At 38.0% G+C, this 115343-nt stretch carries 105 protein-coding genes, 1 pseudogene and 1 other annotated feature (2 of these 107 cut by a window edge); of the genes and pseudogenes, 25 read left to right on the plus strand and 81 right to left on the minus strand.

All coding sequences use genetic code 11. The features are described 5' to 3' along the window. On the plus strand, nt 1–720 hold the end of the coding sequence (gene hutH / locus DL897_RS00620; protein ID WP_113657194.1) for a histidine ammonia-lyase. It extends 813 nt beyond the left edge of the window; 720 of the gene's 1533 nt are visible here — the last part of the coding sequence; its start codon lies beyond the left edge, outside the window; it ends in the stop codon at nt 718–720. Between the two features lie 97 nt (nt 721–817). Here hutH and DL897_RS00625 read toward each other — a convergent pair whose 3' ends face one another. Continuing rightward, nucleotides 818–1546, minus strand: coding sequence for a metallophosphoesterase (locus DL897_RS00625; RefSeq protein WP_168188578.1), 729 nt, complete (start codon nt 1544–1546; stop codon nt 818–820). A 242-nt stretch (nt 1547–1788) separates the two neighbouring features. Between DL897_RS00625 and dat the strand changes: the two genes are divergently transcribed. The 4 genes from dat to DL897_RS00645 all read left to right on the plus strand — a co-directional run bounded on the left by dat (nt 1789) and on the right by DL897_RS00645 (nt 5895). Next, nucleotides 1789–2637: a D-amino-acid transaminase gene (gene dat, locus DL897_RS00630; RefSeq protein ID WP_206186464.1), complete on the plus strand. Its 849-nt coding sequence runs from the start codon at nt 1789–1791 to the stop codon at nt 2635–2637. A 160-nt stretch (nt 2638–2797) separates the two neighbouring features. Next, a complete protein-coding gene (locus DL897_RS00635) occupies nt 2798–3769 on the plus strand; it encodes an ABC transporter ATP-binding protein (RefSeq protein ID WP_113657197.1) in 972 nt (323 codons plus the stop codon). Nucleotides 3770–3775: 6 nt separating this feature from the next. After that, complete coding sequence (gene opuFB / locus DL897_RS00640) at nt 3776–5290, plus strand: osmoprotectant update ABC transporter permease/substrate-binding subunit OpuFB (RefSeq protein WP_113657198.1); 1515 nt, start codon at nt 3776–3778, stop codon at nt 5288–5290. Nucleotides 5291–5517: 227 nt separating this feature from the next. Then, a complete protein-coding gene (locus tag DL897_RS00645) occupies nt 5518–5895 on the plus strand; it encodes a hypothetical protein (RefSeq protein ID WP_113657199.1) in 378 nt (125 codons plus the stop codon). Nucleotides 5896–5978: 83 nt separating this feature from the next. Here the strand turns inward: DL897_RS00645 and DL897_RS00650 are convergent, their stop codons facing one another. From DL897_RS00650 to DL897_RS00665, 4 genes are all read right to left on the minus strand, one after another. Continuing rightward, nucleotides 5979–6791, minus strand: coding sequence for a lipoate--protein ligase family protein (locus tag DL897_RS00650; protein ID WP_206186465.1), 813 nt, complete (start codon nt 6789–6791; stop codon nt 5979–5981). 98 nt (nt 6792–6889) lie between these two features. Further along, entirely contained in the window at nt 6890–7657 is a 768-nt protein-coding gene (fadH, locus tag DL897_RS00655; RefSeq protein WP_113657705.1) for a 2,4-dienoyl-CoA reductase, read from the minus strand. A gap of 189 nt (nt 7658–7846) precedes the next feature. Then, nucleotides 7847–8455: an NUDIX hydrolase gene (locus DL897_RS00660; RefSeq protein ID WP_168188579.1), complete on the minus strand. Its 609-nt coding sequence runs from the start codon at nt 8453–8455 to the stop codon at nt 7847–7849. Nucleotides 8456–8578: 123 nt separating this feature from the next. After that, nucleotides 8579–9052 carry an NUDIX hydrolase gene (locus DL897_RS00665; RefSeq protein ID WP_113657202.1) on the minus strand — a complete coding sequence of 158 codons (474 nt, stop codon included), beginning with the start codon at nt 9050–9052 and terminating at the stop codon, nt 8579–8581. Between the two features lie 332 nt (nt 9053–9384). On the opposite strand from DL897_RS00665, the gene DL897_RS00670 reads away from it, so the two are divergent. The 3 genes from DL897_RS00670 (at nt 9385) to DL897_RS00680 (ending at nt 13349) form a co-directional block, all read left to right on the plus strand. Next, on the plus strand, nt 9385–11103 hold the full coding sequence (locus DL897_RS00670; protein WP_113657203.1) for a DEAD/DEAH box helicase: 1719 nt from the start codon (nt 9385–9387) through the stop codon (nt 11101–11103). Then, nucleotides 11084–11905, plus strand: a complete 822-nt coding sequence (locus tag DL897_RS00675) for a YqhG family protein (RefSeq protein WP_113657204.1) — start codon at nt 11084–11086, stop codon at nt 11903–11905. The genes DL897_RS00670 and DL897_RS00675 overlap by 20 nt, the downstream gene beginning before the upstream one ends. Before the next feature lie 214 nt (nt 11906–12119). After that, complete coding sequence (locus DL897_RS00680; RefSeq protein ID WP_113657205.1) at nt 12120–13349, plus strand: MFS transporter; 1230 nt, start codon at nt 12120–12122, stop codon at nt 13347–13349. 63 nt (nt 13350–13412) lie between these two features. On the opposite strand, the gene DL897_RS00685 is transcribed toward DL897_RS00680, so the two are convergent. From DL897_RS00685 to DL897_RS00725, 10 genes are all read right to left on the minus strand, one after another. After that, nucleotides 13413–14156, minus strand: a complete 744-nt coding sequence (locus DL897_RS00685; RefSeq protein WP_113657206.1) for an amino acid ABC transporter ATP-binding protein — start codon at nt 14154–14156, stop codon at nt 13413–13415. A gap of 12 nt (nt 14157–14168) precedes the next feature. Then, nucleotides 14169–14858 (minus strand): amino acid ABC transporter permease, encoded by a 690-nt coding sequence (locus DL897_RS00690; RefSeq protein WP_113657207.1) that lies wholly within the window; start codon nt 14856–14858, stop codon nt 14169–14171. Between the two features lie 83 nt (nt 14859–14941). Continuing rightward, nucleotides 14942–15739, minus strand: coding sequence for a transporter substrate-binding domain-containing protein (locus tag DL897_RS00695; protein WP_113657208.1), 798 nt, complete (start codon nt 15737–15739; stop codon nt 14942–14944). Nucleotides 15740–15969: 230 nt separating this feature from the next. Then, nucleotides 15970–17289 (minus strand): anti-phage deoxyguanosine triphosphatase, encoded by a 1320-nt coding sequence (locus DL897_RS00700; protein WP_113657209.1) that lies wholly within the window; start codon nt 17287–17289, stop codon nt 15970–15972. Between the two features lie 241 nt (nt 17290–17530). Next, nucleotides 17531–19234, minus strand: a complete 1704-nt coding sequence (locus tag DL897_RS00705) for an ABC transporter ATP-binding protein (RefSeq protein WP_113657706.1) — start codon at nt 19232–19234, stop codon at nt 17531–17533. A gap of 46 nt (nt 19235–19280) precedes the next feature. Continuing rightward, on the minus strand, nt 19281–21032 hold the full coding sequence (locus DL897_RS00710; protein ID WP_113657210.1) for an ABC transporter ATP-binding protein: 1752 nt from the start codon (nt 21030–21032) through the stop codon (nt 19281–19283). A 152-nt stretch (nt 21033–21184) separates the two neighbouring features. Continuing rightward, nucleotides 21185–21313 (minus strand): hypothetical protein, encoded by a 129-nt coding sequence (locus tag DL897_RS18780; protein WP_276308535.1) that lies wholly within the window; start codon nt 21311–21313, stop codon nt 21185–21187. Between the two features lie 178 nt (nt 21314–21491). Then, on the minus strand, nt 21492–22436 hold the full coding sequence (locus tag DL897_RS00715) for a bile acid:sodium symporter family protein (protein WP_113657211.1): 945 nt from the start codon (nt 22434–22436) through the stop codon (nt 21492–21494). A gap of 239 nt (nt 22437–22675) precedes the next feature. Further along, on the minus strand, nt 22676–23233 hold the full coding sequence (locus tag DL897_RS00720; RefSeq protein ID WP_113657212.1) for a hypothetical protein: 558 nt from the start codon (nt 23231–23233) through the stop codon (nt 22676–22678). Nucleotides 23234–23397: 164 nt separating this feature from the next. Beyond that, nucleotides 23398–24327: a LysR family transcriptional regulator gene (locus tag DL897_RS00725; RefSeq protein ID WP_113657213.1), complete on the minus strand. Its 930-nt coding sequence runs from the start codon at nt 24325–24327 to the stop codon at nt 23398–23400. Nucleotides 24328–24442: 115 nt separating this feature from the next. On the opposite strand from DL897_RS00725, the gene DL897_RS00730 reads away from it, so the two are divergent. After that, nucleotides 24443–25711, plus strand: a complete 1269-nt coding sequence (locus DL897_RS00730; RefSeq protein ID WP_113657214.1) for an APC family permease — start codon at nt 24443–24445, stop codon at nt 25709–25711. Nucleotides 25712–25956: 245 nt separating this feature from the next. Further along, the gene (gene typA / locus DL897_RS00735) at nt 25957–27786 is read left to right on the plus strand and encodes a translational GTPase TypA (RefSeq protein ID WP_113657215.1); all 1830 of its coding nucleotides are present in this window, start codon (nt 25957–25959) and stop codon (nt 27784–27786) included. A gap of 40 nt (nt 27787–27826) precedes the next feature. Here the strand turns inward: typA and DL897_RS00740 are convergent, their stop codons facing one another. From DL897_RS00740 to DL897_RS00775, 9 genes and pseudogenes are all read right to left on the minus strand, one after another. Next, nucleotides 27827–29023 (minus strand): ATP-grasp domain-containing protein, encoded by a 1197-nt coding sequence (locus DL897_RS00740; RefSeq protein ID WP_113657216.1) that lies wholly within the window; start codon nt 29021–29023, stop codon nt 27827–27829. Between the two features lie 372 nt (nt 29024–29395). After that, complete coding sequence (locus DL897_RS00745; protein WP_113657217.1) at nt 29396–30031, minus strand: flavin reductase family protein; 636 nt, start codon at nt 30029–30031, stop codon at nt 29396–29398. Nucleotides 30032–30196: 165 nt separating this feature from the next. Then, nucleotides 30197–31351, minus strand: coding sequence for a homogentisate 1,2-dioxygenase (locus DL897_RS00750; protein WP_113657218.1), 1155 nt, complete (start codon nt 31349–31351; stop codon nt 30197–30199). A gap of 251 nt (nt 31352–31602) precedes the next feature. Beyond that, nucleotides 31603–33963: a right-handed parallel beta-helix repeat-containing protein gene (locus tag DL897_RS00755; RefSeq protein WP_206186466.1), complete on the minus strand. Its 2361-nt coding sequence runs from the start codon at nt 33961–33963 to the stop codon at nt 31603–31605. Nucleotides 33964–34285: 322 nt separating this feature from the next. Further along, the gene (locus tag DL897_RS18065; RefSeq protein ID WP_168188580.1) at nt 34286–34429 is read right to left on the minus strand and encodes a hypothetical protein; all 144 of its coding nucleotides are present in this window, start codon (nt 34427–34429) and stop codon (nt 34286–34288) included. A gap of 387 nt (nt 34430–34816) precedes the next feature. Beyond that, complete coding sequence (locus tag DL897_RS00760) at nt 34817–35329, minus strand: adenine phosphoribosyltransferase (RefSeq protein ID WP_113657220.1); 513 nt, start codon at nt 35327–35329, stop codon at nt 34817–34819. Continuing rightward, nucleotides 35268–37682: a single-stranded-DNA-specific exonuclease RecJ gene (recJ, locus tag DL897_RS00765; RefSeq protein WP_113657221.1), complete on the minus strand. Its 2415-nt coding sequence runs from the start codon at nt 37680–37682 to the stop codon at nt 35268–35270. The genes DL897_RS00760 and recJ overlap by 62 nt, the downstream gene beginning before the upstream one ends. A 101-nt stretch (nt 37683–37783) precedes the next feature. Further along, nucleotides 37784–39926, minus strand: a pseudogene (gene secD, locus DL897_RS18965) (protein translocase subunit SecD). A 332-nt stretch (nt 39927–40258) separates the two neighbouring features. Continuing rightward, on the minus strand, nt 40259–40552 hold the full coding sequence (locus tag DL897_RS00775; protein WP_113657222.1) for a post-transcriptional regulator: 294 nt from the start codon (nt 40550–40552) through the stop codon (nt 40259–40261). Between the two features lie 142 nt (nt 40553–40694). Between DL897_RS00775 and spoVB the strand changes: the two genes are divergently transcribed. Beyond that, entirely contained in the window at nt 40695–42272 is a 1578-nt protein-coding gene (spoVB, locus tag DL897_RS00780) for a stage V sporulation protein B (protein WP_113657223.1), read from the plus strand. Here spoVB and DL897_RS00785 read toward each other — a convergent pair. Next, complete coding sequence (locus DL897_RS00785; protein WP_240627224.1) at nt 42269–42964, minus strand: DUF421 domain-containing protein; 696 nt, start codon at nt 42962–42964, stop codon at nt 42269–42271. The two genes, spoVB and DL897_RS00785, sit on opposite strands and share 4 nt — an antisense overlap. Before the next feature lie 111 nt (nt 42965–43075). Here DL897_RS00785 and DL897_RS00790 point away from each other — a divergent pair, with 111 nt between their 5' ends. Continuing rightward, on the plus strand, nt 43076–43468 hold the full coding sequence (locus DL897_RS00790) for a TIGR04086 family membrane protein (protein WP_113657224.1): 393 nt from the start codon (nt 43076–43078) through the stop codon (nt 43466–43468). A gap of 60 nt (nt 43469–43528) precedes the next feature. Here DL897_RS00790 and DL897_RS00795 read toward each other — a convergent pair whose 3' ends face one another. From DL897_RS00795 to DL897_RS00840, 10 genes are all read right to left on the minus strand, one after another. Then, on the minus strand, nt 43529–44122 hold the full coding sequence (locus DL897_RS00795; protein WP_113657225.1) for a lysophospholipid acyltransferase family protein: 594 nt from the start codon (nt 44120–44122) through the stop codon (nt 43529–43531). A gap of 186 nt (nt 44123–44308) precedes the next feature. Then, on the minus strand, nt 44309–44635 hold the full coding sequence (gene yajC, locus DL897_RS00800) for a preprotein translocase subunit YajC (protein ID WP_338067063.1): 327 nt from the start codon (nt 44633–44635) through the stop codon (nt 44309–44311). A 127-nt stretch (nt 44636–44762) separates the two neighbouring features. Continuing rightward, a complete protein-coding gene (gene tgt, locus DL897_RS00805) occupies nt 44763–45899 on the minus strand; it encodes a tRNA guanosine(34) transglycosylase Tgt (protein WP_113657226.1) in 1137 nt (378 codons plus the stop codon). Between the two features lie 91 nt (nt 45900–45990). After that, on the minus strand, nt 45991–47025 hold the full coding sequence (gene queA / locus DL897_RS00810) for a tRNA preQ1(34) S-adenosylmethionine ribosyltransferase-isomerase QueA (protein WP_113657227.1): 1035 nt from the start codon (nt 47023–47025) through the stop codon (nt 45991–45993). Between the two features lie 80 nt (nt 47026–47105). Beyond that, nucleotides 47106–47324, minus strand: coding sequence for a DUF2905 domain-containing protein (locus DL897_RS00815; RefSeq protein ID WP_113657228.1), 219 nt, complete (start codon nt 47322–47324; stop codon nt 47106–47108). Continuing rightward, entirely contained in the window at nt 47321–48319 is a 999-nt protein-coding gene (ruvB, locus tag DL897_RS00820; RefSeq protein ID WP_113657229.1) for a Holliday junction branch migration DNA helicase RuvB, read from the minus strand. The genes DL897_RS00815 and ruvB overlap by 4 nt, the downstream gene beginning before the upstream one ends. A gap of 12 nt (nt 48320–48331) precedes the next feature. Further along, nucleotides 48332–48946, minus strand: coding sequence for a Holliday junction branch migration protein RuvA (gene ruvA, locus DL897_RS00825; protein ID WP_113657230.1), 615 nt, complete (start codon nt 48944–48946; stop codon nt 48332–48334). Beyond that, nucleotides 48943–49443, minus strand: a complete 501-nt coding sequence (ruvC, locus tag DL897_RS00830; protein ID WP_206186467.1) for a crossover junction endodeoxyribonuclease RuvC — start codon at nt 49441–49443, stop codon at nt 48943–48945. Before ruvC ends, ruvA begins: the two co-directional genes overlap by 4 nt. 133 nt (nt 49444–49576) lie before the next feature. Then, entirely contained in the window at nt 49577–50125 is a 549-nt protein-coding gene (locus DL897_RS00835) for a hypothetical protein (RefSeq protein WP_113657232.1), read from the minus strand. 436 nt (nt 50126–50561) lie between these two features. Then, the gene (locus DL897_RS00840) at nt 50562–51440 is read right to left on the minus strand and encodes a polysaccharide deacetylase family protein (protein WP_113657233.1); all 879 of its coding nucleotides are present in this window, start codon (nt 51438–51440) and stop codon (nt 50562–50564) included. A 247-nt stretch (nt 51441–51687) separates the two neighbouring features. On the opposite strand from DL897_RS00840, the gene DL897_RS00845 reads away from it, so the two are divergent. Next, on the plus strand, nt 51688–52608 hold the full coding sequence (locus tag DL897_RS00845; RefSeq protein ID WP_113657234.1) for a DMT family transporter: 921 nt from the start codon (nt 51688–51690) through the stop codon (nt 52606–52608). Nucleotides 52609–52805: 197 nt separating this feature from the next. Here the strand turns inward: DL897_RS00845 and DL897_RS00850 are convergent, their stop codons facing one another. The 6 genes from DL897_RS00850 to DL897_RS00875 form a co-directional block, all read right to left on the minus strand. Continuing rightward, nucleotides 52806–53543 carry a sporulation protein gene (locus tag DL897_RS00850; protein ID WP_113657235.1) on the minus strand — a complete coding sequence of 246 codons (738 nt, stop codon included), beginning with the start codon at nt 53541–53543 and terminating at the stop codon, nt 52806–52808. 137 nt (nt 53544–53680) lie between these two features. Then, nucleotides 53681–54433 carry a YebC/PmpR family DNA-binding transcriptional regulator gene (locus DL897_RS00855; RefSeq protein WP_113657236.1) on the minus strand — a complete coding sequence of 251 codons (753 nt, stop codon included), beginning with the start codon at nt 54431–54433 and terminating at the stop codon, nt 53681–53683. 131 nt (nt 54434–54564) lie between these two features. Further along, a complete protein-coding gene (locus tag DL897_RS00860; protein ID WP_240627225.1) occupies nt 54565–55413 on the minus strand; it encodes an NAD+ synthase in 849 nt (282 codons plus the stop codon). Nucleotides 55414–55418: 5 nt separating this feature from the next. Further along, entirely contained in the window at nt 55419–56267 is an 849-nt protein-coding gene (locus DL897_RS00865) for a nitrilase-related carbon-nitrogen hydrolase (RefSeq protein ID WP_168188581.1), read from the minus strand. A gap of 72 nt (nt 56268–56339) precedes the next feature. Next, nucleotides 56340–57287 (minus strand): phosphotransferase, encoded by a 948-nt coding sequence (locus DL897_RS00870; RefSeq protein WP_113657238.1) that lies wholly within the window; start codon nt 57285–57287, stop codon nt 56340–56342. 21 nt (nt 57288–57308) lie between these two features. Next, the gene (locus DL897_RS00875; protein WP_168188582.1) at nt 57309–58019 is read right to left on the minus strand and encodes a LysM peptidoglycan-binding domain-containing protein; all 711 of its coding nucleotides are present in this window, start codon (nt 58017–58019) and stop codon (nt 57309–57311) included. 109 nt (nt 58020–58128) lie between these two features. Between DL897_RS00875 and DL897_RS00880 the strand changes: the two genes are divergently transcribed. From DL897_RS00880 to DL897_RS00890, 3 genes are read left to right on the plus strand one after another with little or no spacing between them, the layout of a single operon-like run. Beyond that, complete coding sequence (locus DL897_RS00880; protein ID WP_113657240.1) at nt 58129–58929, plus strand: GDSL-type esterase/lipase family protein; 801 nt, start codon at nt 58129–58131, stop codon at nt 58927–58929. Nucleotides 58930–58931: 2 nt separating this feature from the next. Beyond that, nucleotides 58932–59861, plus strand: coding sequence for an ABC transporter ATP-binding protein (locus DL897_RS00885; RefSeq protein ID WP_113657241.1), 930 nt, complete (start codon nt 58932–58934; stop codon nt 59859–59861). Beyond that, entirely contained in the window at nt 59854–60837 is a 984-nt protein-coding gene (locus tag DL897_RS00890; RefSeq protein WP_113657242.1) for an ABC transporter permease, read from the plus strand. Before DL897_RS00885 ends, DL897_RS00890 begins: the two co-directional genes overlap by 8 nt. A gap of 84 nt (nt 60838–60921) precedes the next feature. On the opposite strand, the gene pheA is transcribed toward DL897_RS00890, so the two are convergent. Both pheA and DL897_RS00900 read right to left on the minus strand, forming a co-directional pair. After that, nucleotides 60922–61803 (minus strand): prephenate dehydratase, encoded by an 882-nt coding sequence (gene pheA / locus DL897_RS00895; protein WP_113657243.1) that lies wholly within the window; start codon nt 61801–61803, stop codon nt 60922–60924. A gap of 114 nt (nt 61804–61917) precedes the next feature. After that, on the minus strand, nt 61918–62367 hold the full coding sequence (locus tag DL897_RS00900; RefSeq protein ID WP_113657244.1) for an ACT domain-containing protein: 450 nt from the start codon (nt 62365–62367) through the stop codon (nt 61918–61920). Nucleotides 62368–62520: 153 nt separating this feature from the next. On the opposite strand from DL897_RS00900, the gene DL897_RS00905 reads away from it, so the two are divergent. Further along, a complete protein-coding gene (locus DL897_RS00905) occupies nt 62521–62991 on the plus strand; it encodes a low molecular weight protein-tyrosine-phosphatase (protein WP_113657245.1) in 471 nt (156 codons plus the stop codon). A gap of 50 nt (nt 62992–63041) precedes the next feature. On the opposite strand, the gene obgE is transcribed toward DL897_RS00905, so the two are convergent. Together obgE and DL897_RS00915 are read right to left on the minus strand one after the other, a co-directional pair. Beyond that, nucleotides 63042–64349 carry a GTPase ObgE gene (gene obgE / locus DL897_RS00910; RefSeq protein ID WP_113657246.1) on the minus strand — a complete coding sequence of 436 codons (1308 nt, stop codon included), beginning with the start codon at nt 64347–64349 and terminating at the stop codon, nt 63042–63044. 22 nt (nt 64350–64371) lie between these two features. Continuing rightward, entirely contained in the window at nt 64372–65103 is a 732-nt protein-coding gene (locus DL897_RS00915) for a Spo0B domain-containing protein (RefSeq protein WP_113657247.1), read from the minus strand. Between the two features lie 368 nt (nt 65104–65471). On the opposite strand from DL897_RS00915, the gene DL897_RS00920 reads away from it, so the two are divergent. Beyond that, a complete protein-coding gene (locus tag DL897_RS00920; RefSeq protein ID WP_168188583.1) occupies nt 65472–66275 on the plus strand; it encodes a GNAT family N-acetyltransferase in 804 nt (267 codons plus the stop codon). Nucleotides 66276–66348: 73 nt separating this feature from the next. Here the strand turns inward: DL897_RS00920 and rpmA are convergent, their stop codons facing one another. The 16 genes from rpmA to pepF form a co-directional block, all read right to left on the minus strand. Further along, nucleotides 66349–66657, minus strand: coding sequence for a 50S ribosomal protein L27 (gene rpmA / locus DL897_RS00925; RefSeq protein WP_113657249.1), 309 nt, complete (start codon nt 66655–66657; stop codon nt 66349–66351). Nucleotides 66658–66678: 21 nt separating this feature from the next. After that, entirely contained in the window at nt 66679–67017 is a 339-nt protein-coding gene (locus DL897_RS00930) for a ribosomal-processing cysteine protease Prp (RefSeq protein ID WP_113657250.1), read from the minus strand. Continuing rightward, entirely contained in the window at nt 67017–67328 is a 312-nt protein-coding gene (rplU, locus tag DL897_RS00935; RefSeq protein ID WP_113657251.1) for a 50S ribosomal protein L21, read from the minus strand. The genes DL897_RS00930 and rplU overlap by 1 nt, the downstream gene beginning before the upstream one ends. Before the next feature lie 248 nt (nt 67329–67576). Beyond that, nucleotides 67577–68428, minus strand: a complete 852-nt coding sequence (locus tag DL897_RS00940) for a M50 family metallopeptidase (protein ID WP_113657252.1) — start codon at nt 68426–68428, stop codon at nt 67577–67579. Next, entirely contained in the window at nt 68421–69167 is a 747-nt protein-coding gene (locus DL897_RS00945) for a peptidoglycan DD-metalloendopeptidase family protein (RefSeq protein ID WP_113657253.1), read from the minus strand. Before DL897_RS00945 ends, DL897_RS00940 begins: the two co-directional genes overlap by 8 nt. A 648-nt stretch (nt 69168–69815) precedes the next feature. After that, nucleotides 69816–70610, minus strand: a complete 795-nt coding sequence (gene minD / locus DL897_RS00950) for a septum site-determining protein MinD (protein WP_113657254.1) — start codon at nt 70608–70610, stop codon at nt 69816–69818. 26 nt (nt 70611–70636) lie between these two features. Continuing rightward, complete coding sequence (locus tag DL897_RS00955) at nt 70637–71308, minus strand: septum site-determining protein MinC (RefSeq protein ID WP_113657255.1); 672 nt, start codon at nt 71306–71308, stop codon at nt 70637–70639. Between the two features lie 195 nt (nt 71309–71503). Then, entirely contained in the window at nt 71504–72190 is a 687-nt protein-coding gene (radC, locus tag DL897_RS00960; RefSeq protein WP_240627226.1) for a RadC family protein, read from the minus strand. Between the two features lie 76 nt (nt 72191–72266). Further along, on the minus strand, nt 72267–72863 hold the full coding sequence (locus tag DL897_RS00965) for a Maf family protein (protein WP_420824096.1): 597 nt from the start codon (nt 72861–72863) through the stop codon (nt 72267–72269). A gap of 192 nt (nt 72864–73055) precedes the next feature. Then, nucleotides 73056–74108, minus strand: a complete 1053-nt coding sequence (locus DL897_RS00970) for a hypothetical protein (protein ID WP_113657257.1) — start codon at nt 74106–74108, stop codon at nt 73056–73058. A 264-nt stretch (nt 74109–74372) separates the two neighbouring features. Beyond that, nucleotides 74373–75233, minus strand: coding sequence for a hypothetical protein (locus DL897_RS00975; RefSeq protein WP_113657258.1), 861 nt, complete (start codon nt 75231–75233; stop codon nt 74373–74375). Beyond that, nucleotides 75230–75862 (minus strand): hypothetical protein, encoded by a 633-nt coding sequence (locus tag DL897_RS00980; protein WP_113657259.1) that lies wholly within the window; start codon nt 75860–75862, stop codon nt 75230–75232. The genes DL897_RS00975 and DL897_RS00980 overlap by 4 nt, the downstream gene beginning before the upstream one ends. Continuing rightward, a complete protein-coding gene (pilM, locus tag DL897_RS00985; protein ID WP_113657260.1) occupies nt 75862–76845 on the minus strand; it encodes a pilus assembly protein PilM in 984 nt (327 codons plus the stop codon). Before pilM ends, DL897_RS00980 begins: the two co-directional genes overlap by 1 nt. A 156-nt stretch (nt 76846–77001) precedes the next feature. Continuing rightward, nucleotides 77002–77739 (minus strand): prepilin peptidase, encoded by a 738-nt coding sequence (locus DL897_RS00990; RefSeq protein WP_113657261.1) that lies wholly within the window; start codon nt 77737–77739, stop codon nt 77002–77004. Continuing rightward, nucleotides 77729–78760 (minus strand): type IV pilus twitching motility protein PilT, encoded by a 1032-nt coding sequence (locus DL897_RS00995; protein WP_240627227.1) that lies wholly within the window; start codon nt 78758–78760, stop codon nt 77729–77731. Before DL897_RS00995 ends, DL897_RS00990 begins: the two co-directional genes overlap by 11 nt. A 217-nt stretch (nt 78761–78977) precedes the next feature. Then, nucleotides 78978–80795, minus strand: coding sequence for an oligoendopeptidase F (gene pepF, locus DL897_RS01000; RefSeq protein WP_113657263.1), 1818 nt, complete (start codon nt 80793–80795; stop codon nt 78978–78980). A 636-nt stretch (nt 80796–81431) separates the two neighbouring features. Between pepF and DL897_RS01005 the strand changes: the two genes are divergently transcribed. Together DL897_RS01005 and DL897_RS01010 are read left to right on the plus strand one after the other, a co-directional pair. Beyond that, the gene (locus tag DL897_RS01005; RefSeq protein WP_113657264.1) at nt 81432–82160 is read left to right on the plus strand and encodes an ABC transporter ATP-binding protein; all 729 of its coding nucleotides are present in this window, start codon (nt 81432–81434) and stop codon (nt 82158–82160) included. Between the two features lies 1 nt (nt 82161). Beyond that, nucleotides 82162–83400 carry an ABC transporter permease gene (locus tag DL897_RS01010; protein WP_113657265.1) on the plus strand — a complete coding sequence of 413 codons (1239 nt, stop codon included), beginning with the start codon at nt 82162–82164 and terminating at the stop codon, nt 83398–83400. Between the two features lie 138 nt (nt 83401–83538). Here DL897_RS01010 and DL897_RS01015 read toward each other — a convergent pair whose 3' ends face one another. The 5 genes from DL897_RS01015 to DL897_RS18070 form a co-directional block, all read right to left on the minus strand. Next, entirely contained in the window at nt 83539–84183 is a 645-nt protein-coding gene (locus DL897_RS01015) for an SCO family protein (RefSeq protein ID WP_113657266.1), read from the minus strand. A 200-nt stretch (nt 84184–84383) separates the two neighbouring features. Further along, on the minus strand, nt 84384–85766 hold the full coding sequence (gene murC / locus DL897_RS01020; RefSeq protein WP_113657267.1) for a UDP-N-acetylmuramate--L-alanine ligase: 1383 nt from the start codon (nt 85764–85766) through the stop codon (nt 84384–84386). 39 nt (nt 85767–85805) lie between these two features. Beyond that, nucleotides 85806–87134, minus strand: coding sequence for a bifunctional folylpolyglutamate synthase/dihydrofolate synthase (locus DL897_RS01025; RefSeq protein WP_113657268.1), 1329 nt, complete (start codon nt 87132–87134; stop codon nt 85806–85808). A gap of 118 nt (nt 87135–87252) precedes the next feature. Further along, nucleotides 87253–89907: a valine--tRNA ligase gene (locus DL897_RS01030; protein WP_113657269.1), complete on the minus strand. Its 2655-nt coding sequence runs from the start codon at nt 89905–89907 to the stop codon at nt 87253–87255. A gap of 40 nt (nt 89908–89947) precedes the next feature. Then, nucleotides 89948–90173 (minus strand) — a binding site (T-box leader). A 169-nt stretch (nt 90174–90342) separates the two neighbouring features. Beyond that, nucleotides 90343–90495: a hypothetical protein gene (locus tag DL897_RS18070; protein WP_168188584.1), complete on the minus strand. Its 153-nt coding sequence runs from the start codon at nt 90493–90495 to the stop codon at nt 90343–90345. 323 nt (nt 90496–90818) lie between these two features. Between DL897_RS18070 and DL897_RS18785 the strand changes: the two genes are divergently transcribed. Further along, the gene (locus DL897_RS18785) at nt 90819–90950 is read left to right on the plus strand and encodes a hypothetical protein (protein WP_276308536.1); all 132 of its coding nucleotides are present in this window, start codon (nt 90819–90821) and stop codon (nt 90948–90950) included. Nucleotides 90951–91021: 71 nt separating this feature from the next. On the opposite strand, the gene DL897_RS01035 is transcribed toward DL897_RS18785, so the two are convergent. From DL897_RS01035 to DL897_RS01065, 7 genes are all read right to left on the minus strand, one after another. Then, entirely contained in the window at nt 91022–92083 is a 1062-nt protein-coding gene (locus tag DL897_RS01035; RefSeq protein WP_113657270.1) for a phosphotransferase, read from the minus strand. A gap of 25 nt (nt 92084–92108) precedes the next feature. Further along, nucleotides 92109–93062, minus strand: coding sequence for a LysM peptidoglycan-binding domain-containing protein (locus DL897_RS01040; protein WP_113657271.1), 954 nt, complete (start codon nt 93060–93062; stop codon nt 92109–92111). 363 nt (nt 93063–93425) lie between these two features. Continuing rightward, nucleotides 93426–94715 carry a glutamate-1-semialdehyde 2,1-aminomutase gene (hemL, locus tag DL897_RS01045; protein ID WP_113657272.1) on the minus strand — a complete coding sequence of 430 codons (1290 nt, stop codon included), beginning with the start codon at nt 94713–94715 and terminating at the stop codon, nt 93426–93428. A 135-nt stretch (nt 94716–94850) separates the two neighbouring features. Beyond that, nucleotides 94851–96038, minus strand: a complete 1188-nt coding sequence (locus DL897_RS01050) for an MDR family MFS transporter (RefSeq protein WP_168188585.1) — start codon at nt 96036–96038, stop codon at nt 94851–94853. Between the two features lie 249 nt (nt 96039–96287). Beyond that, a complete protein-coding gene (locus DL897_RS01055; protein ID WP_113657274.1) occupies nt 96288–96497 on the minus strand; it encodes a helix-turn-helix transcriptional regulator in 210 nt (69 codons plus the stop codon). 185 nt (nt 96498–96682) lie between these two features. After that, nucleotides 96683–97315, minus strand: a complete 633-nt coding sequence (locus DL897_RS01060) for an ABC-2 transporter permease (protein ID WP_113657275.1) — start codon at nt 97313–97315, stop codon at nt 96683–96685. Continuing rightward, on the minus strand, nt 97303–98169 hold the full coding sequence (locus DL897_RS01065) for an ABC transporter ATP-binding protein (protein ID WP_113657276.1): 867 nt from the start codon (nt 98167–98169) through the stop codon (nt 97303–97305). Before DL897_RS01065 ends, DL897_RS01060 begins: the two co-directional genes overlap by 13 nt. A 450-nt stretch (nt 98170–98619) precedes the next feature. Here DL897_RS01065 and DL897_RS01070 point away from each other — a divergent pair, with 450 nt between their 5' ends. The 3 genes from DL897_RS01070 (at nt 98620) to DL897_RS01080 (ending at nt 104352) form a co-directional block, all read left to right on the plus strand. Further along, nucleotides 98620–98817 (plus strand): mersacidin/lichenicidin family type 2 lantibiotic, encoded by a 198-nt coding sequence (locus DL897_RS01070; RefSeq protein ID WP_113657277.1) that lies wholly within the window; start codon nt 98620–98622, stop codon nt 98815–98817. A gap of 165 nt (nt 98818–98982) precedes the next feature. After that, nucleotides 98983–102102, plus strand: coding sequence for a type 2 lanthipeptide synthetase LanM family protein (locus DL897_RS01075; protein ID WP_113657278.1), 3120 nt, complete (start codon nt 98983–98985; stop codon nt 102100–102102). A gap of 78 nt (nt 102103–102180) precedes the next feature. Next, the gene (locus tag DL897_RS01080; RefSeq protein ID WP_113657279.1) at nt 102181–104352 is read left to right on the plus strand and encodes a peptidase domain-containing ABC transporter; all 2172 of its coding nucleotides are present in this window, start codon (nt 102181–102183) and stop codon (nt 104350–104352) included. Between the two features lie 71 nt (nt 104353–104423). On the opposite strand, the gene DL897_RS01085 is transcribed toward DL897_RS01080, so the two are convergent. Both DL897_RS01085 and DL897_RS01090 read right to left on the minus strand, forming a co-directional pair. Next, the gene (locus DL897_RS01085) at nt 104424–106076 is read right to left on the minus strand and encodes a DUF4179 domain-containing protein (protein ID WP_113657280.1); all 1653 of its coding nucleotides are present in this window, start codon (nt 106074–106076) and stop codon (nt 104424–104426) included. Continuing rightward, entirely contained in the window at nt 106063–106632 is a 570-nt protein-coding gene (locus DL897_RS01090; protein WP_113657281.1) for an RNA polymerase sigma factor, read from the minus strand. Before DL897_RS01090 ends, DL897_RS01085 begins: the two co-directional genes overlap by 14 nt. 630 nt (nt 106633–107262) lie before the next feature. Between DL897_RS01090 and DL897_RS01095 the strand changes: the two genes are divergently transcribed. Continuing rightward, nucleotides 107263–108702 (plus strand): S8 family serine peptidase, encoded by a 1440-nt coding sequence (locus DL897_RS01095; protein WP_113657282.1) that lies wholly within the window; start codon nt 107263–107265, stop codon nt 108700–108702. Between the two features lie 361 nt (nt 108703–109063). Here DL897_RS01095 and hemB read toward each other — a convergent pair whose 3' ends face one another. The 6 genes in view from hemB to hemA are tightly spaced (at most 17 nt apart) and all read right to left on the minus strand, a layout consistent with a single transcriptional unit that may run on beyond the window. Continuing rightward, complete coding sequence (gene hemB, locus DL897_RS01100) at nt 109064–110044, minus strand: porphobilinogen synthase (RefSeq protein WP_113657283.1); 981 nt, start codon at nt 110042–110044, stop codon at nt 109064–109066. A gap of 16 nt (nt 110045–110060) precedes the next feature. Beyond that, the gene (gene cobA / locus DL897_RS01105; RefSeq protein ID WP_113657284.1) at nt 110061–111569 is read right to left on the minus strand and encodes a uroporphyrinogen-III C-methyltransferase; all 1509 of its coding nucleotides are present in this window, start codon (nt 111567–111569) and stop codon (nt 110061–110063) included. Beyond that, nucleotides 111566–112492: a hydroxymethylbilane synthase gene (gene hemC, locus DL897_RS01110; protein WP_113657285.1), complete on the minus strand. Its 927-nt coding sequence runs from the start codon at nt 112490–112492 to the stop codon at nt 111566–111568. Before hemC ends, cobA begins: the two co-directional genes overlap by 4 nt. Before the next feature lie 14 nt (nt 112493–112506). Beyond that, nucleotides 112507–113154 (minus strand): precorrin-2 dehydrogenase/sirohydrochlorin ferrochelatase family protein, encoded by a 648-nt coding sequence (locus tag DL897_RS01115; RefSeq protein WP_113657286.1) that lies wholly within the window; start codon nt 113152–113154, stop codon nt 112507–112509. 17 nt (nt 113155–113171) lie between these two features. Then, on the minus strand, nt 113172–113990 hold the full coding sequence (locus DL897_RS01120) for a cytochrome C assembly family protein (protein WP_168188586.1): 819 nt from the start codon (nt 113988–113990) through the stop codon (nt 113172–113174). 17 nt (nt 113991–114007) lie between these two features. Next, nucleotides 114008–115343, minus strand: the 3' portion of a protein-coding gene (gene hemA, locus DL897_RS01125; RefSeq protein ID WP_113657288.1) for a glutamyl-tRNA reductase. The gene runs 29 nt beyond the window's last position; only the last 1336 of its 1365 coding nucleotides appear in the window; the start codon falls outside the window, past its right edge; the stop codon is at nt 114008–114010.

Below are 115343 nucleotides of genomic sequence, written 5' to 3' on the forward strand. Positions count from 1 at the left end.
CAACCTGCAGAAAAACGTGTACAAGATGCTTATAGTTTACGTTGTATTCCGCAAGTTCATGGCGCTTCCAAAGATGCTTATCACTATAGCATGCACGTTGTGGAAACAGAAATGAATGCAGTCACTGATAACCCTCTGATTTTCCCTGAGATTGGACAAGTCATCTCAGGTGGCAACTTTCATGGGCAGCCGCTCGCACTTGTCGCGGATTTTCTAAAAATAGCTCTTGCTGAAATAGCTAATATCTCTGAAAGGAGAACAGAACGACTTGTAAATCCCCAATTAAGTGGACTACCTGCTTTCTTAATCCAAAATGGGGGACTTCATTCGGGATATATGATTCTACAATATGTTGCTGCTTCTTTAGTATCAGAAAACAAAGTTTTATGCCATCCAGCTTCAGTCGACTCAATTCCTTCTTCAGCCAATCAAGAAGATCATGTAAGTATGGGATCAATTGGAGCAAGGAAATGTTTGGAAGTTATTGAAAACACCAAGAAAGTACTTGCGATTGAATATCTTTGTGCAGCACAAGCATTGGAGTTTACCACCAAAAAATGTGGTCGAGGCTCTCATATTGCTTATCAACTTTTACGAGAATCTCTTCCACCATTGACTGAAGATCGCGAAGGGTATAAGGATATCGAGATTTCTACCAAGTTGCTACAACATAATACTTTAGTCAATGAAGTGACTCGTAAAGTAGACCTACAACTATAGATTGAGGTAAACTTTAAAGCTTTAATAAAAAAGGGGGTCTCTTGCAGCTATCCATACACGGTGCAAAGAGAACCCCTTTTCTCTATAAACGAAACGGTTATCTAATTTTTATAGGACAAAACTTTAATGCATCACATGCCACTAAACGCAGCTCTATTCCATCGATCTCTCCTTGAATAGCTTCATCTGCTGACTTCCCATGCATATGTCCGTAAATACACATGGTTACGTGATAGGATCGCATAATCTCCATAAACTTCGATTCAGAGGCATGTTTGGTGAGTGGAGGAAAGTGTAACATGACGATTTTAGGTAAGTCAGGATAATCTTTTTGTGCTGCTTCTAACGCTAACTGCAGCCTCCCAACCTGTCGCTCATAAATCTTTTGGTCTGTCTCGATCTGAAAGTTAGGGTCACCTGGTAACATCCAGCCTCTTGTACCTGCAACAACAACTCCTTCGACACAGGTATAGTCTGCATCAATCCATTCCATTCCTTTAGGTAAATAATTACGAATCTTTTTCTTACTATGATAGTAATACTCATGGTTTCCTGGGGAAAAAACCTTTTTTCCTGGTAGTTCTGCAATCCAACCAAAGTCGTATTGTGCTTGTTCCCATTTTAGTGCCCAACTAATATCCCCTGGAATTAAAACCGTATCATCTGTAGACACAAGTTTTAACCAATGGTCTCGAATGATGTCATAATGATTATTCCAGCCAAATTTGCTCATCGGCTTTTCAATATCATGCTGAGCATCAATATCATAAAGTCCGACAGGTTTATTAAATGATAGATGCAAATCACTGATTGCAAATATAGACAACTTTTCCACGTCCCTTTTCTAATTCCACTGCCAGTATTATATCATTTTTTGATCATTCGATCGTTCATAAGGTCATTGTTTTGATCATGATGGTTCATCATCGAGACTATTGAAGAACACCTTCTAGGAAATTTTGTAGTCGAACTGTACATAATTCATTACCATTATAATTAAGCTTGTATTTCATAATTTTTTCCTGCAAACTAAAATATATCATGAATAAAATTGGAGGAAAGGTACAAATGATTTTATATGATGATCATCTCATTGATCGTTCCGAAGTAAAAATTGATATCGAAGATCGAGCATATCAATTTGGTGACGGTGTTTATGAAGTCATTCGTGTATATCAGGCTCATCCTTTTTGTATGGACGAACATCTGGCACGATTAGAGCGTAGTGCAAGAGAAATTTATTTACAACTCCCCTATGAAATTGAAAAAATAAAGTCTTTACTTTCTCAGTTAATTGAAAAGAATAATTTGCAAGACGGAAATATTTATATTCAAATTAGTCGTGGAACAGCTCCCCGCCAACATGGCTTCCCGAAAGAATCACGCCCTTTGATCATTGCCTATGCACAACCAAATCAACGACCACTACAGGATCTAAAACAAGGGGTTCGCGCCATCACTACACAGGACATTCGTTGGTTACGTTGTGATATTAAAAGTCTAAACCTATTAGGAGCTGTTTTAGCTAAACAGGCAGCCGTAGAAAATAATGCAAAAGAAGCTATTTTAATCCGTGATGGTAAGGTGACAGAAGGTAGTTCTACGAACATCTTTTTCATAAAAAACGGTCAACTCTGGACCCATCCTGCTAATCATCTCATTTTACATGGAATTACCCGCCAAGTTACCCTCTCTTTAGCTGAAAAATTAGAAATCCCTGTTAAACAAGAAGCTATCTTGGAATCCCAAATTCCAGAAATGGATGAATGTTTCTTAACGAGTACAACAATGGAAATCTGTCCTATCGTTCAGGTTAATGATCAACCTATTGGCAATGGTCATCCAGGACCTATCACTCGTAAATTACAGTTGGAGTTTGAAAAACAAATCACTCAACTTCACACAGTGGTAAATTAAAGAAATCATCTTTATACCATACTTAATTATCTAATCTATCTCATCACCTTGCATCATCTCTTTCATAAGTTTACAATCCACGTAGGGCATATCATCAAAGAATGATATGCCCCTTTATTTTGCAAGACTTTGCTTCGATAAAAAGAAAAGGAGAAATAAAATGATTCAATTTGACGGGGTATCTAAAGTTTTTGGTGATGGAACAACAGCTGTAAACTCATTAAATTTGCATATAGAAAGTGGAGAGTTTTTTGTATTGATCGGTCCGAGCGGCTGTGGCAAAACAACAACAATGAAAATGATTAATCGTTTACTCGATGCAACGGATGGATCTATTTATATCAATAAAAAAAACATACTTGACTATGATATTCATGAATTACGTTGGAATATCGGGTATGTTCTTCAGCAAATTGCTTTATTCCCTCATATGACCATCGCTGAAAATATATCGGTTGTTCCTGAACTTAAAAAATGGAAACACGACCAAATTCAAAAACGGGTCGATGAACTACTAGATATGGTTGGACTCGATCCAGAAACCTATCGAAATCGAAAGCCGAACGAACTATCTGGTGGACAACAGCAACGAATCGGAGTCATTCGAGCATTGGCAGCAGATCCTGAAATTATCTTAATGGATGAGCCCTTTAGTGCATTAGATCCCATTAGTCGAGAGAAGCTTCAGAGTGATATTGCAAATTTACAAAAACGGATTAAGAAAACGATTGTCTTCGTTACCCATGATATGCAAGAAGCCTTAGCACTTGGTGATCGTATTTGCCTAATGAAAGATGGCGAAGTTGTACAAGTGGATACTCCACAAGCTATTATCCAAAATCCAGCCAATGATTTTGTAAAAGAATTTATAGGGAATCATGCAATCACCCAACCAGAAATGGTATTCAATAAGGATATAAAGATTGAGGATTTTTTACCTTTAATGAATCATCATGAACCTGCAATAGAGCAAAAACAACCTCTTTCGCTCCATGCTCCTATGACTGAAATTTTTACTCGTTTAGCTCAAGAGGAAGTAGTTCCCATCGAAGAGAATGGCAAAATTATCGGGACGATTAATGCACAATCGGTCGTTAAATACTTAGCTGAAAAAATGGAAGAAAGAGGTTAAATAAGAATGGAGCCATTTTGGAATGTATTACAAGAAAGACAAGATCAGCTGTTTAGAGCATTGTTTGAGCATCTACAAATATCACTAATCGCTCTTTTGATAGCAGTCATTATTGCTATTCCGCTCGGATTCTACTTAACAAGACACGAGAAAATAGCAGAAGGGATCATCGGAATCTCTGCGATTATGCAAACAATTCCTTCTCTAGCTCTTCTCGGTTTACTCATTCCTCTTGTAGGAATTGGTAAAGTACCTGCCATTATCGCACTGGTTATCTATGCCTTACTTCCCATTTTAAGAAACACTTATACGGGAGTAAAAGAAGTAGACCCATCACTAATCGAAGCTGCTCGCGCTATGGGAATGAATAGCAGAAAACGATTATTTAAAGTAGAGCTTCCTCTTGCTTTACCAGTAATCATGGCAGGAATTCGCACAGCCATGGTATTAATCGTAGGTACAACAACCTTAGCGGCATTAATTGGTGCAGGGGGCTTAGGGAAGCTAATATTACTAGGAATTGATCGAAACGATCATGCTTTAATTGTACTTGGAGCAATACCTGCAGCATTGTTAGCCATCCTATTTGACATTATATTAAGAGTGGTAGAACGCACTTCCGTACGAGGATTCAAAAAGGGGATAATCATCGTATTGGTGGTTATCTTGGTGATTGTACTTCCGTTTGTTTGGAAAGGTGGAAAAAAAGATATCATTATCGCAGGAAAGCTGGGGTCAGAGCCTGAAATCTTAATTCAAATGTATAAATTGCTAATCGAACAGGATACCGATTTAGAAGTCGAGGTAAAGCCGGGTTTTGGGAAAACCTCTTTTGTCTTTAGTGCTCTTCAATCAGGAGATATTGATATATATCCAGAATTTACGGGAACGGCTATATCGACATTTATGAAAGAAAAGGCTGTTAGTAGCCATCAAGACCAAGTATATCAACAAGCAAAAACAGGTATGCTTAAAAAGTTTAATATGGTTATGTTGAAGCCGATGAATTACAACAATACGTACGCCTTAGCTGTCCCTAACAAAATAGCTAAACAGTATGATCTAAATTCCATTTCCGATTTAAAACAGGTGGCTCAACAAATGAAAGTCGGTTTTACCTTAGAATTTACAGATCGCGAAGATGGATATCGAGGGATACAAAGATTGTATGGTATTCAATTTCCCAAGGTCAAAACAATGGAACCTAAGTTACGTTATACTGCGATTCAAACAGGGGATATCAATCTCATTGATGCATACTCCACTGATAGTGAACTAAAACAATATCACTTAAAGGTATTAGATGATGATAAGGGATTATTCCCACCTTATCAAGGAGCCCCACTATTAAAGAAAGAAACGATTGAAAAATATCCAGAACTTGAATCATCTCTAAACAAACTCGCTGGAAAAATTACAGATGATGAAATGCGTGAGATGAATTATAAAGTCAATGTAAACGGGATTTCAGCACAGGAAGTAGCTAAAGAGTATTTGCAAAAAAAGGGACTTCTTAAGTAGAAGATGGAAAACGGAAATGACCTAAAAGGACTCAAAAGTACCTTTGGGTTATTCCCGTTTTTACTATTTTTTTCAAAAAATGCTCCTACTCATCATTAAATTGAACTTCTTTGACTCATAGCTTAGAAGTTCTTTTTTATACATAATTTTTTCATATCATTTACTTATTATCCTAAAATATGTAAAATTGTGATTATACACAAGTACATAGATGGAGTGATTTTTCAATGCAAGAAATGAAGGCGATGCTAACCGCTTTACTAGAAGGTCAACAATATTTAACCGCACGTATGGACTCGATGGAACATCACTTAAATCAATTAACAGGAGAGGTAAAAGAAGTCAAAAAAGAAGTCAAAGAACTCAATATGAGAGTCTCTCATCTAGAAGATACAGTTTCTAAGATAGAAACCAGAGTCTCTCATATCGAAGACAAAGTTATCAAAATTGAAGAAAAGATGGTTACGAAAGATGAATTACACGCACTCTCACAAACTGTAACAGATGGATTTCAGCAAACAGCAGCGACCCTGGAAAGTGCATACCAATCCATAGACCTTTTGAATAACGAACAAACTATAAGAAATATCAAAGGCATCCGATAATGCCCAAGGCTGTTAGCCCATCTGGTTTTCCTTTTCCTTTTCTATCAGAAAAGGAAAAGGAAAACCAGTAACGAAAACTTTATCTATCTTCGTAGATTCCAATCCGGATGATTATATTTTTCTACAACTAGCTTTTGGGCAAGTTCTTCCTCATAAGCAGTCAGGGTTGAATCGATTAAATCTAAACCCATTCCATCGGTAAACCCCGCTCGAAATGCAGTGATTACTTCCTCTAAACCCACTTTCTCCGAACGAAGCTGATTAATAGCTACTGCTTTTTTTGTAAAAGCTTCTTTTAACCTCTCTTTTACTCTTTCAGAGGGAAAACGTAGTACAGAAAACAACAAATCAACATCCATATCTAAAAGAATAGATCCATGTTGAAGCACAATACCCTGTTTACGTACTTGCGCACTACCGGCTACCTTTTTCCCTTTAAGTACTAACTCATAATCCGATGGAGAATCAAAACAAGCCGCCGTCGATGTAGCTGGTTGGTGTTTTGGCGGAGACATCAAAGCCTCCATACCCAGGTTTTGAAACCCTTGAACTAAGCTCTGACTAATCACGCGATATGACTCTGATACAGTGGGTGGAATCAGTGGATGATCTTCGGAAACAATGACACTATAAGTAAGCTCTTGGTCATGTAAAACGGCTCTTCCACCTGTAATCCGCCGGACAAATCCCAAACCATATCGTTTTAACTCCTCAAAATCTACTTCTTTTTGGGCTTTTTGAAAGTAGCCAATCGATAAAGTAGCAGGGTTCCACCCGTAAAAGCGTACGGTTGGTGGTACCTTTCCTTCTTGATGGGCAATCATAATCGCCTCATCAATCGCCATATTCCAAGCAGGGGTGTATTTCTGATATGGTATAAATCTCCATTGTTGCAACTTCTTCCCCTCCATTCTCCTTTCCATTTTATCTCTTTCATTTTAAAAAAAACAAGAGAGACTACCTATGTAAGAACATAAACAGCCTCTCTTATTACTTATAAAAATCGCATCCCTGAAAGCCAAAAACCACCATCCATGGTTACACATTCACCATTGATATACTCCGCTTCTTCTGAAAGTAAGAAATGGGCTAAGCTAGCTATTTCTTCAGGTCGACCAAATCGTTTCAAAGGAATTTGCCCTTTCAGAAATTGTGCTGCTTTTTCATTGGCGATTAATTTCTCCGTTCCTCCTGTATCTTCTATAGCTCCGGGAGCAATTGCATTAACCCGAATTCCATACTTGCTGCCCCACTCTACAGCCAAGGTTTGAGTCATCGCCAGTACACCTGCTTTAGCTGATGCAGAGTGTACGACTCCTGCTGCTCCTGTCCAAGCATAAGTAGCTACAATATTAAGAATCGAACCTGTTTGACCATTAGCAATCCAGTCTTTTGCTACTGTTTGTGAACAATACCATGTTCCATTTAAAACAATATTCACAACAGAGTGCCAGCCATTAAAAGATAAATCTTCAGCAGGTACAACAAAATTCCCAGCTGCATTATTCACCAAAGAATCAATTTTTCCAAAAGCTTCTTTTGTTTTTTGTACCATTTGCTCTACTTGATCCACTTCACGAACATCCATCGCTACAGTTAATACTTGACCAGGAAAAGTTTCCATTTCTTTCTTTGCTGATTGTAGTCTCTCTTGATTCCGCCCGGAAATAACAACATTGGCACCCTCTTGACAAAGACGTTTTGCGATTGCTTTTCCCATACCATTGCTACCACCTGTAACAATCACTGTTTTCCCATTCAAAAACATTCACTCCCTCTAATAATATACGAAACATTCCGCATTCATTTTTATAGATAAAAAATACAGGCTATGCTTATTATCTTATATTTATGTTAATTTAACAATAATCAATTTAATATTGAATTACTATTCATTTACCTAAAATAGAAAAAAGAGGTCATGTTTTCGGTACGTTCCAAACAGTCATGATTAAACTCGTTCTTCTGTTAACCAGTTAAAAATCAATCGCATATTTTCATCAGGAGGTAACCAACATATTTTATGAAGGTCAAGTTCTTCTCTACCTATAACCTTTACTCCCCGAATTATCAACTCTTTTACAGTGATCCCCTGCTCTAACCATGATAAATAGGCTAATGGATACCAAATCAGAGCAATTACATCATCACTAGGCACTAGACTTACATCATTCGTTACATCTGCTAAGAAAACTCCATAATACATCGGATTTGATTTTGGATCACTCACACATCCTAAATAATAGGGAGCAATAGAATCGATAACTGTGCAAGGGATAATGATCCCCTGATCAATATCATGAAAATACGTCTTATTGGATGAAATCAATGTTACCTGGCTACCTGTCTCTTCATACGCTTCTCGCTTAGCACAGTGCCAAAGTGTTTCATCTGCTTTCTTTCCCCCACCAACACCACCTACTCGATAGGCAGAATGCTTTCGAGAAGAAGGCAAATGATCCTCATTGAGGGTAAGTAATAAATGATTCTTCTTTTGGATAATTACACCTGCCCAAAAATCGTTCTGATTGACTAGTCTAGCAACATGTAACTGTTTCAACTTGATCATTCTCCCTAAGATCCGCTAGTTGACAAGCGATTCTCCTTTTCAGTTTCACTTTCACCATAAAAACAAGCAAAAGGCGTTCTACTTTGAAAAGGAAAGCCATATTTTCCAACTGCTTCAATCTTCTTTTTCAATGCAGTGTTCTATTGTCATAGGTAGTTGCTTCATTCCCTCTCTTGCAAAAGCAGGGTAAAATGTATGAGGTAGTTGATCTATAGGAAACCATTCAAATACCAAATCAACCGCATCGCCTTCAATACCACAGAAACGTGGTGTATTTAATAGCTTAGACTTGCTCGTACAACGGAGTAAAAAATATAAACCGAGCTCATGAAATCGGACTCCTTTATATGTACCAAAAGTTTCTCCTATCCAAACAAGACGTTCTACGTTTACTTCTAAGCCTATTTCCTCTTTCATCTCACGAACGATCGTCTCTTGAGCTTCCTCCATCATTTCACCACGTCCACCTGGTAATGCCCAAACATTTTGATCTTTTTCGCGATGAAGCAGCACCTTTCCATCATGAATAAGAATTCCAGCAATTCGATAATTAAATTTCTGATTTCCTTCTATCAAACTTAACATCATTCCACCTCTAATCCACCTCTAATTGATACACCAAAACCTATCTTAAAACAAAATCCTTCCCTACTTCAAGCAGAGTAGAAGGATTTTAAAATGAATGAATGATATAGTTTCGCTTTCATTCACTTTCATATAAGGATGATTTAAGTGTTTTGGAGCTCCTTCGGACTTCAGTTCCATATTTGTCTAAGATTTGAAATCAGAGCTTTCCATTGTAAAAATATTTAACAATGCTTACAACTACAAATAAAAAAGTTCGCGAGCTTCGCATAGAGGCTTCTATTCTCAAACATACTAAGAAAAGCCCTATTGATACGGTAGAAAGGGGAAATGACATGCAATTCCCAATCCGTTGGGATCGTACTTGGTTCCATCCCTTTCAGGATTTACTCGAAAGCGATACTGGTTGGGCTGGCTGGGAGCACTTTCAGTTAGCCATCGAAGCGGCAGAAACACAGATTGTTCCTCAGTTTGATACATTACTTAGCCTACAGCAAATTCAAGGATTTAATCCACTTCCGCATCAGGTCGATGTTGTGCGACGCGTGATCGGAGAAATGCGGGGCCGTGCCATCCTTGCTGATGAAGTAGGGCTCGGTAAAACGATCGAGGCGGGTCTCATCTTAAAAGAATATATGATCCGTGGTCTAATCAAAAACGCATTAATTCTTGTTCCCTCTTCGCTCGTGCTTCAATGGACACGCGAACTTAATCAAAAATTCCAAATTCCTGCGATGGCTCAGAAAAAAGCATGGATGTGGGATCAGTATCCAATTATCGTTGCCTCGATGGACACGGCAAAACGAGAGCCCCACCGTGATCACATCCTAAGCAAAAACTATGACATCTTAATTGTAGATGAAGCTCATAAATTAAAAAATCGACGTACTAAAAATTGGCAGTTCATCAATGAAATCAAGAAAAAATATTGCTTACTACTCACTGCAACTCCTGTACAAAATGAACTGAATGAGCTTTATAACCTCGTCACTTTATTAAAACCTGGGCAACTAGGGCAACAATCATCATTTCAAAGTGAATATGTTGCTGGAAAAAGAAAGGCGAAAAATGAGGAACAACTACGAGAGGAAATTGGGCGTGTCCTTATACGGAATCGCCGTCGAGATCAACAGTTAAACTTGACAAAACGAATCGTACAAACCATTCCTATTGAGCTATCTCATGCAGAACGAACTTTATACGAAGCAGTTACTGACTTTGTTCGCAACCAATATAGTCAAGCAGCCGATTTAAAGAGTATGTTAGCTTTGCTCGTTTTACAAAAGGAAGTATGTAGTAGTCGCGATGCTGTTTTTCATACCTTATTTAAGTTATTTCAAAAGGGCGAGAAACATAAACATCACCTCTCACCTGAAGTTGCTCACTTAGTTGAACTTCTTCGTCAAGTCACTTATTCTTCTAAAGTTCAAAAAGCAGTTGAATTGATACAAAACATCCCGGACAAAGTGATTATATTCACGGAATATCGAGCAACTCAAGATATGTTAATCAGGGCACTGGCAGCAGCCAATATCTATGCCATTCCTTACAGAGGTGGCTTTAACCGAAATAAAAAGGATTGGATGATGGAACTATTTCAAAAAAGAGCGCAAGTCATGGTAGCGACTGAAGCAGGCGGTGAAGGCATTAACCTACAGTTCTGCCATCACATTATCAACTATGATATGCCATGGAATCCCATGCGGGTAGAACAAAGAATCGGACGTGTACACCGTTTAGGACAAAAAAATGATGTCTATATCTATAATTTTGCGACCAAAAATACCATTGAGGAGCATATTATCTGGTTATTACATGAAAAAATACAGTTATTCGAAACAGTTATAGGTGAACTTGAGGTTATTCTTGAGAACTTGGAAAAAGAAGAATCTGTAGAACAAAGGTTGATGCAAATCATATTGGAAGCCAAAGACCAAGAGCAAGTACGCGAACGATTAGGTGAATGGGGGGATAAATTTACTCAAAAGAAGAAAGAAATTGTTGAGCATAACATCGTCCAGGAGGAGATCGTATATGGATCAGCAAAAAGTTAGATCATTTACAGAGCGTTATCTACAAGCATATCAATGTCATCTGATCGAATCCGCTCCAACCCATATAAAAACACAGCTTTCAATCAAGGCTGATAAGGATCTTCTCAATCGTCCTTTCTACTGGATGTATGTTGAACGTATGAACTTACCACCACAACCAGCACAGTTTTGCTTTATTTTTGATCCTGAACATCGCCCAGCTGAGTTACGAGGTGAGTATCTTTTTTTCGGCTCACCACGATTCTCGCAAATGCTTAACTCTGCTCAAAAACATGGTCGATTCGTTCGATTGTACCAACAACCTTTATCTAAAGCAAGAAATGATTTCTCCTCTAAACCTTATACCCCTTGGTTGGGAATCAATTTTAAAGTTTCCTATATTTGCGACCAAAAAAAAGATCGCATTTGTTATTTGGGAATGAACTTACGAACAGGCAACATCGTAGAACCTTTCTATCCAAAAATTAATTCTTTCGATTGGACATCCAAATTACCACCGAAACGTCACTTAATCGAACCTCGATTTCACTTCGCAGAGTCAGTAGATGAACTTGAATACTATCTCAAAGAACAAATTGAACAAGAAGATCCTACTTGGGCTTATGAAGCGAATAAACGTCTTGAGCTTGAGCTAAAACAATTGGATCACTACTATCCTGAACTGGGAAAGCGCACAGAGGAACAAGAAAAAGAACGATCCCAGCGCCGCCGAGAGATTATTTGGCAATATCAGCCTCGTGTTGAAGTGCAAGTGATCAACGCGGGTATATTTTATATGGAAGCTGACCCATTCTTAGAATAGATCCAATAAAAAATACCCGTACTTAAATAGAATAAGATAAGACCGCCCCAATTTAACGGCGGTCTTTTGATCGTTCCATATTAATAGGCACTTCAATTTAAATATATATAAAACTCCTAATCATATGTCTTCATTTATATCATAAAATATTTATTATTCACTTAATCCATCAGTCCGATTCAACTTTACATTTAACATGTAAGGAGCGAATACGATGAGCCAAACATCCACTGTAAAAGATACCTCCTCCATCGGATATCAATCGCTATTATCCATCCCGAACTATCGTAACCTCATCTCTGCACAACTTGTATCCGATTTGGGAGATGGTGTATACGCACTAGCTTTAATTTGGGCGATGAAAGTTTTAACAGGCTCACCCATATATATGTCAATGATTTTGGCAGCAGAAGTCCTTCCTTTTCTTATCTTAGGCATATTCGCTGGAATTATTGTTGATCGAACAAACAAGAAGTATCTCATGCTTATTGCGGATTTGGGCCGTGGACTCATTGTACTCTTATTAGCGGTATTATGGTGGATGAAGCTCGCTCAACCTTGGATTTTAATCATCGCAGCCATCATTCTTTCTTCTTTTACCGCATTTTTTTCACCAGCACGTACCGTGGCAGTTCGCACTTTAGTAACTGATAACTCTATCCCCTATGCCCAAAGTTTAAGCCAATCCATGCAAACCATGATTGGTCTGATCTCACCTGCCATCGCTGGAATCCTGATAATGTTTGATATAGGGCTTGCTTTTTTACTTAATGCAATTAGCTTTTTCGTTTCGTACTTATTTATTTTATTACTTAAACACCCACAATTAACTCACTCTGATCAAGAACCTTTAAATTATTCCTATTTTTTGACCCATTTAAAAAAAGGATATCAAACGATTGTCTCTATTCCACTTATCCGAAGCTTACTTTTATATCTAATTTTGCTTAATCTTTTATTTGCCCCTATTTCTGTTTTAATACCGATCTATGCACAAAACCCTACACAACTTGCCATTATCGAAACCACTTTTATTATAGGAACACTCGTTGGATCAATCTTAGCTGCCTATTTTAATACTTATCGAAAGATCACTTTAATTGGCCTAGGGGTTTTCTTAGTCTTTAGTCCCTTTGCCATTTTGTCCCTATTCAATCATTGGATTTTAGCAGCTTGTTTACTTATGATTGTAGGGATCGGACTTTCACTAGCCAGTGTTACTCTAAACTCTTTATTTATGATCAAAATTCCTTCTGACGTATTGGGGCGAGCTACGGGTACTATTCAAACATTCACCCAATCAGCTAGACCTATTGCCCTTCTCTCTACTGGTTCGCTACTTATGTTCATGACTTTACAAAATCTTTTCCTAGTGATCTCCGTAGCAGGGCTACTTATTCTTTTACTTATCGTTATAAGCCCCACTCTTCGCCATACCAAGTAGCATTAGCAAAAAAGTCCAGTTTGTCTTTCTTCCATACTACGACTACGACAAACTGGACTTTTTTCATTTTTGGATAAATTTGGCTAAAAACTGCTTCGTCCGTTCCTCTTTCGGCCTAGAAAATAGCTGCTCTGGCACTCCTACTTCAATTATTCTTCCTTCATCCATAAATAAAACGAAGTCAGCTACTTCCCGTGCAAACGACATTTCATGTGTGACGATTAACATAGTTTGTTCTTCTTGCGCAAGCTCTTTCATGGTTTTTAATACTTCATCGACAAGTTCTGGGTCTAAAGCAGAAGTGGGCTCATCAAACAACAATACCTCTGGCTCCATCGCCAAAGCACGTGCTATAGCTACACGTTGCTGTTGACCTCCTGATAACTGACTAGGATAAGCATCTCTTTTCTCAAACAAACCCACCTTTTCAAGTAATCGCTCAGCTTTGGGCTTAAGTGTTTCTTTTCTTTCTTTTTTAACAACCAGTGGAGCTTCCATTACATTTTCCAATGCCGTTTTATGTGGAAATAGATGAAATCCTTGAAAAACCATCCCTGTTTTAAATCGTAGTTTACGTTTTGTAGACTCACTGATTTTTTGACCATTAAAATCGATCATCTCAGAACCAATTTGAATCTTGCCTCGTGTCGGTGTCTCTAACAAATTTAAACATCGTAGAAGTGTTGATTTTCCTGATCCACTCGGACCGATAATACAAACAACTTGTCCCTTACTTACCTCTAGATGAATGTCTTTTAATACTTCTAAAGAACCAAATGATTTTACTAAATGTTGTACTTGAATCAAAGAAAGCCCCCCTTACACAATATGTCGGCTAAATCGTTTTTCCAAGTAGTCCTGTAAGAAGCTCAGAACTGTACAAATAAACCAATAAATAATCGCTACTAAAATATATAAGGTCATATAATCAAATTCCCTGCCACCAATTATTTTTGCTTGATACAGCATTTCAGGAACAGTAATGACAGAAAGTAATGAGGTATCTTTGACTAAACTTAAAAAAGTATTAGCTAAGCCTGGCAAAGCTACACGTGTAGCTTGTGGGATAATAATTCTGCGCATGGCTTGCCGGTAGCTCATATTCAGTGCTGTCGCCGCTTCCCATTGCCCACTAGGAATCGATAAAATCGCTCCACGAATCGTTTCTGCTGAATATCCCCCTACATTTAAAGATAAACCGATAATGGCTGCAAAAACAGGAGTAAGATTAATTCCGATCACGGGTAGTCCAAAATACAAAATAAACAGTTGAACAAGTAAAGGCGTTCCACGAATGATAGAAATATAAACGCGAGCTGGCCAGCGTAATAATCGATACTTTGACATCCTTCCTAGTGCTGCAAGCAAACCGAGCAATAAACCAATCAACATCGTAAGAAAGCTTAGTAAAATCGTATAGCTAAATCCTTGCAACACATAAGGAAGAGATTGCCATGCTAACTTTGCATCAAATAACTTCTCCCATTGTATATATTGCCAAAAATCCACTTACACCACTTCCTTTCCTTTTATTACAAAGAAAAAGTGTCCAAAAGCGGACACTATGTAATAACCTCGTGTTTATATGGAATCTATTTCGTAATGTCAATGCCAAACCATTTGGTAGATATTTTCGTAAGCGTACCGTCTTTTTTCATATCCTCTATCGCTTGATTGATTTGTTTTACTAGTGCTGGATTATTTTTAGGAACTGGGAAAGCAATACTAGTTTGATCCACTTTCTCATCTAAAACTTTGAGTGGCAATTTTGCTGTTTTTAACATTTCAGCCACAGCTAAACGATCATTTAAGCTAAAATCCGCTCGCTTATTGGCTACATCTTTCATTCCACTCATCATATCTTCATAAGATACAATGGTAGCCCCTGCTTCTTTTGCTTTAGCTCCATAGTTACTAGTCGGTGTTTGAGCTGCTTTCTTCCCTTTCACATCAGCTAAGCTTTTGATCTCATTGTTATCTTTATGCACAACGATCTGAGCATAAGAGATGGTATATGGAGCCGAGAAGTCAAATTTCTTTTGCCGCTCTGGTTTGATGGCTACTTGGTTAGCCACCATATTAATCTTACCTGTTTCTAAGCTAGTTAACATACCATCCCAAGGAATCTCTACAAATTCCGCTTTTACACCCATTCTTTTGGCAATTTCATTCACAACTTCTACATCAAAACCTGTAAGCTGATTCGTTTTCTCATCATGATAACTAAAGGGTTTATAAGTGCCTTCCGTTCCTATGCGTATAATGCCTTTCTGTTTAACTTGTGCAAGCAGATCCCCTTTCTTCTCTTCTGAAACGGGCTTTTGCACAGAACAACCGGTTAGAAGCACCAATAAGGTAATCCCTATTAATAACCAACGTTTCCAATTCATTAAACTCACTCTTTCTATTAAAATCCTAGTTCACTTATCGGATTTAATGTCTTTAAAATCTATATTAATCTTATTTTATACATATGTCAATTCGTTGTCTTTTAAAATATGGAAAAACCGACGAATATTCCTTTATAGGATCTACCCTCTGTTTTATTTCCATTCACACTAAATTTTCCCATCAAAAACAGTTCCAAATTATAAACTATAACTCGGAACTGTTTCATTCATTAATAGTCGAAGAAACTCCGACTATGACCATATAGTCGTTCATACATACGGATCGCAAACGAATCGGTCATTCCAGCTAAATAGTCACAAATAATCCGGGCACGTTCTTCATCTCGAATCATTGGCTTTATCTTTAAACGATCTTTTTCAGGTAAAAGGCGAGTTTCATTCATAATCGCTTCAAATAGTTGTTTTAAGACAAAACTACCACGCCAGTTCACCGTTTGAACTTTATGCGAGTTAATCACATACTCGGCCACGATTTCTCGAAGCTGGGTAAGGAGTGTACGAAGCTCGGGGATCAGCACCACTTGATAGCGGCAACGAGGCGACTCAAAATCTCCTTTATTTTCTTCGACACGCAAATGATAGATAAAAGTAGAAATTAATGCAGAGATGATTTTTTTTAAGCGATACTTATCTAGATCATACTCTTTTAATTGGTCAAGTTCCTCTTTTGCTTTCATGAGCCGTGGATACTGGATATTCTTCGTAACACCACTTAATAACTCTTTTAATTGCTCAATCCGAATAAATCCTAGATTAATCGCATCTTCAACATCATGGGTACCATAGGCGATATCATCAGCCAGCTCAATAATGGAACATTCGAGTGTTTGATTGATGGTTTTGGCATGTTTACGTGGATGAAGCTCAACCGCTGTTAAGAAGTTTTTTTCTTGCTCCAAAAGTGGTTGGAGAACCCAATCAAACCCTTCAACATCACAAGTATAAATACTTGACTTTGGAGGAATCATCTCTTCTTCATACTGACGTGGATTCACAGCTTGATCCAATAAAATAGGGTATTTCATAATCGAGAGTAAGAGCCCACGGGTTAGATCAAGCCCCGATTCGTTTTCGCCTTCTAGGCGGGTTAACATTCGAAACGTTTGCGCATTCGCTTCAAATCCACCATAATGCTCCATACACTCATGAAGAGCTTGCTCTCCTCGATGTCCAAATGGTGGATGACCTAAATCATGAGCAAGGCCTGCCGCTTCGAGTAGAGACACATCTAAAGCAAAGTCCTCTTTAAATAAAGGTTGACTATCATTGAGATAAATGGCAATCCCACGAGCAATTTGAGCTACTTCCAATGAATGGGTTAAGCGTGTGCGATGAACATCTCCTACATTTTGCCCTAGAACTTGTGTTTTTGCTTGTAAACGTCGAAAAGCAGCAGAATGTATAATTCGACCATAATCTTTCTCAAAGGCATCTCGAGCATCAGGGGGAGTTAGTGAGGAAGAAAAAAATCTTCGCTGTGTATCGCTTGCCTGATATAAATAATTTGGGCTAAATCGTTGAATGATCATTCTATCATCTCCCTTTGCTCTGAGTTCAATCCAATCATCTCTATTTTTTCTATATATTACTATACTTATATCCTATTTTATCTTTTTTAGTGATGGAGTTAAAAATAGAGAATGTTAATAAACCTTCCACCTGAAAAAATTTAAGACAAAGTACTCCATCCAGTGGAGAATATTTGGATGGAGTACTTCAGTGACTATTTAAATAAAAACAAGAGCAGTAATGTTCCACAAAGTGTGATTACTATGAGGTTTGTAAGAGAGTGCCTTGTGCCTGAAGTTGATACATCTTATGGTAAAGCCCCTTTAAAGCTAATAACTCCTGATGTGTACCTCGCTCTACGATTTCACCTTGATGTAATACTAAGATCAAATCTGCATCTTGAATTGTCGAAAGTCTATGGGCAATTGCGATTGTCGTTCTCCCTTTCCTCATCTTATCTAATGCTGCTTGAATAGCTTCTTCCGTTTCAGTATCAACATGAGCTGTTGCTTCATCTAAAACTAAAACTTTTGGATCAATCGCGATCGTCCGTGCAAAGGAAAGCAATTGTCGTTGACCGGATGAAAATGTAGCTCCACGTTCTCCTACAGGTTCTTCATATCCTTGAGGTAACTTTTCTATAAAGTGATCTGCTTGCACGAATCGAGCTGCTTCCCTCACTTTTTCATCTGAGATAGATCGATTATGCAGTCGAATGTTACCTTTCACATCCCCTACAAATAAAAAGGGATCTTGCAAAACCAATCCTATATTGCTTCGAAGTTCCTCTTCACTATATGCAGAAAGGGGGACTCCATCAATCTTAATTGTTCCCCGATGAACCGGGTAAAAGCGCATAAGTAGGTTAATGATCGAACTTTTTCCACTTCCAGTATGTCCTACCAAAGCGACCGTTTGCCCCGGCTCTGCTACAAAGGAGATATTTTTAAGCACATCATTTTTACCATCATACGAAAAGCTAACCTGATCAAATTCAATACGACCTTGCTGTATCGCTGGATTTTGGCTCCCTTCTTGCTTGGGTGCATACTCGGTTTGATCCAAGAGTGTAAATACACGCTCTGCGGAAACAATCGCTTGTTGCATTTGCGAAAGTCGCATCATCATCTGATTGACTGGTTCAATGATCCGATCCAATAAATTAAGCATTCCGTATAACACACCGACTTTAATAGTGACACCGGCAATAGATTGTAAACCAAAATAGTTTAGTAAAAAGACAATCGAAATTAAAGAAATGACATAAGTAGCTGGTCGTAATAATAAACCAAATATTTTTAAGTTTTTTAAGGCAGCCTGGTAGTGTTCTTGATTCAATTGCCCAAATTCTTTTCGTAATCGTTCCTCTTGTCGTAATGCTTGAATGATATTCATCCCTTGAATGGATTCATTTAATTTTGCATTCATTTGGCTTAATTTGCTCCGTATAACATGGTACACCTTTGCACTAAGGCGACGATAGGTCTGCATTAAAATATAAAAAACAGGTAACAAAATCAAAGCATATGGCGCTAGCTTCATATCTAAAGAAAACATTGCTACAAATACTCCGATCACCAAAATGAAGTTTTGCATAAAGGAAGAAAGAACATGGATATAAAGATCTTTGATCGCTTCGGTATCATTGGTAATCCGAGATACTAGTGAGCCTGTAGGTGTTCGATCAAAAAATGATAACCCCAAATGCTGAACTTTTCCAAATACATCCATCCGTAATTGCCGAACTACCCATAGAGCAATTTTTTGAAACGAAAGAAGCTGGTAGTAGTGTAAAAGAGGTGATATCAATTGCAAAGCTAAAAAAATCCCCCCATACCACCATAAAATGGACATATCCAATTTTCTTGGTACCAAGGCGTGATCGATAAAGTGACTGACTAACACAGGAATCATCACATCGGCCCCTGTACCAATCAAAAGTGCAATAAATGCCAACCAAAACATGCCCTGATAAGGCTTTAAATATCCGATCAACCTTTTTAATATCAAATTATTTTCCTCCTTCTAAGACAAGCGACTCCAGTTGTTGCCGTTCATACATCTCCCGATACCAACCATGGTGCATCATCAGTTCTTCATGGGTTCCATGTTCAATAATCCGTCCTTGTTCAAGTACAATGATTTGATCTGCTTTTTCCACTGCACTTAAACGATGAGCAGAAATGAGGGTGGTCTTTTGGGCTCGATTTTCTCGTAATGCTTGTAAAATAGAGGTTTCCGTTTTGGCATCAACAGCGGATAATGAGTCATCCAAAATTAAGATCTCAGGATCGAGTAAGAGAGCTCGAGCGATGGAAATCCGTTGCTTTTGCCCACCTGATAATGTGACACCTTTTTCCCCTACTATGGTTTCATAACCATGTTCAAACTGCAGAATGTCTTCATGAATACAGGCTATTTTCGCCACTTTTTCAACCTCTTCAAAACTTGCATCTGGCCTACCAAAAGCGATATTTTCCGTTATCGTCCCTGAAAATAAAACATGATCTTGGGGTACATAACCAATCGCTTCACGTAATCGTGATAATGGGTATTGGGTGATCGGGCGACCTCCCATGCAAATCGCTTCAGGATGGGCTTCAAATTCTCGTAACAATAAGCGTAAAAAAGTCGTTTTTCCACTTCCCGTTTTTCCTACGATTCCTAATGTTTCCCCTCTCTTGATTTGAACAAAAATATCATGTAGTGTTGGTGCCACATCTTCTGGGAAGGAAAACGACTGGAGTTGATAGTTAATTTCTCCAGTTGGAACTTCATCACAAACTTGTTCATGATCTTGAATGTCCGGCCTAATATTCAGCAAATTTTGTATTCGATCATAAGAAGCACGCCCACGCTCAACAATGTTAAATAACCAGCCAAAAGCTAACATCGGCCAAACCAAATAACCTAAATATATGGTAAATTGTGTGAGCTCTCCAATTGTTAAATGTCCTTCAATCACTGCCTTTGAACCAAAAGCAATGGATAAAAAGAAAGAAATACCTACACATAATATAATCGTGGGATCAAATAATGCATCTACTTTAGCTACGGCAATGTTTTTTTCTACTACATTATCCAACAAGCTTTTAAATACTTTTTTTTCATTCTCTTCTTGCCCAAAAGCTTTAATTACTCGCATTCCTGAAATATTCTCCTGAACTTTATCGTTCGTATCGGAAAAAGCTTCTTGGGCAATATGAAAACGTTGATGCAACAAGCTGCCATAATAGCTTGATAAAGCTGCCATAATGGGCATTGGGATCAGTACAATCAAAGTTAACTGCCAATCGATAAATAAAGCCATGGTCAGAATCACGGCACTTCCTGTACTAATCGAATCGGCTAAAGTTAAAACTCCTTCACCAGATGTTAGGGTAATCGCTTGAATATCGTTTGTAGCATGAGCCATGAGGTCTCCTGTTCGATGCTTGTGATAAAAGGGTTGCGCCATTTTAGTAAAGTGGGCATATAATCGATTTCTTAGTAACTGTCCCAAGCGATTAGCTGCTCCAAACAATTGAATACGCCAATAAAATCCCATTCCATATTGGACTAAACCTACTCCGATACATAGAACTGACCAATACAATAAATCATCCATGGTCAATTTTTTGGTCACAATTAAATCAACCACATTCCGAATCGCATAGGGAGGAAAGAGAGACAGTACTGCCATGATTAAGAGTGTTCCAATGCCTAACAAATAGCTTTTTTTCTCCCGCTTAAAAAACCACCATAAATCTTTAAATATACTCAAAATATCCCTCCTCAAATAAAAAAAGAAACCATAGAGACAACTATGGCTTCTTTTGGATCCAAAAAGTATAACATAGCCATAGATTGCTGAAAGCAACCTTTGACTAGTGTTCCCAGAGATAGAAAATTAGCAATAGAGAAAAAATAATTTCTCTAGCTTACACTATGTAACCACTCTTCAGAAGGTTGCTCTATGTCATTTTCCAGTTGAAGTTGTCGAACGATTACACTCATGGGCATAGGGGATTGTTGGATAATATCCCATTGCATCAACATTTTCATGACATAGCACTCCCTTCTATTGATTATTTTGCATATCTAAATATTACACGACATTCACAAATTTGTAAAGAAAAAGTTTAAAATTTATTCAAATACTTAAATACTAATGATTATTTATGTGATCAAAGCTAAAACAACAAGTAAAGGTTAGGGAAACCTCTATCCCATGTTTTGCTATTCATATTCCACTATCTTTTGTCTCCTTCATTCGACTAAAGATAGTAGCGATAATTGGACCAGATATATTATGCCAAAAACTAAAGATCGCACTTGGAACAGCAGCTAAAGGGGAAAAATGAGCTGTAGCCAACGCTACACCCAGCCCTGAATTTTGCATTCCAACTTCAATGGAAATTGCTTTTTGTTTGGGGAGTTCCATACCCAATAGTTTTGCTATTAAATAACCGATTGTCAGTCCAAGTATATTATGCAAAACAACAGCGATAAAGATGAATAAACCAGTAGTTGCAAGCTTCGGTTGTGTTACCGCTACAACCCCACAGACAATCGCTATGATGGCAATGACTGAAACAAGTGGTAAAACTTTGATACATACTTCAGTTTGCTTTTTGAATAATGTACGTACAATTAGACCTAACATAATCGGTATAATAACAATTTGCAAAACAGACAGAAAAATGGAGCCATAATCTACCTTAACCCATTGACTAGCCAAAATAGAGATAAGACCAGGTGTAACAACTGGTGCTAATACAGTAGTCACTGAGGTAACTGCTACAGACAAAACAACATCACCTTTTGCTAGAAAAGTCATCACATTGGATGCAGTTCCTCCAGGACAACAGCCAACTATAATCACACCTACAGCGATTTCAGGAGGTAAGTTTAGTCCTTTCGCTAGTGCAAACGCTAAAAGAGGCATAATGATAAACTGTGCTAAAACACCAAACATTACCTCTTTGGGTCGACGAAAAACTTCCTTAAAATCTTTCATCGATAAAGTTAGTCCCATTCCAAACATCACAAATCCTAGTAGTAGAACTGTATGTTCATTTAACCATGTAAAGTGAGTGGGATAAGCATATGAAATCCCCGCAAACAACAATACCCAAATAGCAAAAGAGTTCCCTATAAAGTTACTTATCCTTTCTAAAGTTTTCATTATCTCCCTCCTCATTTTAATTTTTAAATTAAATCTTACCATATTTCATACCGTTATCAATAAAAACTTTAATTATCTAAAGATCCTGATACATCATTCCGAGTATCATGGATCAGGTCAATGATAGAATGAAAATGAAATGTTTTTTTCGAGTAAGGTAATCGAATCCAATAAAAAACACTTGGCTTACAGAGAGGAAAGTAAAAAGCCAAGTGTTGGTATAATAGCCATGAGTCATACTACTCTGTATGTAATCCTTCGAAGAAAAGTGAATCACGATCAGTTTGATCAAATAATGCTTTTCCAAGCTGAGTATTATGCTTATGGCGCATCGGTGACTTTTTCCGAGACTTAAAAATCTGGCCAATTTGGTCAATAGTTAAATCATATAAATCTAAAATCTCATTACCAATTTGCTCTAATGATGATAAAGAAAAGGATACACTAACGATTTTGGGTTCGGTTTTAAACTCATATTCAACTTTATAATCGACTTTCGTGTTCAAAGAGGCTAGCTTTTCTTTTAGAATAGGAATACGAACCACTAATTTATTTTTCCCCCCATAAAAACCTAATAATAGCCAGTTTGAAAAGTTAAAATGAATCCCTTTTTTATCTTTGCGATAGATCAAAGCAATCCGTTCGTCTGTTTCAGTAATGACACCCAATTTATCTGATAAGTCTTTCATACAATCAAAAGCCCATTCGGCTATTTCGAGCGACTGAAAAATCCCTAAAAAAGGCTCTGCTAAAACCTTTTCCTTTTCTTTAACTATTGTAAATTTTTGTTCTACCAATGGTGATGACCCCCTTCTTTCCTATCTCCATTTATATGAAAAACTAACCTAATATAGTAAAGGATAACATATTTTACTACAACATTTTGGAAAAATTGTATTTATATTTATTAAGAGTATATGACATTATTCTACCAGCTTCATCTTTTTAATCACAATTTGGATTACGCACCTAATCCACTCCTATTTTTTGTACTTTCTAATCGCCAAGAAACAGCATACTCCCTAACTAGTTTATTCCACGCTTTCAATGCTGGCGTCATCCATTTATGTTTATGATAAGCCAATTGAGTTACAACTGGTTCGATTGTATCTCCCCAGTTTAAAAGTGTTAATTTCCCCTCCATGACTTCTTTCATACAGGTGACTAAAGGAAGATAAGCAATGCCTAATCCAGCATAAACACAGTTTTTAATCGCTTCAATACTCCAAAACTCCAAATCGGAATCTACCTTGATTCCATTTTCACATAGGTACCCTTCAAAAATACTCCGATAGCTGCAACCAGACTCTGTTTGCAAAAAGGTTTCTTGGATTAAATCCTCTATTTCTACCTTGGAACGCGTCGATAGTGGATGATTAGTGGATGCAATCAATCCCATCTGTTCTGTGACTAAAGCCTCGATGTTTAAATCTCCATCCTCAACGATAGGCTCAAGCAAAAAAGCTACATCCAATTCTCCTCGACGAAGCAAATTTCGCATTTCCCAACAAACTCCTGGCTTTAAGGTAATTCGAACTTGAGGATAAAGCTGCTTGTACTTTTGAATAACTTCAGGCAATCGAAAAGAAGCAAGCGTTTCTGGAGCTCCGATGATTAGAGTGCCGCTCGGTTCATGGCCGGCTTGTACTACTTTTTTGGCTTCATCATGTGTTTGAAGAAGAGTTAGAGCATATGGTAAAAGGCGTTTCCCAGCTTCTGTAAGAGCAATTCTTTTACCTAGTCGGTCAAACAAGGGCGTTTTTAGCTCTTCTTCTAAGGCTTGAATCTGTGCAGTTACACTCGATTGTGCATAACCTAATTTCTCAGCTGCTTTGGTAAAGCCTTTTAATTCAGCTACCACTTTAAACGTATACAGTTGTCTAAGTTCCATAAGATTTCTCCTCTCATCGAAAAAAACGATGGATATAAACTTATTTATCTATTTTACTGATTTATATTCATTTTGTAAGCTATTTTTATGAAAGGTATGGAAGGAGAAATTTTTTATGAATCGATTAAAGCAAACCATTCGCCTACCTCAAGCTATCGCTCTCTATATCGGAGCTGTACTGGGATCTGGAATTTTACTTACCCCTGGTCTCGCTGCACAAATTGCGGGTCCCGCTTCTCTGATCGCTTGGGGGATCATGGCTTTACTCGTGTTACCCATGGGACTAGTGATGGGCTGGTTATCTACTGAATACCCACATGCAGGGGGTGTAGCTCATTTTGTGTCCAAAGCATTTGGCAAAAAAGCGAGTGTTCATATCGGGTGGTATTTTCTGATGTCTGTGGTAATGGGAGCTCCGATTGCCTCTTTAACTGGTGCTGGATATCTGGCCAGTGCACTCGGTCTTCATGAGTCAGCAAAAATTTTACTAGCGGTCTTCATCCTTCTGCTGGCACTGATCTTAAACTATTTGGGCATGAAATTAAGTGGACAAATCCAAATATTTATCGTGATAGGGATTATTGGTGTACTTGTTGTATCGATTACAAGCTCTCTTCCACAAATTCAACCAACCCATTTTACCCCTTGGTTGCCTCATGGCTTCAGTAGTGTGGGTCAAGCACTTTCTATCTTATTTTGGTGCTTTATTGGTTGGGAAGCCGTTTCTCACCTCTCAGAAGAGTTTGTAGATCCGAAGCGGGACATGGTTAAAGCAGTTACGATTGCTGCGGTCATTGTCGGTTTACTCTATTTTTTAACTGCCTTTGCAACGGTAGGTACGACAAGTTATATGGGAAAAGAAGCGGATACGGCTTTGATTGGGATTATGTATCGTATGTTTGGAACAACAGGAAGTTTAGTAATGGGGATTACTTCATTTTTAATTTGTACAGCTACAGTAATTACTTATGTAGGAGCTGCATCACGGCTTGCTTATGCATTAGGACGCGAAGGAGATGCTCCTAAATGGTTTACTTACCTATCCCCAAAAAAGCAAACACCACTGGGGGGACTTCTATTTTTAGCTGGCTGTATTACAGTGATTATGATCTTATATGCCTTGGGAAATATCCCCATAGCTACATTAGTCTTATTTCCTAATGCCACCTTTATTTTAACCTATTTGGCAGGTTGTGCTGCTGGAATACGTCTACTTAAACATTTTCGTTGGGGTTATCTCATGAGTTGGCTTGCGTTTATATTAACCGCCCTTGCTTTTTTATTTGCGGGACAAGGAATTTTCTATCCGCTTCTCATTTCCATTATCATTTGGATGATTCAATTAAATCAAGCGAAAAATAAAAAGTGGAATAGGACGGTATAAGCATCCATATTGCGTGAATAATATTTAGAGCCATTCTATTCATTATAGGAACGATTTCTTCTCTACAGGAAAAACTATCTATGACTCTCATAACAATCGTAGGAAGTTTTATACAATAACCTATTTGTAACTATCTAGCAAAAGCTATGTTTTATGTGGTACGATTGCGGATGTGAAGATTTTATCGATGCTTCGCAATCCGCTTGAGAAAAGGAGGGAGAGGGCGAAAGAGCCCTGTCCGATTTATGCTAAAACCAGAAAACATTCGCAATATCGCTATTATTGCTCACGTCGATCATGGAAAAACAACACTTGTCGATGCAATGCTCAAACAAAGCCGTATTTTTCGCGATAACCAACAGGTGCATACACGTGTACTTGATTCCAATGACTTAGAACGCGAACGAGGCATTACGATCCTATCGAAAAATACAGCTATCCATTATAAAGGTGTTAAGATCAATATTGTAGATACCCCCGGTCACGCAGACTTTGGTGGAGAAGTTGAGCGGGTTATGAATATGGTTGATGGTGTCCTTCTCTTAGTTGATGCAGTTGAAGGTCCCATGCCACAAACCAAATTTGTATTACGACAAGCGATTGAAAGAGGGCACAAAGTCATTGTAGTTGTAAATAAAATCGACCGTCCTAATGCCCAGCCCGAAGAAGTAATTAATACAACCTTTGACTTATTTGTAGACTTAGGAGCCACTGATGAACAATGTGAGTTCCCCATCATTTATGCCAGTGGATTAACTGGTTCATCTGGTTATGAACCGGATCAATTAACTCCATCCCTTGAACCACTTTTTGAGGAAATTGTCCATTCACTTCCTTCACCTGATGTTGAAGTAGATGGTCCAACACAATTACAAGCAACCTTACTCGGCTATGATGAATATAAAGGACAAATTGTCATTGGACGCTTACAACGAGGGAAAGTACGTAAAAATCAATCCTTACTATTGATTCAAGCAGATGAGACCAAACGCACTATAAAAATCGGACAAGTCTTTACACATCAAGGGTTACAGCGACAAGAGATCGAGGAAGCGACTGCTGGAGATATCATCGCCCTCACAGGCATTAGCGATGTACGGATTGGGGACACCATTACGGATCCTGAATACCCAGAAGCACTTCCACCGATTCGCATCGAAGAACCTACTTTGCGTATGACCATCGGAGTAAGTACCAGTCCTTTTGCGGGACAAGATGGAACTTATCTCACTTCGCGGAAGATACGTGAACGTCTAGAACGTGAAGCCGAGCGCGATGTTGCTCTACGTGTTGAAGATACTGATTCAGCAGACAACTTCCTTGTTTCAGGGCGTGGAGAGCTTCATCTAAGTATTCTTATTGAAAATATGCGTCGGGAAGGCTATGAATTTCAAGTTAGTAAGCCTGAAGTAATCTTTAAAGAGATCGATGGAAAAAAATGTGAGCCTGTTGAAACCGTTGAAATCGAAGTGAACGGTGATTATCAAGGAGTTGTTGTTGAACTTCTCGGTAAACGAAAAGGACAACTCCAAGATATGCAAGTCCTTGAAAATGGCATTGTTCATTTTACCTATCTCGTTCCTTCACGTAGCTTACTTGGCTTTCGACAACAATTGCTAACCCTAACTCATGGTGAAGCGATTATGAATACTTTATTTGCTGGTTATGAGCCTTATTTTGGCGACATGGAAACACATGATTATGGTTCACTCGTTGCTTGGGAATCGGGCACAGCCACCACTTATGCACTCCATGCTGCTCAGGAACGAGGACACTTGTACATCACACCAGGTACCGAAGTTTATGAGGGTATGGTGGTAGGACAACATATCCGCGAGAATGATCTGGATGTCAATGTATGTAAGAAAAAGCATTTAACAAGTATCAGACGTGCTACTGCAGAAGAAACCTTACGACTTGATTCTCCACGACAACTATCTTTAGATGATGCGATCGAGCTACTAAAAGAAGATGAGTTATTGGAAGTAACCCCTAAAACTTTCCGTTTGCGAAAAAAGTTTCTAGCCAAAAATGAACGAGCACGAATGGCTAAACATAAAAAATACCATGGATAAAAAAACAGCGGCCCGAGTAATCGGACCGCTTTTCTACGTTTTAACGGTAAACAGTCTCATTCTCAAACCATTTTGCTACTTGATCAATCCGTGCAACAACCTCCTGTTCATTTTGACCATGGACGACAAAGATAGCAATATGATCTACACTTTTTTTCGCACCTATAAAGGTCTCCCCTATTTGTGCCCGATATTCTTGTTCGATCACCCAATCATAGGGGGCAGATGTATTCATCTTGACCAATGTTCCTTTTTTAGGAGGGACTAATACAAATCCAGCAGCTTGCTTTTTCGTCAAGTTTTGAAACACGGAAGGATCTGGAAGATATCCACATAATGCACGAGCCCATAGTGCCGAAATATTTAAATCAAATGCTTGTCGGATGGACTCGTTTACTTTAACCCCTCCGGTCCGACTAGCTATCTCACAAAAATAGAGCTTATCATCAGGTGTATGGAAAATCTCTGCATGAAATGTGGTATGTTCGGGAGTTGGAAACTTGTTTAATAGCTCACGAACAGCTTGCTGTAAGCGACTGTTCATCGGATTATCTTCATCTAAGATAAAACTTCCTAAATATTTATTATCTTGATAGGCTAAACACCCATTAATATATTTGGATGGCCAGATAAAAACAATATCTCCATTTAAAACGAGCCCATCAATATGATACATTTCCCCATCAATAAAATCTTCAGCAAGTAGGGGAAAGGAAAGATTTTGATTTAACACTTCCATTAAATCATTTTCATCACTTATTTTAATGGTATTCCGTGAACCTGCGCCTGCAATTGGTTTAACAACGATAGGATATCCGACCTCATCCAAAAATTCCAATAGGTCAAACGTATGATACACTGCTTTAAATTTTGGAATAAGTACACTTGAACCCGTTGCATATTTTTTCATTATTTCCTTATTTCGGAAAACTACAGCGCTGTCATAGGTTTGACCACGAAGTCCTAGACGCTCTCTTAATTGTCCTGCTCGCAGCACATCCCATTCATTCATTGCAATAATTTGTTCATACTGATATTTTTGATGTAGTTCCAGTGCTCTTAGCTCTACGAGACCATTATATTCATAGTTTTGAAAGGCCTCTTTGTACATATAATTCATAAAATGTTCTTCATGTTGATCGGATGTTAGTAAAATCAACTCATCGGAAATATCTGAGAGCCACTCCTCATAAGGATAAGTCTTATGAGGGTAATTGTTAAGAATCAAAATTTTCATCCATGAACCCCCAGGAATCAAGTTGTCCTACAATAAAATTATATTTCAATTATTATCGAATATCAATAATTTATAAATATTCATCAATAAATTAACAATATTTTACATATAATTAAAATAATTACAATTAAATTCCCGTTACAGTTTTTACGATAAGTAAGACATTAGAACTTCTTATCCCGTTTAGACGGTGCTACCTTTCCTTCTAGTCGAAAAATCCCTCTCTATCTTACCTATTGTTAATTAATCAACACTACTGTTTTTTGTTACACTTTTCACATATGCTCTCTCATTTATCATCCTTATATGAAGAAGATGGGTTTCTCTATTTGCCTAAAAATTAGCCTAAAGAAAAACCCATTTAACTTAATCTTATCTTTTCTTTGTTTGCCAATCTTCCCATGAGCAGCGGGGGATCGAAAAAATCTCACCTAGATGACTATAAGCTGAACCCGCTAATCTCGCAACTGGAGTTAATTTTTGCGTATCGATTCTTCCTTGGGTGTACAAATCATCTTGAATATGAAACTGTACGATTTCACCTATGATTAAATCCGCATTAGGAAAATCGCTTCCACCGAGTGGGATCATTTGATTCAAAATACATTCCATTTGTACTTTGGTTTCCATGATTCGAGGTGTCTGAATAGCTGTACTGGGTAGCAATTGAAGCCCAACCATATCAACCTCACTTATTTCAGCTGGAAAGTCTGTTGCTGTATCGTTAACCAAATGTACATTTTCACGATCTACAGTATGGACGACAAATTCTTTTTGCCTGGCAATATTACGAGCTGTATCTTTCATCTGTCCATCCAGTTTCCGCATACAAGTGATACTGATCATTGGCGGTTCTGTCGATACAACCGTAAAAAAGCTAAATGGTGCTGCATTTACTTTCCCTTCTTCATTGAGTGTAGATACAAAGGCAATGGGTCTTGGCAATACACTACCGATCAATAGCTTATAATTCGCTTGTTTGGACTGCTTGTTTGGATCGATCTGCATTTGTAGACATCCCTTTCCGCTATCGTTTTCGAACGATCTCATATCACCTTGATCCGTTGATAACACCTATGAATGTTTGATATCTTCAATGGGCTTTTCTATCCACTAAGTGATTTTAGCTTCAAGAAAAACCCATTTTTAGTCACTTTAGCTATCAAGCATTCATCATGGTAACCAACTATACATATAATTTTGATCTTCCAAAGCGAGCGCCTGCTTGGTCACTTTTAAAGGACGGAATGTATCCACCATTACAGCTAGCTCTTCGGTTCGATCTTTACCTATACTCGCTTCAATTTTACCTGGATGGGGGCCATGAGGTAATCCACTTGGATGCATAGTTAATGATCCTTCCTGAACCCCTCGACGACTCATAAAGTTCCCTTTCACATAATAAAGAACCTCATCACTATTTACATTGCTATGATAATAGGGGGCAGGAATTGATTCAGGGTGATAATCATACATTCTTGGAACAAAGGAACACACAACAAAATTGGGACCTGCAAAAGTTTGATGCACTGGAGGTGGTTGATGAATCGAACCTGTAATTGGTTCGAAGTCATCGATATTAAATGCCCAAGGATATAAATAACCATCCCATCCTACGACATCCAATGGGTGGAAGTCATAAATATAGGAATGGAGCTGATTTCTTGCTTTGACACGTACTTCAAATTTACCTAATTCAGTATGTGTATTTAGTTTGGTAGGCACTCGGATGTCTCGTTCACAAAAAGGACTATGTTCCATTAATTGTCCATGTTCATTACGATATCGTTTCGGTGTGGTAATCTCACCAAAAGACTCAATGATAAAAAATCGATTCTCTTTGCTTTTCATTTCAAGTCGGTAAGTTGTTCCCACAGGGATCACCAAGTAGTCTCCAGGTCGATAGGGAAGCTCACCGAAAACGGTTTCGAGTATACCTTCCCCTTGATGAACAAAGATAATTTCATCACCATCACTATTTCGGAAAAAATAATTCATCGGTTCCACTGGTTTCGCAATCGCAAGCGCTACATCTTCATTCACCAATAGATGAAGCCTACCATCAATCGGATCTCCTTCTATTTTCGCTTCAAAAGTAATAAAGTGACGATGACGATTGGCTCCTTCTTGTTCAATAGGAGTTGCCCAGTCACGAATTTTTTTCGCTGTGCTAACCTGGGTCGGCGGATTCAAATGATATAAAATCGATTGAATGCCAGAAAATCCTTTAGTGCCCATAACTTGCTCGAGATATAAGCTTCCATCTGGCTTCCGAAATTGGATATGCCTTTTGTTTGGAATTTGACCTAGCTGATGATAAAAAGGCATACTCTCCCTCCTGTTCATTCGATTCAGAATAGAATACAATTTTATTTTACCAAAATACCTTGAATTTGTTGAATATGAATGTAAGCGATAACAAAATTTATTAGGATTCCAGTCCAACTATAAAAAATAGGGCTCCTCATCCAAAATATGAGAAACCCTGTTTTCTTTTCATTTGGCTGTTATAGTCATTGTGGTGTTTCTAAACGAAACATGACTTTCTTCGCAGTCTTAACTACTATACTCCACAGATTTTATTCATTTGTGTCTTCTTTTTTTGTTTTAGAATAGACTTTTTCTAATTCTTTAACCCAATCCTGATCACCTGGCTGAACCTCTTTCTCCGTTTTCCAAGTTAAATCTTCAGGCATGATCATGGTTAGCGCTTCTTTGGTTCGTTGTTCTTTTGGTAACTTTAAACAACGGCGACTTTGAACCATTTGTACAATCTTAAAATACTCTTTAACTCTTTCCACACAACTTTTCTCATCATCTATATTCCACAAATGATGCATTTCTTTTAGTAAAACAGACATACAAGTTTCATGTATTTGATACTCATTTTCTTTTACTACTTCTAAGAAGAGTGAGACCATATCTTCTGGAGTATATTCCTCAAAAATAAACTCATTAACAAAATGCTGTTTTAGGTCCTGAAATTTTTCTAACCATTCTTGAACTGCTTCGACAGGCCCAGCTATGATCACTGCTGTCTCAGGCACCAAATGGTTAACAATTTGATAAAGGGAAGGAAGTAGAGCATGTGCTAATTGTTCAGGAGCAAGGAGATGAATTTGGTCTAAAAACAAAACTCCCCCATATGCTTCTTCAATACGTTGCTTAATCATTTGTTCCATCACAAATGGATCTGAATTCGTCAAGTCGCTTGGAGTAATTTTCACTAAATGACTTGAATCAACAAGCTCAATCGCATGAATCATCTGGCCATATAAGTCAGCCATTTTTTCCTTTCCGGAATCTGATGGGCCTAAAAATAAAGCATGGATATGAAGTTCTTCCACTGTTTTGATCCCTAAACGCTTTCGATCTTGCAGATAGTCCAGATAATGAACGACTTCTTTCATTTTCGCTTTTACTTTCCATTGTCCAACCTGTTTTTCAACCTGTTCAAACAGCTCGCTTACCTTTGGATTTGAAAGGAGGAGTGCATCTCCCGTTGCCGAGTCACTTAGTTCATATCGTCCTTTTTCCTTATTCATTTCTTTACAGAGATAAATATCTGGGTCACTTTCACTTATATCCCAAACCTCTTTTTCAATATCCCAAAAAACACAACGTTCAAATTTTCCACGACCATGCTCGTTAACTTGAACACCTTTTAATGAATCAAACACTTGACAACTATAAATAGAGGGTTCTGCTGCTTTTGAAACATGAATTGCAGCTGCATTTGGAAACTCTGATAGTTGTGTATCTTGAACCATCCCTTTTGTTTTCTGGGAAAAATAAATCCCATGTGCATTTCCTTTATATATTTTACAGTTCAATACATCAAGCTGTGCTCCATTGGTGACTGCAACTACATGTGAATTAAAGCTATATAGTTCACAATCTCTTAGCATTCCTTTTCCATCTGAGGTAGATACAACTCCTTCTACATTACCATCATGAATTTTTGTATGAAGGACAGACGGATTCGCTCCTTCAAAAATACGAATCGCTGGCTGGTTAATAAAGCCAAATAGATTACATTTATCAAGCAGTCCACCACTATCCTCTTCAAAGATAAATCCTCCCCCCTTACAATTTCGAACGGTACAATCTTGAAAGAAAGGAGAAGATCCGTTTGAAATACGAATGGCCGGAGCATCCTTTTCAAAACTAAAGATCGAACATCCTTTAAACACACCTTTTCCTTTACGAATGACAATGGCACAATGTTTGCCATCATGGATTTTACAGCGATTAAAAGTAGGACTTGTTCCTTTAATATAGATAGCTGCCTCATGATCAAAGCCATAAATATTACACTCTTCAAACTTACCTTTTCCTTTGCTTTCAATATAAAGCCCACAGCTCTTACTATCTGCACCCACAACGGAGCACCTCTTAAAGACTGGATTTCCCTCTAAGATATGAATGACTGGACTGCTTTTTGCTGCTGAAGAAAAATGACAATGATCAAAAATGATGTTTCCTGTTCCCTTATTTAATATAGCTGAATTCTTATAACTTTTGATTTCACAATGTCGAATAATCGGTTCAGCTGTAGCACCATCGATCGTAATCCCTGGCCCCTTTCCTGCTTCGATTCGACAAGATTCAAGCAGAAGAGTACCATTTTCGATATAAACGGTATCCATTCCTCGATCCAATCCATTTTCTTTGGGTTGTTTAATCGTCATATTACGAATAACTGCATATCCATTCTTCATAGTAAGTGAACTACTCTTTATTCCTTGAATAACAATTTTCTCTTTATCTCCTACACCAATTAGCTCGATATATTTATCAATCACAATATCTTCTTTATAAATACCTGGACCGATTTCAATGGTACTCCCCACTGGAGCCGCTTCTATGGCTCTTTGAATACTCTTATTTTTAGAAAATAGTTTTCTAGAGACTTGAAAAGATGTTTTTTCACTACTCAATGCCATCACCCTATAATTCTGCTCTTTAATTCAGATAACTAAAAAGCTATTTTAAACATGTTCTTCACACGACGGATAGCCTCTGGCTTTTCATTATTGATTCTACATAAGTCAAAGCTGCAATTATTTCAACCTAAGAGTTTTGAATCGACCATAACTACTATCTTTTACTCTATATATACTTACTCTAGCATATTATATAACATACTTCTGCATTCTACTTTATTTTAAGGGTGATTACATTAGACAGCCATTCATCATTCACTAAAAAACATCTGTATAAATAAAAAAAAATCGGTAGTAGCCCACCGAATTGTGCATGTTATTTACCTTGGTATAAGTCAAAAATACAATCCCGAATCCAATCAATATCCTCCTGATAAACAGGTGATTCGCACACTTCTTGTGTCGAATTACCATCATCATAACGATAACCCTGCTCTTGTTCATTCTTTTTTAGATTCATCTGCGCTCCCCCCCAAATGCCGATACATAATACGGAAAATTCAATATTCATTTTCTATCAATAACGATTATCCCTAACTCTAAGAATTATCTAGGTCATTCATCAAACAATGCAATATGCTCTATCTATTCTTAATGTTATTGTAATACAATATGATTCATTTCGCAACTGTTATAATACAATTTTTTAACATAAATTAATTTTGTTTAATTAGAGGTTTTTACACTTATCAGCCACTCATCGCTTTCCCACTCACTCCTGCTCTAGATATGATCTGGATTTTCAATCAAATGATGCAACATGCTTTAATTAATTATTTCTTCCTCTTGAAGCAGAAAAGCATAAGAAAAAGACATCCTCAAAAAATGGATGTCTGTCTTGGTATACTTAGTATTGTACAAGTGAAAAAATATCGAGCCCTTTTAACTTATCACGTCCATTTAAATAGGTTAATTCAATGAAAAACGCAGCTCCTACTACTTCTGCACCTAGTTTCTCTACTAAGCCCAAAGTTGCACCTATGGTTCCACCTGTTGCCAATAAATCATCAGCAATTAAAACTTTTTGTCCTGGCTGAATCGCATCCTTATGAATCGCCAAAGAATCTTTTCCATATTCAAGTCCATAGCTTTCTTCAATCGTTTCTGCTGGAAGTTTGCCCGGTTTTCGTACAGGGACAAAACCGACTCCCAATTTATAAGCAAGAGGCGCTCCTACTACAAAACCACGTGCTTCAGGCCCTACAATCAGGTCAATCTCTTTTTCTTGGAGCCCTTCAACCATGGTATCAATAGCAGCTTGATAGGCCTGACCGTCTTTTAAAAGTGTTGTAATATCTTTAAAGCGTACCCCCGGCTGTGGAAAGTTTTGAATCACTCTGATTTTCTCTTTGAAATCCATTACTCGCTCCTCCAATTTGCCACCTAAATTGAACAGAGGTAAAAAGATAGTCACACAACTCACGATAAGATGAATAAACCAATTTTTTCCATACTTCTTCTTTCGCTTGTTGCCGTTGATATAGCTCTGAATTCTCCAATGGCTGTTTCGCTGGATTGGGATTCACTTTGATATATCCCTGTTCAATCTTAAGAAAATTTAATTCTTCAAACACTGAAATCATAAATGAAAGTGTTCGTTTTGACAATCCCATGACACGACTTAATGACGGTAAATGTTTGATTCGATGAATCGGAGTTTTCTGTTTACTCTTAATTAGCTTATATACTGCTGCAAATTCTTGATATGTGGGGAGCTTCACTAAGATATCATCAAAGTCCGTATCGCCATATAGAAAGTAAAGCCGTTCTACATCCGATAGCTCTGAGAACAATAGTTGAAATCGTGCTAGCGTTGGAGGTGGATCAATAAAAGCAAGATAACTTGCCCCTGCAATCCGCTCTTTCCACCCAGCTACACCTATTTCATCCCACAAAATACTAGAGCCAACATCTTGGAGTTCTTTCATTGGCTCATGACAGAAAAACCGACAATTAGTTTCTTTTAATTTGTGCAAATGATCCTTTCTTGCTCGATTGCTCCGCCAATCAAATATCTGTATGTGTGGAACAGTTATATCCCGTAACACCAACTGAGGTGAGCGCTTTCCATTCCACTCGTTAATCTTTAACTCACCCAAAACACTGATACGAGCATTCTCCGCAATTTCATCGGCTAGATCCGCAACACGAAATCCAACGACATCGAGCTTGGCCTGTTCCGAGCTAAGTTGAATTCGTAAATGATTACGATCAACTCCCATTCGCTGCATTCGTGCAATCTGCGCATCTTTGATCGCAAAATACGGAGTTGGGTTCCCCATCCCATAAGGTTCTAACACTCGTAATTGATCAATCATTGAAACTGTAATCTCTTCTATCGTTAATTCGTCAGCGATATGTGTGATCGGTATATAATCTTCCTCTGTCAACCAACTCATGGCTAATAAAGCCATTTTTTCATGGAAAAGACGGATATTTGCTACTTGAAGCCCCATCCCCGCTGCCATGGTATGCCCGCCATAATGATCAAGAACATCCCTACACTGGGTTAATGCTTGATACATATCAAATCCTGCAATGCTTCTCGCGGAGCCTTTGGCCATATTTGTTTCCTGATCAATCCCTAGAACAATTACAGGCCGGTAGTATTTCTCGACTAATCGTGAAGCAACAATTCCAATCACGCCTACATTCCAGTCTTCTTTCGCGACGACGATCATATAGCGATGACGTTCTGGTTCTGATTCGACTTGTTCAATGGCTTCGACCGTAATCGCTTCTACGAGCTGCTGGCGCTCCCGATTCATGGTATTTAGTTCTTCTGCCATCATGCAGGCTTCATCGCGATCTTCTGTCAACATAAGATCAACGGCTAATTTAGCTGAATCCAGACGACCACTTGCATTAATTCTTGGACCTAAAGAAAACCCCACATGTCCAGCTGACACGTCCCCGTCAATTCCTGATACTTCTAGTAAAGCAGCAATTCCAACATGTTTACGCTGATTCATTCGCTTTAAGCCAAAACTTGCAATAATGCGATTTTCATCCACTAAGGGAACTAAGTCTGCAATCGTACCAAGTGCCGCAATATCCAACCATTCCTCAGGTACTCTTCCCAGCATTGCCGTCGCTAATTTAAAAGCAACCCCTACTCCAGCAAGCATCGGAAAGGGATAAGCACAATTCGGTTTTTTGGGATTAATAATCGCAAACGCATCGGGCAACTTTTCGGGCGGTTCATGATGATCCGTAATAATCAAGTCGAGACCAAGATCTTTAGCATATAAAGCTTCTTCTATGGCACTAATTCCAGTATCTACTGTCACAACCAGTCCTACGCCTTGATCGGCTGCAAGCTTTAAAGCTTCTTTATTTAAGCCATAGCCTTCCCGAAAACGATTTGGAATATAGAAGTCCACATTTGCTTTTAGTGTTCGGAATAATTTCATCATCAAACTCGTACTACTAACACCATCAGCATCATAGTCTCCATATACAAGAATCTTCTCTTGTTCTTGAAGCGCTTGATGTATTCGTGATACCGCTTGCCTCATTCCATCCAGTAAAAAAGGATCATACAGATCATTTAATGATGGTGATATAAAACGACGTGCAGCATCAATCTGATCTATACCACGGTGAATTAATAAGCGGGCAGTTGTAGAACCAACTCCAAGCTCACTCTCTAGCCGAAGTACCTGAGCCTCATCCACTTCTTTGGCTTGCCAACGCATTTTAGGACGTAGCATTCCGTTCACCTCGCTTTGCGCTAATCATTATAGCATAAACTTAAGGAAGTACAGATATTTGATTCCTGGTAAAAAAGAAGCTGCATCCATTGATGCAGCTCTTATTCTGAAACAGCAGGTTCTTTTCTTGGATTTTCTCTTTCTTTTTGCATAGACTTCCATTTCCATCCAACCCATATTTGGCTCGCAATACAAATAGAAGAGTAAGCTCCTGATAGCAATCCAAATAAAAGAGCAAGTGAAAAGTTACGAATGCTTTCCCCACCAAGAATACTAAGGGCTAAAGCACCAAATATAACCGTCACCACCGTATTGATCGAACGAACCAGAGTTTGCCCTATACTTGAATTAACAACCTCTACCAGTTCATCCCAAGTCTTCGGCTTTTTCATTTCCATGTTCTCACGAATTCGATCAAAAATAACAATGGTATCATTGACCGAATAACCGACAATGGTCAAAATTGCCGCTACAAATGTCAAGTCTACTTCTAATTGGAGTAAAGAAAATACGCTAATAATAAATAGGGCATCATAAATTAAAGCGATAACTGCGGCAACAGCAAAACGGTATTCAAAGCGAAGTGCCACATAAATAATTATCCCGACTGAAGCGATGAGCATCGCATAAAAGGCACTTTGTGCAATTTCTTTTCCGATGATCGGGTCAACAGTTTGTTCTTGGACATGGGGAGTCATCCCAAAAATTTGCTTAAGTCGCTCTGTGATTTGATCCACTTGTTTTTTCTCGATTTTTTCATTGATCCGGAAGATCAAGATATTATTCGTATCCCCACCTAAACGTGCATTCGGATTATCATATCCAAGTTCATCCAGTGCTTTCGTTGCCTTTTCTAGATCAATTGTCTTTTCAAATCGGAAGTCAAGTCTTGTCCCACTCACAAAGTCGATTCCTAAATTTAATCCCTGAAATGCATAGGAGATAATTCCAACGAGAATCGTTAGTACTGAGATCAGAAAGAAAATTTTACGGCGATTAACAAAATCAATTTTATAAGTCACTGATCTCATCCTCTCTTACACAAAATAATGCTGGGCGTTTTACCATATTCGAACGAACCAACAAATGCATCAATAAACGTGATAAGCCGATCGCTGTTACAAAGCTAACGAGAATTCCTGCAATGAGCGATACAGAGAAACCTTTTACTCCTGCTGATCCAAAAATAAAGAGAACAACTGCTGCAATCACCGTGGTAATATTAGCATCAAAAATCGTTAAAAAAGATCGTTTCGATCCGGCCCGAACAGCAGCAGGAATACTTCGTCCAACACGAATCTCTTCTTTAATCCGTTCATTGGTGATAATATTCGCATCCACAGCCATACCAATTCCCAGAATAAAGGCAGCAATACCCGGAAGAGTTAGCGTAACATTCAGTACATAAAAAGTTAGTAAAACTAAATAAGAATAGGCTATCAATGTAATTACCGCAATCAGACCTGGTAGTCGATAATACCCAATCACAAAGATAAAAATAGCAAGTACCGCTAAAAGTCCTGCTTCAACACTATCTTGTAGTGATTTTTCCCCCAGGCTGGCATCGACCGCATAACTTTGCTTTTCAATCAATTTGATAGGTACTGCACCCGCATTCAGTAATTCGACAAGCTCTTGTGCCTCTTCTACAGTACGCTGACCTGTAATTTGCGCTGTTCCTCCTGTAATTTTTTCTTGAACAACTGGCGCACTTAATTGTTGGTCATCAAGGTAAATTGGAATAGGTTGACTGATATATTTACTAGTAATATCCGCAAATTTTTTGGCATCTTTTAATTTTAAACTTACCACAGGTTGATTCGCTTGGTCATATTCTAGTTTGGCTCCATCTTCAGCTAGATCTCTACCATTCATTAAAATTTTCTTACCAGTAGGATCACGGAAGGTAAGTTCCGCCTGTTTCCCCAAAAGTTCTCTTGCTTTCTTTTGATCTTTGACTCCCGCAAGTTGTACCCGAATTCGATTATTTCCTTCAATACTGATATCAGGTTCAGATACACCTAGTACGTTAATCCTTTTATTAATGGCTTTAGAAGCATCACTTAAAATAGACGCATTTACTTTTTGTCCGGGTGCTGCTTCATAAAGCACCTCAAATCCGCCTTGTAAATCCAGACCAAGCGTAATCCCTTTTAGTATAGAAGTAGATGTTGTTGCAATGATCGCAAAAATCGCGACTACAAGTACGATAAATAGAACAAATTTTGACTTGCGAGGTTTCATCCTATGTAGCGCAGGAAACCCTGATTCTGTTCAGGGAGAATTGCGCTTCGCCCCTCCTTTTTAATTAAAATACAAAAGTAACACAAGTTTCGCCTTAAAGACGAAAAATGACTCTTTGATCGATGTAGTTCTAGCGATCATACACGATCCATTCTTTATACGCCATCTATCCATTTCATAAGAGCCAACCGTATTTCCTCTTCATATAAACGATCATTCCAAGTAAAATGGCTTCAACATGCTTAATTATCCCAGTTGACAAAGTTCATGTCAATTTTCTATCAAATTCTGATACAAAAAAGCCATCAGTCATATCTGATGGCGTCTTTCATTTATTGATCCTTATAGACGCTAAGCATAAGCCAGTTCATAAAGCGGTTTGCTTTTAAAGACATAATGTCATTGACTAAACGGTTAAGACGTGGCCAACCCCGACGGTAATTTTCGGATACACAAGCCCAAATTTGTTCACCTGTCACATTTTCATAACCATACATACGAAATTCAGCCGCTTTACTATTACATAGATCTTCAATACACTGCATTAATTCCTGGTCCTGAAGCAATTCCACCTCGGGTTGTTTTTTGGGTTGACGATTTACTGATCGCAAATTTCCTTGTCTCATCGCTTGATCCCCCTCGATTCTTATTCAATTTATCTTTCAACTTTTATTACTTTTTTCCTGTAGTAAATCCATTTTTAGTCATGGGTGAGCCGGACAAGGCATACGCTGGTAACAACAGCATTTATTAAAGGAGGAATGGGAAATGAGCAAAAACGGCTTTTTGTATGGAACGCTCGTCCTAGTTGGAGCTGGATTTATCACCAAGATACTCGGTTTTATCTATCGTATTGCTCTTTCCCGGATTATCGGTGCTGAAGGTATGGGCTTATTTCAAATGGCCTTTCCCATTCTACTTTTTATGATGGTCATTACCACAGTAGGACTTCCTGTAGCTATCTCAAAGCTAGTATCAGAAGCAGTCGGAAGAAATGAAGAGCATCGCATTCGTTCTATTCTTATTGTATCAATAATAATTGTAACAATCACGAGTATCATTTTTACCAGTTTTATTCTTCTATTTGCACCGGTTGTTGCTTCGATCCTATTAACAGATGAGCGTGCGATTTATTCCTTATTATCCATTGCCCCTATTATCCCAATTATCGCAATCTCATCCATTTTTAGAGGTTATTTTCAGGGAAAACAGCATATGAACCCTTATGCTTTGTCAACGATTATCGAGCAGTTGGTTCGCATTTTTACGGTTTTATTTCTTGCCCAATATTTACTACCACTGGGAGTTGAATATGCTGCAGCTGGAGCCATGATTGGTATGGTTGTAGGGGAATTTTTTGGGATGATCTATTTAATTTATTCATTTAAAAAAGACCCCAATCGTCCGCTGATAGGGCCTGCATTTAAACGAAAAAAAATCCCGTCAACTAAACAGTTTTTTAAGATCTTAAAGGACTTACTTCGAACTGGAATTCCTGTAACTGCAAGTCGGCTTATCAGCTCTTTATCTTATGCGATTGAGCCCATTGTTGTTTCTCAAAGCTTAGCTATCGCTGGAATTGCTACCACCACAGCCACAGCACTCTATGGACAACTAGAAGGAATGGCTATTCCACTCGTCTTTTTTCCATCTTTTATCACCTATGCATTGTCTGTTTCACTTGTTCCGGCCATTAGTGAAGCTGCTGCTAAAAATAATATGTCACTCGTATCGCATCGTTTAGCGCAAGCAATTCGGCTTTCTCTCATTGTAGGTGCTCCATGTGCCATTTTTATTTATATCCTAGCGGAACCTTTAACGTTAATATTATATCATCAATCAGATGTCGCTTACTTAATGAAAATTATGGCGCCATTTGCCATCTTTTTATATTTACAAGGTCCACTTGCCTCCATATTACAAGGCTTAGATCGTGCCAGTGTAGCAATGCGTAATTCAATATGGGGTGCGGTCATTAAAACCATTTTGATTTTTATACTAGCCTCACAACCTCAGTTAGGGATAAATGGTGTTGCGATTGCAGTCAATTGCGGATTGATTATTGTTACAATTCTACATTTTATTAGTATCACACGCATGATCTCCTTTACAATCCATCTCAGAGATTTGATAAAGTTAGGCTTTGCCTTATCCATCATGGGTTTTGTACTAAGATACCTAATGCAACTCGATATCGCTTCTTTATTTATAAAACTCTTATTTGCCTTTTCAAGTAGTTTAATTATCTATTTAGTTCTTCTGCTTATACTAGCTGTCATCCGCAAAAAGGATATCATTCGTATTCCGTATATCGGGAAATGGATGGCAAGACTCATTCTTCATTAACGTTTGGATCTCTTATTGCCTTCAACATACAAGCTGCCATTCTCATCTGCACAAGCGTAAAAAACATCTTTAAACTGGTTATATCCTTTCTTTTTTAGCTCTTTCTTTAGCCAAAAACGATTAAATCCAAGCGAACTTAATTCTTTATCTTGTATTTCGCCATCAATGATCACAGGTATAGGAAGAGTAAATGGTTTAAGGTGGTGATTTAAGGTAATATCGCTTTTAGTCACAGGTTTTTTTTCTTCTTTGGGAAATACACTAAGCTTTCCGGATGTCTCCAAAATGGCAAATTCCACATCCGCGACATTAGCAATATTCTTATCTCTCAATTGCATCAATAAATCATCCATATTATACCTTACTTTACTCATCGCTTCTCTTTGCAGCTTTCCATTTTTAATAATAATGGTTGGCTCACCGTCTAGTATTCCACGTACTTTTCTGCTCTTTAACATAATAAAGGATACCAATATTTGCAATCCGACAAGGGAAGCGATTGGAATTACACTAGAAAAAACCGGAAGCTTGATGTCTTCGATAACCGTCGCAGATAAATCAGCGATCATAAAGGAAACGATTAAATCGAAGACGGATAGTTTACCAATTTCCCGTTTTCCCATGAGCCGAAGCATTAACAATAAAAAGAAATACATAAACAAGGTTCGAAAGAAAATCGCCCATGCATCCACACACTTTTCTTCCTTTCTTGTCAAATTGGTTAAGGTTATGTTTTACCATTCATCATGCTTTTATCCGAACATAACCTTTTACATACATCATCTTATAAGGTGGTTTAGTAAATGAAAGATTCGTCTCTACGTAAAGCAAAACTAGGGCTTTCCTCACCATGGATTGCCGGACAATTCGTTATCTGGATGTTGGTTTTTACCATCTCTTTGATCATGGCTCTTCTATTTACCTATAGTTCACTAGAGTCTCAATTTCTATCGCAAATCACTCTCGTAATCAATAGCATCACTCTATTCATCGGTGGTTATACTGCAGGGAAAAAGGCGCAAAAAAAAGGGTGGTATTATGGCGGGATGCAAGGGCTGATTTACTGTCTTATTTTAATACTTATCGCTTTTCTAGGATTTGATATGAGTATTCAATCCCAAGCCCTTATTTTTCTCCTAATTGCATTTTCTATTAGTGCTGTAGGTGGAATCATTGGAGTAAATCGAAGCAGATAGTGTGACAAAAATAAAGCGAGCCATTTTGACATAACATCAAAATGGCTCGCTTTAACATTTTCAATGATCCCTTGATTGATAATTTAACTGATTAAATGCTTCATTAAATTTCTTGGCAAAAGCATCTTTCTCTTCCGAATCTTTGTATTCATTAGGATCTATAGGCTTTCCGATCATAACCGTAATTTCCTTACGACGAAAAAGATCAGCTAAACGAATCGCTGGAGGACCTTGATAACTCGCTGGAACCAGTGGCACTCTTGCCTTTTCAGCTAAGAAAACGGCTCCCCGTTTGAGGGGAACTTCTCCTTGCTGACGTGTACCACTTGGAAAAATACCCACATTTTCGCCATTTTTTAATCTACGGATGGGTATTTTTAATGAACTAGGTCCTGGATTATCACGATCAACTGGAAAGCTTTTTAGTTTACTCAGAAACCAACCTATGAATCGATTTTCAAATAGTTCTTTTTTAGCCATATAGTTTACTTTATGGGGTAAAATTCCCACTGCTAATGAAAGTATATCCAACCAACCCGTATGATTACACGCAATGACAAATCCACTTGATGGCAAGTTCTCTTTCCCGACCACTTTAAATCGGTAAAATAATCTTAAAAAAGCATATACAACATATGCGCAAAAAGAATACATAAAATCACCTATTGTTCAAATAGTCTTATTGATCGAAAAAATAGTCCCTACCAAGTTACGGAGGGACTTTTTCTTTGCTTGGAGGAATATAGATATTTTCTCACTTATGGTATGAACTATAAGGTGAGAGTAATATAATTATATCCTTCCGGTTTTGATAGGAGGGAGTGTTCACAGCTAAAGTAATTACTCAGCTTTGGCTACTGTTTCTTCTTTATTCTCCTCAGTTTTTGAGGTTGAGTTTCCATCAGCATTGACCACAGAATTGATCGCACTGCGCTCAAAAACCAGACGAGTGTTATCGCTTACTTTCAAAGTGACTTTTTCATCAGTCAAATCGACGATCGATCCATGTAAACCTCCAATGGTTACAACTTTGTCACCTTTCTTTAACTGGGACAACATCATGTTACGTTGTTTTTGGCGTTTTTGTTGTGGACGAATCAAGAAAAAATAAAATACCACAATAATCAGAACGGGGAACAACAATCCTTGTAATGTCTGCATATTCATTTTCTTCGACCTCCTGGGTTTGATTTAAATTAAAGCTATTATCTTATTAGCCACTGATCGTTTTTGAACATACTCCCAAGCCTGACTCCTACGGCATTTACCCTCATGCAAACGATCTGATTGGATCTTAAAACGCTGTTTGTGGGGTAAGTGACCCATAGTATTGAAGCATAAACTCATTTTGAAAGTCTAATAAACGATCTTCTTGAATAGCACGACGTACTTGCTTCATTAACTTGAGTAGGAAGTACAAGTTATGATATGAAGTGAGTCGAATACCCAAAGTCTCATCTGCTTTGATCAAATGCCGTAGGTAAGCTCGTGTATAATTACGACAAGTATAGCAATCACAATTTGGATCTAAGGGAGTAAAGTCTCGTGCAAACTTCGCATTACGGATGACCAAACGCCCTTGACTCGTCATTGTCGTTCCATTGCGAGCAATTCGTGTTGGTAACACACAGTCAAACATATCAATACCATAAATAGCCCCTTGAATCAATGCATCTGGTGAACCTACTCCCATCAAATAACGCGGTTTATCTTTGGGAAGAAGTGGAGTTGTATATGACAAAACTTCATACATTAACTCTTTAGGTTCTCCTACACTTAAACCTCCTACAGCATAACCTGGTAAATCTAAATCTACCAGTTGTCGTGCACTTCTTTCGCGTAAATCGCGAAACATTCCTCCTTGCACAATTCCAAATAATGCTTGTTCATCAGGTCGCTGATGTGCAGCAATACACCTCTTAGCCCAACGATATGTACGCTCTGTCGATGCCTCCACATATTCGCGTTCTGCCGGATAAGGTGGACATTCGTCAAATGCCATCATGATATCTGAGCCCAATGCATTTTGAATCTCCATCGCTTTTTCCGGACCAATAAACAACTTTTCACCACTTAAATGGGAGCGAAATGAAACCCCTTCTTCAGTGATTTTCCGTAATTGACTTAAGCTAAATACTTGAAAACCACCGCTATCCGTTAAGATAGCCCGATCCCAATTCATAAACGAATGAAGCCCACCTGCTTCTTTAACGATTTCATGACCAGGTCTTAAAAAGAGATGATAAGTGTTGCTTAAAATAATTTGTGCGTCCATCTCTTTCAGCTCTTCAGGGCTCATCGTTTTTACTGTGGCTTGTGTTCCGACTGGCATGAAAATGGGGGTATCAATCGTTCCATGTGGTGTATGTATACGCCCTAAGCGGGCACCTGACTGTTTACATTCCTTGATCAACTCATAACGAATAGCCAAGACTCTTCCCCCTATTGTAATCCATTATACATAATCTTGTCGTTTTCCTGCTACCCCATTATAGTAAGTAAAGGTAACCAAGTACAAGTTTTTAAATGATTAACATACAATCTCCAAAGCTGAAAAAACGATAGCGTTGCTTAATCGCTTCATGGTATGCCTTTAAGATATGCTCTCGTGAACTAAAAGCACTTACAAGCATAAGTAATGTGGACTGTGGTAGGTGAAAATTGGTAAGTAGTCCATCTACCATTTTAAATTGGTAGCCCGGATAAATAAAAATATCAGTCCAACCATTACATGAAGCAGCTTCCCCTTTATTTAAACTAGCTACTGTTTCCAAAGTTCTGATCGAAGTCGTCCCTACAGCAATTACACGACCACCTTGCTTTTTGGCTGTATTTATGATCCGAGCCGTTTCTTGATTCATTTCATAGTACTCTGCATGCATCTGATGTTCTTCGACTTGTTCACTTGTGACAGGACGAAATGTACCTAACCCAACATGAAGCGTGATAAAAACAACGTGAACGCCTTTTTTTCTAATCTGATCTAAGATCTCTTCTGTGAAATGTAAGCCTGCGGTAGGGGCAGCAGCTGATCCAACCACTTTCGAATACACGGTTTGATACCGCTCAGGATCATCCAGCTGCTCATGAATATAAGGGGGTAATGGCATCTGTCCGAGTTTAATGAGTAATTGATCAAGATCACTTTCTTCATATAATAGTTGAAAAATACGCTCCCCTGCGACCTCAGTACTTTCCTTAGCAACTGCTTGAAGCTGTCCATCTCCAAATGAAATAACCGTTCCCTCTTTTACCCTTTTTGCTGGTTTTACCAAAGCTTCCCATCGATCATTACCGAGTGGCTTCAATAACAGCAATTCAATTTTTGCCCCTGTCTCTTCTTTAACCCCAATCAAACGTGCTGGGCGAACTCGACTATCATTTAAAACCAGTACATCTCCTGTTTGCAGTTGATCAACAATACTTGGAAAATAGGTATGATTCATATCGCCTGTTTTCCGATCCATAATCAATAGGCGGGAGCTCGAACGCTTTAGATTTGGTGTTTGTGCAATCAGTTCTTTAGGTAATTCAAAATCAAAAAGCGATACATCCATAATTTACCTCCAATTTCTCATCCATAAAAAATCATTAGGTCACTCTATGAATGGACCTAGATAAAAAGAAAAACGCCCGTTTACCGAAACAGGCGAAACAAATAGGCAATAAGTGATAAGACCAGGCTTATCAATATACAAGTGACAATCGGAAAATAAAACTTCACCTTTCCTTTTTCAATGAAAATATCTCCTGGTAGTTTCCCAAATGGAATCAATTTACCACCTACTTGCCATAAAAGCCCAACGATAATTAAAATGACTCCACCGATTATAAGTATCTTAGCAACTGGGTTCATTTTGGCCATTCGACTCCTAAGAACTGACAGCACTTCATTGTCACCATACGTCCACGCGGTGTACGCTGTAAAAAGCCAATTTGCATCAAATAAGGTTCATATACATCTTCCACAGTATGCCGCTCTTCACCAATCGATGCCGCTAATGTATCTACACCAACAGGACCACCACGAAAGTTTTCGATTATTACTTTAAGCAATCGATGATCCACATGATCTAATCCCAGTTTATCCACTTGAATCCGATCTAATGCATAACGTGCAGCCTCTCCAGTTATAATTCCGTCTCGTTCTACTTGGACAAAATCACGTACACGTTTTAATAAACGATTTGCAATCCGAGGGGTTCCACGAGCCCGTGTAGCAATTTCTAATGCTCCCTCTTCATAAATTCCCACTCCAAGCAGATCAGCTGAACGCATCACAATAAACGCTAGATCTTCAACTGAATAATACTCTAATCGACTCACTACTCCAAATCGATCACGCAAAGGGGCTGACAGGGAGCCAACACGAGTCGTTGCTCCAACCAAAGTAAAAGGAGTTAAATCAATACGTACTGATCGAGCACTAGGCCCTTTACCAATGACAATGTCTAAAGCAAAGTCCTCCATAGCGGGATAAAGAACTTCTTCTACGGAACGATTTAAACGATGAATCTCATCGATAAATAATAAATCATAAGGTTGTAAATTAGTTAAAATCGCTGCCAAATCTCCTGGACGTTCGATAGCAGGACCAGAAGTTGTACGTATATTTACCCCCAACTCATTAGCGATAATATGAGCAAGGGTTGTTTTTCCCAAACCAGGGGGACCATAAAGTAAAACATGATCAAGTGCTTCATTGCGCATTTTAGCCGCTTCGATATAAACCTTGAGATTCTCTTTTGCCTGATTTTGTCCGATATACTCACTTAAATATCGAGGGCGCAAGCTAAATTCGACCGTCTCATCCTCTGCAGCCATTTTTGCTGAGATGATCCGCCCTTCCATATGCGACCCTCCCTATCTTTTTAGCGAAATTTGTAAAGCTTGCTTAATCCATTCTTCAGTCGATCGTACTTCACTTGTCTTATTCTTAGCTGCCTCAGCAAACCGTCTTGCTTCTTCTTCCATATAGCCAAGCCCCATCAAAGCATCAATGACATCACGCAGATGAGGGATAGTTAGATCCGAATCCATCACCTGTGAATTTTGTATTAGATTTAGACGCCCTTCCCATCCCTGTTTCATTAATTTATCTTTGAGATCCAGAATGATACGAGCTGCCGTTTTTTTCCCAATCCCAGGTAAACGAGTCAGAAACTTCATATCCTCAGTCTGGATCGCTATAACGACTGAACGCAAATCTCCACTTGCGATCATAGCTAATCCAGCTTTTGGGCCAATGCCTGATACATCAAGCAACAAGCGAAAAAAATCTCTTTCATCTTTTTCTAAAAAACCATATAGCAAATGGGCATCATCTCGTATCACTTGATGGGTATAAACAAACGCTAGATTACCTTCTACTAACTTAAAAGGATTAGGCACAAATATTTGATATCCTATTCCGCCAGCCTCTATAACCACATAGTCAGACTCGATATACGCCACGTTACCTTTCACAAAGTCAATCATTTTAATACCCCTCTCCATCCTCTAGCAACTTGAGATGAGTGGGCTTCACAAATGGCAATAGCTAACGCATCTGCAACATCATCTGGTTTTGGTACTCTTGGTAAAGAGAGGATAGCCTTAACCATTTCTTGCACCTGTTTTTTTTCAGCTCGTCCATAACCAACAACAGCCATTTTCACTTGTCCTGGAGTGTATTCTGTAATCGTTGCACCTGCCTCTTCAGCTGCTAGCATGATCACACCACGGGCTTGTCCTACGATCATCGCTGTTTTCTCATTTTTATTAAAAAATAACTTTTCAATCGCTACGACTTCTGGATGATAATTCTCGAACAAAGTAGTGCAGGCATCATAGATTTGCTTTAAGCGAGTTGCCGTAGAAAGCTTAGATTCTGTGCGAATGCTTCCATAGTCTACAGGCTTAAAATTATTTCCACACTGATCTAATATGGCAAATCCAACAATTTCAATCCCTGGGTCAATCCCCATAATTCGCACAAATTTCTTCCTTTCCCAGTCGAACATCCATTCCATTTTCTCTATTATAGCATACAAAAAAACAGAGTTTGGAGATTTTTTCGTCAATCAGACTGTGTTTAAAACTCAAGTGCCACTCTAGATCTCTTTTCTATTATTTTTTCTCTTTTCCTTGCTCTTTTTCTTTACTAAATCGAAGATTCATTTGTTTAATATCTTCATCAGTAGTCGATTGTGCAAAGATTAATAGCTCTTTACTTAACTCACGTACATGTTTTAAAGACATCATCGTACCATCTTGCAGTCGAACTCCAATTCCTTTAGTCATCGGAATTAATTCAACCAAACCATAGGTTCTCTTTTCGGGTTGCTCATAGAATTTCTTATATTCTTGGACGAGCAAGTCCCTAATTGGTGTCATTTCTTTTTCGATTCTTTCTAAACGACTATATAAATGGTCCAAATCAACTTCATTTTCTTCGTTCAGATCAATTAAATGTGATTTCATCATTTCCTCTAACATAGCAATAATCTTTTCCTCTTTAAATCCTGTAATGTCTTCAATAACTTCAATATCATCATATTGGATAAATGTATTTAATAACACATACTGCTGATGATTTAATCCCAAATGACGATGATATCGTAATAATTTTTTATTTAGTCTAGCTAATAACTGTTCATTTGGAGTGCCTTTACTCATCGCTTATTTCCTCTCCTTCTTATCTACTTAACCATTTCATTCTAAACATAAAGTATGATATATGATTTGACTATTATGTGAAAACCTTAAAAAATCCTCTTCACTTATTCGGAAGAGGTAACCCCGTGATGAAGGAAAATGGCATAAAAATTTCTAGCTTCCCTTTCGTCAGACAAGACAGAATAATCTTATGCTGGCTATATTTACGATCAATAACCTATCTATAACGACTCCTATGAATCTCTTTTACGCTCCCCTCTTTTCCTGTTATTTTTAGCAACATGGAGAATTATAACATACAACCCAAGTTTTCGGTCAAAAATCTTTCTCTTCAAAATTATTTACTGCCTTCCCTGACAAAAAATAATAATAAGGCTTCTGAACTTTTTAACATAACATGATCCAAAAGAACAGAAGCCACGGGTGCAATACTTCATTATTTAAATGAATTAACATAAGATGGAATATTCAGTAGCTTATCAATTGTTATGATTTCATAGTCATTTTGGCGTAAATAGCGAATAATTTGTGGCAGAGCATCCACAGTTCCTTGTAAACTTTGCCCACCACCCGCTGAATGCAGAAGGATAATTGCTCCAGGACTAACATGTTCACGAACTTCTGTCATGATTTTACTCGCAGGTCGTTCCGTCCAGTCTTTGGTATCTACATTCCAGTTTATAATCGTATAGTGACTTTTGGCAATGTAGTTTTTTAGCTCCTCACTTACCTCCCCAAAAGGAGGACGAAATAAACTGGGTTGAACACCTGTATGATGATGTATAAATCTCTCTGTATTTTTGATCTCCCATTTTATCTGTTTCGGAGAAATTTTCCTAAAATCTGGATGATCCCAAGAATGATTGCCAATTAGATGTCCTTCCTTAGCGATTCGCTTCAATACAATTGGATATTTAATAGCATTTCTCCCCATAATAAAAAATGTTGCTGGTACTTTTTCCCTTTTTAATATATCAAGAATTTTAACTGTGTAATAATCATCAGGACCATCATCAAACGTTAAAGCCACTTTTTTAGAGTATGAAGGACCTTGACGATAAATGATCTGCTTTTTTCCTTGATCCACCTGATGGGCTTTGTCTGTAAGAGATAGCTTTTTCGACTCTTGTACGATAGGCTCATCGTCAGCTGGAGATAATTGATTTTTATGATGATCCGTATTTTTGGAGCCTGTTTCCTTCACTGTAATACGAGGATCTTGCATAGACAATGGGTTCATCGATTGATCTTTCTTAACAGTACATCCTAGAAGAATAAAGCTAATAAAAAGTAAGCCTGTTATTAAATATCGCATTTCATTCACTCCTATCTTTGCCTAGTATGTACCAAAAATACTTAAACCATGAATAAAAACGACTTGAGGCTAATCATGATTTAGTTTTGTCCTTGATCTAATCGAACTTTTTCATCGAATTATACAGCTTGTACTAAATTTAATAACAAAAAATAAGAGTATCTTCCCTGCTCTTTGGATTCGCCTTTATAATAAAAATAGAAATGATTTTACATCTTTTCTTATCTTAATGAGGGGAGAATCCGTTATGAAACAGAAGCAATTTTTTTCTATACTCATACTGATAGCAATTAGTTTTATCTGGGGATCTACCTTTGTAATTGTCCAAGACGCCATCACTACCTTGCCCCCTTTTTCCTTTAATGCCCTTCGCTTTTTAATTGCATTTATTCTTTTGTTTTTCTTTTTGTTTTTTACCAAATCATCCTTAAATTTTACACCTGAACTAAAAAAAATACATTTTCGCTCCGGCTTTTTATTAGGAGCATTTTTGTTTTTAGGCTATGTCCTTCAAACATTTAGTCTTTTATACACTACCTCTGGCAAATCCGGTTTTTTAACAGGTCTATCTGTCGCTCTAGTTCCCATACTTTCTCTATTCATTTTGAAAACAAAGCCGAAATTATCTGCTATCGTAGGGATTATATTTGCCTTAGCAGGGCTTTATTTACTTGCTTTTACAAACTTTAATCAAATCAATCAAGGTGATTTGCTTGCTTTCTTATGTGCTATCTCCTTTGGTTTGCAAATTGTCTATACGGGAAAATATACAAATCAAACATCCGTGATCCATTTGGTTACGATTCAATTAGGAACAGTCGCACTACTTAGTGGTATTTCAGCTATTTTTTTCGAACCTTGGCGAAATATTTTGAATACAAACATTATCCTTCATCCTAGTGTTATCTCAGCTTTAATTATTACAGCGATCTTTGCCACCGCACTCGCATTTTTGGGGCAAACATATATTCAAAAATATGCCTCTCCCACCCAAGTAGCATTAATCTTTGCTCTTGAGCCTGTTTTTGCTGCGCTTACGGATTATTTTTGGAACCAAAATGAAATAGGGGGGCGTGGAGCATTTGGCTGTCTCCTTATTTTATTTGGGATGATCTTGGCAGAAGTGAATCTATCTAAACTATTTAAGCCACGCAAAAAAGTAAGTTAGAAGAAAACAGCTATACAGGGCTAAGACAACCAGATTTTCATGCTCCAATGAAACCGTTTGATGGACAATAATTGATTGAAGTTATTGAAAAAAGGTTGCTTCTTTTAAAGCAACCTTTTTCGGATTGTATAATATATTTATAATCATATGTATATTTATCCTAATCAATACCATACCAAATCCACTGTTCTATCCATTTAAATTGCTTGCTCTTTATGAATTAATTGATCGAGTACCTTAATAAAAAACAAATAAAGTCTTTCTCCTTCATCTTCCAGATCACTTTGTTGCATAGAAAAACGAACCTTTTTCCCTTTTACTACTCCTCCTATTTGCCTTCCTAACTGCAAAATAAACTTCCCTTCACCTAAATGTGTAATAGTAAAATCACTTAAATAAAAATGATAGGGATAAGGAATACCAAATTTATACTCTTGATAATAAGGGAAGGTGGTTGAAAAATCGAGCCAATTGGTATTCATCCAGATTAAAGGAAAACCCATCCGGGTTAAGACTTGAAAAATTGTTTCTAGGTAAGGATGAGGTAGCACTTCAAGTACATCATTATCGCGGAAAGTACAAGCTTGATGCAGATATAATTGGGTCTTTAAATAAATAGAAAATCGATTTGAAAAACTAATTGGCATGACTTCTGGTAAAGAGATAGAAAAAGGAAACATGCGAGTTTCTTTAGGGGTAAGACAAATCTGATCAGAAACTTGGATTTTACTCCAGATGGTTTGGGTTTCTTTTGTTCCTATTCGATTTTTTACCACGAGCTCAATGTTTACTCCACGAATAATTTGCTCCATTTGACCCCCTTCTAAATTAATATATCCACGAATGGTTTCTCCTTGACGAAACTGGGTTTTTTCCAGTAAAGTATCAGCCCTTGCCATGCCCATTTGAACTGTAGCTACTAAATGATTGAACATGATGTATCACCTTCCATGAATGGTATTTTATTACTATTTTAATGTTTTTTCGGATAAATTCAACTATTTTGTAAATAAATAAAATAGTACTATGCCTAAATAAAAAAACCTCGACCATCTGGCCAAGGTTCTTTTATTTAGGCATATTTTGCTAGCTCATCTTCGTCTACATCAAAATTTGCATATACATTCTGGACATCATCATGATCTTCTAGTGCCTCGATGAGTCCTAGCATCTGTTTTACCGTTTCACCTTGAATATACATCTTATTGGAAGGAATCCATGTCACTTCTGCTGCTGTAAAGGTGAGCCCTTCCGATTCAAGTACTTTCTTCATTTCCTCAAATAGCTCTGGAGTAGTCGTAATTTCATACGCTTTTTCAGTGGCCTCAAAATCTTCTGCCCCATTTTCTAGGGAGAGTAACAACAACTCTTCTTCATCCATATTTACCTGATCACGATCTAATACGAATAAACCTTTTCGGTTGAACATCCAAGAGACACAACCCGATTCACCTAAGTTTCCGCCTCGTTTCGAAAAAATATGACGTAGATCTGCTGCGGTACGATTACGATTATTTGTTAAAGCCTCTACCATCACAGCGATTCCAGTAGGGCCATAACCTTCATAAGTAATCTCTTCATAGTTTTCTCCATCGATTGCACCAGCTGCTTTTTTGATTGCTCTTTCAATATTATCATTTGGCATATTTTGTGTTTTGGCCTTCTCAATGGCTAATCGTAGTTTTGTATTATTCGCTGGATCTTTATCACCTTGTCGAGCAGCTACATATATTTCACGTGTAAGTTTAGCGAATAATTTACCTCGAATCGCATCCTGACGTCCCTTACGATGCTGGATATTTTTCCACTTTGAATGTCCAGCCACTTCCCTCACCTCTCCTCCATATTTAGAAGCTATTTTAACGCGCCTTACTTCCTAGCTATACTTATATAAAAACATCCCTAGCCTATCAAAAGGAACTGATAAGAATTTAACCACTGGCTTAGAAATCACTTCTATACTCCCCAGTCCCGCAAGTAGCGGAAGTCAAGTCCAATCGTACGACTGCCTACTTTTAATATAACTGGAGTCACTCTTTTATACTGATTTTTCCTAATTCGCGTTAACACCTGATCGATTAGTTCTTCACGAAAGAGGGAGCATAGCTTCTCCCGTGGATATTGTTGATCTACTAAATAATATAGTAGAGAATCAACTTCTAAGTAAGTAAACCCTAGCTCCCCTTCATCTGTTTGATTTTCCCACAAATCCGCACTGGGTGGCTTTGTAATGATTTGTTCTGGAACTCCTAAATAAGCCGCCAATTGACGGACTTGCGTTTTATATAAATCACCTAGTGGATTAATCGCAGAAGCTGCATCGCCGAATTGTGTACCATAGCCAAGCAATAACTCGGTTTTATTACTCGTTCCTATGACTAATGCTTGATAATGAGCAGATAAATCATACAAAATCGACATCCGCTCTCGTGCCATTTTATTCCCTCGACGTAGGGCATCCGCTTCTGATCTAACTTCAAAATATGAATCGATCTGAGGAGTAATATCCAATGTTAGCGCCTTAACTTTGGTATCATCAATCGCTGTTTGAGCATCATCTAAACTGGCTGGACTACTTGTTTTATAAGGCATTCGAACAGCAATAACCCGATCATGACCAAACGCCCGAACTGCTAAATACAGTGAAACAGCAGAGTCAATGCCCCCAGATAGTCCGAGAATCACTCGGTTGAAGCCTACTTTTTCAACTTCTTCACGTAAAGTAGTGGTAAGTATGGTAGTAACTAACTCTTCGTCTAATCTTAAAAATGGTGCTTTTTCTAAATGTTCTTCGACCATTTTCATTTTTATCAGCCTTCCCTACACCGCTTTTTCTGGATTCTTTGTAGTTCACGTATCACTAAATCGAGATTTTCATCCCTAAGAAGAGGCATTTTAAAACGTGCACGACGAACTTGATCCATCTCCAACTGCGTAATAAATAGTTCTTCAGTAAACAAAGAAGCTGTCTTTTCGATTTCACCAAATGGATTAGCTACTGTAGATCCTCCGAAAAAGGCGACTCCATCTTCTGCCCCAACTCGATTGGCAAAAAGGGTGTACATGCCATGTTGCCCGGCATGATTTTGCATAATGGAGTACCAAGCATCTCTTGTAACTAAACCCTCAGCTTGTATACCTTTAGCAGGGGAATTCGCCATAACAATCAATATCTCTGCTCCATCTTGTGCTAAGATATAAGGAGCTGACATATGCCAGACATCTTCACAAATTAAGATACCAACCTGTCCAAAGCGAGTTGAAAAACTGCGGATGGAGCTTCCATGTCCAAAATAGCGTGCTTCATCATACATACCATATGTCGGTAAGTATATTTTACGATGAATATATCGAACCTTTTGCTCACTTGCATAAAGCGCAGAGTTAAATAAAAGGTACTCAGGACTTTGTTCTACAAATCCAAATACCACATCGATTCCATTTGCTTCAGCTATTAATGATTGAATTTCTTCGTCAGCCATCTTACGTGCGACATCGAAAGTTAAATCTAGGAGGTTATATCCCGTTAAGCTTAATTCAGGAAAAATTAACAAATCGACTCCCTCTTGTCGTGCTTGCTTAATCATCTTCTTATGTATCTCTATATTTTTATCCACCCGACCTAAAACAGACCTGACTTGCGCTATTCCTATTTTCATGTAATAGTGCCTCCTTCCAGCAAAAGCTAGCTGGTACAAATCATTTTTCATCATATCACAAGCTCTTTGGATCTACCAAGAGGAGAAGTGTTTGATAAATTCTAACCAATTTTTACGATCCAGTATAATTTTGTGGATATATGGAAGTGAATGTGTTTTTTTGTATCCTCGCTTTTGCTGAATTAAGCCAATCATTTCTCGATAAAATTCATTAGGAAATGAAAATAGTATACTTAAATATTTTTTTTCTATCGATGATAATGGTCTGGTTGCTTCATAGGTCGAAAAAATTCGTTTACCAACTTGAATCTGCCATTGATTGCTCGATAAAATACGAGTAGTGATTTGCCACAAATCTCCCAGTTGACAATCATAAGCAGCTGTATCAAAATCGATCATCCATATTTTTCCTTGCTGATCAACAAGCCAATTATGACTTGCGAGGTCTCGATGCGTTAAATATTGTCTTAGATACTCATCCCAGTTAAATCTTGCAAATGAAATACCTTCTAGTCTTTCCCAAGCTTTTAGCCCATATGAATAGAAATCTGTCCCATAAGCTCGCAAAATTTCCCCAAGCTCACCTGGTATAGAATCAGCTTGATGGAGTATACGATAAAATTGTACTAAACGATCATGCAAACGATGTATAAGAAGAAAAGCCGCCCCTTGTATTGGCGGCGTATAAAGATTACGTCCTACGTAGTGAAAATGCGCTAAAAGGCCCACACATTGATTCACTTCATCAAAATTTGTATAATTGCATGTTTTACCTTTAATGAAAGGAGTGAGCATCCATCTTTTTTGATCGGATACGATAGGAAGCATAGGATAAAAACCACGTAAGCGAAGCTCGGTATCTAGCTGTAACCACCAGCGATGTTTGGATACTGAACGTATTCTTTTCGCAATCCAGGCTTGTCGATCTGTTTTTATCAGCCAATTTCTTTGATAATAAGAAATTTCACGTACTGATTGATGAAGTAATTTTTCTATATCCTTATATCTGGGGGAATTCATCACTTTTCTACCCTTTCTAAGTTAAGCTTCACGTGAGGAGCTTTCTTTTTCAAAGGGTGTCCCACCTTCGCTGCTTGTCGCTTCATTCATCATAGGGATTGGCTCATAGGGTGGCATAGGATAAAGTGAGGACAAAGAATAAAAATAAGGATCTGGTGAATAATATGGTCCCAAAATTGGGATAGGAAACCCAGTATAATATGGCATCATATATAATTTGGGATAGGGGTAAAATGGATACTCCATTTGCATCATATTCGTTGGAGGATATCCTGTAATATATCCTTGGTCAGATGGATAATTCTTGGAATCAGTACAATCACATGATTCTACATCTTCCATATGTTTCTTGGTGCTGGACATCCACTGTGAATAATCAGGGATCGGTAATGGATGATACGAATAAAATCGGGTAAATTCAGGTACTCCTTCGTACAATTCATCATATTCAGAGTCGTTTTCATTATTAGTACTTGGTTGTTCCACCTCAGCGTTTTCGGATGTTTCATTTTTTTTAACATCTTGAGGTGTATGAGACTCCACTTCTTCCGAGCTCTCATTCTTTGGTAAAATAGGTACCTTTCCTGATGGAATACGCACTTTCGATCCTATCTCTAGCTTTTCTGTATTTGTTATTTGTGGATTAGCTTCAAGTAAACGTTCTAGTGGAATATTGTATTTTTGAACAATGAAGCTAAGTGTATCCCCAGGATGAACGATATGGATTTTCATGTATAATCCCCCTCGATGAACTTTATATTCATCATATCCTATGCGTACATGAGTAAATTTTTGCTGATTTGTCAATATAAATTTTTCATTTACAAAGAAGGGGCAAACCATGAAAAGAAAAACAACAAGAACATTCTTTCATTTGTTAGCAATTACTTCTTTTATGTTATTTTTGGTTGGCTTTATTCTCGCAGTCTGGGATTTAATGTACCCTCCAAAGACAGTCGCCTTCCAGTCCAAAAAAACAGAACAGCCTATCTCATCCGAAGAAGGGCTCTTACTTGGACTAGGAGACTCACAAACAAGAGGAATTGGTGACTCGAAAGGACTTGGCTATTTTGGAATGGTTCGTAATCAACTATCTAAAGTCACTCACGGGAAGTCCAGTGCTGTCAACTTAGCGATTAGTGGCCAAACATCTAACGATTTACTAAAACAAATGAAACAAGATAAAGTACTTTTAATGGTTCAAAAAGCAAAGTGGATTAGTATTACCATTGGTGGAAATGACTTATTTCGTGGAAGTGGTGGATTAGAAAAGATCAATTTAGAAGCTGCTGAGAAAAGTAGACAACAATACGAAAAAAACTTAAAGGAGATATTAACCCTCATTTATAAACAAAATCCAAAGGCACTCGTTTTTATATTTGGATTATATAATCCATTTGGGGATCTCGACCTAAAAGAAACATCTTCCAGCCTCGTTTCACAGTGGAACGAAACGATCCAAAAAGTTACCTCCAAATTTGACAATGCGATAATCATTCCAACCTTTGATCTGTTCCAATTAAATCCCAGCAAATATTTATATACAGATCACTTTCATCCAAATGAAATAGGTTATGAACGAATGGCTACACGTCTACTTCAAGTACTCTTAGATCAGGTAGCTGAAGGGGGAGGCAAGTAGTTATGAAACATCAAGATGACTTCGTTTTATCTGTAGAAGGACTTTCAAAGACCATTGGTAAACGTGAAATTGTTCATGACATCACTTTTCAAGTCAAAGCAGGAGAAATCTTTGGTTTTCTAGGTCCTAATGGAGCAGGTAAAACAACAACCATTCGTATGCTTGTTGGGCTTATTCGCCCAACCAAAGGAAAAATTATCATTGACGGTTATGATTTACAACAAGATTTCCTCCAAGCTATTCGTCACGTGGGATGTATCGTTGAAAATCCAGAACTTTATCCTTACTTAACCGGACGTGAAAACTTAGAACATTTCGCCCGGATGGTTAAAGGAATTTCTCAAGAACGAATTGATGAAGTTATCGAGCTTGTTGAGCTTAAAGAGCGAATTGATGATACAGTTAAAACCTATTCTCTCGGAATGCGACAACGTCTTGGCATAGCTCAAGCACTACTCGGAAAGCCCAAGCTTCTTATTTTAGACGAGCCAACTAATGGGTTAGATCCAGCAGGAATTCGAGAATTGCGCACATTTATCCGTCAATTGGCTACTCAAGAAGGAATTAGTGTTTTTATTTCTAGTCATATTTTGCATGAAGTACAGCTTTTATGCGATCGAGTTGCTATTATTCACCAAGGCAAAATTCTACAAACGAATAGCGTTACTCAACTCGTCGACCAAGAACGGAAGGTAGAATGGATCATTCACCCTGTTGAAAAGGGTGTGCAAATACTAAAACAGATTTCTTATGTTTCTCAAGTAGAAATAATCGATCAAGCTCGTATTTTAACCCACATGCCGCCCGAGAAAATCGCAGAAGTGAATCACCAGATGATTGATAAAAATATTGATGTAACTGGTATCAAACAATATAAACAAACATTAGAAGACATCTTCTTAAAAATGACGGAGGGAAATCAAGTTGGTTAGTTTGGTATACAATGAATTCTTTAAAATCATACGAAAGAAACGTATGCTGGTTGTCACACTCATTTTACTTATATTGATTCCCATCTTTACCTATGCACAATATCAAGCGGTGGATTCAGCGATGAAACAACTAGGTACCTCAGATTGGCGAGCTATTCTACAACAACAAATTATTGATCAACAGAATCGACTTTCTTCCAGTCGAATCGCACCTGAATGGAAGGAATATATTCGTCTTAATATCAAACAACAACAATACTATTTGGATCATGATATTAACCCAACTACACCCGGATCACCAACTTTTATGAGAAAGTTTATCGAGCAGGCTACCGAGCTTTTTATTCCATTGTTAGTCGTTGTATTGGCCGCTGATCTCGTCTCTTCAGAACATGCTGGGGGAACTATTAAGCTACTACTGACCCGTCCTGTTCCACGATGGAAAATCTTATTAAGTAAGTATCTCTCCTTACTACTTAGTATTTCACTCTTACTCCTAATCACAGCCATTTTAAGCTATCTAATCTCTGGAATTATCTTTGGCTATCGAGGCTGGGATATGCCTGTCCTAACAGGATTCCAGATGGAAAATGAACATTTGTTAACAGAGAACGTTCATATGGTACCCCAATGGAAATATATTTTAATGGCGTATGGACTTGCCTGGTTTTCAGCCATTGCAGTTGGAACTATCACGTTTATGGTCTCTGTTTTAGTCCGTGGCACCGCCGCAAGTATGGGCGCAATGCTTGCAGCAGTGGTCGCTGGAACCTTACTGTCTCAAGTAGCCCCCAATTGGCATGAATTAAAATATATTGCTTTTATTAACTTGAATCTTACAGACTACCTCGCAGGCAATCCGATTTTGGTCGAGGGAATGAACCTACCATTTTCATTAACCGTTTTAGCTGTTTGGTCTCTTGTTTCATTGATTATTGCTTTTGTTAGTTTTACCAGACGTGATATTTTAGCCTAGATTTAGATCATATCATCACATCAAAGAAAACAGGCACCTTTCTATCAAAAGAAAGATGCCTGTTTTTTACAAAATATAGATAAATCAACTTCCTATATGACTTGTTAGTTCATACGCAAAGCAAGGATATGATCCCAATATTCGCACCTGACAACCAAGAGCTTCGATTTCCCCGATCGCTCCTTGTAGTAGGACATGATCTTTTTGTATTTCTGCATCAACTAAAAAGTAATAGTTTCCGAGTCCGGTTTTCGTAGGACGTGATTCGATATGACATAAATTGATTTTTCGCCAAGAGAAAGCGGCAAGCACTTGATAGAGCGCTCCCGGGAAGTCTGAATCTAACATTACCTGCATACTTGTTTTCATTCTTTTGGGTGCCAAATGCAACCACTTTTTCTCTTGTTTACCCAATACAATAAAACGTGTCATATTATTAGCATGATCTTGAATATTGCTCTCTAACAGATGAAGCCCAAATATTTCTCCTGACTTCTTGGGGCCTACAGCAATCCAATACTCTTCTGGATTTTCATAAACCATTTGTGCCGCTTGAGCTGTACTGTCTGTAAAAACCCACTTACTTCCAGAAAACTCCTTGCGAAGTCGTAATTGAGACTGCGCAATCGCTTGTGGGTGTGATAAGATCTTGGTAAATTCCGAGGACGGTCGTCTGGCATGTAGTGGATGTACGAGTAAACATTGGGAAATAGGATACACGAGCTCACCAATAATAGGCACATCCACTTGATGAATTAACCAATCCAAGGTAGAGTTCACGGTTCCTTCAATGGCATTTTCAACAGGAACAACACCTTTATCGCAAATGCCCTGATCCACAGCACTAATAACATCAGGAATGGAAGAATAAGCGACTAGCTCATCATTCCCCTCATGAAATAACCATTGAGTTGCCTCATGTGTAAAGGTTCCTGCTGGCCCTAAATAGCCAATCGTTTCAATCATTTTATTAGCCCCTTATCTTGCAAGATCTTTTGTTTTAAGGAGAGATTACACCTATTCCATATAAAAACATTTCACTCCCGATATAGATGGAGAAAGGTTTTTTAACGTAACACTCTATGGAGTTTCTCCACTACTAATTACCATAGCACGATGGACTCCTCTTAGCTGTTTGAGTCCTTGTACAACTTTTTCTAATTCTTTATTTAAATGTACTGTATCAACTGACATCGAAACAGTTGCTTGACCATTGAGTGGAATTGTCTGGTGAATCGTGAGTACACTCGCCTCATTCTGAGCCAAATACCCCAATACACTTGATAATACACCTGCTCTATGTTCTAAGACCATAGACAAAGTAATTATTTTTTCTTTGACCATTTTATTAAAAGGAAATACACTATCCTTATACTTATAAAACGAACTGCGACTTAATTCAACTTGATCCACTGCCTCTTGAACAGTGACAACAGTCCCCGTTTCTAGTAACCTCTTAGCTTCCAATGTTTTTTGAATCGCCTCTGGCAACATGTTTAAACGGACTAATACAAACAGATCTTCTGACATACCAAATTGTCCTCCATATACAGTCAAATGTTTTCTTATAACGGACATTTTACAACTAGACGAATAAATGATGCAATAGTTTTTTATTTGTTTTTTACTATGTTAAGATATTCTAAGAGAGTTCTGATTACAGAAGAAGGAGAAGTAATCCATATGGTTTCCGTATTATTTGTTTGCTTAGGTAATATTTGCCGTTCTCCAATGGCTGAAGCGGTTTTTCGGTATCATGTAAGTAAAGCTGGACTTTCCGACCAGATCCAAATTGATTCAGCAGGAACTGGAGATTGGCATATTGGTGAGCCTCCTCATCAAGGTACACGATTAAAACTTCAAGAAAAAGGTATCTCCCATGAAGGCATGCGAGCTAGACAAGTCCAATTAACTGACTTCGACCAATTTGATTATATAATCGGTATGGATGATAAAAATATTGCCTCTTTAAGACAACTCCAAAAGCAAGGAAAAGCGAAAATCTATCGCTTTGTCGATTTTACACCTGATCTTGAATATGAAAAAGTACCTGATCCTTGGTACACTGGAGATTTTAATGAAACATATCGTCTTGTCGAGGCAGGAAGCCATAAGCTACTCCAGCAAATCATCGAAGAACATCATCTCAAATAAGAACAAGCCGAAGACTTACTTTGATAAAACCTTGTAAGTCTTCGGCTTTTTTACTCATAATCCACGGATTCGGTGAACTCAAATTCTAACTCACCAATTTGTACAAGATCCCCTTCTTTCGCTCCACGTTCTCTTAGAGCATCTTCCACTCCCATCTCTTTAAGCTTACGACTAAAACGCAGAACACTATCATGATAGTTAAAATTGGTCATTTGTACTAATTTTTCCACACGTTTTCCTTCAATGACAAAGATTTCATTTTCACGTCGAATCGTAAAAGCGGGTTCTTCTACTTTACTCCGATATACTTTACGCTCTTCCAGTTCTGCTTGGTCAATGACTGGTAAGCTTGCTTGTTCTTTTTCCACTTGATCCAATAAATCAGCAACCGCATAAAGCAACTCCTTCATTCCTTGATGAGTTGCCGCTGAAATCGGATAAATAGGAAGGTCTGGACCGGCTTGTTCCTTGAACATTTCCAAATAATCTTCCGCATCGGGTAGATCCATTTTATTAGCAGCAATGATTTGGGGACGATTTTCTAAATCTTGCCGATAAAGTTTGATTTCTTCATTAATCTGCTTAAAATCTTCATAGGGGTCCCGTCCTTCAGATCCGGCCATATCAATCACATGAACTAATACTTTTGTACGTTCTACATGGCGTAAAAATTGGTGTCCCAGACCGACTCCTTGATGTGCTCCTTCGATCAGTCCTGGTAAGTCAGCCATCACAAAGCTACGACCATCTTCTATTCGTACAACCCCAAGGTTAGGTACAAGGGTAGTAAAGTGATACGCTCCAATTTTAGGTCGGGCTTTGGAAACTACTGATAATAAAGTTGATTTCCCAACACTTGGGTATCCGATAAGACCTACATCTGCTAGTAGCTTTAATTCAAGTTCTATCCAGCGTTCCTCTCCTGGCTCCCCATTTTCCGCAATATGGGGGGCAGGATTTACAGGAGTCGCGAAACGCATATTCCCTCGACCCCCTCGCCCTCCTCGAGCAATAATCGCTCGCTCACCTTGCTTGGTTAAGTCAGCGATCCATTCTCCGGTTTCCACATCTTTAATCGTAGTTCCTGGTGGAACCTTAATCACTTTTGGTTCTGCATTCGCTCCATGCTGTGCTTTGGAACGCCCATTTTCTCCATTACTAGCTTTAAACTCTTTTTGATAGCGAAAATCCATCAAAGTTCGTAAGCCCTCATCAACCTCAAAAATCACATCACCTCCACGGCCTCCATCTCCTCCAGCTGGGCCACCGTAGGGAACATATTTCTCTCGGCGAAAAGCTACCATCCCGTTTCCGCCATCGCCTCCCTTAGCAAATACTTTAACTATGTCAACAAACATGCTGTGTCACCACCTATATGTACTAACTTACATATCGTAAAAACATCCCTTGATGTGCTTTTTCTGAGAATAGTTCAGCTCCATTTTTTTGAATTTGTTGTTCGAGTTCTTGCCATTCTGCTTGTGGAACATCTAGAGGGATAGTTTTACCTTCTTCATCAGCTAACGTCCACTTGATCGAAAACGTCCTTCCATCTTGAGATAGCATCACTTTTATCTTCGTCCACTCAAGATAATCCATTCCTTGTTTTTGTAGCCAATGAATAATTTGTTTCATCAGATCTAAAAGGCGCTTCGCCTCTTTATCATCTGTTATTTCAAATGAATCAGCAAGAGAAACTTCCCATTCCCATTCTTTATATTTTACACTCAATGTCAACAAAAACACAGCCAATGGAGCATAACAAATATTCGAAATAATCCGCTCCCGATTGGCATCTGTCACTAGTTTTTGTAGATAGTATCCAATTTGGTCATTCTTTTTCATCATTTGATACCCCATCAATACTTGAACGTGATTTAGCCAATCATGACGTTGTTTACTTAATAATTCTTTGGTTTTTTCAGCTTCGCTTACCTCCATGAATTGAAATAATCTCTTTTGGTAAAAGTTAATTCCTACAAAAAACGTACATATTCCTATTGCGCAAAAAAATATACTTCCGATCATTCCCCAAGGCTGAATTACCCAACACCCTAAAGTAATCATGAATGGAATAAACACATGACTGTTATTAAATAAAAATTTCTTCAATGTCTACACACCCTTCTCTCCTATCCTTTATCTCTTTGATATATTACTTTCTCGCTATCAGATCAAAAGTCATCTTTTCTTTTAAGTCCATTTTGAAATATAATAAATTTTGGACTTATATACCATATATCACTTTTACCCTATCAGCTTTAAAAAGGTGATTGATATTCTGGTGTGAACCTTACTTAGTCAATTTAAATGAACTGTACATTTAGGCGAATCACGCTTTAGAATTTGGTCAAAGTCTTGAAATCTCATTACGGGCTTTTAAGTAGATAATATGGGGGGAGAAAGCTTACTTGATCGATATACTAACACATGTATTACGCCAAGAGTTTTAAAAAACAAGTAGAATGAAAGGGATTAATATGCATATTGAATATCATCAACCTGAGTCTCTCGACGAAATACAAGATTTAAGAGGTCAATATCTTCATACTCTTGTTGCGCCAATGGATGGAATGTGGGAAAGTTCTATCATCGCTCATGCTACCTATTGGAAAATCAAATATGAAGGACATATAGCCGGATATTTTTGTATCGACTCCACAAACTGTCTGCTACAATTTTATCTTACAGAAGCATACCAATCTTTTGCGCAAGGTATTTTTCCATTTATTTTGAAGAAAGAAGGGATCAAGCGTGCTATTGTAAGCACTCTAGAGCCTTTCTATTTATCTCTATGTCTCGATTTTCATCGAAATCTCTCTATTCATAGCTATTTATTTAGAGATTCACAAATGAGAGAGTTATCATTTCCTCAACTCAAAGATACGATCTTTAAGCAAGCGAAAAAAGAAGAGTTAGAAGAAGTAGTTAGGTTTTATGAAGAAAATACAGAAGGGAATCAAGACTGGATACCACCATTTGTCGAACGTTTAATTAATCAAAGTCAATTATTTGTTTTACGTGATCATCAGAAAATCTTAGGGACTGGCGAATGTATTATCAGTCAGAAACAAAAGCCTTATGCAGATCTTGGGATGATTGTTGCCAAAAACTATCGGAAGATGGGCATCGGTACCTACATTCTTATTCAGTTAAAAAACCATTGTTATAACCTAGGCTATAAGCCCATCTGCTCTTGTACTTTTGAAAATATAGCCTCAAAGAGAGCTATCGAGAAAGCTGGTTTTATCAGTCATTACCGGATATTAAACATTACATTTTAAGCATGCTTCATTTATCTTGAAAAATAGAAAAAACCGCTAGCCTTTTACTTGCTAACGGTTTTTTCTTCATTCATTAAGCTTGAGCTGCTGCAGCTTGTACTTGTGCTACTGGGTATACAGATACACGTTTTTTGTTACGTCCAAAACGTTCGAAACGTACAACACCGTCTACTTTTGCAAAGAGAGTATCATCTCCACCACGGCCTACTCCAGCACCTGGATGAATTTTGGTTCCACGTTGACGAACGAGAATGTTACCAGCCAATACGAATTGTCCGTCCCCACGTTTCACACCCAATCGTTTGGAGATGCTGTCACGACCGTTCTTGGTAGAACCTACTCCTTTTTTCGATGCAAAATATTGTAGATTCATTTTCAACATAGAAATCACCTCTTTCTAAAGTTATTTACGCTTTTCTTTTATTTTCACAAAGTCCGGAGCTTCATCAGCCACTTGTTCAAGTGATAAAATCATCGCTTCAAGGAGCAAATGGATCTGATCAATTACTTTAGGGTCATTCACATTTGCAGGAATCTGACAATTCATCTTTCCTTCATGATCAAGATCTGAATGTACCTGTACACCCGTCAGTTTTTCAATGGCATTAACCATGCCAATTGATATACCTGAAATCGCAGCACAAACGATATCGCGCCCTGGTTCAGCATAACCAGCATGACCCTTAATTGAGACCCGTTTCACTTGTCCTTCTTGGTCTCGCTCTATTAAGATCCTAACCATTAAGCCTCGATGTTTTCAATCACAACTTGAGTGAATGGCTGACGATGTCCTTGTTTTCTTTTATAGTTTTTCTTAGGTTTATATTTAAACACGACGATTTTTTTGCCACGACCGTGTTTAACTGCTTTTGCAGTGACTTTTGCACCTTCAACATATGGCTTACCTACAACGGTTTCGCCATCTTTGTTTACAAGCAACACTTTATCAAAAGTTACCGTTTCGCCTTCTTGAACATCTAGTTTTTCAATGTATAATACACTATCTTTTTCTACACGGTATTGTTTACCGCCAGTTTCTACAACTGCGTACATGAATGAACCTCCTCTGATTAGGACTCGCCATATTAGGAAAGACATTTGTCTTTTAGCATCCTAATGATGAGCGGTTTTTCGCACAACGACAACGTTTATCTTAGCATAATCAATTCATCTCTGTCAATGATTCTTCGCTGGGAATAGATAGAAATAAAACGAACCTAAAAAATATACAGCTGCTTTTTAACTTAGTCGCTATCCGTTTATTTCAATAAGCTTTATGCATTTATACTTAACCATGTTCATCAGGGATGGAGTCGTCCATAAGGATTTTGGAAGTATTGGCTAAGTATTTCCTCTTCTGGTATGAAGCTGATCGGTCTACCTACTTCATCCACTATTTCAAGAACATGATACTTTTCTTTATACCATCGATTGATAATATGTTCAAGTGGTTCATTAACCGAAACAGTCAATCTTTTGAGTGCATAGTTTGGGTGAACACCTTGATAATATCGCTCTAATAGAAAGCGAAGGAACTGAATCTTTTTATGCTTCATTTCTTTAAAATTGGCAGTAATAAGAAATACAGAAATACATAAGAGCGGAAAATGGACAGAATGACTTAGAAAAATAGCAGACAGTAAAAGTAGCACAGACAAGATCAAACTAATTACAGTTACCCAAAACATGCATTGGCGAAAAGGGAAAAAATAGCTAAGACACGCATGCATTACACGTCCACCATCAAGAGGATAAATGGGTAGAAGATTAAATAAGGCAAGCCAAACATTTCCTTGAATAAAATATTCGGTCCAATCCTTCGTCCACAAGCCGAACTCAAAAAAGAAATAACTTACTAGAATTAACCCCAGATGATGAAATGGCCCAGCCAAAGCTACGACGATTTCCTCTTTAGCTGGTACATTTCCCCACTTATCCGTTTTGACTACTCCTCCAAAAGGTAACAGCTCAATCGAATAAATCCGCCATTCATAAGACCATGCAGCACTAACATGACCTAATTCATGAATAATCACTAATACAAATAAAGTAATGACTTCTAAAAAATATCCTGTCCATATAGAAATACCCATCATAAACCAAAATAAAGGATGGATTTTTAACTCCATCCCTTGCCACGGATATTTACTCAAATGGAATCACACCCATTGGCGAAATAAATTGATCTTCTTTTTTTAAAGCAAAGTAAACCATAGGTTGTCCCTTCTTATCTCCTACCTCACCAATCAATTGCCCACTTTTCACCCAGTCTTTTTTCTTTACTTTTACGTTTTGGACAAATCCATACCAGCTTTCATATCCTTGAGCATGTCGAATAATGACTAAATTACCTAAGTCAGGCTTTTCTCCTGCAAAAGTAACCCATCCTTCTTCAACCGCTTTGATTTGAGATTCATGAAGAGTTTGCAGTACAGTCCCTTTTCTTTTCTGATCAAATGGTAACACCACTTTTCCTTGAACAGGAGCAGTCCACTTTAGCGAAGTAGATTGTTTGGGTTTTGATTGAAAAGCGGGTAAGATACTGGGTACTCCTCCAACCATCTTATGATACCAATCTGCCATATTTTGAAATTGAAACTCCTTCGTCATCGAAATGCGAATCCACTCTTGTACCTTTATACCCCTATTTGTCTGAAATTGGTAGATGATATAAGTTCCCAATAGTAGAAATACAGAAATAAGAGTTTGGATGAAAAGCTTACTCGGTTTATTTTTTTTATTTTTCTTATCCGTCCCTACTTTCCAATCCTTTTGTCCCCATCCTTCACTTTTTAGACCAACTCCATCGTCGGCTACAGAGTACATTCCTTGTCTAATTAACTGAACTTGCTTTTGTCTTCGTTTTTTAATACTTTCTCCCCACTCACTCATATCTATCCCCTCCGTCAGACAAGCTTTCTGGGAAGATAATATGATTGAAATGGTTGAATTATGAACGAAGTGATACAAAATTATAATAAATCCCTCTATAATATTGATATAAAATCCTATTAAATACAAAAATCAAACATCAAACATCTACAACATGTTATAATTCGAGCCAAAACCTAGATCATTGCTAGACAAAGCCCTAAATCATTTTGTGTAGGATCGACTTTTTCGCCAAAACCTAAAGCGTGAGTGAGTGGGGAAGCGATGAGTGGCAAGGCAACCTCACCTAATCCAAAGTGAAAAAAGAACCAAAAAGATGGTCAGACTTGCCTGAGGTGCAAAGCATCCCTCTCTCGTCTGACACTCGCTCTCATCTCCATAGCTAAAGGGTTTTCCCACTTGTAAAGATATAAAAGCAGCGTACCTTTGATAGTGGTACGCTGCTTTTATAAATAGTCTGTCCTCTTAATTAGTCACTTATCGCTTCCCCACTCATTTCCACTAGCCTCGATTCTTTCATAGAACTTCTTTAATTCTTGAGACACTCTTGTCCTTTTCTACACAAATAGTCTTTCTCAGCTTCAACTAGAAATAGCCTTGTTTTTTATCGAATTATGGAACAAGTTCTATAAAAGAAGCCATTTTATCTTAAACAAACCCAAGCCATTTTTTCATTTTTGACATCATATTTTGTTGCTTATCAAAGACGAGCAGTGGAACCATCTCTCCTTGGATTCTTCTGGCGATATTACGATAAGCTTTTCCGGCTGGACAGCGACTATCCCAAACAATCGGTTCACCTGTGTGACCGGCTAGAATCACCTGCTCATCATCGGGTACAACTCCAAGCAAATCGATGGCTAAAACAGACACCACCTCATCTACATCCATCATTCCACCTTCTTTAGTCAACTGTGTCCGTAGACGATTGATCACTAACTTGGGTGATGGTATTCGCTCTTTCTCCAACAGTCCGATTACTCGGTCTGCATCCCGAATCGCTGCATTTTCTGGTGTAGTTACTACAATTGCTTGATCTGCTCCAGCTACCGCATTTTTAAATCCCATCTCAATACCTGCCGGACAGTCAATAAGAACATAGTCAAATTTTTCTTTTAGCTCAGCTATTAACCAACGTAACTGGAGTGATGAAATAGAAGTTTTATCTTTTGTTTGAGCAGCAGGTAATAGATAAAGATGATCACAGCGTTTATCTTTAATAAGTGCTTGTTCCATCCGGCAAGTTTTTTCCACAACATCTACTAAATCATAAATAATCCGATTCTCTAATCCCATGAGTACATCTAAATTACGAAGGCCAATATCTGTATCAACTAAACAAACTTTTTTTCCCGTAAGGGCCAGGGCAGTACCGAGATTGGCTGATGTAGTTGATTTACCCACACCACCTTTTCCCGAGGTAATAACGATACTCTCTCCCATTGCTACCCCTCCCTTCTTTCATTGAGTTAAAGTCGCTGACGTCCATTTTCTTTCCATTTCATATCTGGGCGAAGCTGACTTAACGACTGAACTTGGTCTACAGCAATTTGATTATTTATTAAATATGCAAAGCGCATACCGACCTCTGATTCATCCCATTCATCAGGTGGACGGGAGATCACGTCCGTAATTCTTATTTGTGTTGGCTTAAAAATAGAAGCTGCAATAAGTGCTGTTTCATCCCCATTACTCCCTGCATGAGCAAGACCCCTAAGTGATCCCAATACAAATATACTACCAGTTGATTGAACACAACCTCCAGGGTTAACATCTCCAAGTAACAATAAGTCGCCTTTATGTGTTAGTATCTGACCTGAACGTACAGTACCAGCTAACATTTGCACACCTGAAGTATGTAATAAATCGGAGCTTTCTTCACTTTCAAAGCCTTGAATCAACAAATTTTTCTTGGTTGCAAATAACTGACGCAGGGCTATCTCCTCTGGTTTCGTAATTTGTCTTTTTCCCAATTTTATTAAAACTTTGGTATCAGGGCCATTCCATAGCGATGAATGATTATATTCAAGTAGCTGTTTTAGCTCTTCAAGTAGTCTAGAAAAAGGGCAGGAATCATTTAAAATAAAAAGAAGGCCATCCTTTGTCCCTTTAATGGTTACCCCTGGTCTCACCTTTCCCATTCTCACGTCACCCCGCCTCAAGTAAATGATTTCGCTATATCCCTTTATTTTCCTTCTATAACTAATTTTAGAATCTATATCCATTAAGTAAAAACGTAAACTTGGGCAAATTGAGACTTAAAAAGCCTAAATTTGCCCTCCAAAGACTTTTTATATTCCTATATCCGGATTTTATTCCGATGATGCAAACATACTTTATATAGCGTCTAAAATGAGTCCTTTTTCTTTCATGCTAAAATAAGATTGGTCACCAATGATTAAATGGTCGATCAGTTCTATGCCCATTAAATGACCTGCTTCTACTAACCGCTGAGTAACTTCTAAGTCTTCACGACTTGGAGTTACATCGCCACTTGGGTGATTATGTACACAGATAATTCCTGCTGAACTATAACGAATTGCTTCACGAAATACTTCACGCGGATGAACCACTGATACATTTAAACTACCTACAAATATACATTTTTTATGAATAATCTTGTTTTTTGTATTCAAAAATAAACACAAAAAGTGTTCTTGCTCTAAATAGCGCATTTCTTCCATCACACATTGTGCAGCATCATATGGAGAGCGAATAGTCACTCTCTCTTCAGGAACAGCACGTGAAATTCTTCTCCCTAACTCTACACCTGCAAGTAACTGAACTGCTTTTGCTGGTCCAATGCCATGAATCTGAGTCAATTCCATCAAAGATGCTTTAGTCAAACCTTTTAAACCTTCTGTTTGCGATAGGACCCTTTGTGACAGCGTAAGGACAGATTCATGTGCTGTTCCTGTTCGAAGTAAAAGTGCGATAAGCTCCGCATTCGAAAGCGCTTCCGCACCAAATTTGATTAGACGTTCTCTCGGTCTTTCCTCGACTGGAACATCTTTTATCAACACGCGATTTCCCCCTCTGCATTCATTTTTCCAGAAAGTCCAATGTGATCAGCAGAGGAGTTTATACTTACTTTCTGGACTAAAAATCATGAAACATAAAATATCCTAGCTCTTCCATCATCTGATCAAGTAATGACAAAGACAAACCCACAACATTAAAATAGCAACCATCCATTTTTTCGATCAATGTAGCTCCATACCCCTGAATACCATAAGCACCTGCTTTATCAAGTGGTTCCCCTGTACGAATGTACCAATCGATCTTCTTTTGTGACAAAGGCCGCATCCAGACATCTGTTTTTCGTGCTCTAGTTATTTCTCGAACAATTTTTCCTTCTTCGACCTCCACTAAAGCAATGCCACTAAATACGTGATGGACTCTACCTTGTAACTGAGCTATCATCTGCATAGCATCTTGAACATCGGTAGGCTTTCCTAAAATCTGTTCGTCCAATACTACAACCGTATCAGCACCGATGATGAGTGCAGATGAAGCAGATATAGAAACCGCCTTTGCTTTTTTTAACGCAAGGTTTTGAACAGCGTCTTTCGGCTTTATATCTGGAGGCAGCGTTTCATCAACATGACTTGTCATCACGCGAAAAGATAAATTTAACCCTTCTAATAAAGCTCTTCTTCTTGGCGAACCAGAAGCTAAAATTAATTCTTTTGGCATTTTATCCACACCTTTCTACATTAGGTAATAAATTTATTATAACCAAGTATTTTAGTATATTTTAGGTCAAAAAAAACACCCACATGTAGAAGGTGTTAGAATCATTGAAGTTATAATTTTAGTTTAGCAAAGTTGCTTTTAATCAACAAGAAACAATTTTATATTCCTAAATTATCCGATCTATCAGTTTATTTAATTTTGTAAATATCTAGTCAATTGATCATACCCTGTAATATAATGGACTAATCCTTCTTGCATCTGCCATAACAGAGCTTGACTTGGGTTCTTCTGTAATTCCATTCCACTTTGCATCGCTTGCGATAATCCACGCATCATTTCAGAAAGAGCATCAGAAGTAGTTGAAGAAAATTCTGCTTCGATTGCCTGCATTTCGGTCACCCACTTTTTATAGTCTTTGATCCAAGTATTATGAAATATAAATGGAGTCATAGGCTTTGAGTCGGTTTTCATTTGCTGTACAGAAGCAATGCCTAGTTGCTTTATTAAACTATTTCCTCTTTCCAAGGCTTTGGGAAGTTCTACAGGCAACTTTTTCCCTTTTACCTTTTTTGCTAGCTTTTGACCACCTATTTCCCATTCTTTTAAATACATATCGACTTCTTTTTGCTTAAACATGGTGGATAATTTTAATGCATCATCATATGTCATTCCAACCCCTAAAAAAATACGATAGGGTTCTGTTGATGACAACACAGCTGAAAGCCCTTTCGTACGAAAAGCTTGGACTTTCTTTTTAGCGCCATCATGGTCTTGAAAGTTACCTGCTTGTAACATGACGACCTTTAAAGTAGGAATTACACCGAGATGGTTCAAGCTAGGATGTAAGGAGTCAAATGTAGCAGGTGACTGCTTGACTAAATGAGAATCAATCGAAGAGAGATGTGTTGGCTGTTCCGAAAAAAACAATTGCAATAAAGATCCTCCCATAATCACACCCACTAAGATAGCTCCTCCAACTGAGAGCATATGTTGTAGGAAGTTAGGAGAAACTTTTATTGATTTTTTCTTTATAAGTGGATGTTTAGAAGGTTTCCAACCGATTTTTTTTCCTTTTCCCCCCTTTTGCAAAAATTCAATCCCCTGCTGTAACCAATCTAAGATTTGAGGATCTCTTCTAGGATGATGGTTTATTTTTACTGGTGGTATTGTTTTATGGTTTTGCGCTGAAACAATGATTTTTAATCCTTTTTTTTGTGGATAAACATTCACTTTATTTTTATCCATCTTTTTATTCCGTCCCTTCTCTAACTATTACTATATCTTTATGGGGCTAGTAGAGAAGATAGAACATAAGAAGCCGCTTGCCTATAAATTCTCCATATGTGGCAACTTATCATTAGACCCCATATAAGAAGAAAATCTACTGAATGAAAGAAAAGAAAAACGCTCGTTACCTTAAGCAACAAGCGCTACATCTTTACTTCTATTCTATCCATCTTCCCCCACCTCAAGCCTAAAGCCCAGTAGCAGAGGTATTCAAATTTTTTATTAGTTTCCCGCTTTTGAGTCATTGGTAGTTTCTTGGTTAATCGTACCACTTTTTTTCTGTTGTTGTTCATTCATTTTCTTCATAAGCTCTTCTTGGGTTGGCTTAGGTTTTATCTCGATCCTAGTCGGTGATTGTGTCGGAATATTCTTTTCATTACCAACCGTGGCTGGAGATAACTTTAAGTTTGAATCCATATAAATATATAAAACCAAACGTACACGTGTGTTCCCTATTTTATTTTCATCTTGATTTAAAATTAGATTATCCCATTCGCGAATACGAATCATTCGATCCAAATCTTTTATTGATTGAAACCATATTTTCAGTTGCGTAGAATCGGCGTCTAAATAAACATCCGCATAAATCATAGATAGATGGGGTGCTAATGATTTTTGTGACTCTTTTTTATCATGATATAAATAATGCTCCAAGCTTGTTTTTAGATCCGCAACGGATTTAAGATCCGAAATCTTTATCTCGTTTTTTATTTGATCTAAATCACCTTCTTTTGCCGCAAAGCGCATATCTTTCCACTTTACTCCTGAGGCTTTTGCCTTTGCTTGGAGGGCTTCAATTACACGTGAGACATTGATTTCAGTAGGTACCTTCGCATTAAGCGCTTGCAGTTCTTCCGTAGTCGGTGGACGTAAGCCTTGATCTACTAACTTTACAGTTGATTCATGTTCTCGTACATATTTCTGTAGGTTATTTAAGTGATCTCTGGTTTTCTTTAACTCCAGATGCTGTAAATATAATAGGGGACCACATATGATCATGACGAGTAATAAGCATAATGCAAACAGTGACCATAAAAACTCTTTTGATTTCCACCACAAGGGCTGTTTCCACCACGGTGTCACGAACTTCCTCCCTTCTGCTGGGAGTTATTTTCATTTTTTGTATTATTCCCTTTTGATTCATTGGATTTTTCTATTTTTGGGGGTTGAAATTGAAAACGAAAGCGTACGACAGTCGCATTATCCGGCTTAATTTGAACCTCTTTAATAGCTGAAGCCTTACCAACGCCTTCAATCATAAACTGCTTAATCAGCTTATTCGCTTTCATCTTCGTTTCAAAAATGCTCATATTGTGCTCTGAAGCAAATACTACCATTCCTGATAGCTCGTTCCCTTTTGCTTTAAGATTAAAAGTTTTAGCTTCTGGCGTTAAAGCTTGTCCAATCGCTTGCAAAGCTAAATCCCATTCTATATTTTCCGATTGTAACTTTTCTACCGTTTCCTTGTAATTAAGTACGGATCCATGCTGTTTGCGAAATTTTTGCTCTTGTTCTACCTTTTTCTTTGTTTCTTTTTCGACAGGTTCCAATAGTTTTTTTTGCTTTTCTAGCTTTTCTATTTGCGTGGACTGCTCCCAAAATAAAAAACCAGCGGCTCCTACTAATAAAACATGAAAGAGAATAATTCCACCAACCCACCAACGAAAATACCGCTTCACAGAGGAAACTGGCTCCATCAAGTTAATCTTCATCAGGCTTTCCCTCCGTTAAGTAATGAACCGATCAAAACAGATAATGATGCTCCAAATCGCCCCGTAGGAATTTTTTGTAATTTAGGAGAAATGAAGTATTCAGGTATGGTATCGACGGAAATTTTCGCTGGAATTTGTCCGAGTAACCAATTTCGTAAAAGATAAAGATCAATTCCCTCACCTGTCAATATCCACTCATCAGGCAGCCAATGAAACTCTTGAAACCAGCTTTCCATTTCTTGATCAACTCGATTTAATAAGACTTCACCAAAAGCTACTAGTTCACTTGGTGTTGTCAAAATGGGTCGGTACCAATCAGAGTAGGAATATCCACCTTGATTACAAAAAGAAATGAGGGGAAGCGACAAATACTTCATCCCTTCCAACTGACTGTCACGAAACCAGCTGAGCTCTACACCATTTGCTGTAAAACGAAAGGTAGAAAACGCAAACGGTAAGTCCCTCCGGGTATATTGTAACCATTCAAATAAGGAAAGGGAGGAAAACTGTACAGAAGCCAGCTCCAAGCCAGCCCAAGCAAAAATATCTTCCAATGAGTCTATCAACTTTTTAGTAGTGATAAATAACATCACTTTTCGTTGATCACGCTTTTTCGAACGTAAGCTAAAGTAATCAAAAATGACTTTTTCTTTCGTTAGTTTAGGAATCACATTTTTCTCTAACCATGATCTAATTTCATTTTCTTTAATTCGAGCCGGAACAGGCTGTTTATATACGCTAATATATTGACTATCCATAACTAAACGTACCATACGTGCAGAAGTATGTTGCTCTTCTTGCAACTTCTTTAGAAGCCAAATAAATTTATCACGATCAAATATCTGCTCCGAGTGACTCGTTTCCCAAGGTATTGGATGTGAAGTGACATGTTGTACAATATGTTTTGCTCTTTTTTTATGTAGCTCTACCATCTTAAAAAAGTGATCTTGTATCTCGATACCAAGAACTCGCCTATAGAACAAGCAAATCTTCAACTCCTTTCTATAACTCTTGCATGATATATTTTATTCTATCCTTCAGAAACGAATGAGGGGATGCCCCAAATACCTACCACTTATCATTTCCCTATATATAAACGAATCGCTCTGAATTTAAGAATGACATAGAGTTTGGTCGAATTATACAACAACATTGACTACCATAGGTACTAGAGAAGTAAATATGAAGAGTGTGACCTTATTACTATAATCAAGCAAATCAAAGTAGAGTTTAAGAATCGCTTCCCCCCATAAATAAGTCAAAAATAAACCCAGTGATATATGTGGACCAAATCGAATTGCCGTTTTACTTTGAATCGAGTAACCACATATCCACCTACCAAAGACACATAAACAGGCACTTAATGTTGCACACCAAAAAGCAAGCAAAATATTGGGCCAGCCAACCACCAAAGCACCCATAATTAGAAGCTTTACATCCCCATATCCCAAGCCTTTTGTGAACCAACTTATAAGGCCACTTAACGTTCCAATAAATAAACATGCCCATAGATAAGTTCCCAAAGAAGCTCCATCAATCCATAAACGAAATAAGAGCAGGAAAACAAATCCACTATAAGTAAACCAATTTAAAATTAATCCTACCCATATATCTGTCAAAGAAGCAAGTAATAATAACCAAATAAATAGTAGAGCTAACCATAATTCCTTAGATTGGCCGAAAGATATGTAGACGAAATATGTCGCTACACTAACCATAAAAACAGACAACCATTGGAACCATAGTATATTTTTCACTTGGGTTAATCTTGGTGGATCAACTTTCCATTGCAAGAGCTTATAAGCGAGCCTCGGTAAAAAATAAGCAATACTCCCACTTAGCAAAATAAAAAATATCCCTTGCCAATCAACTCCCATATCTCATTCGCCCTTTGTCCAAATCAATATCGATGAGTCCAGCATCTATTAATTGCTGATAAGCTGTCTCTAGAGATTGCATTCCTTGTCCTTTTCCAGCTTGCATTAATGATTCGATTTGGTGTAACTGATCAGTGCGAATAAGATGACTGACAGCGGGGGTATTCAACAATACTTCAAAAGCAGCTACACGTTGATGACTTGAATTGCGAAGTGGAAGTAAGCGCTGTGAAATCACAGCTATAAGCCCAAACGCTAACTGTGATCGGATTTGAGATTGTTTCGAAGCAGGAAAAGCATCAATCATTCGATGGATCGCGGACATAGCTCTTCCCGTATGTAAAGTCGCCATAACTAACCGACCTGCTTCGGCCGCACGAATCGCAGCATGAATGGTCTCATAGTCACGTAATTCGCCGATATAAATCACATCTGGATCTTGTCGTAATGCTGTTCGTATCCCTTGTAAAAAACTTTCTGTATCTAGTCCTATCTCCCTCTGCTCAATCATTGACCGTCTAGGAGTATGTATATATTCAATCGGATCTTCTAAAGTAATGATCCGAAGCGAATCATGTTGATTAAGATGATCAAGCAAAGAGGCAAGCGTTGTTGTCTTACCACTACCCGTAGGGCCCGCAACCAGAAGTAGTCCTTGTTCTTGATGAATCAAGTTAAGTAAAATATCAGGTATCCCTATGTCCATGGGTTTTGGGATTTCTTGAGAAAATAAACGAATGGATAAGCTTGGAAGCCCTTTTTGAAAATAAATGTGTAAACGACACCGTATCCCTATAGGACTAACCAAACTAGCATCGATTTCCTTACGCTTATTAAACTTCTGAATCTCTTGAGGATGTAATGTTTGCGTGAGAAAGTCTTCGATATCCGTGAAAGTCATATGAACCGATTCAATCGGAACAAGCTGACCTTGTATCCGCATCCAAGCAGAAAAGTCAGATATATGTAGATCAGAAGCATGGCTTTGATATGCCATCTCAATCAAATCGAATATAGACAAAATGACTCCTCCAAGACTGACCTTCTTTCTAATATATCTTATCGAAACTTTAACAAGCTTTCTTTTACAATATTTTAACAATATAGAGGACACCATTAAGAATGATCACTTATTACTTTTCGTTCAAATAAAAACGTCCTTAGTAAATAACCAAGGACGCTCTCATCATTATTTAATACCCTTAGGAAGTAACTTTTAAGTATTTCCTCACCCATAACTATTCTTTTTCAAATAATAGTTTCTCCATCTCGTCTAACTTCTCTTTAAATACTTGGAAAGCAGCTCGTATGGGCTCGGAAGATGTCATATCGACACCTGCTTTTTTTAGAACATCAATTGGACCAGCAGAACTACCTGCTTTGAGGTAAGCAATATAACGATCTACTGCTGGTTTACCTTCAGATAAAATTTGCTTCGATAAAGCTGTTGCTGCACTAAATCCAGTCGCATACTGATAAACGTAGTAGTTATAATAAAAGTGAGGGATTCTAGCCCATTCCAGTCCAATCTCTTCATCCGAAATCACATGAGATCCAAAATACTTTTGATTTAGATCATAGTACAAAGTAGTAAGCTGTTCAGCAGTAAGTGCCTCTTTGCGCTGTACTTTCTGATGAATCAAGTGTTCAAACTCTGCAAATTGGGTTTGTCGAAACACAACTGCTCGAAAATCTTCTAATTGATGATTCAGTAAGTATAATCGTTTCTTTTTGTCTTGCATCGATTTATATAAGTAATCATTTAATAACTGTTCGTTACAGGTCGATGCCACTTCAGCCACAAAAATCGAATAATCACCATATGCATAGGGTTGGCTTTTTCGAGTGTAGTAGCTATGTACAGAATGCCCAAATTCATGAGCTAAAGTAAATAAGTTATCAATATTATCTTGCCAGTTCAACAAAATATATGGATTCGTCCCATATGCCCCTGATGAGTAAGCTCCACTTCGTTTCCCTTTATTCTCGTAAACATCTACCCAACGGTTATCAAGCCCTTCCTTGACGATCGAGACATACTCTTCACCCATAACGGCTAACCCTTTGAGCAAAACATCTTTCGCTTCTTCATAAGTATATTTTATTTTTACATCATCTACCAAGGATGCATAAACATCATACATGTGCAATTCATCTAAATTGAGTGCACGTTTTCGGATCTCCATATATCGATGAAGAAGAGGAAGATGTTCATGAACAGTCTCTATAAGCTGGTCATACACAATTTCGGGAATCTGATTCTCACTTAGTGCCGCATGCCTTGCTGAATGATAATTCCGAACGTGTGCTATGTAGTTATGCTTTTTCACTGTCGCACTTAGTGTACTGGCAAAGGTGTTAATATATTTACCATAAGTCTCGTACATCGCTGCAAAAGCTTCTTTACGTACACGACGATCATGACTCCGTAGAAACTGAGTATAACGACCGTGTGTGACCTCAACCTCATGCCCTTCTTCATCTTGAATCGTTGGAAATCTTAGATCTGCATTATTCAGTAAACTAAACGTAGTTTGCGAAGCATTCATGACTTCGGCCGCTCCGGCTATTAACGCTTCTTCCCTAGAAGATAGTACATGCTTCCGCTTTTGATCAATAATTTGCAGTGCATATTCATATACCTTTAGCTCTTGGTTTTCTTCTAGAAAAGATTGTAGTTTATGCTCATCAATCGCCAAAATCTCTGGTACTAGATAGGCTCTCGTACTTAATGCCTCTGTATAAAGACTAGCAATACGACTTTCTAAACCTTGATAAAATGTATTCGTTGTATCTTGATCAAACCGCATATGAGCATATGTATACAACTTTCCAATTCGCATAAATACTTCATCACACTTTTTCAAAGCTGCTAACAAGCTGGATGATGAATCCCCCAACTTTCCTTTAAACTCTTTTAGGCTTGGAATCGTTTTTCTAACGGTTTCAAACTCTTTTTCCCATTCTTCATCTGTCGCAAAAATATCTTCTAAACGCCAAGTATATTCTGTAGCTATCTCCGCACGATTGGGTAATCTTTTCACTGATTTAGACATTCTTTCGCCCCTTTTCTTTTGCTCTGCGATTAAGCCGACTCTGTCTCTTAAAACTCCTTATCCCAAACAAGCGGATAAGAGGTCTCCTAGCAAATAAAGCTCCTGTTGCTTTTGACCAATCAACAGCCCTAAATCACTTCATGGGTTTATTAAATATATACTAGCGCTAAGATGGTGGGCAGAATAGGTCTTGATAAGTTATATTTTCCCTTTCTTATAAAAACAAACTGCTTTTCCGTAACAAATGTTTCTCATTAACCTTCAATAAAAATTCATTTATAATCTAAATTATAATTTTCTTTTGTCCATCAGACTAGTATTCCGCTTTCCTCATTTGGTTATCGCTAAAAAAGCGATTTTATTATTCGCTTAATGACAAAGCTTCCCCTGTGAAGGTTGTCTTTCCTATTACATGGTATAGAATCTTCTCCCACCATTTTTCATGAATTTACCACTAATTTCACCGATAACCCTCCGTTTTAGAATAGTTGTGTATATAATAAAAGTAAGTAATAGCTAGTTGACAAACCGTTACCTTTTTCCTTTTACTAAAGCAAATAGTTGTTCAATTGGAATAAGAACTGGGTTATAAGGTAGTCATACGTATTCTAATGATAAAAGGAGCATTTCCATCTTATGTTATCGGTACAAAATCTAACAGGTGGATATTCTAGACATCAGCCCGTTATCCACCATATTTCACTTAACGTACAACCTTCTGAAATCGTCGGATTAATCGGTGTCAATGGTGCTGGAAAAAGCACTACAATCAAACATATTCTTGGTTTACTCACACCACATGAAGGAACGATTGAAGTGGATCGTACTACTCTACAAGCTGATCCTCTTCATTATCGTTCATCACTCGCTTATATACCAGAAGTTCCTCAATTTTATGAGGAGCTAACTCTTTGGGAGCATTTAGAGCTTACAGCACGAGCTTACCAACTTCCCAAAGACATTTTTAAGGAACGAGCCGAATTCTTACTACAAGCTTTTCGAATGAAAAAGGCTACACATTGGTTTCCACACACTTTTTCTAAAGGGATGCAACAGAAAATAATGATCCTATGTGCTTTCCTCATCGAGCCAAAACTACTTATCGTTGATGAACCGTTTATTGGTCTTGATCCATTAGCTATTCAAGCGCTATTGGACTTATTTTTACAACGCAAAAAAGAAGGAACAGCGATTTTGATGTCCACTCATATTTTAACTATGGCTGAAAAATATTGTGATCGTTTTGTCTTACTCCATGAAGGTCAAGTCGCTCTTTCAGGTACCCTCCCAGAAATGCGTGAACAGGCAGGACTTCCGCGGGCAACTCTTGAAGAACTTTTTATTCAGATAGCAAAGGATTCTTAAGATGAAAACAGACCAGCTTTTTATTAAACGCATGACGACTTCATGGACACAAGCGATACGAATTTTAATGATGGTTTTAAGTGGTGGGGGAACACCACTCGTTGTTGGAGTATTATTCATTCTTCTCTCTATCGCTTATTCACGTTTTTTGGTTTGGTTACCCAAAGATTTTCCTATTGCCGTTCTCGTTGCGATTATTATTTCGCTTCCACTTTCTATTGTTCGAATTCGAACATGGATACAAAAAGCTGATTTAACCTTTTTACTACCACTTGAAACGAAAATGAGGGACTATTTTAAGGTGAGCTTATATTATAACTGTGCTACATACCTAGCTCGCTTGACTTTGTTCCTATTGATCTTGTTACCACTTTATCGGTTACGATTTGGTACGATTAAAGACTTTATGGCTGTACTTATCGCCTTTTGTTTCCTTCAGGTGTGGAATATTATTGCAAGTTGGCTTGAGGATCGGCTACAACCATTTTATTCATCACGATTCATTTTTACTCTTTTTTTCATCCGCCTACTAATTACGGGTTGGCTTAGTTACATCACATTGATTTATGTTCATGCTAAGATATCTTTGGTGTTACTCTTTTTTATCCTTACAGTTTTACATACCTTCTTTCTATGGCGTATTTTTTCGAAAGCACCTCGTTTTCCGTATCCATGGATTCTATTTGCGAAACGAGAGCAAAAAATACAGGCAAAATATGTTTCTCTCGCAGGATGGTTTGTTGATTTACCGCAAGTTCGCTTTCCAGTCAAAGAACGAAAATGGATCACTTGGCTTCTTCCTAAGCTAATTCCTCAAGGAAAACCTTTTTCATATTTATATTGGCGAACATTCTTCCGACATAGCGAACTTTTTTCGATTTATTTACGTATCTTGTTGTTGGCCATCTTGATTATTGTGTTTCTACCTAATTTTTGGGTAGTATTTGGAACCATCCTTTTATGTATCTGGTTATTTGGGAGTCAACTTCCACAAATCACGAATCCACATCGCTACCCTATGTTTGTACAAATATATCCTATCGATCCAAAAGAACGGCGTACCAGCTTTCAAAAAATGTGTTGGATACTCATTAGCTTACTTTCTATCATACTTACACTTGTAGCTAGTTTCACAAACCTTTTATTATCTCAAGTCCTTGGCATAGGGATCACCGCTTTATTGATCAGCTTTTTCTTTAGCAATTTCTATTTACCAAGAAAAATAGAGAAAAGACCCTAAGGATACGATCAAATCCTTAGGGTCTTGGGGAGTATTTTCCAGAGAGCCATTTTCCGTCAGATTCCTACTGCTAACCTGCAAGAGAAGTAGAGATGTCCGCTTCAAAGCTCTCCTTCGAATCGACACCACTGGTAAAGACTATTTCTTTTGTAGTTGTTTTACATCTTGGGTAATTTGCTTCATATCTGGTTTTAAGCCATCATAAAATTTAATCACTTTACCGGTTTGATCAACTAGAAAAAACTGAGTTGGATGATTAAACAGTACGACATCAGGTGATGGGCTTTTTGCTTTATCAATACTTCCCTTAAACGTATCCATCGCCATTTTTTGAATATCTGTAAATGTATAGCCCGTTAAAAACGACCAATTCGCAAAATCGACTCCATGTTTTTCACCAAATGTCTTAAGCACTTCCGGTTTATCATATTCGGGATCTACACTAAAAGATACAAACTGTATATCAAGTCCTGCCTTCTTTAATTCTTTTTGAACATTTGCCATGTTGGCGGTCATAGGCGGACATACATTAGGGCAACGTGTAAAGACAAAATCGGTTAGCCAAATTTTCCCTTTCAAGTCTTTTAGCCCAAATGGTTTACCATTTTGATCTTTATAGTTAAAGTCATTGACTTTCCAGTTTAGATCTGCCACATTCGTATTTTGTTGATGGGTAGATGGATTATTTTGTTCAGATGCTTGGCCAGATTGATTGGTTGAGCATCCAACAATAAGACTTGCCATAAGTAAGATGATAACACATAATTGCCATGTCCTTTTCATATCAGACCCTCCTCTAATCTATTTATTAACATAGCACAATCCTCTTAAAACAAAAGGTCTGTCACAAATTTGTGATATAAAATAGCTCTTTTATACTATCTTTAATAAAAAACAGTCCATACTCGGACTGTAAATCGATGATTATGAGTTTCTCTATTCGCTATTCGTAGAGCGGCAAGAGAAACCCATTTATACGATATTTACTTTACATGCAATTTTTCTAGTTCGGATACAAGCAGGTGAGAGACACGCCAAATATCACCTGCACCCATCGTTAAAGCTAAATCACCCGGTTTTACTTGTGTAAGGAGATAATCGACAATCTCTTCTTTTAGGTCGATAAAGCGTGTATTTGGATTACTATTTTGTTTGGTTAGCTCAGCAAGCTTTTCTGCACTAACTCCAGGGATCGGTTCTTCTCCAGCTGGTGCATAGATCGTATTAATAATTACCACATCTGCTTCGGTAAATGCTTGGCTAAATTCTTGAAACAATAGATGAGTCCTTGAATATCTTTGAGGTTGGAAGATTGCTATAATTCTCCGATTTAAAGCCTTCGCTGCTTTGAGTGTCGCTTGAATTTCTGTGGGATGGTGTGCATAGTCATCTACAACTAAAATATCATCTACTTCTCCAATCACTTGAAAGCGCCGTTTTGTACTTTGAAACTGATACAAAGCTTTGGAAATATCTGCAAAAGAAACACCCACTTCTAAACAAGCGATCACAACTGCTAGTGCATTGGATACATTATGACTCCCAGGAACTTGTAAAGTGATATCACCTAAAACCTCCGTACCCTGTACCACTGTAAAAGTGGTTTCACGATCATGGAAACGAATATTTGTAGCATGATAATCTGCTGACTGATCCAGCGCATAAGTGACAATTTTACACTGGGCCTGTTTAACTAGTTCGCGAACATAAGGATCATCCACATTTAAAATAGCGATTCCCTCTGGGCGAACCTGACTTAAAAATTGTTGATAAGCTTGTTTTAAGTTATTGAAATCACCATCATAGTTTTCTAAATGGTCCGCCTCAATATTGGTAACTACGGCTATATAAGGGAAGTATTCGAGAAAAGTCCCATCACTTTCATCCGCTTCTGCCACAACCCATTCACTTTTTCCAGCTTTTGCATTTCCTTTTAAACTGACGATTTCTCCTCCAATAATATAGGTGGGATCTACCTGACAAATTTCTAAAGTTTGTGCGATCATGGAAGATGTGGTTGTTTTTCCATGTGCACCAGCCACAGCAATCCCCTTTTTATTATTAAGCAGTCGTGCTAACATCTGCGAACGATGTAGTGTTTCGATTCCCTTCTCTCTAGCTGCGACTAGCTCAATATTATCTGAAGCAATACTGGAAGAGTAAACAACGACCCCAGCACCATCAATATGGGCTTGATCGTGACCAATCGATACAACTGCACCCCGTTTTTCTAAGCCTTCAACCAGTTTATTCCTTGCTACATCTGATCCTGAAACATGATACCCTAAATCAAGTAAAACACGTGCGATGGCACTCATTCCATAGCCACCAATCCCTATAAAATGCACATGCTTTTTTTGGTTCATTAATTATCCACCAGCCTTTATTTACCTAGATGTCACAACCTATTCCTTTGTGAGTAACGACCGAACTTCCGAAACCAAGTACAAAGATCCCGTTATCAATAATAGATCATGGTCTAATGCATGCTGTTTCATAAAAGTTAAACCTTCGCTTGCCGAAGCAAACACATTCACTTCTTTTTCTGGAGCAATGGCTTTAACTTGCTCAGCTAATTCATGAGCAGACATAGATCGTGGTACATTCGCTACTTCTGTAATCACGAATTGGTCTACCAAAGGAATCAGGGGTTGCAATATTTCCTCTATTTGTTTATCACGCATCATCGCTATCATAGCAATACAACGATCATATGTATTCAACTCTTGGATAGCCTTTGCTAACGCCTTCATACCATCTGGATTATGTGCACCATCTAATAAAATAAATGGATTCTCTCCTACTTTTTCTAATCGACCAGGCCATACTACTTGACTCAGCCCTCTTTCATAATGCATCTCTTCTAACACCGTTGCATAATTTTGCCGGAGTACTTCCAAAGTCATGATAGCAGTTGCTGCATTTTGCAATTGATGTGAGCCCTTCAAAGGGATTTTTAATGAAGGCAAATTTTGGTATATATTTGTAAAGCGGAATATTTGGAAGTCTGCTGTTTGCTCTAAGAGAGTAATCGAAAAGTCTTTATTTACCTCATAAAGCCGACAATTTTTCTCTTCTGCAACTGATTTAATGACTTGGGCTGCATCTCTACAAATCGTTCCAGAAACGACTGGAACACCTGATTTGATAATTCCTGCTTTTTCTCTGGCAATATCTGTTATGGTATCTCCTAAAAACTCCCTATGGTCGAGTCCAATCTGGGTAAATACAGAAACAAGTGGGATTACGATATTCGTAGCATCCCATTTTCCACCTAACCCTGTTTCCCATACAATAAACCAAGGAGCTTCCTCATAAGCGAAATAGCACAGGGCAACAAGTGTCCAATATTCAAAAGGAGAAGGAGCTCCTGGGCCTTCATCGATCATCTCTTGAATAAAGGGGTATAAATAATTCGCCCATTTAACAAAGGAATCATCTGAAATGGGTTTTCCATCCACTTGAATTCGTTCATTCCATCTTATTACGTAGGGAGAAATAAATAATCCTGTTTTATATCCAGCTTCTCTGAGTACGGAAGAAATCATGGCAGCTGTCGAACCTTTCCCATTGGTTCCAGCAATATGAATAAACTTACATCTGCGTTCAGGATGATTTAACTTCTCTAGCATCCATTCCATTCGTTCTAAACCGGGTTGGATTTTAGCAGCACAAGTTTCATTCATCCAATGTAAAACATCTTCCGCTTGCACAAAAATAGGGCTCTGACTCATCCTACTTCGCTTCCCTTCATAAAGATCTCTGTAGTAAATACAATGATCTATACTTTGTTCATTTTGCACGTGAAGCTTAGAATTTGTCAATAACAAAAGGAGGGGGTAGGTGGTATGCCTACCCTTTTATTTCTGCTAAACGAGCTAGTACTTTTTCTCTCTTAGCTTTATACTCTTCTCCTTTTTGCCGTTCGGCTTCCACGATCTGCTGTGGTGCTTTGGCTACAAAGCCCGGATTGGCTAATTTCTTCTCAACCCTTGCTACTTCTTTATCTAGCTTTTCCAATTCACTTTGAAGCCGAGCGACCGTTTGTTCAATATCGACTAAACCAGCAAGTGGCAAGAATAGTTCTGCACCTGTTACAATAGCAGTCATCGATTTGTCGGGACGTTTTAGCTCAGGATCTAACCACAACTGACTAACTCCACAAAGTCTTTTGATCGCCGCCTCATTGTTCCGGAATGTTTGAATCACCTCAGCACTTGGGCGAATCAATAACTCAATCTGATGTTTAGGGGCAACTTCCATCTCTGCTCGGATATTTCGAACCGCACGAATCGTTTCGATCAGAATTTGCATTTCTTGCTCAGACTCAGGAGCATAGAAGGTCGAATTTTCTTCAGGCCATGCAGAAATCGTAATACTTTCACCGTCGACCGGCAGATGCTGCCAAATCTCCTCCGTAATAAATGGCATCGTAGGATGTAACAAGCGTAGTGATTGGTCTAGAACATGTACCAATACAGCTTGTGTGGTTCGTTTGGCAATCTCATTATCTCCATAGAGTGGTAATTTGGCAAACTCAATATACCAATCACAAAAATCATCCCAAATAAAATTATATAAAGCACGTCCCATTTCTCCAAATTCGTAGCGTTCCAATAACCGAGTCACATCTTTGATCGTTTCATTCAGACGATGTAAAATCCAGCGATCAGCTATAGAAAGATCACCCGTTATTTTTAGTTCCTCTTCGGATACACCTTCGATATTCATCAATACAAAACGAGACGCATTCCAAATTTTATTGGCAAAGTTACGAGCAGATTCAACTCGCTCATATCGGAAACGTTGATCATTCCCAGGGGTACATCCTGTAGAAAGCATAAAGCGCATAGCATCCGCACCATATTGGTCAATCACATCCATCGGATCCACACCATTACCGAGGGATTTGGACATCTTTCGACCTTCAGCGTCACGGACAAGCCCGGTCATCAGTACATCTTTGAATGGCTTTTGATCTACAAATTCAAGTGCTGTAAAAATCATACGTGCAACCCAGAAATAAATAATGTCATAACCTGTAACCAAAACATCCGTTGGATAATAGCGTTTAAGATCAGCTGTTTCCTCAGGCCAACCCAAAGTGGAAAAGGGCCATAGAGCCGAGCTAAACCAAGTATCTAGCACATCCTCATCTTGTCTCAGTTGTTTGCTGTGACAAGATGGACAAGCATCTGGGGCCGTTCGAGCAACGGTCAGTTCACCACAATCATCACAATACCATGCTGGAATTCGGTGTCCCCACCACAGCTGACGAGAAATACACCAGTCCCGAACATTTTCAATCCAATTTAGATAAATCTTTTCAAACCGATCAGGTACAAAACGAACGCCTTCCTTATCCTTCTGAAGTTCAATTGCCCGTTTCGCAAGCGGTTTCATCCTCACAAACCATTGTGTTGATAAGTAAGGCTCAACCACCGATCCCGAACGCTCACTATGACCAACCGAATGGACATGCTCTTCAATTTCTATTAAAATCCCAGCCGCTTGAAGATCTTTAACAATACGCTTTCGACATTCAAAACGATCCATACCTTGATATTGTCTAGCATTTTCATTCATTTTGCCGTCTTCATTCATAACGACGATCTGCTCTAACCCATGACGTTGTCCCATCTCAAAATCATTTGGGTCATGGGCTGGGGTAATTTTCACCGCTCCACTACCAAATTCAGGATCAACATATTCATCTGCAATAATCGGAATCTCTCGCTCTACAATCGGTAATATGACAGTTTTTCCGATGAGATGCTGGTATCTTTCATCCTCTGGATGAACAGCAATTGCAGTATCTCCAAGCATCGTTTCTGGGCGTGTTGTTGCAACACGTATATAACCTGACCCATCTTTTAACGGGTAATTCATATGATAAAGTGCACCTTTTACTTCTTTATGAATTACCTCAATATCTGATAAAGCAGTCCGAGTTACAGGGTCCCAGTTGATGATATACTTTCCACGGTAGATTAATCCTTTTTCATAGAGGCGAACAAAAACTTCTTTTACTGCATTGGAAAGCCCTTCATCAAGGGTAAACCGTTCTCTAGAGTAGTCAATCGAAATGCCCATTTTTCTCCATTGACGTGCAATGTTCTTGGCATAAATATCTTTCCATTCCCAAGCCTTCTCGAGAAACTTTTCTCTACCTAAATCGTGACGACTAACCCCTTCTTCCCGTAATTTTCCTTCTACTCTCGCTTGTGTCGCAATCCCTGCATGATCCATTCCTGGAAGCCATAATACATCATATCCTTGCATCCGTTTGAAACGAATCAACATATCCTGCAATGTATTATTGAGAGCATGACCAATATGAAGGTTTCCGGTAACGTTTGGTGGTGGAATCACGATAGTATATGGGACTTTATTTGGGTCTTTCCCAGCTTCAAAAAATTTCCCATTTAACCAGAAATCATACCACTTTTTTTCAGCTTCATGCGGATTATAAGCCGAGGGTAAATGACTTTTAATTTCCTGTGCCATCTGGCATCCTCCTTTATACATATAAAAAAACCTTTCATCCTCAAAGGACGAAAGGTTTGTTTTTCGCGGTACCACCTTTGTTCACTATACAAAAGCATAGTGCACCTTCATTCCATAACGGACTGATCCGGTTAGTCCTACTTTGATTGTTCAGACTAACAGCTCCAAGGCGACATTCAGCAATGCATGCCCTAAGAAACCTTTCAGCCATGGGTTTCTCTCTCTAAAGGGTGCTCTTGCTTACTCCTCCTTGTCATAGCTTAAAAATATAAACGTTTTCTATTTATATTATTCTACACTGGTTATTTTGTGAAGTCAAATTTGTGGGGCGGCACAAGTAATTGGGTACCCATTTTGTGAAAGCCGGCAATATCAATTAAATACCTATAAAAAAGCCCCTAGCTAGCTATACGTCACATTTGTAAAATTTAGAAATTAATGCACTACACCAAATATTTTCTTAATAGTCGCATACATCATCGTGGGATCTGCTAAAAATGCCAATAAAAGGACAGTACATAATAACATAATACTTAAAAATAATACAAAGAAAACTCCACGATAGACTTTCCTAATTAAGGTTTTCACCAATCGCCAATCCCCTTCCTAAATCATCCTGCTGCTTTCATTTTAACATATTCTTATTCTGCCTGTTTTGTACCTATCTGTCTAGTGAACGATTCTTTAACTTCTATCCCCCTTCCTAAAAAAGTGCTCCCACTTCAAGCTAACGAAGTGGGAGATTAACCTCTGTTAGGTCATATTTTTTAGATTCATTGATTGTTTGTCCAACTCTTGCATTCCAGTAGTGTTAACCCAAACCAAGTGACATTTCCAGTCATATAATTTGGATAAAGGAAAATTTATTTCCTTCGCGAATATTTTTCAATCATTGGATAGAAGGGATTTTTATGATCAAAGCATTTCTGTTAGCACTTAGCCTTTCTTTTTCCATTAAGGGACTTCAAATACTCGTTAGGAAAAAGCAGACCAAAAAAGTAAAAAAATCGAGTCAGTTGGATGATAAGGATGATGCAACTTAGTAAAAAGGAATGGGTGAGTCTAACTAATTAGATCAGTTTGACTCACTCATTCCCAATCTAAACACACTCCATTACTTTTTCCTTTTTCCTTTACTTTTTTCGTTTGTACGGTCTGTAGCAGATCGCTTTGTACCCAAACGGACCTTCGTAGACCATAAACTTTGCACCACTTCTTGAATGGCTTCAATATGCTGAATTTCTCCGTCTAACTTCTTTACATAATCCGCTTCAGTAGATAATTTAGGTTGTGCAATATACCTTCGAACTGTTTTGATAACTCGCTCAGGATAAGCTAGATAAATCGCTAACAATCTTTTTTCTTTTGGAAGCAGGGGATTTTCTTGTTGATATGCTTCTAAAAGCCGAACTAAATCTTGCGTTTCTCCTTTTTGTTCCACAAATCGATGTAAAAACATCGCTACATCCCGAACTGGGCTATCTACTTGTGCATGATCAAAATCAATCCAATAAAACTGATCACCACTTACGATTACATTACTCGGATGAATTCGGCGATGACAAATGGTAAATCTAGGAGCTTTTCCTGATTCAGTTTCTACAAATCGTTCTAAACCACGAATCGCAAAATCAAAATTCCGCTCAATCATATCCCGTTTTTGTTCTAATACCTTCTCAAACGGAGAACAAAACTGCCGTTCACCTTCTTTAGTCAAAAAGAAAAGTTCCTCTTTTTTTTCCTTCCACTCTTTAGGTATCTCTTTACTAATTTGTGTGGCTAACTCAGGATAAGGATCAACCATCGCTTGCGCCAAGTGATGTAATTTTCCAAGTGAGCGGATCAGTTGAATGGAGGAGAGATGTTGACTTTCGTCTACTTGTTTCCACTGAGTCGCATACCAGTTTTCATCATTCACTGATACGACAGGCTCTTCGTCTTGAGAAGAGATCCACGGAAGTAGATGGGAAAAGCCAGCCTCCTGCACTCCTTCTAACATATGATGAAGTACCATCAACTTTGCTTTTGATTGCTTTGCTTTTTTTAGTGCATAAATGGACCCATCTCGGTCTGTTATTTTCCATATTTTGCCGAATTGTTGGATTTTACTTGGAGTCCATCCATAAAGCTGAATTACTTTAGTTAAGCTGGGGTTATAATTTGACGTAAAAGACAAAGTTTAGGCCCCCTTCTTCTTTCCCTTAATTTCCACTAGGCCCTATTCTTCTCGATTGAGGGATGTATAAAATTTCCCCCTCTTCGATATAGTCCGAATTCAATTGATTGACTTCAATTAATTGATCTTTTGATACCCCAAAGCGATCTGCTAAATACTCAACAGACTCACCTTTTTGTACGATAACCATACGCATCGGCTTAAATGTTTCACCTTTACCCCGTACAAGCCAACGAATCCAATCTAGTCCTTCCTGTTCCTCCTCCAGTTCTGCTTTTTCCTGTCTGAATAACTCTTCCTTATCCTCATGCTCATGATCTTCTTCTATAGCTTCATCTTGTAATTGAATTGGACTCTTTTTTGCAACCATTTTTTCTTCTTCATCTGAGGTATCCATTTCTTTGGAAGTGGGCATGGAGAAGTCAATCTTTGTCTCTTTTGATACAATCTCTTCTTCTACTGGAGAGTAAGAGACTAACTCTTCGGCAGGCAACTCTTCTTCATTTTGATCTCCTTCTGCTAAATAAGCTACTTTTGCTGGAGAGGCTGAAAAAGCGAGTTTGTCAGCTTCAGTTGTTTCAACTTCAGGCAGTAATCCATCAATTAGTAAGATGGCTTCGATCTGAAGCTCAAAAGGAGATAAAACTGAGTAGTCAAAAGATTCCACTTCTGCTGAAACGTAATTGGGCTCTGCCCGGTTTGCTGGAAGCGTGATTTCAACGGGAATCACATAGGCAATCTCTTCACGTATTAAATTTTCGAGGTGAACTTCTTGTTCATCTTTATGAACTTCATCTCCCAGATACAAACCATTTAAGCGTAAAAATCCATGAATTCTCAGATGTTGTCCTTCGTCTTTAATTTCCACATCGGGAAGTAAGTTTAACTCCAACAAAGTACCTATTCCGGGCTGTTGTGGGTGTAATGTCACTTTTTCAGAAATATCGAAGCGGAGTTGCTGAAACTCCTTTTCTGCCAATCGAAATCCCTCCTTGATCCGATCTCTTATTCTGGGATCTTTCTTCGTTTGATGTTGAATTAGGCTCCAATTTTTCTACTGTATTGTATCTATATGCATAGAAAATAGGTATATACCGATTCGCTTGCTAGTTATGAAGAGCAAACTTAAGAAATGATTATAACTTATCCAAAATCACTCATCTTTGAGCTGTTCATCTTTTTAAACTGATTCTGTTTTTCATGACACTTCACTCTCTCATATAGATGTAATTATAGTTTATGACCATAGAGAGAGATAGAATGTTATACTATCATAGATATACAAAAACTCCAGCACAAACGCTGGAGTTCATTCAAATTTATTTTTCTATTAGACATGGATTTATTCTAAATGTTCCAATGCATAACGGTTCGCTTGAATGGTACGTTCTATATCTTCATCGGTATGAGCTAATGAAATAAACATTCCTTCAAATTGGGATGGAGGAATTAACACACCTTGCTCTAACATGAAGCGGAAATACTGTGCAAAACGTTTTTGGTCTGACTGTTTTGCTTGATCATAGCTAACCACATTTTCTCCAGTAAAGAAAAGACAAACCATCGAGCCAACTCGATTAATATGGTGAGGAATCCCTAATTGCTCTGCATTTTCTTTAATTCCTTTTTCCAATCGGCGACCTTTTCTTTCTAGTTCTTCATAAGCCTCATGGGTCATTTCTTCTAAGGTAGCAATCCCTGCAGTCATGGCAATTGGATTTCCCGATAATGTACCTGCTTGATAAACAGGTCCAGATGGAGCAATTTGTTCCATCAGCTCTTTCTTCCCACCATAAGCACCAACAGGAAGTCCCCCACCAATCACTTTCCCCATGGTTGTTAAGTCAGGAGTTACTTGGTATTTTCCCTGCGCTGAATAATAGTCGACTCTAAATCCAGTCATTACTTCATCAAAAATAAGAACCGTTCCATACTGTTCGGTGATCTCACGCAGCCCTTGCAAAAATCCAGGTTGTGGTGGGACAACCCCCATGTTCCCAGCCACAGGCTCAACAATCACAGCTGCAATATCTTCACCAAACTTTTCAAACACCAGCCGAACACTTTCTAAATCATTATATGGAACAGCTAACGTATGCCTTGCTGTTTGCTCTAAAACACCTGGGCTATCAGGTAATCCAAGGGTAGCTACACCTGAACCTGCTTTTATTAGTAAACTATCTGAATGACCATGATAGCTTCCTTCAAATTTTAAAATCTTCTGGCGTCCTGTATAAGCTCTAGCTAAACGCAATGCACTCATTGTCGCTTCTGTCCCTGAATTAACCATCCGTACCATATCCACGGATGGCATGCGTTCAACCACCATTTGTGCAAGCTGTGTCTCGAGCTTAGTGGGTGCGCCAAAACTCGTTCCTTTCGCCACTGCTTCTTGTACACTCTTTACTACTTTTGGATGAGCATGTCCAATAATCAAAGGTCCCCAAGAGCCGATAAAATCAATATATTCATTGCCATCTATATCCCATATATGAGAACCTTTTCCTTCAGCGATGAAAACAGGATTCATCTGTACCGATTTGAAGGCACGAACTGGTGAATTTACTCCACCAGGAATCCATTTGACAGCTTCCTGATAGTTCGCAATCGACCTTTCATACCCTTTATGCATCCAAATTCACTTCCAATCCCTACCAGAAATTAGTTACTTCTATTCACTCGTTATTGTAACTCAAAACCAAACAGAACTCACGGAAGAGCTAAGTATTTTTTTCAACAGATTCATTAAGAGCCTGATCATGAACTCTTATTTTGAAGACAACTCACTTGTTTTAGGTATTTGAAACTTTTGATAGACATAAAAACAAACGAGTGGGATTACCAAAAAACTACTCATAATAATTAACATGATTTGCGAATGAAACTTTTCATATAAAATCCCACCGATCAGGGGTCCAAGCATCCGTCCAAAAGTTCCTGCTGACTCTACAAAACCTTGAAATCTTCCTAACTTTCCTGCTGGAGCTAATTGGGCAGCAATAGCTGGAACACCAGTCCAAACTAAAATTTCTCCCCAAGTTAAGATCACCATTCCCAGCAGAAACCCAACATAGAACTGTACTTGGCTGATCAATAAGGTGGAACCAATAAATAACATGACTCCAAGCAAAAGCTGTGCTCTTAAAGCTACTTGCCATTTTCCAATCACCCAGGCCAAGAGAGGCTGAAAAAGCAAAATAACTAAGCCATTTATTGTCCATAAAAAACTATACTCCGAAAGTGAAAATCCTAAATTAGCCATATAAGAAGAGATATTCGTTTGCCATTGTACATAAACAATCCAACAAATCGAGAGCCCTATACATAATACGATAATGGGGATCAGTTGATCTTTACGTATCTTTTGGTAATGTTGCTCTTTTGGGCTGATTGCCTGACGGACATTAGGTACTAATAAGACGATTAGAAACAAAAAAATGACAAACACGAGAGCAATTCCTATAAATACATATGTAAAAGAAAATTGTGCCAAGAAACCACCCAAAGCAGATCCTACAGCAACACCTACATTACGAAATATATAAAGTAAATTAAATGCTTTTTGTCCACCCTCTGGCCAGATCTCTGTAGCCATAGCATGAAGCGAAGGAAAAACAATATTCACAAAAAAGCCATATAAACCCAAAATCAAAGCAAAAAAGAGCAATTCTGAGCGTAAAAGAAATGCAAGTGACATACCAGCAGCACAAATGCTACCAATTACAACTGTTTTCTTTCCGCCCATTTTGTCATGTAAAAATCCACCCAGTAAACTCCCTAATACACCCATTCCTTGGTATACGAACAAAATGCCTCCAGCTACAGCCTCTGAAGATCCTAATACTTTTACCACATAAATCGTTACTAATGGCCATAAAAAAGATAAACCGGTCAAATAAATAAAAGTACCGATTGCTAAAATCCAAACATTCCTCGGATACTCTTTTAACCTCATGCACTCTCCTGCTTTCCCCATCTTAAGTTTAAAAACACAGAAAAAAGCGACACGCAATTGTGCCGCTATTTTTAAAGAAGTTTTTAGGCCCTTCCATATATTTATAGAATACATTTTATTTCGTCATAATACTAGACCTTTGGTACTGGAAAAATGAACCAATTGTATAGTTGATTATGAAAATATAAATTATAAATAACATTAAAAAATTAAGACGTATATAAGCATAGGGTACTTTTTTAAAAAACATCAGTCTTCTTCAGCCTGTTCTAACCAAAAAACCTCTTCCAATGGTAATTGAAATACCTGAGCAATTTTCAACGCTAGCACAACTGAAGGAGAATAATCTCCTTTTTCGATAAAGCCAATCGTCTGACGGGACACACCGATCTTTGTCGCTAGCTCAGTCTGAGTTAGACGCTCCCGTACACGCAACTCTCTAATTCGGTTTTTTAACAAGCTGATTCAATCCTTTCCTTTTAATTCAATAAAGATAGTTATAGTATTCCCTTTTTCTTACTTTATTCTCCATATTAGCATATCTTTAGCATCTCATCTTAATAAAAAACACCTATCATTGATCTGAGTAGGTGTTTGGTCGAACTAATTTATGCATATTTAAATTTATTTTATATGTTATAGGTCTAAAATAATTCTTTCCGTCGATAAATAGCGTATAAAAATGCACATGAGGCCATAACAATAATAAGCGAAATAGCAAGAATCATGATTAATGATGATGGAGGTTGTTTCATTAACCATGCTCCTGGTGTTATATTTTCGTTAGTAATGTATTTAAATAGATAGGGTATAAATATAACGAACATAAACCCACAGATATATTGTGTTACTTGGACTTTAATTAAAATAGAAATAGGTAGATATATTGAAATATAAATACTCCAAATAATTGACCCAGCCAAAAAAACCTTAAGATTAAAATCTATCATCTGAAATTTAAAATCTGCAAAAAAGTAGTCAACTATTTTTGAAAGTGAAATAAGGAGAATAAATCCCAATAAAAGATACAGATAAAAAGCAATATATTTTCCAATAATTATTTTCGCACGTGAAACAGGTAAACTATTTAATATAACATCCATATTTACTTTTCGATCATTATCTAAGTTTTTAAAGCCAATTAAAAATGTAATCGCAATCACAGCACTTATAGCATCCCAAGAGGTTTTCAGTAAACCTATTGAAAATATAGTAATTAGAAATATGAAAGTTCCATTATAAATATTAATTAACTCTTTACGAATCAGAGCAAGCATCTGCGATCCTCCTCAATATGGTATAGCATGATATCTTCCAATGTGGCTCGCACAAAGGACACAGGACGATATTTTGCTTCAACCAAGGGAAATTGATTTGTAATAGCTGTATAATAATCGCCACTTTTATGTAGTCCAATCAACAAATTATCGCTAGTAGAAAATGGCGCATGATCTAACATCACTTTTTGAAAGCTACGCCCAATAACTTCAGTCCGCTCACTAAATATAAGCCGACCTTTATTAATAAAAGTAATCTCGTCAGCTATTTTCTCTAAGTCAGCCGTAATATGTGTAGAGAAGAAAATGGCTACATTATATACATTCACAATTTCCCGAATAATCTTAAGGAGCTCTTCTCGAAATACAGGATCAAGACCAGATGTTGGTTCATCCATAATAATTAGTTGCGCATGATGAGATAAGGCTATTGCTAAATATAGTTTAGTTTTCATCCCTTGGGATAAGTTTTTAATTTGGCGATTTAGGGGAAGCTCAAAGCGATTAGTATAGTAGTTAAAAAGATCATCATCCCACTCATCATAAAAAGGTGCAATCATAGCTTTACACATCTTAACACTTAACTCTTCTATAAAAAAATTTTGATCATAAACAAAACCAACTCGATTTTTAATATATTTTTGATTTTTATCATGTGGATATCCAAATAAACGGATATCTCCGCCATCCTTTCGAATCAGATTCATCATTAATCGAATCATTGTTGTTTTTCCAGCACCGTTTGGTCCAATAAACCCCATTACCTTTCCTTTCTGTAATTTAAAAGAAATATTACGTAACGCAAAATCGTCATATTTTTTATATAAGTTTTTCACCTCAATCACTGAATTCATCGAAAACTCCCCTTAACATTTAAATTTCTTATTAAACTCCACAACCTTATAATCTATACCAATTTTATATTTAGATATATAAGGTTATACTGAAAATATGTTAATATTATTTAACAATCTCATGAAATAGTAAAGCGTTTCCAATATTTTAGTCAAACAAAAATGTCCTTGTGGTATTCTTCCATAAATTATTGATTTATAACAATTTATTATATATTTTATAACTATATTTCTAAATAACCTCAATTTGTATAAAAGTCAAACTTTCAAACACATATTTTGTCAAATAAATTATTATATATCATGTTTAATTTATTTGACATTATATTATACTGTTTTTTTCAATGCTAATATTATTATATAAATTAATTAAAATATGCTTGATTCAAAAAATAAAGTTTGATATCTTTTAAATAGTAGGACGAATTATAAAACATAAGGAGGTTCGTCATGCTTAATAAAGAACAAACTATTCGTGCTTGGAAAGATCCTGAGTTTCGTGCAACATTAGAAAATCATGTAGGGCATCCAGCTGGAGAAATTTCTGAGCAAGAACTAGAAGCGATTGTTGGCGGTTCGGATACTCAACCTCAAACCACAGTACCATGTTTAGCTATTACTTTCAGTGTTTTTATGTGCAGTATCTAAGAAAAGGGTGAAGCCTATTCTTCACCCTTTTCTTATGAATGAATAACTATACATCATCATTAAAAGTATAACAAATAACTTAAATTATACCACAAAGAATTACTATAAAAAGGTGAAAAGTTAGTTTCACCTTTTTATCATTCCATCATAGGAGGAAATATATAAATGAACACCAAACAATGGGTTCAAGCATATTATTTGCATGAACTTAAAATACCAGTACAAGTTGAACAAAAATTTCAGAATTCAACTAAAGCCGAAAAATGGCTGCAAGGTATGAAAAGTAGTAATCAAGTTGTTCAATATCGTTTACAAAAAGCAGGTCTTAATGTAGATCAATTTCACTATTTATTAGAAAATATGGAGAAAGTATTGGAATATCAAGAAACCTCTTTACCTTGGCTTACACAACTGAAACATATTTTTGAAACCGCATCCTTATATCAAGACCATACTCTTTCAACAAGTCTAGCTCATCCTTTTCTTCATTTCATTGATCCTTTTCTTCGTAAAGCTAAACATGATTTAGAGACATGTTTGAAACCATTATCATCACACCATCCTTATTTTGATCAAAGGCAAGTTATTGATTCCATTCTGCATTATCTACAACAAACACTGATGAAAATAGCTGTAAAAACACTAATTTTAGAAGTGAATATCGCCAAACTAAATGATGAATTGATTGGTAATACTCCTGAAGAACGTTTTCAATCATTTGTAGAGCAAAAAATAACCCGTTATGATGATATAAAACAGATCTTACTCGATTATCCCGTACTTGCCCGTCTACTTACAGAAACTACCGAAACTATTATTTATAATCATATTCAGATGATTAATAGATACATACAAGATTTTCAAGAAATTCAATCATTCTTTCCTAAGAATAAGGAATTACTATTAGTTAAGCTACATATTGGAGAAGGTGACACCCATAATAAAGGGCAAACTGTTACCATTTTTGAATTTGCTAAGGGACAAAAAGTAGTTTATAAGCCTCGTGATCTACGTATAGATCACGGATTTCAAGAGCTTCTTCAGTGGCTAAACGATAAAGGATTCTATCATTCATATCTACCTATAAAAATTATTCAGAAAGACAAATATGGTTGGATGGAGTTTATTCCCTATAAAGCATGTCAAACCCCAGATGAAATAAAACAGTTCTATTATCGACAAGGTGGATATATAGCTATTTTATATCTTTTATACGCAACAGATTTTCATTTAGAAAATTTAATTGCTTATGGTTCCCATCCCTTTTTAATTGACTTAGAATCTCTCTTTCATAAAAGTATTAGTATGAATGAACAAACAACCGCTCAACATGAAGCTATGAAATTTTTATTCAAATCGATTCATCGAATCGGAATCTTACCGACTCCATATCGACTCGATCCCGAAAACACTGTAGAGGTTAGTGGGATTGGTGGAAAAGAAGGACAGCTTGTGACAAAAAAAGCAGATCATTTACAGAACGATCAAACTGATCAGATTCAAATTGGCAAAGTAAAAAGATTTTTAGAGGCAAAACAACATCGACCTAGGTTAAATGGAAAAGTTGTTGATCCAATCCACTATCTCACAGATTTAATCGCAGGATTTCGCGAGGCTTATACCATTCTTCTTAATAATAAATCTGAGTTACAAAAACTACTAGAATCCTTTAAAGCTTATCATGTACGTCAGATATTCCGTGGAACCTCTGTTTACTCCAGTTTACTATTAGCAAGTTACCATCCTGATTATCTTCAGCAAGGAATGGATCGAGTTCGTTTATTTGATAAATTGTGGAGCTTTAGCAAAACAGCATCAGAGTTTCTTTATATTACTGATTCAGAATGTAGAGATCTATTACAAGGAGATGTCCCCTATTTCTATACCAAAGTAGATTCTCGTCATGCTTGGGATAGTCGTGGTCAAGAGATAACAAATGTTTTTGAGAAAAGTGGTTGGGAATTGGTCCAAGAACGACTAGCTTATCTTAGCAAAGAAGATTTAGAACACCAAACTTATCAAATATATATGTCCATGATGACTCTCGTGGAAAATTGGAATCAACTCCCCTCACATGTACAAGAAATGAATAAACCCTTTAAGCCCATCAACACAACTTCCTCTCAAAATATGGCTATTCAAGTGGGGCAATACCTTGCTAAACAAGCTATATGGGGTAAAGATCAAACCGATGTGACTTGGATTGGCTTAAATCTTAATCCATTTGGCAAGATGACCTATAACCCTCTTTCCTTCGGGCTCTATGATGGAGTGATGGGAATTGCACTTTTCTTTGCCTATTTAGGTGATGAAGTCAAAGATGAATCTTATACCCAATTAGCTCGAGCTGCTGTCAAAACAGTCATTGAACATGGAATACCTACGAATCAAAATAATCTTTCAGCCTTTTATGGATCTACTTCCATTTTGTATGGCTTAGCTACTTTATATGAACTTTGGAAAGATGAAAGTCTATTGGACTCCATTGAGCCTCTCCTAGACTCATTAGAAAGTCTAATCCAAGAAGATCAAGTCTATGATCTTTTAGGTGGCTCAGCTGGGGCTCTCCTCGCTTTATTAAAGCTATATCGTTTAACAGGAAAAGAGCGAGCACTTCAGTTAGCTAAACAATGTGGCGATCATCTACTGACTCATCAAGTCGCTTGTGATACAGGAATGGCTTGGCCTTCGCCATTTAATAGTAGACCACTTGGTGGTTTTTCTCATGGAGTTGTGGGAATCGCTCTCTCTTTATACCGCTTATTCCAAGTGACACAGGAAGAAAAGCATCTTACCACTTGTAAACAGGCTCTAAACTATCAAGATGCCTTATTTGATCATGATCAAGGTTGTTGGCGTGATCTACGTGATCCATCCCATGGAAACAATGCCGAACAACAAGCTTGGTGCCATGGAACCCCGGGAATTCTCTTAGGATATACAGAAATGTGGGGCATTCTTACTCCGTCTCAGAAAGAGATGGTATCGGTCGCGGTACAATCTTTCTTCGAAAACAATTGGAAGGAAAACCATAGTTTATGCCATGGAGAGCTAGGCAACCTTGCGATTTTAAAGCATGTCCAAAGCAAACTAAATATTCCTGATCACAGGCTAGAACAAGTGAAACAAAGGCTTAAACAGCAGATCGAAAAACATGGTTTCATTAGTGGCTTACCCAATCGCGCGGAATCATTAAGCTTCATGCTCGGTCTTGCTGGAATGGGTCTATCCTTGCTATATATCGATCAAGATCAGCCTATGCCCCCCATTTTATACTTGGGGTAAATACTAATGCTTAAAAGCTTCTGGTCTAACCAAAAGATCAGAAGCCTTCATCAAAACTAAAGGACGGAAACATCAGAGATGAGATGGATAAATAGAAAGCAAGTTCCTTATATCGAACAAAATGAACAGTCTGAGTGTGGGCTATGTTGTCTCGCAATGATCTCAGCATATTACGGTAAGTATCTTTCTCTCTTTGACTTACAAGAAATCGCCGCCACAGGGCGAGATGGTATTTCATTAAAGCAACTGATGGCTACAGCTAGAATGATTGGCTTTAGTAGTAAAGCCTATAAAAAATCCGGGGACGATCTGGCAGATATTCCACTTCCCGCCATTTTATTCTGGAAAGGTCATCATTTTGTGATCTTAGAAAAAATCAAAAGGAACCAATTTACTATCGTAGATCCTGCTGTAGGGAGAAAGATATTACCTCTTGAAGAATTTCAGGCTTCCTTTTCCCATTATTTAATCACCCTATTACCGACCGAGTCGTTTCAAACAAACAAAAGAAAAAACAACTGGAAACCTTATTTAGTTCTTCTAGTGCAAAATAAAAAGCTGGTATTCCTACTATTACTCTGGTCTATCTTGCTTCAGCTTTTAGCTATGACAGCACCCTTGGTTACTAACTTTGTCATCGACCAAATGATCCTACCAAACCAATATCAACTTTTAGGTACGTTAGTAGGAGCAATTATCATACTTACCATATCCCAAGTGCTCTTTACCTTTTTACGTTCTCGCTTTTTGGTCAAGCTAAAAAACGTCTTGGACTGGAACTTAATGGTTCAATTTTTTCGGCATTTACTCCGGCTTCCTTATCCCTTTTTTCAACTTCGTTCATTTGGTGATCTAGCTTATCGGGCTAATAGTAATCTATTTATTCGTGAGATCTTATCCAATCAAGTAGTGAGTGGTATTTTAGACATCAGCCTTGTCATCATTTTTCTCATTTATTTTTTTATCCAGTCACCCCTAATGACTTATTTTGTAATAGGTATCGGAATCATTTATGTACTCCTCCTTTTGATGAGTAATCAAAAATTACAGCTACTCTCTAAAGAAGAATTAACACGAAAAACCAAAGTTCAGTGGATGCAAAGTGAGATTTTATATGGTATTTTAACGATTAAATCAGCGGGCTTAGAAGAGAAAATGCTGGAGATCTGGGAAGGTTTTTATCAAGACCAATTAAAAACGACTGCCAAAAAAGAGTACTACTCCGCTAATTTGGATACTGCCATCTTTGGGATTCGCATCGCCGCCCCCTTATTTTTCCTTTGTATGGGAACGTGGCAGGTGATGCAGGGACATATCAGCATGGGCTCAATGATCGCTTTCTATACTTTAACCATTACTTTTTTTCTCACACTATCTACTTTGGTTTCTGCTTATCAACAAATGGTAAAAGTATCTGCCTACTTAAGTCGTATGGGCGATGTACTGGATCATCCGGTTGAAGATGATGAGACCGAAACCATGACCACACAAAAACTAAACGGACAGATTCATCTAGAAGATGTTAGCTTCCGCTATGCCAAGTATAGTCCACTCGTCTTACAAAACATTCATCTATCCATTTTACCTGGGCAAAAAGTAGCGATCGTCGGTAAATCTGGAGCAGGTAAAAGTACGCTCGCTCACTTACTTATCGGACTTTATCCTCCTACATCAGGAAAAATTTTTTTCGATGGTCAAGATATAGATCAGTTACATAAGCCATCGCTACGCAAGCAGATTGGGATGGTTCCCCAGCATATTCATATGTTTAATCGTACCATTTATGAAAACATTACACTTCTTAATCCAGAAATCAAACCAGAAATGGTCATAAAAGCTGCTCAATTAGCCCAGATTCATGAGGATATTATCCAGTTACCACTTGGGTACCAAACCGTAATGTCCGAATTTGGTACGAACTTTTCGGGTGGACAAAAACAGCGCATCGCACTTGCCAGAGCCTTGGTTCATCAGCCTTCTATCTTATTATTAGATGAAGCAACCAGCTCCTTAGATAGTGTGAATGAAGCAAAAGTGGATCAGTATCTATCAGAGATGAACTGCACCCGTATCGTAATCGCCCACCGACTTAGCACCGTCCAAAATGCGGATCTCATCGTAGTCCTTGGTGATGGGAAAATAGTCGAACAAGGAAAACATGAGGAACTGTTACAGAAAAAAGGGCATTACTTTGAACTGTATGAGACATCACTAAGAAAAGAGCAGTCAGAGAAAGCGTCGGTTTCATGAATATAAAGGGGTTCTCACTTTATACTGTCAAAAGCGAGAACCCCTTTATAGATAGGATATCTTATGATCTTCTACTGCAAAGTTGTCTCCCATTTAACTGGATAATAGACAGGCATAGACAGGAGCTCCAAAGTAATGGGTTTGGACAGGTCTTTTAGTTCACTTCGTTCAAACTCCATTTGATAACGACGGTTTTTATCCTCTGGATTAGAGATATAGCTATGGATCCATTTCGTTTTTGTCCCATCTTTCATCACCCATGTCCAATTGCCGACAGGGAAATCCGTGGCGATCTTGCTATTGAAAGTTCCTACAGCCACCAGCTTCTGAGGCACTTCATCATTGGGTGCTTTTGTCTTTTCAATCTTAAATGTGAGTTTATTTCCCTGTACTGAGATTGTAACTGGTTTCTTCTTGACTTCTTGTAAATCTAGCTTAACTCGCTCTTGAACGAGTTGGTGCTTACTATAGTGATCTACCTCGATTTTGTATGGATCCAAATTTTTCAGCGGTGGGAAGCTATCACGTTTTTTCTTATTAGAGAGTGTTTCCCCGCTAATGGGTGAAAGAATTCCTTTACGCTGATCCTCTTTATTGGTTGATGCGATAACTTTGCCATTTTTATTTACTATTTGATATCCCAGATATACATTCTGCAAGTTTCCTTCCAAAGAACGCTGCATTTCCTCAGATAAACCTGTTTGGGCTAATTTTTGTTTCAGCTGTTGTTTTTCTGAATCGGAAAGATATACTTGGTAATCGAGTGAAGTTCGACTTGTACTCTTTATTAATTGACTAAATTCGAGTTTTAATTTCGTTTTTGGATCCAAGAAGGAGGCTTGTTGAATACTCTTTTGTTTCATTTGTGATGCAGCTTTTTGTAAGTCAAGTGGAATCTTGAATTGCCAATTTCCCGTTGTATCAGGAAGAATTTTCATGTTTTTAATATTACTTAATCCGCGTTCTCCTCCAAGCTTTTTTACATTGATATGAAGAACAACATGATTAGGAAGTTTCTCCTGGTCTATGTAAATCGTTTCTTCTGCTTGTTTATCTTCTGGCAGCACGCCCCCAGTTCCACCGCTAGCTAGACGTTTTCCTTGCAGGTCGGCGATATATATTTCATTTTTGGGATCCCCAATGGATGGGAAAATCACGGATTCATCCTTCGTATCTTTCAATGAATATGAAAAGCTAATGCGCGTGGGATCAAGAACGACATCATGAATGGTTAACTGTATTCCTTTATCTGTTACCTGTTTATTGACTGACTGAATAAAGCCATCTTTGGCAGCTTGTTGTAAGCTGACCTCCGTGGTTTTCCTCTCAAATAGCGAGGTGATAAAGGCTTTAACCGATGGCGAAACCAATGCACTAGCTCCTAAAAGTAAGGTAACTGTTGCAGCTGTAGTAGTAGCAACGATGAACTTTTTTTTCATTCGTTTGGGTTGTTGCTGTTGCTTTTTCTTTCCCACTGATGCTGACATTTTGGATGATTCATTGATCTGCATACGCACTTTATTCACAAATGAATCTGGAAGAGGTGGTGGCATAACTATTTTAGTGAAATAAGCTTGAATCTCTTCATTTTCCATTTGACATTTTCCAAGTCGATCTCGGCATTTCGTACACTCTTCAATATGTGTGCGTATTTTTAATTCTTCCTTATGGGTTAATTCTTGATCTAGAAATTCCGCCAATTTTTTATCATTAAGACATTCCATATGCCTGTACCTCCTCTTGACTTTTTCTTAAACGTTGCCTCGCTTGATATAGCATATTACGAACAGAGGTGGTAGAAATGCCCATCACATCAGCAATCTCCTGATAGCTCATATTCTCATAAAATCGTAATAGTAAAGCGGTACGATAATTGGCTGGTAGTTGATCTAACTTATAAGCATAGTTTTCATATGTTTCTTTTCTTAAGTATAAAGATTCGGGTGTCTCATGTTCATGGGTCAATTCTTCAACTACATGAAGCATCGGTACTTTTTTATTTCTACGAAATTCATCAATACAGAGATTGACAGCAATTTTCATAAGCCATGTCGAGAATTTACTCCGCTTCGCATCATAATCTTGCAAATGATGATATGCTTTCACAAAGCACTCTTGGGTTAAATCTTCCGCATCTTGAGGGTTGCGAATCATTCGAAACAATAGGAAATAAACGCGATTCATGTATTTCCTGACCAATGAATCAAAAGCATCCATCTCTCCTCTTAAAGCTTGCTGTACCCACTTATCATCTTCTTTAAAATGGTCTTTCTCGTTCATAGATCCTCCTTAAATAAATGTTTAAATTAAACCTTTCATTACTAATACGAAATAAATCGTTTTTTATCTTAATCGTAATTGTGACAAAAATGGTAAGGCTGTTAACCTAAGCAATTGGTTAACAGCCTTTTTTCTGGTTGTATGAATAGAGTTGCTCTTAGAGACCTTTGTCTCTTTGGAGGAAAAATCCATCTTATACAAAAGCAATTCGTTACTTTTATCTAGCAATGGGGAGATACTTGATCGAACTATTGAAAACAATCGGTTAATAATTTGTTATAATAAATTTTGATTAGATACTATATTTGGAGGTAGATATTGATGGAGAAAGGAAAAATCATCGGAACAGTCATCTTCTTGATTTTTGTTGTACTTATGTTTGTATTTGGATTTGTTTTTGCCTCAAAATATATTTAACTATAAAATCAAATCTAAAAAATGCTCGTATCACAGGCACCTTCCAGATCATTTGTATAACTTAGGAAGGTGCTTGTATTACATAGACTGGTACTTTTGGATTTATAAAATAAAAACATTTACATATTGCATGAATTAATTGCAGTAATTTTAACAAAATAATTAAAAAAACTGTTAATATAAAAACGGATATGAGAAAGGAGATAATATTTAATGAAAAAATGGTTTACTTTAATCACTGTTATCATATTATGTTTTAGTTTATTTACTTTTTCACCTCGATCGACCGCCCAGTCAAACGAGAAGCAAGTACATAGTCAACTCATCGTGTTTCAAGAAAACACTTCAATCCGTTTCGATGAAGTTCAGAAGTCTATTACTGAGCAGTATCCTGTTTCTATTCAGAGCATTCCTGAAGTAGCAATAATCAAGCTATCTTCTAATAATCAAGATCAGCTCCAAGCTGCCATCCAGTTTGCACAAAAACAATATGGAAGTGAGATCAAAGCAGTTGGCGAAGATCAGATCGTTTCTCCACCACCCATTCCAGCTCAGCTGTTTACTTCTCAAGATCCAGATGCTCAGCTACAAAGTATAAAACCCATTTCAAAGGTGAATCCAACTCAGGTAGACCTTACAAAAGCGGATCTTTATCAAAAATGGGGATGGGATATCCAAAAGGTGACCGAAAACGGGCAAAGTTATCGTAAAGAAGCTGGAAACCATCAAGTCAAAGTAGCAGTCATCGATAGTGGTTTTGACTTTAATCATCCAGATCTAAAAAATAACATCGTATCGCAAGGAAAATCATTTGTACCTGATGTCACAGATACCTTAGATAGAATGGGACATGGAACTATGGTCGCGGGAGGGATCGCAGCCAATGGTCGCCTATTGGGGGTAGGACCCGAGTTAGGGCTGGTACCTTATAAAGTCTTTCATCAAGGTGGAGGTGAATCATCTTGGGTGATTCAAGCCATGATACAGGCCGCAAAAGATGGGGTTGATGTCATTAACTTAAGCTTAGGTACATTTAAATCTCTCCATAAACCCGAAGATATCGCTATTATCCAAGCCTATCAGCGTGCCGTCCATTTTGCTGCGAAAAAAGGAGTCATTACCGTGGGAGCGATTGGAAATGAAGGTTTCGATCTAAGTGATCCAAAAGAGGTTGCGGAAAAGCTGGGAAATCCCGGGGATGAAATGATCCAACTCCCATCAGAACTTCATTCTGTCGTTGCCGTTTCTGGAACCACCAAAGAAGATACACGCTCATCGCAATCAAGCTATGGAATTCAGGTTGACCTTGCTGCACCTTCAGGAGACTTCCATCTCGATAACATTAATGTAAATGAGATGGTACTAACTACCTTACCCACCTATTTTCCACTTAGTCCGATTAATCAAGCGTATGATATTCCACAAGGTTATACTTTTATGTCCGGAACAAGTTTAGCCGTCTCTAAAGTATCAGGGGCTGCTGGTGTACTCATCGCTCGCTATAAAGAGCGTCATCATGGCAAATCCCCAAATCCAAATTATATCAAGCAAATCCTTCGTCACAGCGCTTCCGACTTAGGAGATCTTGGGAAAGATAATCAGTTTGGACATGGGCTAGTGAATGTAAATAGGGGATTAAATTTGGTTAGATAAAAGAATACATCATCATAAAAGGGATGCTCTCAAAGGTTACTAAGTACCTTTTGGGGCATCCCCTCTAACATTATTAACTTGATTATGAATGGTTATTTATTGTTTGGATCATAAGGGATTTCGTTTTGGATTCCTTGTTTCATGTCTTCGATTATTTTTTCGGAGGATTCCGTGTATTGAGGAGTGATCGGAGAAGAGCTAATCGCATCAACATAGACAAAATGAAGAGAAGACAAGCTTCATGCACTTCTTTAATTGGCTACTTCTTTCAACAGAATTATCTCTTTAAGTAACTCTTATCGTTATTCTATTGAAAAGGTGAAGATAAAGAGAATAAAGATAAAAACCGTGCAGCACTTGGCTACACGGTTTCTTCTTTCAACCATCTGGCAATATCTTTAGCATGATAAGTCATAATTAGGTCAGCACCTGCACGTTTAAAGCCAAGCATGGTTTCCATCACCGTTTGCTTCTCATCCATCCAGCCTTGAAGTGCTGCCGCTTTGATCATGGAATACTCCCCACTCACATTGTAAGCCACAACCGGGAGGTCAAAGCGTTCTCTTACCTGATGAATGATATCCATATAAGCGAGTGCTGGTTTGACGATGAGCAGATCTGCTCCTTCAGCTACATCTGATTCCGCTTCTCGCATCGCTTCTCGCGCATTGGCTGGATCCATCTGATAAGTCCGGCGATCCCCAAATTGTGGTGTAGAGTGAGCTGCATCACGGAATGGACCATAATAGCTGGATGCGTATTTTACAGCATAAGACATGATCGGAATATGGGCAAAGCCCGCTTCATCAAGCCCTTGGCGAATCGCATAGACAAATCCATCCATCATATTGGATGGGGCAATCATATCGGCTCCAGCTTTTGCTTGAGAAACAGCGGTAGAAGCTAGCCGCTTCAGTGATGCATCATTTTGAATGACACCATCTTCGACAATCCCACAATGCCCATGAGAAGTATATTGGCAAAGACAAGTATCAGCGATCACATATAAAGTCGGGAAATTTTGCTTGATGCTACGAATCGCTTTTTGTACAATCCCATTATCTGCATCGGCTTGTGATCCACACTCATCTTTTTCATGAGGAACTCCAAAGATGATCACTGAAGGAATCCCAAGCTCAACCACTTCCTGTACCTCTTGATCAAGTAGATCTAAAGAAAAGTGATAAATCCCTGGCATAGAAGGGATTTCTTCTTTAATTCCTTCTCCTTCTACCACAAAAATAGGATAAATCAGATCTTGAACGTGTACTTGATTTTCCCGAATCATTTGCCGTATTTTTTCATTGGCACGTAAACGCCGATGACGTTTAAACGATTGCATGACAGTCTCCTCCAATTCAATGCGTTTTTACCTTAATCAAGCTTTCCATGAGTCCATCAATTGTATAAGACTCGGCAACAATATCTACTTTTAAGCCCAGCTTTTCGGCAGTGTGAGCTGTAATTGGTCCAATACAAGCAATCGTAGTTTGATTGAGTAATGAGAGAATATCATCACAATAAGGCCGTAATCCTTCTACTAGATTTTTTACAGTAGAAGAGCTAGTAAATGTAAGGATATGAATCTTTTTTTCTTGAAGCATTTCTATAATTTCAGTAGCACTTTCTATATTTGACTCTGTCTGGTAAGCATCCACAGCCGTTACCTGACAACCCATCCGTTCAAGCTCTTGCGGTAATAGATTTCGTGCTAGATTTCCTCGTGGAATTAGGACTTTTTCTTCTGGAGTAACTTGTGTGCGTAGGCTTTTCACCAGTGATTCAGCCTTGAAGTCATTCGGAAGCACATCGACGATGATTCCTTTTTCTTGAAGCACTGCAGCGGTCTTTTCCCCTACTGCAGCAATCCGCGCTTTAGCCATCTGGCGAATATCCATGTTAAGCTCTCTTAATCGCTGAAAGAAATATTCGACCCCATTGACACTCGTAAAAATCACCCAGTCGTAAGATGACAGCTGCCGAAGTGCTTGGTCGAGTGGAGCAAAATCACTAGGTGGACTAATTCGAATGGTAGGGAACTCCCAAGCTTCTCCACCCCATGCCTCAATTTTTTCAGCTAAAACACTATTTTGACTACGGGCCCGAGTTACAAGCACCCGTTTGCCAAAAAGAGGCTTGTTTTCAAACCAAGACAGTCTTTCACGAAGATGAACCACTTCACCTATCACAATCACAGCAGGAGAGCGGAAATTTGCTTCTCTGACTTTTTGTTCAATATCTGCAAGCTTTCCAATAAGTGTTTCTTGCTCAACCCGTGTACCCCATCGGATCAGAGCGACTGGAGTTTCTTTCGAACGACCGTATTTCATCAATTGCTCCACAATCATAGGGAGATTACTAACTCCCATCAAAAAGATCAAGGTTTCAGAAGCATTTGCGAGCCGTTCCCAATCAATCGATGAGCGTTTATGGCCTGAAATGATCGCAAAAGAAGAGTTATAGTCACGGTGGGTGACGGGGATTCCTGCATAAGCAGGTACGGCAATCGCAGAAGTAATACCCGGAATCACCTCAAAGCGAATGCCTTCAGAGATAAGACGTTCCCCTTCTTCACCACCACGTCCAAATACAAAAGGATCTCCTCCTTTTAGACGAACCACACACTTCCCTTCTTTGGCTTTCTGTACGAGAGTATCGTTAATTTCTTGTTGAGTATACGCATGATGATCTGGTGACTTTCCTACATAAATCAATTCAGCATTTGCGCGCGCGTATCGGAGTAATCGGGAACTAGCAAGGCGATCATAAACAATCACATCTGCTTTTTGGATCGCCTCTTTTCCTTTTAAAGTAATAAGGCCAGGATCTCCTGGCCCAGCTCCCACCAAGTATACAAACCCGGTCATCCAACTAGCTCCTTCTGTATTTGGGCCAATAGTTGTTTAGCTCCTTGCTCAATCAGTTGTTCCGCAAGTTGTTGACCTAGTTCCCATTCATTTTGTCCAGTGATACTTCCCTTAATCACTTTCTTTCCATTTGGGTCTGCCACTAGGCCTGTTAAATTGATTTGCTCGTCAACCTGTTTTGCAAAAGCGGCAAGTGGAAGATGGCAGCCCCCTTGGAAAGATTTCAAAAAGGCGCGCTCAGCTCGTACTGTTCTTGCTGTTTCCTCATGATGAATCTTGACCAGCAACTGAAGTAATTCTTGATCATCTTCGCGACATTGAATCGCTAGTGCTCCCTGACCCACTGCAGGTAGCATCGTGTTGACAGAGAGAGCTTCCGTTACTTCATCTTTCCAGTTCATTCGCATTAGCCCTGCAGCAGCTAATATGATTGCATCAAATTCACCAGCTTTAAGCTTTTGTAAACGTGTATCTAAGTTCCCGCGAACAGGTTTCACTTGTAAGTCAGGGCGTTCGGCTAAAATTTGAGCTTGACGACGTAAACTGCTTGTACCAACAATCGCACCTGCTGGAAGCTCTGCAAGTGTATGCCCTTCTCGCGATATCAAGCAATCACGTGGATCTTCGCGAAGTGGTACAGCACCAATAATCAAACCAGGTGGCATTTCGGCAGGCATATCTTTCATACTATGCACTGCAAAGTCGATTCTTTTATCTAGCAAGGCTTGTTCAATCTCTTTGACAAACAAGCCTTTCCCTCCCACTTTGGATAAGGTTACATTTAAAATGCGATCCCCTTTGGTTACAATTTTCTCTTGGCTAACTTTGAGCTCAGGAAACACAGCTTTTAAACGCTGAACGACCCAGTTCGTCTGGGTTAAAGCCAACAGACTTTTTCTTGTTCCCACAACTAATGGTCGCATCTTTAGACCCCCTTTCAATGCTCTGCTTGTAACTCTTGATCAAGCCATTTTTGCATCCATTTCTTTACCTGATCCGGATGTGAGCGACATGCCTCAATCCACTGACGTGAAACTAGACTTTTTAAAATCTGGCTACGTTTGGCTGGATCTAGCACTCTAGCTTGGATTTCTTCACGCATCTCTTTGGCCAGTTCAAGAAAGAGCGCATACTCTTCTCCATATATTTGCTCTAGTTCCTGACGAATCGTTTTGGCGAGACTTGGGCTAGCTCCTCCAGTTGAAATAGAAAGGGTTAGCTGACCTCGGTGAATTGTTGAAGGCACCGTAAAATTACAAAGTGAGGGTTGATCGACTACATTGATCCACTGCTTCCTCTTTTTTGCGTCCTTATATATTTGGTGATTGACTTCCCGCTGATTCGTAGCAGCAATCACTATAGAACAATTTTCTCCATCTTTTTCCTCATAAAAACGCGGATACCAAACAATTTTCCCGATCTCAGCCCATTTCTTTACTGTTTGTGTTACAACAGGGCTAACAACAATGACGTCCGCATCCGACACCAGTAATCGAGCAATTTTTCTCTCTGCTACTTTTCCACCACCTACTACTAGGCAGCGGTGTGAAGTTAAGTCCACCATCATTGGATAAAATCGATTCATCTAGCAAGCTCCTTTATCTAAAACCAATGATGAAATGAGATACGTGTACTTGAGATCAAAACATTAAGCAAAATAGAAACCAAAGCAATCGTATTCCACCAAGCTAAGCGGCGACCATTCCAGCGATTCACAACCCACTGATACAACACAAATCCATATACAATCATTACTAAACTGGAAGTCCAAACTTTGACATCATTCCAGAATAACTGACCGATCATCTGATAATACCAAATCACTCCTAATATCATGGCAATCAACAATAAAGGAGTTCCTATCAAAACGAGATAGCGCGAAAAAACTTGGAGACGATCTAAACTGGGTAGACGAAATAGAAACTTATTCCATTTTTTCTTTTTCAATAAGTAGTTACTAATCAAGTATAGTCCCGCACAAATACTCGATAACGAAAACGAGACATAGGATAAGATCGCCAAGGAAATATGCACAAATCCCAATTCAGAAAGGAGAAGTTTCGTATACTCTGGTGATAAATCCCGAGCAAAAAACAGATGGATAGCGAGTACTGTGAAGCCGATCACATTTGCAAAAAAAACAAATAAATCCATCCTCTGATACAGTCTCTGAATCACAAGAGTAAACGTAACAAGTGCCCACGAATACATAAATAGAGCGTCAAACTGCAATGCAATCGGTATAAGTGAAAAAATCCATAAAATAAATAGTAATGACTGACAAAACCAGACTGTAATTAACAATCCAGCGGATAAGCGTCGAGATCGTAGGTTGGGATAAAGTAGATCTGAAAAAGAAAAAAGTAAACTAAGTGCATAGAGATAGATTAAAAAGTCAAAAAGCCACCGCTCAGCAAACACTTCCATTCCCCTTTCGCTTACGAGGTGACGGAAACTTTTCCATCTACAAGCGCTGGGTTATTCAAGCTTTTAATTAGAGTCGAAGAAGCTGCTTTTTGCTCTATTTCCTTCTCTTGGATATGCTCCTCCAATGAGAAAATCTGCACAAATAAATCGAGCGCTTCATCTCGCTGTGATGTTGCGGCCAATTCTTTGATTCGAACGATAGGATCTCTTAATAATTGATTGACAATGCTTTTCGTATGCTTACGTAAAACACGCTTTTCACGTTCGGTTAAGTCAGGTAGCTTTCTTTCAATCCTTGCCATCGTTTCTTCTTGGACAGCAAGTGATTTTTCACGGAGAGCTGTAATAAGTGGTACAACTCCCAACATTTGAAGCCATTCTTGAAAGGAACGGGTTTCCTTATCAATCCAAACCCTCACCTTTTGAGCTTCTTGCTCACGCAAAGTGATGTTCGCATCGACAATCCCATGTAAATCATCAATATCATACAAAAAGACTTGATCAAGTTCATGAACGGATGAGTCAATATCGCGTGGTACCGCAATATCAATGAGAAATAAAGGTGAACGCCTTTTGTTTATAATCGGCTCCATCACCTCTTTCGTTAAAATAGGCTTTGTCGAACCAGTCGAACTTACTACGATATCTGCTTCTTGGAGTGATTCACACAATTGTTCCATCGAACGGGCAATCCCCTGAAATTGCTGCGCTACTTCAACTGCCTTAGCCAAGGTACGATTAAGAACAATCACTTTGGTTGCCCCAGCCGCATAAAAATGTTTAGCTGTAAGCTCTCCCATCTCACCTGCACCAATAAGCACAATCGTTTTATCTCGAAAGGATTCAAACATTTTCTTACCTAACTCAACAGCTGCATAACTAACAGATACAGCATTTTGACCAATCTCTGTTTCTGTATGAACACGTTTCCCAAGGGTGATCGCTTGTTTAAATAACATATTAAAAATAGTTCCTGTTGTTTTTTCAGCTTGTGCTGTTAAGAAAGCCGATCGAACTTGTCCCAAAATCTGCGTTTCTCCAATAACAAGCGAATCAAGTCCAGCAACCACTTGAAACAGATGATTCACAGCTGTTTCATTTTCTTTGATATACAAATTACTCTCAAATTCTTCTCTTGGAATTCGAAACCAGCTTTCCAAAAATGCCTTGGAATAATATTCCCCTGTATGAAGTTGATCACAAACTACATATAACTCCATTCGATTACAGGTGCTAACAATAACGCATTCCAAAATACTTTTCATATCTCGTAAAGTACGAAGAGCGAGGGATAAATCACGATCAGAAAATGCGAACTTCTCACGGATTTCTACCTTCGCTGTTTTA

The organism is Thermoflavimicrobium daqui (assembly GCF_003313465.1).
Taxonomy (GTDB): Bacteria; Bacillota; Bacilli; order Thermoactinomycetales; family Thermoactinomycetaceae; genus Thermoflavimicrobium; species Thermoflavimicrobium daqui.

What these genes read in the sequence shown, in the direction of transcription:
- dat (WP_206186464.1), top strand. Translation starts at nt 1,789, where the DNA reads ATGATTTTATATGATGATCATCTCATTGATCGTTCCGAAGTAAAAATT.
- DL897_RS00635 (WP_113657197.1), top strand. Translation starts at nt 2,798, where the DNA reads ATGATTCAATTTGACGGGGTATCTAAAGTTTTTGGTGATGGAACAACA.
- opuFB (WP_113657198.1), top strand. Translation starts at nt 3,776, where the DNA reads ATGGAGCCATTTTGGAATGTATTACAAGAAAGACAAGATCAGCTGTTT.
- DL897_RS00645 (WP_113657199.1), top strand. Translation starts at nt 5,518, where the DNA reads ATGCAAGAAATGAAGGCGATGCTAACCGCTTTACTAGAAGGTCAACAA.
- DL897_RS00665 (WP_113657202.1), bottom strand. Translation starts at nt 9,052, where the DNA reads ATGATGTTAAGTTTGATAGAAGGAAATCAGAAATTTAATTATCGAATT.
- DL897_RS00670 (WP_113657203.1), top strand. Translation starts at nt 9,385, where the DNA reads ATGCAATTCCCAATCCGTTGGGATCGTACTTGGTTCCATCCCTTTCAG.
- DL897_RS00675 (WP_113657204.1), top strand. Translation starts at nt 11,084, where the DNA reads ATGGATCAGCAAAAAGTTAGATCATTTACAGAGCGTTATCTACAAGCA.
- DL897_RS00680 (WP_113657205.1), top strand. Translation starts at nt 12,120, where the DNA reads ATGAGCCAAACATCCACTGTAAAAGATACCTCCTCCATCGGATATCAA.
- DL897_RS00695 (WP_113657208.1), bottom strand. Translation starts at nt 15,739, where the DNA reads ATGAATTGGAAACGTTGGTTATTAATAGGGATTACCTTATTGGTGCTT.
- DL897_RS00700 (WP_113657209.1), bottom strand. Translation starts at nt 17,289, where the DNA reads ATGATCATTCAACGATTTAGCCCAAATTATTTATATCAGGCAAGCGAT.
- DL897_RS00705 (WP_113657706.1), bottom strand. Translation starts at nt 19,234, where the DNA reads ATGTTTTGGTTGGCATTTATTGCACTTTTGATTGGTACAGGGGCCGAT.
- DL897_RS18780 (WP_276308535.1), bottom strand. Translation starts at nt 21,313, where the DNA reads ATGAAAATGTTGATGCAATGGGATATTATCCAACAATCCCCTATGCCC.
- DL897_RS00715 (WP_113657211.1), bottom strand. Translation starts at nt 22,436, where the DNA reads ATGAAAACTTTAGAAAGGATAAGTAACTTTATAGGGAACTCTTTTGCT.
- DL897_RS00725 (WP_113657213.1), bottom strand. Translation starts at nt 24,327, where the DNA reads ATGGAACTTAGACAACTGTATACGTTTAAAGTGGTAGCTGAATTAAAA.
- DL897_RS00730 (WP_113657214.1), top strand. Translation starts at nt 24,443, where the DNA reads ATGAATCGATTAAAGCAAACCATTCGCCTACCTCAAGCTATCGCTCTC.
- typA (WP_113657215.1), top strand. Translation starts at nt 25,957, where the DNA reads ATGCTAAAACCAGAAAACATTCGCAATATCGCTATTATTGCTCACGTC.
- DL897_RS00740 (WP_113657216.1), bottom strand. Translation starts at nt 29,023, where the DNA reads ATGAAAATTTTGATTCTTAACAATTACCCTCATAAGACTTATCCTTAT.
- DL897_RS00745 (WP_113657217.1), bottom strand. Translation starts at nt 30,031, where the DNA reads ATGCAGATCGATCCAAACAAGCAGTCCAAACAAGCGAATTATAAGCTA.
- DL897_RS00750 (WP_113657218.1), bottom strand. Translation starts at nt 31,351, where the DNA reads ATGCCTTTTTATCATCAGCTAGGTCAAATTCCAAACAAAAGGCATATC.
- DL897_RS18065 (WP_168188580.1), bottom strand. Translation starts at nt 34,429, where the DNA reads ATGAATCTAAAAAAGAATGAACAAGAGCAGGGTTATCGTTATGATGAT.
- DL897_RS00760 (WP_113657220.1), bottom strand. Translation starts at nt 35,329, where the DNA reads ATGGATTTCAAAGAGAAAATCAGAGTGATTCAAAACTTTCCACAGCCG.
- recJ (WP_113657221.1), bottom strand. Translation starts at nt 37,682, where the DNA reads ATGCTACGTCCTAAAATGCGTTGGCAAGCCAAAGAAGTGGATGAGGCT.
- DL897_RS00775 (WP_113657222.1), bottom strand. Translation starts at nt 40,552, where the DNA reads ATGAGACAAGGAAATTTGCGATCAGTAAATCGTCAACCCAAAAAACAA.
- spoVB (WP_113657223.1), top strand. Translation starts at nt 40,695, where the DNA reads ATGAGCAAAAACGGCTTTTTGTATGGAACGCTCGTCCTAGTTGGAGCT.
- DL897_RS00790 (WP_113657224.1), top strand. Translation starts at nt 43,076, where the DNA reads ATGAAAGATTCGTCTCTACGTAAAGCAAAACTAGGGCTTTCCTCACCA.
- DL897_RS00795 (WP_113657225.1), bottom strand. Translation starts at nt 44,122, where the DNA reads ATGTATTCTTTTTGCGCATATGTTGTATATGCTTTTTTAAGATTATTT.
- yajC (WP_338067063.1), bottom strand. Translation starts at nt 44,635, where the DNA reads ATGAATATGCAGACATTACAAGGATTGTTGTTCCCCGTTCTGATTATT.
- queA (WP_113657227.1), bottom strand. Translation starts at nt 47,025, where the DNA reads ATGGATGTATCGCTTTTTGATTTTGAATTACCTAAAGAACTGATTGCA.
- DL897_RS00815 (WP_113657228.1), bottom strand. Translation starts at nt 47,324, where the DNA reads ATGAACCCAGTTGCTAAGATACTTATAATCGGTGGAGTCATTTTAATT.
- ruvB (WP_113657229.1), bottom strand. Translation starts at nt 48,319, where the DNA reads ATGGAAGGGCGGATCATCTCAGCAAAAATGGCTGCAGAGGATGAGACG.
- ruvA (WP_113657230.1), bottom strand. Translation starts at nt 48,946, where the DNA reads ATGATTGACTTTGTGAAAGGTAACGTGGCGTATATCGAGTCTGACTAT.
- DL897_RS00835 (WP_113657232.1), bottom strand. Translation starts at nt 50,125, where the DNA reads ATGAGTAAAGGCACTCCAAATGAACAGTTATTAGCTAGACTAAATAAA.
- DL897_RS00840 (WP_113657233.1), bottom strand. Translation starts at nt 51,440, where the DNA reads ATGCGATATTTAATAACAGGCTTACTTTTTATTAGCTTTATTCTTCTA.
- DL897_RS00845 (WP_113657234.1), top strand. Translation starts at nt 51,688, where the DNA reads ATGAAACAGAAGCAATTTTTTTCTATACTCATACTGATAGCAATTAGT.
- DL897_RS00850 (WP_113657235.1), bottom strand. Translation starts at nt 53,543, where the DNA reads ATGTTCAATCATTTAGTAGCTACAGTTCAAATGGGCATGGCAAGGGCT.
- DL897_RS00860 (WP_240627225.1), bottom strand. Translation starts at nt 55,413, where the DNA reads ATGAAAATGGTCGAAGAACATTTAGAAAAAGCACCATTTTTAAGATTA.
- DL897_RS00865 (WP_168188581.1), bottom strand. Translation starts at nt 56,267, where the DNA reads ATGAAAATAGGAATAGCGCAAGTCAGGTCTGTTTTAGGTCGGGTGGAT.
- DL897_RS00870 (WP_113657238.1), bottom strand. Translation starts at nt 57,287, where the DNA reads ATGAATTCCCCCAGATATAAGGATATAGAAAAATTACTTCATCAATCA.
- DL897_RS00875 (WP_168188582.1), bottom strand. Translation starts at nt 58,019, where the DNA reads ATGAAAATCCATATCGTTCATCCTGGGGATACACTTAGCTTCATTGTT.
- DL897_RS00880 (WP_113657240.1), top strand. Translation starts at nt 58,129, where the DNA reads ATGAAAAGAAAAACAACAAGAACATTCTTTCATTTGTTAGCAATTACT.
- DL897_RS00885 (WP_113657241.1), top strand. Translation starts at nt 58,932, where the DNA reads ATGAAACATCAAGATGACTTCGTTTTATCTGTAGAAGGACTTTCAAAG.
- pheA (WP_113657243.1), bottom strand. Translation starts at nt 61,803, where the DNA reads ATGATTGAAACGATTGGCTATTTAGGGCCAGCAGGAACCTTTACACAT.
- DL897_RS00900 (WP_113657244.1), bottom strand. Translation starts at nt 62,367, where the DNA reads ATGTCAGAAGATCTGTTTGTATTAGTCCGTTTAAACATGTTGCCAGAG.
- DL897_RS00905 (WP_113657245.1), top strand. Translation starts at nt 62,521, where the DNA reads ATGGTTTCCGTATTATTTGTTTGCTTAGGTAATATTTGCCGTTCTCCA.
- obgE (WP_113657246.1), bottom strand. Translation starts at nt 64,349, where the DNA reads ATGTTTGTTGACATAGTTAAAGTATTTGCTAAGGGAGGCGATGGCGGA.
- DL897_RS00920 (WP_168188583.1), top strand. Translation starts at nt 65,472, where the DNA reads ATGCATATTGAATATCATCAACCTGAGTCTCTCGACGAAATACAAGAT.
- rpmA (WP_113657249.1), bottom strand. Translation starts at nt 66,657, where the DNA reads ATGTTGAAAATGAATCTACAATATTTTGCATCGAAAAAAGGAGTAGGT.
- DL897_RS00930 (WP_113657250.1), bottom strand. Translation starts at nt 67,017, where the DNA reads ATGGTTAGGATCTTAATAGAGCGAGACCAAGAAGGACAAGTGAAACGG.
- rplU (WP_113657251.1), bottom strand. Translation starts at nt 67,328, where the DNA reads ATGTACGCAGTTGTAGAAACTGGCGGTAAACAATACCGTGTAGAAAAA.
- DL897_RS00945 (WP_113657253.1), bottom strand. Translation starts at nt 69,167, where the DNA reads ATGAGTGAGTGGGGAGAAAGTATTAAAAAACGAAGACAAAAGCAAGTT.
- minD (WP_113657254.1), bottom strand. Translation starts at nt 70,610, where the DNA reads ATGGGAGAGAGTATCGTTATTACCTCGGGAAAAGGTGGTGTGGGTAAA.
- DL897_RS00955 (WP_113657255.1), bottom strand. Translation starts at nt 71,308, where the DNA reads ATGGGAAAGGTGAGACCAGGGGTAACCATTAAAGGGACAAAGGATGGC.
- DL897_RS00965 (WP_420824096.1), bottom strand. Translation starts at nt 72,863, where the DNA reads ATGCCAAAAGAATTAATTTTAGCTTCTGGTTCGCCAAGAAGAAGAGCT.
- DL897_RS00970 (WP_113657257.1), bottom strand. Translation starts at nt 74,108, where the DNA reads ATGGATAAAAATAAAGTGAATGTTTATCCACAAAAAAAAGGATTAAAA.
- DL897_RS00980 (WP_113657259.1), bottom strand. Translation starts at nt 75,862, where the DNA reads ATGAAGATTAACTTGATGGAGCCAGTTTCCTCTGTGAAGCGGTATTTT.
- DL897_RS00990 (WP_113657261.1), bottom strand. Translation starts at nt 77,739, where the DNA reads ATGGGAGTTGATTGGCAAGGGATATTTTTTATTTTGCTAAGTGGGAGT.
- pepF (WP_113657263.1), bottom strand. Translation starts at nt 80,795, where the DNA reads ATGTCTAAATCAGTGAAAAGATTACCCAATCGTGCGGAGATAGCTACA.
- DL897_RS01005 (WP_113657264.1), top strand. Translation starts at nt 81,432, where the DNA reads ATGTTATCGGTACAAAATCTAACAGGTGGATATTCTAGACATCAGCCC.
- DL897_RS01010 (WP_113657265.1), top strand. Translation starts at nt 82,162, where the DNA reads ATGAAAACAGACCAGCTTTTTATTAAACGCATGACGACTTCATGGACA.
- DL897_RS01015 (WP_113657266.1), bottom strand. Translation starts at nt 84,183, where the DNA reads ATGAAAAGGACATGGCAATTATGTGTTATCATCTTACTTATGGCAAGT.
- murC (WP_113657267.1), bottom strand. Translation starts at nt 85,766, where the DNA reads ATGAACCAAAAAAAGCATGTGCATTTTATAGGGATTGGTGGCTATGGA.
- DL897_RS01025 (WP_113657268.1), bottom strand. Translation starts at nt 87,134, where the DNA reads ATGAGTCAGAGCCCTATTTTTGTGCAAGCGGAAGATGTTTTACATTGG.
- DL897_RS01030 (WP_113657269.1), bottom strand. Translation starts at nt 89,907, where the DNA reads ATGGCACAGGAAATTAAAAGTCATTTACCCTCGGCTTATAATCCGCAT.
- DL897_RS18785 (WP_276308536.1), top strand. Translation starts at nt 90,819, where the DNA reads ATGATCAAAGCATTTCTGTTAGCACTTAGCCTTTCTTTTTCCATTAAG.
- hemL (WP_113657272.1), bottom strand. Translation starts at nt 94,715, where the DNA reads ATGCATAAAGGGTATGAAAGGTCGATTGCGAACTATCAGGAAGCTGTC.
- DL897_RS01050 (WP_168188585.1), bottom strand. Translation starts at nt 96,038, where the DNA reads ATGAGGTTAAAAGAGTATCCGAGGAATGTTTGGATTTTAGCAATCGGT.
- DL897_RS01060 (WP_113657275.1), bottom strand. Translation starts at nt 97,315, where the DNA reads ATGCTTGCTCTGATTCGTAAAGAGTTAATTAATATTTATAATGGAACT.
- DL897_RS01065 (WP_113657276.1), bottom strand. Translation starts at nt 98,169, where the DNA reads ATGAATTCAGTGATTGAGGTGAAAAACTTATATAAAAAATATGACGAT.
- DL897_RS01070 (WP_113657277.1), top strand. Translation starts at nt 98,620, where the DNA reads ATGCTTAATAAAGAACAAACTATTCGTGCTTGGAAAGATCCTGAGTTT.
- DL897_RS01075 (WP_113657278.1), top strand. Translation starts at nt 98,983, where the DNA reads ATGAACACCAAACAATGGGTTCAAGCATATTATTTGCATGAACTTAAA.
- DL897_RS01080 (WP_113657279.1), top strand. Translation starts at nt 102,181, where the DNA reads ATGAGATGGATAAATAGAAAGCAAGTTCCTTATATCGAACAAAATGAA.
- DL897_RS01085 (WP_113657280.1), bottom strand. Translation starts at nt 106,076, where the DNA reads ATGGAATGTCTTAATGATAAAAAATTGGCGGAATTTCTAGATCAAGAA.
- DL897_RS01090 (WP_113657281.1), bottom strand. Translation starts at nt 106,632, where the DNA reads ATGAACGAGAAAGACCATTTTAAAGAAGATGATAAGTGGGTACAGCAA.
- DL897_RS01095 (WP_113657282.1), top strand. Translation starts at nt 107,263, where the DNA reads ATGAAAAAATGGTTTACTTTAATCACTGTTATCATATTATGTTTTAGT.
- hemB (WP_113657283.1), bottom strand. Translation starts at nt 110,044, where the DNA reads ATGCAATCGTTTAAACGTCATCGGCGTTTACGTGCCAATGAAAAAATA.
- cobA (WP_113657284.1), bottom strand. Translation starts at nt 111,569, where the DNA reads ATGACCGGGTTTGTATACTTGGTGGGAGCTGGGCCAGGAGATCCTGGC.
- hemC (WP_113657285.1), bottom strand. Translation starts at nt 112,492, where the DNA reads ATGCGACCATTAGTTGTGGGAACAAGAAAAAGTCTGTTGGCTTTAACC.
- DL897_RS01115 (WP_113657286.1), bottom strand. Translation starts at nt 113,154, where the DNA reads ATGAATCGATTTTATCCAATGATGGTGGACTTAACTTCACACCGCTGC.